At 60.1% G+C, this 115343-nt stretch carries 102 protein-coding genes, 1 tRNA gene and 3 pseudogenes (2 of these 106 cut by a window edge); 51 read left to right on the top strand and 55 right to left on the bottom strand.

The window, feature by feature from the left end; genetic code table 11:
• Positions 1 to 690: the 5' end (the start) of an NAD(P)-binding domain-containing protein gene (locus AWM69_RS11315; RefSeq protein ID WP_218726822.1), read on the bottom strand. The gene continues 690 nt to the left of window position 1, outside the view; the window shows 690 of its 1380 coding nt (coding positions 1–690); the start codon lies at positions 688 to 690; the stop codon falls past the left edge of the window.
• Positions 691 to 1246: 556 nt separating this feature from the next.
• Here AWM69_RS11315 and AWM69_RS11310 point away from each other — a divergent pair.
• The 4 genes from AWM69_RS11310 (at position 1247) to AWM69_RS11295 (ending at position 5759) form a co-directional block, all read left to right on the top strand.
• Complete coding sequence (locus AWM69_RS11310) at positions 1247 to 1717, top strand: FAD/FMN-containing dehydrogenase (RefSeq protein ID WP_131654656.1); 471 nt, start codon at positions 1247 to 1249, stop codon at positions 1715 to 1717.
• Positions 1718 to 1927: 210 nt separating this feature from the next.
• Entirely contained in the window at positions 1928 to 2743 is an 816-nt protein-coding gene (gene aroE / locus AWM69_RS11305) for a shikimate dehydrogenase (protein ID WP_218726820.1), read from the top strand.
• Between the two features lie 59 nt (positions 2744 to 2802).
• Positions 2803 to 4257, top strand: a complete 1455-nt coding sequence (locus AWM69_RS11300) for an MFS transporter (RefSeq protein ID WP_218726818.1) — start codon at positions 2803 to 2805, stop codon at positions 4255 to 4257.
• A gap of 164 nt (positions 4258 to 4421) precedes the next feature.
• Positions 4422 to 5759: an MFS transporter gene (locus AWM69_RS11295; protein ID WP_218726817.1), complete on the top strand. Its 1338-nt coding sequence runs from the start codon at positions 4422 to 4424 to the stop codon at positions 5757 to 5759.
• A 135-nt stretch (positions 5760 to 5894) separates the two neighbouring features.
• On the opposite strand, the gene AWM69_RS11290 is transcribed toward AWM69_RS11295, so the two are convergent.
• Positions 5895 to 7145, bottom strand: a complete 1251-nt coding sequence (locus AWM69_RS11290) for a low temperature requirement protein A (RefSeq protein WP_218726815.1) — start codon at positions 7143 to 7145, stop codon at positions 5895 to 5897.
• A gap of 116 nt (positions 7146 to 7261) precedes the next feature.
• A complete protein-coding gene (locus tag AWM69_RS11285) occupies positions 7262 to 8188 on the bottom strand; it encodes an AraC family transcriptional regulator (RefSeq protein ID WP_218726813.1) in 927 nt (308 codons plus the stop codon).
• Between the two features lie 423 nt (positions 8189 to 8611).
• On the opposite strand from AWM69_RS11285, the gene AWM69_RS11280 reads away from it, so the two are divergent.
• From AWM69_RS11280 to AWM69_RS11265, 4 genes are all read left to right on the top strand, one after another.
• On the top strand, positions 8612 to 9229 hold the full coding sequence (locus AWM69_RS11280; RefSeq protein ID WP_218726812.1) for a hypothetical protein: 618 nt from the start codon (positions 8612 to 8614) through the stop codon (positions 9227 to 9229).
• Positions 9230 to 9322: 93 nt separating this feature from the next.
• Positions 9323 to 9781 carry a (2Fe-2S)-binding protein gene (locus AWM69_RS11275; protein ID WP_218726810.1) on the top strand — a complete coding sequence of 153 codons (459 nt, stop codon included), beginning with the start codon at positions 9323 to 9325 and terminating at the stop codon, positions 9779 to 9781.
• A complete protein-coding gene (locus AWM69_RS11270; protein ID WP_218726809.1) occupies positions 9778 to 11976 on the top strand; it encodes a xanthine dehydrogenase family protein molybdopterin-binding subunit in 2199 nt (732 codons plus the stop codon). Before AWM69_RS11275 ends, AWM69_RS11270 begins: the two co-directional genes overlap by 4 nt.
• Positions 11977 to 11978: 2 nt before the next feature.
• On the top strand, positions 11979 to 12962 hold the full coding sequence (locus AWM69_RS11265; RefSeq protein WP_218726807.1) for an XdhC family protein: 984 nt from the start codon (positions 11979 to 11981) through the stop codon (positions 12960 to 12962).
• 130 nt (positions 12963 to 13092) lie between these two features.
• On the opposite strand, the gene AWM69_RS11260 is transcribed toward AWM69_RS11265, so the two are convergent.
• Both AWM69_RS11260 and AWM69_RS11255 read right to left on the bottom strand, forming a co-directional pair.
• Positions 13093 to 13168, bottom strand: a tRNA-Asn gene (locus tag AWM69_RS11260).
• Between the two features lie 65 nt (positions 13169 to 13233).
• Positions 13234 to 14430 carry an amino acid aminotransferase gene (locus AWM69_RS11255; RefSeq protein WP_131654652.1) on the bottom strand — a complete coding sequence of 399 codons (1197 nt, stop codon included), beginning with the start codon at positions 14428 to 14430 and terminating at the stop codon, positions 13234 to 13236.
• A gap of 331 nt (positions 14431 to 14761) precedes the next feature.
• Between AWM69_RS11255 and uvrB the strand changes: the two genes are divergently transcribed.
• Complete coding sequence (gene uvrB, locus AWM69_RS11250) at positions 14762 to 16777, top strand: excinuclease ABC subunit UvrB (protein ID WP_048382070.1); 2016 nt, start codon at positions 14762 to 14764, stop codon at positions 16775 to 16777.
• Between the two features lie 170 nt (positions 16778 to 16947).
• On the opposite strand, the gene AWM69_RS11245 is transcribed toward uvrB, so the two are convergent.
• Positions 16948 to 17373 (bottom strand): RidA family protein, encoded by a 426-nt coding sequence (locus AWM69_RS11245; protein ID WP_218726806.1) that lies wholly within the window; start codon positions 17371 to 17373, stop codon positions 16948 to 16950.
• Positions 17374 to 17516: 143 nt separating this feature from the next.
• Between AWM69_RS11245 and AWM69_RS11240 the strand changes: the two genes are divergently transcribed.
• Positions 17517 to 18668, top strand: a complete 1152-nt coding sequence (locus AWM69_RS11240) for an MFS transporter (protein ID WP_218726804.1) — start codon at positions 17517 to 17519, stop codon at positions 18666 to 18668.
• 3 nt (positions 18669 to 18671) lie between these two features.
• Here AWM69_RS11240 and AWM69_RS11235 read toward each other — a convergent pair whose 3' ends face one another.
• The 8 genes from AWM69_RS11235 to AWM69_RS11200 form a co-directional block, all read right to left on the bottom strand.
• Positions 18672 to 21089: a TonB-dependent receptor gene (locus tag AWM69_RS11235; RefSeq protein WP_218726924.1), complete on the bottom strand. Its 2418-nt coding sequence runs from the start codon at positions 21087 to 21089 to the stop codon at positions 18672 to 18674.
• A gap of 156 nt (positions 21090 to 21245) precedes the next feature.
• On the bottom strand, positions 21246 to 22223 hold the full coding sequence (locus tag AWM69_RS11230; RefSeq protein WP_218726923.1) for a FecR family protein: 978 nt from the start codon (positions 22221 to 22223) through the stop codon (positions 21246 to 21248).
• Between the two features lie 73 nt (positions 22224 to 22296).
• A complete protein-coding gene (locus AWM69_RS11225) occupies positions 22297 to 22791 on the bottom strand; it encodes a sigma-70 family RNA polymerase sigma factor (RefSeq protein WP_131654649.1) in 495 nt (164 codons plus the stop codon).
• Positions 22792 to 22873: 82 nt separating this feature from the next.
• Positions 22874 to 24193 carry an MFS transporter gene (locus tag AWM69_RS11220; RefSeq protein ID WP_218726803.1) on the bottom strand — a complete coding sequence of 440 codons (1320 nt, stop codon included), beginning with the start codon at positions 24191 to 24193 and terminating at the stop codon, positions 22874 to 22876.
• Positions 24194 to 24251: 58 nt separating this feature from the next.
• On the bottom strand, positions 24252 to 25706 hold the full coding sequence (locus AWM69_RS11215; RefSeq protein WP_218726801.1) for an efflux transporter outer membrane subunit: 1455 nt from the start codon (positions 25704 to 25706) through the stop codon (positions 24252 to 24254).
• On the bottom strand, positions 25703 to 26710 hold the full coding sequence (locus AWM69_RS11210) for an HlyD family secretion protein (protein WP_256930303.1): 1008 nt from the start codon (positions 26708 to 26710) through the stop codon (positions 25703 to 25705). Before AWM69_RS11210 ends, AWM69_RS11215 begins: the two co-directional genes overlap by 4 nt.
• A gap of 76 nt (positions 26711 to 26786) precedes the next feature.
• A complete protein-coding gene (locus tag AWM69_RS11205; protein ID WP_131654645.1) occupies positions 26787 to 28325 on the bottom strand; it encodes an MFS transporter in 1539 nt (512 codons plus the stop codon).
• A 160-nt stretch (positions 28326 to 28485) separates the two neighbouring features.
• Positions 28486 to 29394 (bottom strand): LysR family transcriptional regulator, encoded by a 909-nt coding sequence (locus AWM69_RS11200; RefSeq protein WP_131654644.1) that lies wholly within the window; start codon positions 29392 to 29394, stop codon positions 28486 to 28488.
• 312 nt (positions 29395 to 29706) lie between these two features.
• On the opposite strand from AWM69_RS11200, the gene AWM69_RS11195 reads away from it, so the two are divergent.
• The 10 genes and pseudogenes from AWM69_RS11195 to kch all read left to right on the top strand — a co-directional run bounded on the left by AWM69_RS11195 (position 29707) and on the right by kch (position 39420).
• Positions 29707 to 30801 carry an FUSC family protein gene (locus tag AWM69_RS11195; protein ID WP_218726798.1) on the top strand — a complete coding sequence of 365 codons (1095 nt, stop codon included), beginning with the start codon at positions 29707 to 29709 and terminating at the stop codon, positions 30799 to 30801.
• Between the two features lie 364 nt (positions 30802 to 31165).
• A complete protein-coding gene (locus AWM69_RS11190; RefSeq protein ID WP_131654642.1) occupies positions 31166 to 31468 on the top strand; it encodes an urease subunit gamma in 303 nt (100 codons plus the stop codon).
• A gap of 158 nt (positions 31469 to 31626) precedes the next feature.
• Positions 31627 to 31923: pseudogene (locus AWM69_RS23125) on the top strand (urease subunit beta); the annotation flags it as partial.
• 178 nt (positions 31924 to 32101) lie between these two features.
• The gene (locus AWM69_RS11180) at positions 32102 to 33820 is read left to right on the top strand and encodes an urease subunit alpha (protein WP_131654641.1); all 1719 of its coding nucleotides are present in this window, start codon (positions 32102 to 32104) and stop codon (positions 33818 to 33820) included.
• A 79-nt stretch (positions 33821 to 33899) separates the two neighbouring features.
• Entirely contained in the window at positions 33900 to 34580 is a 681-nt protein-coding gene (gene ureE, locus AWM69_RS11175) for an urease accessory protein UreE (protein WP_131654640.1), read from the top strand.
• Positions 34581 to 34601: 21 nt separating this feature from the next.
• Positions 34602 to 35288, top strand: a complete 687-nt coding sequence (locus tag AWM69_RS11170; RefSeq protein WP_131654639.1) for an urease accessory protein UreF — start codon at positions 34602 to 34604, stop codon at positions 35286 to 35288.
• A 68-nt stretch (positions 35289 to 35356) separates the two neighbouring features.
• Positions 35357 to 36004, top strand: a complete 648-nt coding sequence (ureG, locus tag AWM69_RS11165; RefSeq protein ID WP_218726794.1) for an urease accessory protein UreG — start codon at positions 35357 to 35359, stop codon at positions 36002 to 36004.
• Complete coding sequence (locus AWM69_RS11160; RefSeq protein ID WP_131654637.1) at positions 36001 to 36966, top strand: urease accessory protein UreD; 966 nt, start codon at positions 36001 to 36003, stop codon at positions 36964 to 36966. The genes ureG and AWM69_RS11160 overlap by 4 nt, the downstream gene beginning before the upstream one ends.
• A gap of 164 nt (positions 36967 to 37130) precedes the next feature.
• Positions 37131 to 38111 carry an urea transporter gene (yut, locus tag AWM69_RS11155; RefSeq protein ID WP_218726792.1) on the top strand — a complete coding sequence of 327 codons (981 nt, stop codon included), beginning with the start codon at positions 37131 to 37133 and terminating at the stop codon, positions 38109 to 38111.
• Positions 38112 to 38244: 133 nt separating this feature from the next.
• Positions 38245 to 39420, top strand: a complete 1176-nt coding sequence (gene kch, locus AWM69_RS11150) for a voltage-gated potassium channel protein (RefSeq protein WP_131654635.1) — start codon at positions 38245 to 38247, stop codon at positions 39418 to 39420.
• Between the two features lie 61 nt (positions 39421 to 39481).
• Here the strand turns inward: kch and crcB (AWM69_RS11145) are convergent, their stop codons facing one another.
• Positions 39482 to 39886 carry a fluoride efflux transporter CrcB gene (gene crcB / locus AWM69_RS11145; protein ID WP_131654634.1) on the bottom strand — a complete coding sequence of 135 codons (405 nt, stop codon included), beginning with the start codon at positions 39884 to 39886 and terminating at the stop codon, positions 39482 to 39484.
• Between the two features lie 14 nt (positions 39887 to 39900).
• Positions 39901 to 40281, bottom strand: a complete 381-nt coding sequence (crcB, locus tag AWM69_RS11140; protein WP_218726791.1) for a fluoride efflux transporter CrcB — start codon at positions 40279 to 40281, stop codon at positions 39901 to 39903.
• A 242-nt stretch (positions 40282 to 40523) separates the two neighbouring features.
• Between crcB (AWM69_RS11140) and AWM69_RS11135 the strand changes: the two genes are divergently transcribed.
• Entirely contained in the window at positions 40524 to 40802 is a 279-nt protein-coding gene (locus tag AWM69_RS11135; RefSeq protein ID WP_131654632.1) for a hypothetical protein, read from the top strand.
• On the opposite strand, the gene AWM69_RS11130 is transcribed toward AWM69_RS11135, so the two are convergent.
• The 3 genes from AWM69_RS11130 to AWM69_RS11120 form a co-directional block, all read right to left on the bottom strand.
• Positions 40799 to 43162 (bottom strand): DNA polymerase II, encoded by a 2364-nt coding sequence (locus AWM69_RS11130; RefSeq protein WP_218726789.1) that lies wholly within the window; start codon positions 43160 to 43162, stop codon positions 40799 to 40801. The genes AWM69_RS11135 and AWM69_RS11130 overlap by 4 nt on opposite strands.
• 28 nt (positions 43163 to 43190) lie before the next feature.
• Positions 43191 to 43544, bottom strand: a complete 354-nt coding sequence (locus AWM69_RS11125) for a hypothetical protein (protein WP_131654630.1) — start codon at positions 43542 to 43544, stop codon at positions 43191 to 43193.
• A gap of 96 nt (positions 43545 to 43640) precedes the next feature.
• Positions 43641 to 44351 carry a FadR/GntR family transcriptional regulator gene (locus AWM69_RS11120; protein WP_218726788.1) on the bottom strand — a complete coding sequence of 237 codons (711 nt, stop codon included), beginning with the start codon at positions 44349 to 44351 and terminating at the stop codon, positions 43641 to 43643.
• A 513-nt stretch (positions 44352 to 44864) separates the two neighbouring features.
• On the opposite strand from AWM69_RS11120, the gene AWM69_RS11115 reads away from it, so the two are divergent.
• From AWM69_RS11115 to AWM69_RS11105, 3 genes are read left to right on the top strand one after another with little or no spacing between them, the layout of a single operon-like run.
• Positions 44865 to 46217: an MFS transporter gene (locus AWM69_RS11115; RefSeq protein WP_218726786.1), complete on the top strand. Its 1353-nt coding sequence runs from the start codon at positions 44865 to 44867 to the stop codon at positions 46215 to 46217.
• A gap of 39 nt (positions 46218 to 46256) precedes the next feature.
• Positions 46257 to 47606, top strand: a complete 1350-nt coding sequence (gene gudD / locus AWM69_RS11110; RefSeq protein WP_218726784.1) for a glucarate dehydratase — start codon at positions 46257 to 46259, stop codon at positions 47604 to 47606.
• Between the two features lie 54 nt (positions 47607 to 47660).
• A complete protein-coding gene (locus AWM69_RS11105) occupies positions 47661 to 49244 on the top strand; it encodes an aldehyde dehydrogenase (NADP(+)) (protein WP_218726782.1) in 1584 nt (527 codons plus the stop codon).
• A 435-nt stretch (positions 49245 to 49679) separates the two neighbouring features.
• Here AWM69_RS11105 and AWM69_RS11100 read toward each other — a convergent pair whose 3' ends face one another.
• Entirely contained in the window at positions 49680 to 49985 is a 306-nt protein-coding gene (locus tag AWM69_RS11100; RefSeq protein ID WP_131654626.1) for an NIPSNAP family protein, read from the bottom strand.
• A 453-nt stretch (positions 49986 to 50438) separates the two neighbouring features.
• On the opposite strand from AWM69_RS11100, the gene AWM69_RS11095 reads away from it, so the two are divergent.
• Complete coding sequence (locus tag AWM69_RS11095; RefSeq protein ID WP_218726781.1) at positions 50439 to 52154, top strand: amidase; 1716 nt, start codon at positions 50439 to 50441, stop codon at positions 52152 to 52154.
• A 47-nt stretch (positions 52155 to 52201) separates the two neighbouring features.
• On the opposite strand, the gene AWM69_RS11090 is transcribed toward AWM69_RS11095, so the two are convergent.
• The 8 genes from AWM69_RS11090 to AWM69_RS11055 all read right to left on the bottom strand — a co-directional run bounded on the left by AWM69_RS11090 (position 52202) and on the right by AWM69_RS11055 (position 62275).
• Positions 52202 to 54004, bottom strand: coding sequence for a glycosyl hydrolase family 28 protein (locus AWM69_RS11090; protein WP_218726779.1), 1803 nt, complete (start codon positions 54002 to 54004; stop codon positions 52202 to 52204).
• Positions 54005 to 54069: 65 nt separating this feature from the next.
• On the bottom strand, positions 54070 to 54840 hold the full coding sequence (locus AWM69_RS11085) for an ABC transporter ATP-binding protein (RefSeq protein WP_218726777.1): 771 nt from the start codon (positions 54838 to 54840) through the stop codon (positions 54070 to 54072).
• An 11-nt stretch (positions 54841 to 54851) separates the two neighbouring features.
• Complete coding sequence (locus AWM69_RS11080) at positions 54852 to 55691, bottom strand: ABC transporter ATP-binding protein (protein WP_218726776.1); 840 nt, start codon at positions 55689 to 55691, stop codon at positions 54852 to 54854.
• An 11-nt stretch (positions 55692 to 55702) separates the two neighbouring features.
• Positions 55703 to 56620 (bottom strand): ABC transporter permease, encoded by a 918-nt coding sequence (locus AWM69_RS11075; protein ID WP_048382237.1) that lies wholly within the window; start codon positions 56618 to 56620, stop codon positions 55703 to 55705.
• 61 nt (positions 56621 to 56681) lie between these two features.
• Positions 56682 to 58292: an ABC transporter substrate-binding protein gene (locus tag AWM69_RS11070; RefSeq protein WP_218726774.1), complete on the bottom strand. Its 1611-nt coding sequence runs from the start codon at positions 58290 to 58292 to the stop codon at positions 56682 to 56684.
• Positions 58293 to 58336: 44 nt separating this feature from the next.
• On the bottom strand, positions 58337 to 59374 hold the full coding sequence (locus AWM69_RS11065) for an ABC transporter permease (RefSeq protein WP_131654621.1): 1038 nt from the start codon (positions 59372 to 59374) through the stop codon (positions 58337 to 58339).
• 64 nt (positions 59375 to 59438) lie between these two features.
• Positions 59439 to 61049, bottom strand: a complete 1611-nt coding sequence (locus AWM69_RS11060) for an ABC transporter substrate-binding protein (RefSeq protein ID WP_218726772.1) — start codon at positions 61047 to 61049, stop codon at positions 59439 to 59441.
• A 71-nt stretch (positions 61050 to 61120) separates the two neighbouring features.
• Positions 61121 to 62275, bottom strand: coding sequence for a mandelate racemase family protein (locus AWM69_RS11055; protein ID WP_131654619.1), 1155 nt, complete (start codon positions 62273 to 62275; stop codon positions 61121 to 61123).
• 358 nt (positions 62276 to 62633) lie between these two features.
• Between AWM69_RS11055 and AWM69_RS11050 the strand changes: the two genes are divergently transcribed.
• On the top strand, positions 62634 to 63359 hold the full coding sequence (locus AWM69_RS11050; RefSeq protein ID WP_131654618.1) for an oligogalacturonate-specific porin KdgM family protein: 726 nt from the start codon (positions 62634 to 62636) through the stop codon (positions 63357 to 63359).
• 93 nt (positions 63360 to 63452) lie between these two features.
• A complete protein-coding gene (locus tag AWM69_RS11045; RefSeq protein ID WP_218726771.1) occupies positions 63453 to 64274 on the top strand; it encodes an NAD(P)-dependent oxidoreductase in 822 nt (273 codons plus the stop codon).
• Positions 64275 to 64313: 39 nt separating this feature from the next.
• Here AWM69_RS11045 and AWM69_RS11040 read toward each other — a convergent pair whose 3' ends face one another.
• From AWM69_RS11040 to AWM69_RS11030, 3 genes are all read right to left on the bottom strand, one after another.
• Positions 64314 to 65054: a FadR/GntR family transcriptional regulator gene (locus AWM69_RS11040; RefSeq protein WP_131654616.1), complete on the bottom strand. Its 741-nt coding sequence runs from the start codon at positions 65052 to 65054 to the stop codon at positions 64314 to 64316.
• Positions 65055 to 65152: 98 nt separating this feature from the next.
• On the bottom strand, positions 65153 to 66466 hold the full coding sequence (locus tag AWM69_RS11035) for an MFS transporter (RefSeq protein WP_218726769.1): 1314 nt from the start codon (positions 66464 to 66466) through the stop codon (positions 65153 to 65155).
• 35 nt (positions 66467 to 66501) lie between these two features.
• Positions 66502 to 67275, bottom strand: a complete 774-nt coding sequence (locus AWM69_RS11030; protein WP_218726768.1) for an SDR family NAD(P)-dependent oxidoreductase — start codon at positions 67273 to 67275, stop codon at positions 66502 to 66504.
• A gap of 154 nt (positions 67276 to 67429) precedes the next feature.
• On the opposite strand from AWM69_RS11030, the gene AWM69_RS11025 reads away from it, so the two are divergent.
• Positions 67430 to 68320, top strand: coding sequence for a LysR family transcriptional regulator (locus tag AWM69_RS11025; RefSeq protein ID WP_218726767.1), 891 nt, complete (start codon positions 67430 to 67432; stop codon positions 68318 to 68320).
• Between the two features lie 10 nt (positions 68321 to 68330).
• Here AWM69_RS11025 and AWM69_RS11020 read toward each other — a convergent pair whose 3' ends face one another.
• Positions 68331 to 69458: an MFS transporter gene (locus tag AWM69_RS11020; protein WP_218726766.1), complete on the bottom strand. Its 1128-nt coding sequence runs from the start codon at positions 69456 to 69458 to the stop codon at positions 68331 to 68333.
• A 98-nt stretch (positions 69459 to 69556) separates the two neighbouring features.
• On the opposite strand from AWM69_RS11020, the gene AWM69_RS11015 reads away from it, so the two are divergent.
• The gene (locus AWM69_RS11015) at positions 69557 to 70321 is read left to right on the top strand and encodes a helix-turn-helix domain-containing protein (RefSeq protein WP_218726765.1); all 765 of its coding nucleotides are present in this window, start codon (positions 69557 to 69559) and stop codon (positions 70319 to 70321) included.
• A gap of 51 nt (positions 70322 to 70372) precedes the next feature.
• Here AWM69_RS11015 and catA read toward each other — a convergent pair whose 3' ends face one another.
• The 8 genes from catA to AWM69_RS10975 form a co-directional block, all read right to left on the bottom strand.
• Positions 70373 to 71299: a catechol 1,2-dioxygenase gene (gene catA / locus AWM69_RS11010; protein ID WP_131654610.1), complete on the bottom strand. Its 927-nt coding sequence runs from the start codon at positions 71297 to 71299 to the stop codon at positions 70373 to 70375.
• A 55-nt stretch (positions 71300 to 71354) separates the two neighbouring features.
• A complete protein-coding gene (gene catC / locus AWM69_RS11005) occupies positions 71355 to 71645 on the bottom strand; it encodes a muconolactone Delta-isomerase (protein WP_131654609.1) in 291 nt (96 codons plus the stop codon).
• 27 nt (positions 71646 to 71672) lie between these two features.
• On the bottom strand, positions 71673 to 72794 hold the full coding sequence (locus AWM69_RS11000) for a muconate cycloisomerase family protein (RefSeq protein ID WP_218726764.1): 1122 nt from the start codon (positions 72792 to 72794) through the stop codon (positions 71673 to 71675).
• A gap of 43 nt (positions 72795 to 72837) precedes the next feature.
• Positions 72838 to 73599 carry a 1,6-dihydroxycyclohexa-2,4-diene-1-carboxylate dehydrogenase gene (locus AWM69_RS10995; protein WP_218726763.1) on the bottom strand — a complete coding sequence of 254 codons (762 nt, stop codon included), beginning with the start codon at positions 73597 to 73599 and terminating at the stop codon, positions 72838 to 72840.
• Between the two features lie 62 nt (positions 73600 to 73661).
• A complete protein-coding gene (benC, locus tag AWM69_RS10990) occupies positions 73662 to 74675 on the bottom strand; it encodes a benzoate 1,2-dioxygenase electron transfer component BenC (protein WP_131654607.1) in 1014 nt (337 codons plus the stop codon).
• Between the two features lie 70 nt (positions 74676 to 74745).
• Positions 74746 to 75234 carry a benzoate 1,2-dioxygenase small subunit gene (gene benB / locus AWM69_RS10985; protein ID WP_131654606.1) on the bottom strand — a complete coding sequence of 163 codons (489 nt, stop codon included), beginning with the start codon at positions 75232 to 75234 and terminating at the stop codon, positions 74746 to 74748.
• Positions 75231 to 76589 (bottom strand): benzoate 1,2-dioxygenase large subunit, encoded by a 1359-nt coding sequence (benA, locus tag AWM69_RS10980; protein WP_218726762.1) that lies wholly within the window; start codon positions 76587 to 76589, stop codon positions 75231 to 75233. Before benA ends, benB begins: the two co-directional genes overlap by 4 nt.
• 501 nt (positions 76590 to 77090) lie before the next feature.
• Positions 77091 to 78047, bottom strand: coding sequence for an AraC family transcriptional regulator (locus AWM69_RS10975; protein ID WP_131654604.1), 957 nt, complete (start codon positions 78045 to 78047; stop codon positions 77091 to 77093).
• 251 nt (positions 78048 to 78298) lie between these two features.
• On the opposite strand from AWM69_RS10975, the gene AWM69_RS10970 reads away from it, so the two are divergent.
• The 3 genes from AWM69_RS10970 to AWM69_RS10960 all read left to right on the top strand — a co-directional run bounded on the left by AWM69_RS10970 (position 78299) and on the right by AWM69_RS10960 (position 83262).
• Complete coding sequence (locus AWM69_RS10970; RefSeq protein WP_131654603.1) at positions 78299 to 79633, top strand: amidohydrolase; 1335 nt, start codon at positions 78299 to 78301, stop codon at positions 79631 to 79633.
• 181 nt (positions 79634 to 79814) lie between these two features.
• Positions 79815 to 81044 carry an alanine racemase gene (gene alr / locus AWM69_RS10965; protein ID WP_218726761.1) on the top strand — a complete coding sequence of 410 codons (1230 nt, stop codon included), beginning with the start codon at positions 79815 to 79817 and terminating at the stop codon, positions 81042 to 81044.
• A gap of 307 nt (positions 81045 to 81351) precedes the next feature.
• A complete protein-coding gene (locus tag AWM69_RS10960) occupies positions 81352 to 83262 on the top strand; it encodes a pepsin-like aspartyl protease (protein WP_218726760.1) in 1911 nt (636 codons plus the stop codon).
• Here AWM69_RS10960 and AWM69_RS10955 read toward each other — a convergent pair.
• A complete protein-coding gene (locus AWM69_RS10955; RefSeq protein WP_218726758.1) occupies positions 83243 to 84115 on the bottom strand; it encodes a LysR family transcriptional regulator in 873 nt (290 codons plus the stop codon). The two genes, AWM69_RS10960 and AWM69_RS10955, sit on opposite strands and share 20 nt — an antisense overlap.
• Before the next feature lie 132 nt (positions 84116 to 84247).
• On the opposite strand from AWM69_RS10955, the gene AWM69_RS10950 reads away from it, so the two are divergent.
• The 3 genes from AWM69_RS10950 to AWM69_RS10940 all read left to right on the top strand — a co-directional run bounded on the left by AWM69_RS10950 (position 84248) and on the right by AWM69_RS10940 (position 86678).
• Entirely contained in the window at positions 84248 to 84709 is a 462-nt protein-coding gene (locus AWM69_RS10950) for a nucleoside deaminase (protein WP_218726757.1), read from the top strand.
• Positions 84696 to 85901 (top strand): CynX/NimT family MFS transporter, encoded by a 1206-nt coding sequence (locus tag AWM69_RS10945; protein WP_218726755.1) that lies wholly within the window; start codon positions 84696 to 84698, stop codon positions 85899 to 85901. The genes AWM69_RS10950 and AWM69_RS10945 overlap by 14 nt, the downstream gene beginning before the upstream one ends.
• A gap of 255 nt (positions 85902 to 86156) precedes the next feature.
• Positions 86157 to 86678 carry a hypothetical protein gene (locus tag AWM69_RS10940; protein WP_131654599.1) on the top strand — a complete coding sequence of 174 codons (522 nt, stop codon included), beginning with the start codon at positions 86157 to 86159 and terminating at the stop codon, positions 86676 to 86678.
• Between the two features lie 35 nt (positions 86679 to 86713).
• Here the strand turns inward: AWM69_RS10940 and AWM69_RS10935 are convergent, their stop codons facing one another.
• Positions 86714 to 86890 carry a hypothetical protein gene (locus AWM69_RS10935; protein ID WP_218726754.1) on the bottom strand — a complete coding sequence of 59 codons (177 nt, stop codon included), beginning with the start codon at positions 86888 to 86890 and terminating at the stop codon, positions 86714 to 86716.
• Between the two features lie 264 nt (positions 86891 to 87154).
• Between AWM69_RS10935 and AWM69_RS10930 the strand changes: the two genes are divergently transcribed.
• A complete protein-coding gene (locus AWM69_RS10930) occupies positions 87155 to 87571 on the top strand; it encodes a glycine zipper domain-containing protein (RefSeq protein WP_131654598.1) in 417 nt (138 codons plus the stop codon).
• A 135-nt stretch (positions 87572 to 87706) separates the two neighbouring features.
• Here AWM69_RS10930 and AWM69_RS10925 read toward each other — a convergent pair whose 3' ends face one another.
• The 3 genes from AWM69_RS10925 to AWM69_RS10915 form a co-directional block, all read right to left on the bottom strand.
• On the bottom strand, positions 87707 to 87943 hold the full coding sequence (locus tag AWM69_RS10925; RefSeq protein ID WP_131654597.1) for a hypothetical protein: 237 nt from the start codon (positions 87941 to 87943) through the stop codon (positions 87707 to 87709).
• A gap of 180 nt (positions 87944 to 88123) precedes the next feature.
• On the bottom strand, positions 88124 to 89368 hold the full coding sequence (locus AWM69_RS10920; protein WP_048381989.1) for a saccharopine dehydrogenase family protein: 1245 nt from the start codon (positions 89366 to 89368) through the stop codon (positions 88124 to 88126).
• A gap of 28 nt (positions 89369 to 89396) precedes the next feature.
• The gene (locus AWM69_RS10915; protein ID WP_048381988.1) at positions 89397 to 90494 is read right to left on the bottom strand and encodes a carboxynorspermidine decarboxylase; all 1098 of its coding nucleotides are present in this window, start codon (positions 90492 to 90494) and stop codon (positions 89397 to 89399) included.
• A 442-nt stretch (positions 90495 to 90936) separates the two neighbouring features.
• Between AWM69_RS10915 and AWM69_RS10910 the strand changes: the two genes are divergently transcribed.
• On the top strand, positions 90937 to 91686 hold the full coding sequence (locus tag AWM69_RS10910) for a hypothetical protein (RefSeq protein ID WP_218726752.1): 750 nt from the start codon (positions 90937 to 90939) through the stop codon (positions 91684 to 91686).
• Positions 91687 to 91751: 65 nt separating this feature from the next.
• Here AWM69_RS10910 and AWM69_RS10905 read toward each other — a convergent pair whose 3' ends face one another.
• The 3 genes from AWM69_RS10905 to AWM69_RS10895 are packed head-to-tail and all read right to left on the bottom strand — an operon-like array spanning position 91752 to position 93273.
• Positions 91752 to 92183 (bottom strand): carboxymuconolactone decarboxylase family protein, encoded by a 432-nt coding sequence (locus tag AWM69_RS10905; protein WP_218726751.1) that lies wholly within the window; start codon positions 92181 to 92183, stop codon positions 91752 to 91754.
• A 26-nt stretch (positions 92184 to 92209) separates the two neighbouring features.
• The gene (locus AWM69_RS10900) at positions 92210 to 92830 is read right to left on the bottom strand and encodes an FMN-dependent NADH-azoreductase (protein ID WP_218726750.1); all 621 of its coding nucleotides are present in this window, start codon (positions 92828 to 92830) and stop codon (positions 92210 to 92212) included.
• Positions 92827 to 93273 (bottom strand): GNAT family N-acetyltransferase, encoded by a 447-nt coding sequence (locus AWM69_RS10895; RefSeq protein WP_218726749.1) that lies wholly within the window; start codon positions 93271 to 93273, stop codon positions 92827 to 92829. Before AWM69_RS10895 ends, AWM69_RS10900 begins: the two co-directional genes overlap by 4 nt.
• A gap of 86 nt (positions 93274 to 93359) precedes the next feature.
• On the opposite strand from AWM69_RS10895, the gene AWM69_RS10890 reads away from it, so the two are divergent.
• The 6 genes and pseudogenes from AWM69_RS10890 to AWM69_RS10865 form a co-directional block, all read left to right on the top strand.
• Positions 93360 to 94763 (top strand): PLP-dependent aminotransferase family protein, encoded by a 1404-nt coding sequence (locus tag AWM69_RS10890; RefSeq protein ID WP_218726748.1) that lies wholly within the window; start codon positions 93360 to 93362, stop codon positions 94761 to 94763.
• Between the two features lie 137 nt (positions 94764 to 94900).
• A complete protein-coding gene (locus tag AWM69_RS10885; RefSeq protein ID WP_218726747.1) occupies positions 94901 to 95815 on the top strand; it encodes a LysR family transcriptional regulator in 915 nt (304 codons plus the stop codon).
• A gap of 2 nt (positions 95816 to 95817) precedes the next feature.
• Positions 95818 to 96720, top strand: coding sequence for a LysR family transcriptional regulator (locus tag AWM69_RS10880; protein WP_218726746.1), 903 nt, complete (start codon positions 95818 to 95820; stop codon positions 96718 to 96720).
• Positions 96721 to 96889: 169 nt separating this feature from the next.
• Positions 96890 to 97516, top strand: coding sequence for a glutathione S-transferase family protein (locus tag AWM69_RS10875; protein WP_218726745.1), 627 nt, complete (start codon positions 96890 to 96892; stop codon positions 97514 to 97516).
• A gap of 52 nt (positions 97517 to 97568) precedes the next feature.
• The gene (locus AWM69_RS10870) at positions 97569 to 99626 is read left to right on the top strand and encodes a pyridoxamine 5'-phosphate oxidase family protein (protein ID WP_218726744.1); all 2058 of its coding nucleotides are present in this window, start codon (positions 97569 to 97571) and stop codon (positions 99624 to 99626) included.
• 100 nt (positions 99627 to 99726) lie between these two features.
• Positions 99727 to 99810: pseudogene (locus tag AWM69_RS10865) on the top strand (DUF1348 domain-containing protein); the annotation flags it as partial.
• Between the two features lie 43 nt (positions 99811 to 99853).
• On the opposite strand, the gene AWM69_RS10860 reads toward AWM69_RS10865, so the two are convergent.
• Complete coding sequence (locus AWM69_RS10860; protein ID WP_218726742.1) at positions 99854 to 100810, bottom strand: threonine dehydratase; 957 nt, start codon at positions 100808 to 100810, stop codon at positions 99854 to 99856.
• Positions 100811 to 100907: 97 nt separating this feature from the next.
• Between AWM69_RS10860 and AWM69_RS10855 the strand changes: the two genes are divergently transcribed.
• Positions 100908 to 101714, top strand: coding sequence for a helix-turn-helix transcriptional regulator (locus AWM69_RS10855; protein ID WP_218726922.1), 807 nt, complete (start codon positions 100908 to 100910; stop codon positions 101712 to 101714).
• Positions 101715 to 101743: 29 nt separating this feature from the next.
• Here AWM69_RS10855 and AWM69_RS10850 read toward each other — a convergent pair whose 3' ends face one another.
• Positions 101744 to 102658, bottom strand: coding sequence for a LysR family transcriptional regulator (locus AWM69_RS10850; RefSeq protein ID WP_218726740.1), 915 nt, complete (start codon positions 102656 to 102658; stop codon positions 101744 to 101746).
• 140 nt (positions 102659 to 102798) lie between these two features.
• Between AWM69_RS10850 and AWM69_RS10845 the strand changes: the two genes are divergently transcribed.
• Positions 102799 to 103194, top strand: coding sequence for a RidA family protein (locus tag AWM69_RS10845; protein ID WP_048381964.1), 396 nt, complete (start codon positions 102799 to 102801; stop codon positions 103192 to 103194).
• 326 nt (positions 103195 to 103520) lie between these two features.
• Here the strand turns inward: AWM69_RS10845 and AWM69_RS10840 are convergent, their stop codons facing one another.
• Positions 103521 to 103982: an Rrf2 family transcriptional regulator gene (locus tag AWM69_RS10840; protein ID WP_218726738.1), complete on the bottom strand. Its 462-nt coding sequence runs from the start codon at positions 103980 to 103982 to the stop codon at positions 103521 to 103523.
• Between the two features lie 64 nt (positions 103983 to 104046).
• Between AWM69_RS10840 and AWM69_RS10835 the strand changes: the two genes are divergently transcribed.
• Complete coding sequence (locus AWM69_RS10835; RefSeq protein WP_218726736.1) at positions 104047 to 104847, top strand: class I SAM-dependent methyltransferase; 801 nt, start codon at positions 104047 to 104049, stop codon at positions 104845 to 104847.
• A 444-nt stretch (positions 104848 to 105291) separates the two neighbouring features.
• On the opposite strand, the gene AWM69_RS10830 is transcribed toward AWM69_RS10835, so the two are convergent.
• Positions 105292 to 106185, bottom strand: coding sequence for a LysR family transcriptional regulator (locus AWM69_RS10830; protein ID WP_218726921.1), 894 nt, complete (start codon positions 106183 to 106185; stop codon positions 105292 to 105294).
• A gap of 94 nt (positions 106186 to 106279) precedes the next feature.
• On the opposite strand from AWM69_RS10830, the gene AWM69_RS10825 reads away from it, so the two are divergent.
• Both AWM69_RS10825 and AWM69_RS10820 read left to right on the top strand, forming a co-directional pair.
• On the top strand, positions 106280 to 107446 hold the full coding sequence (locus tag AWM69_RS10825) for an MFS transporter (RefSeq protein WP_218726735.1): 1167 nt from the start codon (positions 106280 to 106282) through the stop codon (positions 107444 to 107446).
• A 315-nt stretch (positions 107447 to 107761) separates the two neighbouring features.
• Positions 107762 to 108988 (top strand): MFS transporter, encoded by a 1227-nt coding sequence (locus AWM69_RS10820; RefSeq protein ID WP_218726733.1) that lies wholly within the window; start codon positions 107762 to 107764, stop codon positions 108986 to 108988.
• A gap of 361 nt (positions 108989 to 109349) precedes the next feature.
• On the opposite strand, the gene AWM69_RS10815 is transcribed toward AWM69_RS10820, so the two are convergent.
• Positions 109350 to 110300, bottom strand: a complete 951-nt coding sequence (locus tag AWM69_RS10815; protein WP_256930281.1) for a GlxA family transcriptional regulator — start codon at positions 110298 to 110300, stop codon at positions 109350 to 109352.
• A 122-nt stretch (positions 110301 to 110422) separates the two neighbouring features.
• Between AWM69_RS10815 and AWM69_RS10810 the strand changes: the two genes are divergently transcribed.
• From AWM69_RS10810 to AWM69_RS22865, 3 genes and pseudogenes are all read left to right on the top strand, one after another.
• Positions 110423 to 111064, top strand: a complete 642-nt coding sequence (locus tag AWM69_RS10810; protein WP_218726729.1) for an HD domain-containing protein — start codon at positions 110423 to 110425, stop codon at positions 111062 to 111064.
• Between the two features lie 343 nt (positions 111065 to 111407).
• Entirely contained in the window at positions 111408 to 112922 is a 1515-nt protein-coding gene (locus AWM69_RS10805; RefSeq protein ID WP_218726728.1) for an acetyl-CoA hydrolase/transferase family protein, read from the top strand.
• Between the two features lie 210 nt (positions 112923 to 113132).
• Positions 113133 to 113751, top strand: a pseudogene (locus AWM69_RS22865) (tyrosine-type recombinase/integrase).
• 424 nt (positions 113752 to 114175) lie between these two features.
• Here AWM69_RS22865 and AWM69_RS10795 read toward each other — a convergent pair.
• Both AWM69_RS10795 and AWM69_RS10790 read right to left on the bottom strand, forming a co-directional pair.
• A complete protein-coding gene (locus AWM69_RS10795) occupies positions 114176 to 115291 on the bottom strand; it encodes a hypothetical protein (RefSeq protein ID WP_218726726.1) in 1116 nt (371 codons plus the stop codon).
• 42 nt (positions 115292 to 115333) lie between these two features.
• Positions 115334 to 115343: the end of a hypothetical protein gene (locus AWM69_RS10790; RefSeq protein ID WP_196996563.1), read on the bottom strand. Its footprint extends 332 nt past the window's final position; 10 of the gene's 342 nt are visible here — the last part of the coding sequence; its start codon lies off the right edge, out of view — the gene reads right to left on this strand; its stop codon occupies positions 115334 to 115336.

Raw genomic sequence — 115343 nt, 5'->3', positions numbered from 1 at the left:
GGTGCGGTACGTGCTGGTAATCGAGCGGGCGCCATATTTGTAGCATTGCGAGCCAATGTCTTCGGCCGAATAGCTGCTGCCGACAATCAGCAGATCCTTGCCCTTGAGCTCGGTGGCCTCACGAAAGTCGTGGGCGTGCATGATGCGCCCCGAAAAACGCTCAAAGCCTTCAAACTCCGGCACATGCGGCGTTGAAAAATGGCCGCTGGCCACGATCACGTAATCGAATACCTGAGTCACACTTTGCTGGAGCCCGTAGTCATGGGCAGTGACGGTAAATTCCCGCGTATCGGCATCGAAACTGACCTGTTTGACCGCCGTATTGAAGCGAATGTAATCGCGAACGCCCGCCTTGCTCACGCGGCCCTGGATGTAATCCCAAAGCACCTCACGCGGCGGGTACGACGAAATCGGCCGACCGAAATGCTCGTCAAAACTATAGTCCGCAAACTCCAGGCATTCTTTGGGTCCATTCGACCAGAGGTAACGGTACATGCTCCCGTGAACCGGCTCACCGTGCTCATCCAGACCCGTACGCCACGTGTAGTTCCACATGCCTCCCCAGTCAGCCTGCTTCTCGAAGCAGACCACATGGGGCATGGGCGCACCCTTGGCGTGAGCGGATTGAAAGGCACGCAGTTGCGCGAGGCCGGAAGGACCGGCACCGATGATTGCGACACGAATAGACATAGAATTCCCTCAACAGATTGAAAACTGAAAAAACAGAACCCCACTCGCCTGACAGCAACTGCTCAGCGGTGAGAAAAACATTCAGAAATCAAAAAGCTGGCGGAGGGACCGGACGGTTGCGTTTGCCCGTGACGAGGGCATCACGTAGCGCTGTCGGTGCCGCATATAAACGCGTGGGCAGCAATGACGCGGAAGACAGAAGGGTTGCAGCTGGGGGTTTATGACTCGGCCCGTAGCCCTCACTGCGTTGCGCAGAAGGCAGGCCCGAAGGGCAAAAGATACGTGTGGTCTCATTCATCGAGCTTATTTAGCCTCTTATGGTTATGAATTTACCTTTTACCTATAACGGATAGGGATTTGGATTACAAGTTTGAGCTGGAACAGGCTCTGCAGATCCATGACCGCCGTGAGGTGGGCCATCACACCGCAACAGCCCTGGCAATGGACCGGGGCCCCGCACCGCTGCAAGGCGCGATGGGCTACCATGCGCCGCGAGCCTGGCCTCTGCCGGGTCGTTGTACGTCGACACCCACACTGAACCCGGAGGAATTGAACGGTGAGAATTGCCTGTGTATTGCTGTTGAGCGCACTGCCCATGCTGGCCCAGGCGGCCGAGGTCGGTGAGCGCCTGACGCCCTGGACCCTGCTCGACCAGCATGACCAGCCCTACACCCTGGACACCCGCACCCGCACCTTGCTCGTGGCACGCAACATGGATGGCGCCAAACTGATCAAGGCCGCCCTGAAAGACCAGCCCAAAGGCTACCTGGAAGCGCGCAAGACCGTATTCGTCGCCGATATCCAGCGCATGCCATCGTTGATCGGCAAGCTCTTCGCGATTCCGGCCATGCGTGACTACAGCTACCGCGTGGTGCTCGATCGCGATGGCAAAATCGTCGCCCAGTACCCAGGCGCCGAAGACAAGGTGCTGTGGTTGCAACTGGATAACGGCACGTGGGTCGCCGAAAAAGAGTATTCCAATGCTGATGAGCTGCGCGAAGCCCTGGCCAAACTACCGGTCGAGTAAAAACGGCGCTCGGAAGCACCCGCAAAATGCCCCGAGCGCAAAGAATCGACACCTGGCCGTTGCTGCTGCAAGGGCCAGGCAGCAATAGGGCAAGATCGGGCGCTTGCGGTGATCACCGTACGTGATCACGGCATCACCATAAACGATTGGCACACGAAGGCCGGAGCGGTTGAAAGTGGCGTGGTCTAATCCCGCGCCAAGGACTGCCACATGCCTCACTCCCTGCCGACACTCTGCGGCTCAATCATGGGCTCGCCGTTTTCCCTCTCTGCAAAGATCCACAACGCCGCCTATGCAGCACTGGGTCTGGACTACACCTTTGTCTGTTTTGGCGTCGATGATCCGGTGGCCGCCGTGACGGCTATCCGGACTTTGGGCGTGCGCGGCATGAATGTCTCCATGCCCTACAAAACGGCAGTGATACCGCACCTGGATGCCATCGACGAATCTGCCAGGGCCATCGGCGCGGTCAACACCATCAACAACCTCGACGGTGTACTCACCGGTTACAACACCGACTGCCTGGGAGCGGTACGGGCCCTGCAAGAAATCACCGGCCTGAACAACAAGCGCATTGCCGTTATCGGGGCCGGAGGAGCTGCCCGCGCGGTGGTCTACGGCTGCCTGCAAGCCCGGGCGCAGGTCGCGGTGTTCAACCGCAGCCCTGCACGCGGGATGGCCCTGGCCGAAGACTTGGGTGCCCACTGGGGCGGCAGTGTCGAAGCCTTCGATGCCAGGGCCTTCGACATTGTCATCAACGCAACCTCTGTGGGCTTCAAGCAACCGGACAGCAACCCGCTGGACGGTCGCCTCGCCAGCCACCTGATTGTCATGGATGTGGCGTTCATGCCGGTGCACACCGCCCTGCTTCGGCAAGCCAAAACCCTGGGCTGCCGCACCGTTACGGGTACCCGCATGCTGGTACACCAGGCCTGCCGGCAAATCGAACTGTACACCGGCCATGAGGCGCCGATCGACATCATGGAGCACGCCATGCTCCAGGAAATACGGCGTTTGAAGCTGTAAGCAACCCCGCTGCCCGTCCATAACAAGAAGCCGTAAAGGCACCTGCCAGAGGTACGCACATGACGCATGATCATTCTGCAACCGACATGACCCTGGATCCCGATGCGCACGTGCGCAAGAAAGACCTGCACCGTGCAGCCTGGGCCTGCTCCCTGGGCAGCGCCCTGGAATACTACGACTTTGCCCTCTATACCCTGGCGGCGGCACTGATTTTCGGGCCGCTGTTCTTCCCTGAACAGACCCGGGCCATGAGCCTGATTGCCAGTTTCGGCACCTACTTCCTGGGGTTTGCGATACGGCCGCTCGGCGGCGTACTGTTCGGCATGATCGGGGATCGCATCGGGCGCAAGTTCGTGCTGGCGTCGACAGTGCTGCTGATGGGCATTTCCAGCACCCTGATTGGCGCCCTGCCCACCTTTGAGCAGGTTGGCTACCTGGCCCCGGTGCTGCTGGTGATTCTGCGTCTGCTGCAGGGATTGGGCGCCGGGGCTGAACAGGCCGGGGCCGCGGTCATGATGACGGAGTATGCCCCCGAAGGCCGACGTGGCTTCTATGCCGCCCTGCCGTTCCTCGGCATTCAATTGGGTACCATTCTCGCCGCGCTGGTGTATTTCCTGGTGGTCAGCGGTAATGACAACGTCATCGACAGCGGGCTGTGGCGTGTGCCGTTCTTCAGCAGCGTGGTGATCGTTGCTCTTGGGCTGTACATGCGCATGTCCCTCAAGGAGTCGCCGACCTTCATTCGCCTCAAGGCGCTCAAGCGGGTCTGCGATAACCCGCTGAAAAGTGCCCTGAAGTACTCAAAACCCACGTTGCTGATCGGTATCGGCCTGCGCCTGGGGGAAAACGGCGGCTCGTCGATCTACCAGGCCCTGGCGGTGAGCTATATCGTTGGCGTGGTCGGCCTGCAAGGTCCGGTGGGCGTGCTGACGTTGATCTGTGCCGCCACCCTTGGCGCGCTGACGGTGCCGATGGCCGGCAAACTCAGCGACCGCTTCGGGCGTGTCGTGGTCTACCGGGCGTTTGCGCTGCTGCAATTGGCCCTGGCCTTCCCGGTATGGTGGGTGCTGAGTCTGGGCAATGTGGTCGCGAGCGTTATTGCCATCTCCATTGCGCTGGGCATCGGCACCTGGGGCATGTTCGGCACTCAGGCGGCGCTGATGCCTGAACTGTTTGGCTCACGACATCGCTATATGGGGGTGTCGATTGCCCGGGAAGCCTCGGCCGTCATCGCCGGCGGCATTGCGCCGATGATCGGGGCCGGCATCATTGCGCTGGTGGTGGCCAGCCACGGTGGTGATCCGGACGCCGGCGTGGGGGCCTGGCTGCCGATCGCCTGCTACCTGGCACTGCTGACGCTGATCACGCTCTACACCACGCTCAAGACCCCGGAAACCCTCAACCGTGATCTCGACGAACCGCGCGATGCCTGGGAAATGCTGCATGCCCGCTCAGAGGCCAGCACGACACCGCCCGACGCCCCGGTCAGGGCCATGCTCAAAGCACGAACCTGAGTCTCACCATGGGCCGGAGCGCGGTTTCACAACCGCCGCTCGCCCATCCCGCCCTTCAGTGCGTGCGAGAAGTCGGTGCTGACTATGCCGATGACATATTTGAAATGAACCGGCTGGGTGGCTACCCCGATAATCGACGCTTACGGATGAGCGTCGAGGTTCCCATGAGTAGCGCAGTTGCAGAGCAGGTCAGCCCCAAAACCCTGAGAAAAGTGATTGTCGCCGCGGCCATCGGTAACTTCGTCGAGTGGTTCGACTTTGCCGTCTATGGTTTTCTGGCCACCACCATCGCCCAACAGTTTTTCCCCAGCGGCAACGCCGGAGCGGCATTGCTCAAAACCTTTGCCGTGTTCGCTGTGGCCTTTGCCTTTCGCCCCTTGGGCGGGATCTTTTTTGGCATGCTGGGCGACAGGATCGGCCGCAAGCGAACCCTGGCGATGACCATTCTGCTGATGGCCGGCGCCACGACCTTGATCGGCATACTGCCCACCTATGCCGCGATTGGCGTGATGGCACCGATTCTTCTGAGCCTGATCCGTTGCGCCCAGGGGTTTTCCGCCGGAGGCGAATACGCAGGGGCCTGCGCCTATTTGATGGAACACGCGCCCAATGACAAGCGGGCCTGGTACGGCAGCTTCCTGCCGGTATCGACTTTTTCCGCCTTCGCGGCCGCTGCGGTCGTGGCCTACGCACTCGAAGCCTCCCTCTCGGCCGAAGCCATGGCCAGCTGGGGCTGGCGCCTGCCATTCCTGATCGCGGCGCCGCTGGGCCTGGTGGGGCTCTACCTGCGCAACAGACTGGATGAAACCCCGGCGTTCCAGGCAGTGACCCAGGAACACGCCGTCGCCCACTCGCCGCTCAAAGAAACCTTGCGCAACCATGGCGCGGCCATCTGCTGCCTGGGGGCTTTTGTGTCGCTGACGGCACTGTCGTTCTATATGTTCACCACCTACTTCGCCACCTACCTGCAAGTCGCTGGCGGCCTGAGCCGTGCCACAGCGCTGCTGGTGTCGCTGATTGCGCTGATTTTTGCTGCCGCACTGTGCCCGCTGGCCGGGCTGTACTCGGATCGGGTGGGACGGCGGGCGACGATCATGACCGCGTGCGCGCTATTGATCGTCGCCGTGTACCCATCGTTCCTGATGGCCAGCTCGGGCGGGTTCGCAGCCTCCATCGTCGGCGTCATGCTGCTTGCCTCGGGTGCGGTGCTGTGTGGCGTGGTGACGGCTGCCCTGCTCTCGGAAACCTTCCCGACCCGCACGCGCTATACCGCATCGGCCATCACCTACAACATGGCCTACACCATTTTTGGGGGCACCGCCCCGCTGGTGGCCACGTGGCTGATCACCACTACCGGCAGCAACCTGTCGCCAGCGTTTTATCTCATCGCGGTGGCCTTGCTGGCACTGGCCGGTGGCCTGGCGTTGCCGGAGACATCACGGATCTCCCTGAGCGCCGTGCCAACGCCAGAAAAACCCGCAGCCGGGGTCAGCGTAACCTGATGGACTGAGAGCGCACTGGAGCCCGCCGGCGCAATTCTGGATTGCGCCCGGCCTGCAGCAGATGCCGAACGGTAATGGATGATTTTCTGTCCTGCTATTCATCGATAGACGGGCGTGCGAGGCGCGACATATCCGTTACTCGCCCCTCAACATATCGCCCTGGTGTCGATGTCCCAGGACCTCGTAGCCGACCACAGTGATGACCGGCGCACACATGATGAGCACGAGGCACACGACGATACTCACACCCGAAATCACCGCGATGATTGCGGCCCCCAGGGTCACCGCGGTGGCAAGCAGCAGCCACACATGCAGCCGGTCAAAACGGCGGACCAGGAAATAGTGAAGCCCGTAGATCAACCCGAGGAAACTGGCCACCGGAATCGCGGTTGCCAGTAACGCCGGGAGTGGTCCGATCTGTGCTTTGTTCTCGATGACGCTTGCCGCGACATCCAGCCCCGCCCCCATCGCAACAATGGACACGATGATCAGTATTTGCCCATAGCTCCATACGAACGCACGTGAGCGATGCACGTGCAGAATGTTAGCCGACGGCAGAATGGAATAGACCCACCACATGCCAAAGGTCATCCCGACACCGGCCATGCAGGCCAATGCTGTTTCCAGCGTCCAGCCCGCGTGTTCCATCTCGGCAGACAGCGTCGCGACCGTACCCACCAGCCCTTCACCCAACGCGATAATGGCGAACAGGCTGTAGCGTTCAGCAATATGCTCTGCGTGCCAGGGCGTTCCCCCATCCCTGCGCTCCGCGAATATCGGGCCGGCGAATTCGAAGAGAAACCATAAAAAGAACAGCGCGATGGTGACACTCATCGATAAAGGGATGAGGAAAAGCGCGATCCAGCCCAACTGCGCAATCGCGATCGCACAGGCATACGTAATGCAGACCCGGCGTCTTGCGGGGTCCTGCTTCGCGGCGCGCAACCATTGAAAGATCATCGCGACACGCATGATCACGTAGCCCAGAACCATCACTGAAGCATCCAGATGCTGGCCGTGCTCGATCGAAGAAAACAGGCGTGGCAAACCTATCGCCAGTACCAGCACGCCACTCATCTGGACCAGGGTGGCAATGCGGAAAATCCAATCGTCAGTATCGTAGGCAGACGCGAACCACGAGAAGTTAGTCCACGCCCAGCAGATACAAAAGCTCGCGAAGCCGAACCCGATCAAAGCGGTGGAGTAATGACCCGCTGCCAATGCATGTGCGAGCTGCGTTGCGGCAAACGCAAAGCAGGTGGCGAACGTCAGGTCGAACAACAACTCGAGAGATGAGGCCACACGATTTACCTCGTGCGGATCGCGCCCGGACATCCGTCGCAGATGATGGTGAAGCGTTTTATTAACAGCCGCAGATGCAGTCATGCGTGATCTCTCATTGGCGAGCGTCAGGTAGTAGAGGGAGGGGTTCAGCGTTGACGTGCGACGTGCCCCGCAAGTGCCCTTCGGCTTGCGGCCTGCAAAATCACACCGGGACACCGCTACTCGTGCGCGTCCGGCTCAAGACGCATGCGTCGGATATCGCGCAAGGGCGGCGCGCCAAACAGACGCTTGTATTCCCGACTGAATTGCGAGGCACTTTCGTAGCCCACGAGATTGCTGGCCTGGCCTGCATCGAAAGCCTGGTTCAGCATCAGCTGCCGAGCCTCCTGCAGGCGCATTTGCTTTTGGAACTGCAGCGGGCTCATACCGGTGATGTCCCGAAAGTGCTGGCGGAACGTAGACGGCGTCATGTGGGCGTGAGCAGCCAGCGCTTCCAGGTTCAGGGCCCGTTTAAAGTTTTTTCTGAGCCAGGAGAGGGTTTGGGCCATTCGCTGGCGCGGCGTGCCGTCGGCAATGATGTGGCGAAGTTGGCTCCCTTGGGGGCCAGCCAATAAGCGGACAAGGAGTTCTTGCTGCAGCAAGGGTGCAAGCGGGGTCACCATTTCAGGCTCATCCAGCAGTCGCACAAGCCGCAAAAGCACATCGCACAGCGCCGGGTCGAGCCGGTGAACAGAGATTGGCTCATAGGAGGTTTCTGCCGAAGACGGCTGTTCCATCTCGTAAGCCACTTGCGCAATTTGCCGAATGTCCAGGGTCAGCATCATGCCCAGCAATGGCTCGCTCCGTGACGCCCGGGTGACATGGGCAGTCACCGGCAGGTCAAACGTAGACAGCATCAATTGACCGGGGCCGTAATTGTGCAGCTTGTCACCGACCATGATGTGCTTGTGGCCCTGAGTGATGACGCCTATGCCCAGGCTATAGATACAAGGCATCGGCTCGCTAAGGCCATGCCGGCGATGCAACGTCAGCGCAGGCAATGCCGTTGTGAAATCACCATCCGTATGGGCAAAACGCTGAATCGCGCAGGACAACTCCGCGATCTGAAGGGCACTTGTGCGTTTCGATCCATGGTCGCCCTGCATTTAAAATCACCTGAATGTTCTGACTAACCGAGATTAGCAGCATCCCCTGCAGCCAATGCTGACCGAGGCGAACTTTCATCCTTTTAGGCTAAAAAAACGACGGATCAGGCAAGAGGAGCCCGTCTGAGCAGCACCCTCGCTCACCAGGCACAGCACTCTTGTGTCGAATCTGCCGGATCAGGCAATTAATCCTGACTTTTGAGCAAACGGCCCGAGCATTGCTCACCTAATCTGAAACATCTGCCTGAACCGCAGCGTGGTTGTCGCCCGCATCAGGCATCAAACGCTGCCGATTACCCCATGGCCGTCAACGGATCAGTCGCAAGCGGCGCAATAAAGATGCCGCACACATAACCAGGCAGACCCGGGTAAAGCATCCACCCGGCTGTCCAGCACCGTGAGCTCGCCTGAAGGACCTTAATGATGAAAACAGGACTGATCGCATTACTACTGGCACTGCCCTTTTCGGGCATGGCGCTGGCTGAGAGCACGGGCAGCCCTCTGCCTGCGGCAGGCAACGTCAGCAAAGACGAAGGTTTGAAGGCCTGGCAACGAATTGAAGCCGTTGTGACTCACCCACGTTGTGCCAACTGCCACGTCGGCCCCGACAACATTCCAATGTGGACTCTCTCCGGAGAAAGCAAAACACGCGCGCACGGTATGAACATCCACGCGGGGAACTCGCGAATCGGCGTGGAAACAGTGCCTTGCATCAGCTGTCATGCCAGCTCGGACACCCCCAACGTTGCCCCCAACATGCCGCCGCATGTGGGCCTTCCCTGGCAACTCGCCCCCGTCGCGTTCGAGTGGTTCGCAAAGACCGGTGCCGAGATTTGCACACAGTTGCGTGATCCCGAGCGCAATGGAGGCCGTGATGCCGCGGGCCTGGTCGAACACCTGCATCATGATGCCAAGGTAAAAGGCTTTATTCCCTGGGCCTGGGCCCCCGGGCCGGGCCGCACTACTCCGCCAGGGACTTTCGAGACTCATGTGCAGGACATGATCGTATGGGGCGCGGCAGGCCAGCCCTGCCCCGAATGACCCTCTTATCGATGCGTTGCCACGTTGCGTGTGGCGAGCGATACGCCAACGCCTGGCGCCAGCCGCCAGCACACCTACGAGCCGGAGAATTTCATGATCACGCTTAACATCAATGACCAGGACCTGCGTGTCGACGTTGCTCCCGACACGCCGTTGCTATGGGTGCTGCGCGACAATTTGCAGCTGACCGGGACCAAGTTCGGCTGCGGCATGTCGCTGTGCGGGGCCTGCACTGTTCACCTCAATGGCCAGGCCGTGCGCTCGTGCGTCACCCCGGTATCGGCGGCGGTCGAGGCCAGGATCGTCACCATCGAAGGGATCGGCGAAACGCCAACCGGCAAGGTGGTTCAGGAGACCTGGCAACGGCTTGACGTTGTGCAGTGCGGTTACTGCCAGTCAGGTCAGATCATGAGTGCGGTGGCATTGCTGCAAACCAATCGCTCACCTTCAGATACCGACATTGATCGAACCATGGGTGGCAACGTCTGTCGCTGCGCAACCTATATACGCATTCGCGCGGCCATTCATGAAGCGGCCAGGTCGCTGGCATGAGCAACGAGGTGATCCCGATGATCCGGTCTATCGAAAACGAAAGTCGCCGTCGCTTCCTGAAGGGGACGGCAGGCCTTACTTTGGCCGTTTATTTGCCTTGGTCTCTGGCGGATGGCGCCGCGCGTGCAAACAAGGCAGGAGAGTTCGAGCCCAATGCCTTCCTGCGTATCGGTGAGGACAATGTCGTCACCGTCATTTCCAAACACCTGGAAATGGGGCAAGGCGCCTACACGGGTCTGGCCACGCTGGTTGCCGAGGAACTGGATGCGGACTGGGCGCAAGTACGCGTTGAAAGCGCTCCTGCCGAATCGCGCTACAACAACTCGCTTTTGGGTATCCAGGGCACCGGTGGCAGCAGCTCCATCGCCAACTCCTGGGAACAGTTGCGCAAGGCAGGCGCAACGGCTCGTGCCATGCTGGTTTCGTCCGCGGCCTGGCTGTGGAAGGTACCGGCGCAGGAGATTGAAGTGGTCGATGGCCTAGTGCGCCACGCAGCGTCAGGCAAGCAAGCCACGTTCGGTCAGTTGGCCAGGCTGGCCTCCGCGCAGCCGGTGCCGGATGAGGTCACTCTCAAGGACCCCAGTGCATTCAAACTGATTGGCCGGCAGCAGCTTGCGCGTAAAGATTCGGCCGATAAGGTCAATGGCAAGGCGATCTATACCCAGGATATTCACCTGCCCGGAATGCTCACGGCGGTGGTCGCTCATCCACCGCGCTTTGGCGCCACAGTGAAATCCTTTGATGCAAAAGCAGCACTGGCCATTCCCGGAGTGGTCCATGTGGTGCAGATCCCCAGCGGCATCGCCGTTGTGGCGAAAGACACCTGGAGCGCGAAAAAGGGTCGTGACGCAGTAACGATCCAGTGGGACGAGAGTGCCGCCTTCAAGCAGAGCTCGGAGCAGTTGTTCCAGCGCTACCGCGAGCTGGCCAAAACCCAGGGCGCAGTGGTCCGCGACGACGGGGACGTCAATGCCGGCCTTGCGGGCGCCACACGCACGCTGGACGCCGAATACGACTTCCCCTTTCTCGCCCATTCGGCCATGGAGCCCATGAACTGTGTGGTCGCCCTGACCAAGGACGGTTGCGAAACCTGGCATGGCGCGCAAATGCAGACACAGGTTCAAACGGTGCTGGCCGAGCTGTTCGGTATAAAACCGCAACAGGTTCAGGTGCATACGCTGTACGCCGGGGGCAGTTTCGGCCGACGGGCAAGCAAAGACGCGGATTACGTGCTGGAGAATGCCCATATCGTCAAAGCCATCGGCGGTCGGGCCCCGGTGAAACTGGTGTGGTTACGCGAGGATGACATGCAGGCCGGTCACTACAGACCGATGTACCATCATCGCCTCACTGCCGGTCTGGATGCCCAAGGCAAGCTGGTTGCCTGGCAGCACCGTTTGGTCGGTCAATCCGTGTTCGCCGGCTCACCCTTCGCTGCCTTCATCAAGGATGGTATCGACTCCACCTCGGTAGAGGGCGGGTCGACGCTTCCCTATCGCATCCCCAACCTGCGGGTCGATCTGCACACCCCTGACGATATCCCGGTACCGATCCAGTGGTGGCGGGTGGTGGGTCATTCCCACAACGCGTTCTCCACTGAATGCTTCTTCGACGAACTCGCTCAGATGGCCGGACAGGATCCGGTGGCCTGGCGCCTGGCAATGCTCGAAGGGCATCCACGTCACATTGAAACCCTCAAGCTGGTGGCACTGAAGGCCGAGTGGGACAAACCGCTGCCCCCAGGCAAGCCAGGTGAGCGACGTGGTCGCGGAGTGGCTCTGCACGAAGCCTTTGGCTCGGTGGTCGCCCAAGTGGCCGAGGTCACGGTACAAAGCGATGGTCAGTTCAAAGTGGACCGTGTGGTGTGCTCGGTGGATTGCGGCATTGCGGTCAATCCGGATGTAATCCGTGCTCAGGTCGAGGGTTCGATTGGCTTTGCTCTCTCAGCCGCCCTGCACGAAGCAATCACCTTGACCGACGGAAAGATTGATCAATCCAACTTCCACAACAACGAGCCGCTGCGCATCTACACCATGCCCAGGGTCGAGGTTCATATCGTGCCGTCGGCAAGCCCGCCAACCGGTATCGGCGAACCGCCTGTCGCCCCCCTTGCACCGGCGGTGGTAAACGCATTGGCCGCGGCTACCGGCAAGCGTATCCGGCGCTTGCCTATCAGTAATCAGTTGTCGGCCTGACCATGCAACATTTGGACTTGCAGGTCATTGAACAAGCCCTGACCTGGGCCCGGAGTGGAGAGTCTGTCTGGCTGTGCACCGTGCTCGCCACTTTCGGTTCATCGCCGCGCGGGCCTGGTTCCTGGCTCGTCGCCCGCCGCGACGGTCGCCACGTTGGCTCGCTGTCGGGCGGCTGTGTCGAGGAAGATTTCCTGGAGCGCCTGCAGCACGGCGAGTTCGCCGAGCGTATTCAGGTCGTGCGCTACGGGGATGCGCAGGGGGGTCCACAGGATTCGCGAATCACCCTGCCTTGCGGCGGCATCCTGAAAGTGCTGGTTGAGTGCCTGCCCGCCAATGCCGCAACACTGGATCAGCTGGATATCATGCGTTCGACACTCCGCGGGCAGCGCCATCTGCTGCGCTGCATCAACCTGAGCAGCGGCGATGCCTGCTTCGAAGCAGACGACGGCCTGGGCCCGCGGGTGGTTGAACGGATTGAGAGTGAAGCCGTGCATCTGCGCATCGGCCCGGCTGCGCGCCTGATCATCGCCGGCATGTCGCCGGTGTCGGTGGCGTGCGCCGAATTCGCCCGCACGCTGGGTTTCGAAGTCATCCTTTGCGACCCCAGGGAGAACGCCTTTGCGGGCGTCGAACTACCCGGCATAGAGGTCAAACCTGTGTTGCCGTCGACGTTCATCAGTGCCGGGGGATGTCATGCGGCCACAGCTGTCGTGGCCCTCACCCATGATCCACGCATCGACGATCTGGCGATGATGGAGGCCGTCTGCACGCAGGCCTTCTACATCGGCGTCATGGGTTCATTGCAGACCTCCAGACTACGCGCTGAGCGTCTGCGTCGTAGTGGAGGGTTAAGCGATGCGCAAATTGCCCGGCTGCATATGCCGATAGGCCTGTCCCTGGGCAGCAAGACACCTGCCGAGATCGCCTTGGCCGTCATGGCGGATGTCATCCGGGTTCAGCGTGGACGGTCGCGCAATGCGCTCTGAGTCAGTGACCGGAGGGTGCCGGCCCTACCCGGCCCTCGTGACCCAGCGGAACGCCAAAACGAAAAAACCCGCCATAAGGCGGGTTTTTCGGATGCTTCAGAGAATTTCAAGCCTTCTCTGAAACCTTATCTGGCTCCACGACCTGGACTCGAACCAGGGACCCAATGATTAACAGTCATTTGCTCTACCAACTGAGCTATCGCGGAATGGCGTCTATCTTACTGATATCCAAAGAGAAGTCAACACCCTGATGACTTCTCTTCGGGATTATTCAGATCACCTGAACAATCGCATCGGTAACCACATCAATGTTGCGCTGATTCAAAGAAGCCACGCAGATTCGGCCGGTATCCAGTGCGTAAATGCCGAACTCGGTGCGCAGGCGCGCCACTTGTTCAACAGTCAGGCCCGAGTACGAGAACATGCCACGCTGACGCGCCACAAAGCTGAAATCCTGGGCCGGGGCTTTTTTCGCCAGCAGCTCAACCATCTGCAGGCGCATGCCGCGAATGCGCAAGCGCATTTCAGCCAGCTCGGCTTCCCACATGGCACGCAGTTCAGGGCTGTTGAGCACCGCAGCAACAATGCTTGCACCGTGAGTCGGCGGGTTGGAGTAGTTGGTGCGGATCACGCGCTTGACCTGGGACAGAACGCGGGCGCTCTCTTCCTTGGACTCGGTAATGATCGACAATGCACCGACACGCTCGCCGTACAGCGAGAACGACTTGGAGAACGAGCTGGACACAAAGAAGCTCAGACCCGATTCGGCGAACAGACGCACGGCGGCGGCGTCTTCATCGATGCCATCGCCAAAGCCCTGGTAGGCCATGTCGAGGAACGGGATCAGTTGCTTGTCCTTGACCACGTTCAGCACGTTCTGCCAATCGGCTGGAGTCAGATCGACACCCGTCGGGTTGTGGCAGCAGGCGTGCAGCACAACGATCGAGCCGGCTGGCAAGGCGTTGAGGTCTTCGAGCATGCCGGCACGGTTTACGTCATGGCTGGCAGCGTCGTAGTAACGGTAGTTCTGCACCGGGAAACCGGCGGTTTCGAACAGGGCGCGGTGGTTTTCCCAGCTTGGATCGCTGATGGCAACAACAGCATCAGGTTGCAGTTGCTTGAGGAAGTCCGCACCGATTTTCAGCGCGCCAGTACCGCCCACAGCCTGGGTGGTAATCACCCGGCCAGCGGCCAGCAGAGGCGATTCGGCCCCGAACAGCAACTTTTGAACAGCTTGGTCGTAGGCTGCAATGCCATCGATCGGCAGATAGCCGCGCGAAGCATGTTGAGCAACCCGGATCGTTTCGGCTTCGACAACGGCACGCAAGAGTGGAATTCGTCCCTCCTCGTTGCAATAAACACCAACCCCCAGATTCACTTTGCTGGTACGAGTATCGGCGTTAAATGCTTCGTTGAGGCCCAGGATAGGATCGCGTGGTGCCATTTCGACAGCGGAGAACAGGCTCATTATTACGGCGGCTCTGAATGGAGTATGGAGGGGGTGACAACGCTCCAGCCGATTGCACTAGAGCGGTGCACAAACGGGGAGCAAGTATAAGGCCGTTAATGAATTGGGGCGACAGGCTATTCTCAGTTTTGAGCAACTATTTCAGTTTATTTACGGGCCACTGGTCTAATTGCAATCCTGGCCTGAATAACGTTGTCGACTCGCGCCTTGAAACACTCGGACATGACCTCCATATTTAGCCGTATCCTGTTTTTTCTGCAGCCAGCGCCGTATCCCGTCTTTCTCGCCTTTGAACGGCCCACGCCTTCAGACGCGAACCCAGAGGTCCGTTATGTCCGACTTTCAGCTTGTTACCCGCTTTAAACCCGCGGGTGATCAACCCGAAGCCATTCGCCAGATGATCGAAGGCATCGAAGCCGGCCTGTCGCACCAGACCCTGCTCGGCGTAACGGGCTCGGGTAAAACATTCAGCATCGCCAATGTCATCGCCCACGTGAATCGCCCGACACTGGTCCTGGCGCCCAACAAAACCCTGGCCGCGCAGTTATACGGCGAGTTCAAGGCGTTCTTCCCGAACAATGCGGTGGAGTACTTCGTCTCGTACTACGACTACTACCAGCCCGAAGCCTATGTGCCCTCCTCCGACACCTTTATCGAGAAGGACGCCTCGATCAACGACCACATCGAGCAGATGCGCCTGTCCGCGACCAAGGCCCTGCTGGAGCGCAAGGACGCGATCATCGTCACCACGGTGTCATGCATTTACGGCCTGGGCAGCCCGGAAACCTATTTGAAGATGGTGCTGCACGTCGATCGCGGCGACAGGCTTGACCAGCGCGAACTGCTGCGCCGCCTGGCCGACCTGCAATACACCCGCAACGATATGGACTTTGCCCGCGCCACGTTCCGCGTACGGGGCGACGTGATCGACATCTACCCGGCCGAATCGGATCTTGAAGCCATCCGCATCGAACTGTTCGACGATGAAGTCGAAAGCATCAGTGCCTTCGACCCGCTGACCGGCGAAGTCATACGCAAGATGCCGCGTTTCACCTTCTACCCTAAAAGCCACTACGTTACGCCACGTGAAACCCTGCTGGATGCGGTCGAAGGCATCAAGGAAGAACTCAAGGAGCGTCTCGATTACCTGCGCACCCATGACAAGCTGGTCGAAGCCCAGCGCCTGGAGCAACGTACCCGCTTCGACCTGGAAATGATCATGGAGCTGGGTTACTGCAACGGCATCGAGAACTACTCGCGCTATCTGTCTGGCCGCGAATCCGGCGCGCCGCCACCGACCCTGTTCGATTACCTGCCGGCCGATGCGCTGCTGGTGATCGACGAGTCCCACGTCAGCGTGCCGCAAGTCGGTGCCATGTATAAAGGAGACCGGTCGCGCAAGGAAACCCTGGTGGAATACGGTTTCCGCTTGCCGTCGGCCCTGGACAACCGGCCGATGCGCTTTGATGAATGGGAACGCATCAGCCCGCAAACCATTTTTGTCTCGGCCACCCCCGGCAATTATGAAGCCGAGCATGCCGGCCGGATTGTTGAGCAAGTGGTGCGTCCGACCGGCCTGGTCGACCCGCAAATCGAAATTCGCCCGGCCCTGACTCAAGTGGACGATTTACTGTCCGAAATATCCAAGCGGGTGGCGCTGGAAGAGCGGGTGCTGGTCACCACGCTGACCAAACGCATGTCCGAAGACCTGACTGACTACCTGGCCGATCATGGCGTACGGGTGCGCTACCTGCACTCCGACATTGATACCGTGGAACGGGTCGAAATCATTCGCGACCTGCGCCTTGGGGTGTTTGATGTGCTGGTGGGCATCAACCTGCTGCGAGAAGGCCTGGACATGCCGGAAGTGTCGCTGGTGGCCATTCTTGACGCAGACAAAGAAGGCTTCCTGCGTTCCGAGCGTTCGCTGATCCAGACCATTGGCCGTGCGGCCCGTAACCTGAATGGCCGGGCCATTCTTTACGCCGACCGCATCACCGGTTCGATGGAGCGCGCCATTGGCGAAACCGAACGTCGCCGGGAAAAACAGATCGCCTTCAACCTGGCCAACGGCATCACCCCCAAAGGGGTGTTCAAGGACGTTGCCGACATCATGGAAGGTGCGGTGGTCCCGGGGTCACGCAGCAAGAAACGCAAAGGCATGGCCAAGGCGGCCGAAGAAAACGCCAAGTACGAAAACGAACTGCGGTCCCCCAGCGAAATCAGCAAGCGCATTCGCCAACTGGAAGAAAAAATGTACGCCCTCGCCCGCGACCTGGAGTTCGAGGCGGCGGCGCAGATGCGCGACGAAATCGGCAAACTCCGCGAGCGCCTGTTGCAGGTGTAACGAGCAGCGGTAGAGCGACGTAGCCTCGTTCCACTCGTCAACTGCTACACGCACTCTGTAATCCGGCTGCGAAGCAGGCGTAGGGCGATGCCGCCACGGAATTGAGGACACCCTTGCGATCCCGCCCTTGAAGGGCCTTCGGCAGCGGCTACAGGGCGTCGTATTAACGGCTAAGGGCAGCCCACGGCTGCGACGGCTTCGACTTCAAACAGCATCCCATCCAGGGCCAGACGCGGTACGGGGATCAGGGTGCAGGCCGGTTTGGCGGCCGATCCCCAGAGCCGGTCTATTTCCGCCCCCAGAATCTGCAAGCGTTGCTGGCTATGGTCGACAATCAGCACGGTCAGTTTGGCCACGTCCTTGAGCTGTGCATCGGCCCCGGCCAGGGCGATCTGCAGGTTGGCAAAAGCCTGGCGCACCTGTTCGGCGAAATCCGGCGACAGTTCGCTGTCGACGTTTTCTGCGCCCTGGCCCGCGGTGTACACAAGGCGAACATTGGGGGCCAATCGTGCGACGTGGGAGTAGCCATTGGCTGAAGGGTCGTACAGCCCCGGCGGGTTGAGCAATTGCACGGCGGGCTGAAGGTTCTTGTCCATAAAAATCTCTCCGGTGGGCAGTGACGTTACAAGCGCGCCATTCAACCATTCTCGCCATCCCCTGTGCCAGCGCCCTCGCAGCGCTGTGCGCAAATATGTAAGGATGTTGCGCTGCGTCACAGACCCGATCGACAAGGATGACCATGACCGCCATCAACACCCACGCCCCTTTTGTTCCGGGGCGTCTCGAGCAAATGTCGACCCGCATTGCCTTTTTTATTGCCGGGTTCGGTTTGGCTGCCTGGGCACCGCTGGTGCCGTATGCCAAGGCCCGTGCCGGGCTCGATGAGGCCACTCTGGGTCTGTTGCTGCTGTGTCTGGGTGCGGGGTCGATCCTCGCGATGCCCATCTCCGGCCTGTTGGCGACACGCTTTGGTTGCCGTCGTGTGCTGGTGGTCGGGACGATTCTGATTTGCCTGAGCCTGCCGCTGTTGGCGACGGCCAGCACGTTGCCGCTGTTGATCGCGACCCTGTTTATGTTTGGTGCAGGGCTCGGCGCGGTGGATTCGACGGTCAATCTGCAAGCCGTGATCGTCGAGCGCGCCAGCGGGCGTCACATGATGTCGGGCTTTCATGGTTTGTTCAGCGTCGGCGGGATTGCCGGTGCAGCCGGGGTCAGCGCCCTGCTCGCCCTGGGCCTGTCGCCGCTATGGGCGATTGCAGCCGTGATTGTGCTGATACTGGCCGCGCTGGCCAAAGCCGCACCGCATCTGTTGCCCTATGGCAGCGAAAGCAGCGGCCCGGCCTTTGCCGTGCCCCATGGGGTGGTGCTGTTTATCGGCGTGCTGTGCTTTATCGTGTTCCTCGCCGAAGGCGCCATGCTCGACTGGAGCGCCGTGTTCCTGACCACCGAGAAAAGTCTGGGTGAAGCCTATGCGGGCCTGGGCTATGCCGCATTCGCGTTGACCATGACGGTCGGCCGATTGCTGGGCGATACCATCGTCAGGCGTCTGGGCGCGAGGCGAGTGATTATTCTGGGAGGTTTGTTCGCCGCCTTGGGCATGGCGCTGGCCACCCTGGCCCCGAACTGGGAGCTTTCCCTGCTGGGCTATGCGCTGGTCGGCGTCGGTTGTTCAAACATTGTGCCGGTGCTGTATACCGCCGTTGGCAAGCAAACGGTGATGCCCGAAAGCATCGCCGTGCCGGCCATCACCACCCTGGGCTATGCGGGGATTCTGGCAGGCCCGGCGGCCATCGGTTTTATCGCCCATGCCAGCAGCCTGAGCATGGCCTTTTTACTGATCACCGCCCTGCTGTTGGGCGTGGCCATCAGCGGGCGGAGGGTTCAGGTCTAGCCGTTAAAAGCCGACACTGGCCTGGACGAAGAACGTCCGCGGCTCACCCAGGTAAATGCCTGAGTTGTTGTCGCTGGAGCGGGTGTAATACTCCTGATTGAACAGGTTTTTGATCCCCGCACCCAGCTTGAGATTCGACGCTTGCGGGCCGAAGTCGTAGCCGACGCGGGTGCTCCAGGTGGCATAGCCCGGAATGTCACCGTATTGACCATCGGCCGTCGGATCGGTGATGTAGGTGCCACCGGTGCCCGGCGCGTGTTGTTTGGACTGGGCAAACATGTCGAGGTTGTAGGTCCAGCGGTTAACCGCATAACGCGCCCCGAGATTGAGCACCTGGCGCGAATACAACGGCAGGTCACGCCCTTTGAACCCTGAGATATCCCCCTCGGATGTCGCCTTGGTATAGGTGAACCCGGCATTCACCGACAAACCGTCGAGCCGCGCGTCCAGCCCCGACATGTCGTAGTGCACCGAGGTTTCCACGCCCTGGTGCTTGGTGGCGCCCAGGTTGGTCCAGCCCACATCGTTGCTGATGTATTGCAACTCGTCGGCAAAGTCGATGTAGAACACCGTCACTTCACCGCCCCAGGTGCCATTGTCGTAGCGGGTGCCGATTTCGTAAGTCTTGGCTTTCTCCGGCTTCAGGCCTGCCGCCGTCTGATCCCCCGTACCGCCCTGCCCCAGCTGGAAGTACTGCAGACTGCCAAAGGAGGTTTCATAGTTGGCGAACAGCTTCCATGCATCCGAAAGGTGATACATCACGCTCAGGGCCGGCAGTGCTTCATTGCTGTCGATGCTGCGCTTCTTTTCCTCGACCGGAACCCCCTTGGCGTCGAGCACCGGACGATCGTGCCAGTGGGTGCTGATACGTTCAAAACGTATGCCCGGGGTCACGGTCCAGTTGCCCACATCGATCTTGTCATCGATATAGATCGCGCTGGCTTCGGTGCCGCCCGTGCGATCCTGGTACACATGCCCGTCCCCCTTGGGCCCGGACACAGGGGTGTTATCGACCAGTTCAAGCATGCTTGCCTGCTCGTGCATCGCCTCTTTCAGATAGCGATAACCCACACCGACTTCTTGCGTCACCGGGCCCAGGGTGAAGACATGCGATACCCGCGGCTCGATGCCGAAGGTGTGGTAGTTACGCGGGTAGGCCGACACGGTTTGCAAATTGCGCGCGGCGATATTGCTGCCACGGAAGCTGTCGGTGTAATAGGTCAGGACTTCGAACTGGGTCTGATCATCAATCTGGCGCAGGTATTTGAAGGAGACGTCCTTGCGTCGCCCGCTGAAGTTGTCCCAGTCACGCACCGACTGGTACGGGTCCGCATCGAACTGCGCCTGAGTCAAACCGCCGGGCATGTCAGCGGTGGCGTCGTAGTAATGGAAGTTGAGGCTGAAATCATCCTGATCGGTCGGTGCCCAGTGCGTCTTGAGCAACACGTCATCAATGTCGTTGTCATTGTTGCGAGTGCGGTAACCGTCGCCCTTTACCCCGGAGTACAGCAAAGCGGCACCGATACCGTTATCGGCCGTGCCCCCCAAGAAGGCGGATTCCATGTGTTTCCAGCCGCCACCTTCGGAGGTTTGCAGCGTCGTACCGACTTCACCCTGGAAGGTTTCAGGGATGGCACGGGTCACGAAGTTGATCACGCCACCCACGTTTTGCGGCCCGTAGCGCACCGAGCCGGCACCCCGCACCACGTCGATGCTGTCGAGGTTGCCCGAGGAAATCGGCGCCATCGCCAATTGCGGCTGGCCGTAAGGCGCAAAGGCCGCCGGGACACCGTCGATCAGCACCGTGGAGCGTGGCGACAGGCGCGAGGTCAATCCGCGCACGCCCACGTTCAATGAAATATCACTGCCCCCCGTGCCGTTGGGGGCCTGTACCTGCACGCCGGGAATACGCTTGAGCACATCGCTGACGTTCATCGCGCCTTGCTCGACCATCGCTTCGCGTCGTACCACGGTGCGTGCGCCAGGGTGATTCTGCACCACCGACTGATTGGCATCGCCCAGCCAGTCGCCCACGACTTTGACATCCACCGGCCCCAACTCCAGCGGGCCCGCTGCGGCAGCAGTACCCGCCACCGGTGCCGCGCGCAGGGTGACCGCATCACCGTCCAGTTCGTAACTCAGGCCACTGCCCTGCAACAGTTGGCTGAGGGCTTGCTCGGGTGACAATTGACCTTCCACCGCCGGGGCGCGCTTGCCGGCCACCAGTTGCGGGCTGAAAAACACCTGCAATGAGGTTTGCTGGGCCAGTTGGCTCAAGGCTGCACCCAGGGGCTGGGCCTGAATATGAATAGCACTCGACGCCGGCTCGATGGCAAACGCCCACGGTGTCGCGCTACTGACCGCCAGCGCCAGGGCCAGCGGCAACCAGCGCGTACGTGCAACGGAGACCGGGGTGCTCAAAGCAGTGGCGAGCGAAGAAGCCGCCTCAAAAGGATTGTTATTTTTCACGTCGAGTCTTGCCCTGTTGATCGCACCGAAGTGCGACTGTTAATGCAAACCAGTTGCAGTTGTTCAAGAAGACGAAGAACTCGAAAAAAACCTGAATCGGTCAGGGCATTATTTTCTGGCGATGACTTCCTGGCTGCCATCGGCACGGGTCTGAATGGCGACCGGCAGGATCCGCGGCAACGCCTTGAGCAAGGCGTCGGTGTCATCGGTCTTGAACACGCTGGAAACACGCAACCGGGCCAATGCCGGGCTGCTTACGTGCAGAGGCTGCTCACGATAGCGCGACACTTCTGCGGCCACTTCGCCGAGGGTGGCGTCGTTGAACACCAACTGGCCCTTGCGCCAGGCCGTCAGCGCCTGTGTATCCACCGGCCGGGCCGCCGCCACCCGCCCCCGTGCATCGACCAGGGTTCCCAGGCCAGCCGTCAGGTTGACCGCCTCGGGCGCGCTGGCCCCCTGGACCCGAACATGCCCGGACTCTACGGCCACCTGCGCCTCGTCGCCGTCGCGGCGCACATCGAAGCGGGTGCCGGTCACCGTCACCTGACCCGCACCGGCCAGCACCACGAACGGTCGATCGCGATCAACGGCCACACTGAACATCGCTTCGCCCTGTTCAAGGTCGACCTTGCGCTGCTGGTGTTCAAAGTGGACACGCACGCGGCTGCGGCCATTGAGTTCGATGGATGAGCCATCCGGCAGAGTGATTTCACGACGCTCGCCGAGCACCGTGCTGAATTCGCCCCGGTAACCCGCTGAGGACGGCACCTGCAGCCACAGGCCTGCGCCGGCGGCCACGGCCAGCACGCTCGCCGCCACGGCATAGCGCAGCAGCGAACGGCGCTTGGCCGGCACCGCCGGCGACTCGCACAGCGCCTGCAAACGCGCCTTGGGCAACAGGTCGGTGGCCGACCACAGGTTGACCAGCCATTGGTATTCCGCCTCATGCGTCGCATGTTGCAAGCGCCAGGCGGCCAGTTCGGCCTGCTCCGCCGCACTCAGGGTCTGCGCCTGCTGCCGGGCGAACCAGCTCGCGGCAGCGTCGCGAACGCTCGCGCTGTCACCTGTACAGTCACGCGTCTCCATCATGCAATCCTTAGCGGTGCAGGCGCGCAAACCACGCCCTGCGCCTTCAATTGTAATTCGCGACCCGATGTCATTACGGCGCCTCCACGCGTTCACGCAGATGGCGCAGGGTGCGGATCATATACTTTTCCACCATGTTTCTGGACAGCCCCAGGCGCTCGGCGATCTCGGCCTGGGTCAGCCCTTCGATTTTTTGCCAGACGAACACCTTGCGGCAGTTGAGCGGGAGCTCCTGCAAGGCCCGTTCGACCGACTCGGCCAGTTGGAACGCGCGCATGTACTGCTCCGGGTCACCGGTTTCCGAGGAACAGGGGGCAACAGCGGCCAGCTCTTTCGCGTCGCGCAGTTCTTCACGGCGAAAACCGTCCACGGCGATATTGCGTGCGGTCTGGTGCAAATACGCGCGCGGCTGCACGACAGTATCCGAATTGGATTCGAGCACGCGAACAAAGGTGTCATGGGCCAGGTCCTGCGCCTGCTGACGATTGCGCAGGCGACGGGTCCAGGTACCGATCAACTCTTCGTAATGTTCAAAAAAGCCCGTTTTGCGGGGCACTTTATGAGTCATCGCAATGGGCTATGAAGGTGGGGCGCGAATAGTAATGCTTCCTATTAATGCCCGCAATCACCGCCCTGACAAAGAGCCCCTTCTAACGTTCGGCCTCGGCCAGCAAACGCCGCTCCACTTGATGCCCCCGGGCGAAGCCATACCTGCGGGCGGTCAACAGCCCCACCAGCCCCATCATCGCGCAGAACACCACGCACACCCACGGACTCCAGGGCATCAGCGCGATCAACAGCAGCGGCGTGGTACTGGCCCACAACGCATACGCAATGTTGTAGGTGAACGAAATCCCCGAGACGCGGATCGGGGCCGGAAACAGGCCCACCATCACCGACGGCACCACACCGACAATCCCGCAGGTCAAGCCGGCAAACGCGTAAGCCAGACCCGGCAGCCCCCATTGCCCCACCAGGCTGGCGTAGAGCAAGCCGATGCCCAGGGGCAGTAACAGGCTGTAGAGCACGATGCTGCGCCAGACGCCAATACGGTCAACGATCAACCCGGCCAGCACACAACCGAGATTCAAAAACACGATCCCCAGGCTGCTCAAAGCGAAGGTATGACTGGCGCTCATGTCAAAGTGCTGCTGCATCACCGTCGGCGTGATCACCACAAACACCACCACGGCGCTGGTCAGCACACATGTCAGCAAGGCCGCCGGCAACAAGGAACCGCGGTGATCGCGCAGCACCGTACGCAACGGGAACGGCGCCATGCCGTCCTTGTGTTCGCGCAAGGCCAGAAACACCGGCGTCTCATTCAGCCAGCGGCGCAGCCAGACGCCAATCACTCCAAATACACCGCCCAGCAAAAACGGATAGCGCCAGGCGTAATCCAGGATTTCTTCGGGGGTGAACAGTTGGGCGAGCAAGGTCGCGGTCAAGGCGCCGATCAAATAACCAAAGGTCAGCCCGGCCTGTAAAAACCCAAGCGCATAACCTCGACGGCCGGCCGGTGCATGCTCAGCAACAAATACCCAGGCGCTCGGCACTTCGCCGCCCACCGCAGCCCCTTGAAGAATGCGCAGGGCCAACAGGATCAGCGGCGCGAAATAGCCGATGTCGGCATACGTCGGCATGATCCCGATCAGCAGGCAAGGCAGCGCCATCATCAGGATGCTCAGGCTGAACACCCGTTTGCGGCCCAGATGATCGGCAAAGTGCGCCATCAGGATCCCGCCCAGCGGACGCGCCAGATACCCGGTCACAAAGATCCCGAAACTTTGCAGCAACCGCAGCCATTCCGGCATGTCCGGCGGAAAAAACAGCTGGCTCAGGGTCAGGGCAAAGAATACGAAGATGATGAAATCATAGATTTCAAGCGCCCCGCCCAATGCCGCCAAACCCAGGGTTCGGTAGTCAGCGCGCGAAAAACGCACGGTATTGGCTTGAGTATCGACAGACATAAATAGGCTCAATGCGATCAAGGGCGCGAGCATAACAAATCCGGATGTTTCACGACGGCTACAGAGCCACAGCGGTCTCGGACCAGGCTTCCCAGCCCCCACCCAATGCGCCATACAAGTCCACCAGCGACAACGACACGTTGGCGGTGCTCTCCACCAACGCCGCCTCGTTGGCCAGCAGCGCATTTTGCACGGTCAGCACGTTGAGAAAGTCCACCGTGCCCTGCGCATACTGCTGCTGAGCACTGCCCAAGGCGTGCTGGCTGTGCTCCACCGCCTGCTGCAGGCTGTCCCGACGGCGCTGGCCGGCCTGGTACGCCACCAGGGCGTCATCCACTTCGTGCCAGGCGCGCAATACGGTTTTCTGGTAGGTGATGCCCGCCTCTTGCTGACGACCTTCCTGCAACTGCAACGCGCCCTGCAAGCGCCCGCCCTCGAACAACGGCACGCTGAGCCCCGGGCCAAACGCAAAGTTGCGCGAGCCCCAACTGCCCAGATCAGACAACTGCATGGCCTGGAACCCGAAGTTGCCGGACAGCGTAATACGCGGGTAAAAATCCGCCCGGGCCACACCGATCGAAGCCGTGGCCGCATGCAGCCGGGCCTCGGCCCGGCGAATATCAGGACGCCGTTGCGCCAGCTCGCTGGGCAGGCCGACCGGCACATCCGCGCCGAAGGCAGGCACCGCAGCCGCAGCCTGCAACTGTTGCTGCAACGCACGCGGTTCCCGGGCCAGCAGTAGACTCAAAGCATTGATCAGTTGCGCGCTTTGTTGCTGCAGCGGTGCCATGCGCGCTTCGATTTCGGACACCTGGGCTGCGGCTTCCGAGACTTCAAGGTCAGTGGCCACGCCTTCTTTGACCTGCAATTGCGTGAGCTCCAGGCTGCGCCGGGCAATCTGCAGGTTCTGTTGCACCACCCGCAACGCCTGCTGAGTCCCCCGCAGCCGAATGTAATGTTGCGCCGTCTGCACGATCACCAGCAATTGCACGCCATGACGGTCTTCTTCGGCCATCCGCACCGAGGCATCGGCGGCTTCGACCGAACGCTTGACCCGGCCCCACAGGTCAGCTTCCCAACTGATCCCCAGGCCACCATTCCACAGGTTGAACGCCTGCTTGCCGCTGCGTCCCGAAGGGTCATTCAAGCCGCGCTGAGTATTCCGGCTACGGCTGTAGTCTGCCGAAGCGCCCACGGCAGGCAGCGTGTCAGCGGCAATCTGGCGCCGGAGCGCCTGGCTCTGCTCCAGCCGGCTGGCGGCCAGTTGCACATCAAAGTTGCGCGCCTGTGCCTCACGCACCAGGGCCGACAATTGCTGATCGCCAAAACTGTCCCACCAGCGTGGATCAACCCTCGACTCCACGCCTTGGCTGTGCCCTTCGGCACTGGCGGTGGGCGCCCAGTGTTCCGCCAGTGGCGTCGCCGGGGTCTGAAAGTCCGGGCCCAGGACACAACCGCTCAGGTTCAACGCGCTGTAACAGGCCACAGCGCAGGCCAGGAGAGTACGTTTCATCGGGCGCTGACCTGTTCGTCGTGCAGCGAAGCGGTGTCAATCGAGGCATTCACCGACATCCCGACCCGCAGGTTCCGGGCCTGCTCCTGCCCGGGATCGAGCACGATCTTGACCGGAATCCGCTGCACCACTTTGGTGAAGTTGCCCGTGGCGTTATCCGGTGCTATTGCCGAGAACGTGACGCCGGTGGCCGGCGCAATACTGTCGATGCTGCCCTCCAGCGTTTCGCCGGGGAAGCTGTCGACCTTGATCGTGACCCGTTGCCCCGCACGCATGTGCGTCAGTTGGTGTTCCAGAAAGTTGGCCACCACATAAGCTTCGGCCAGCGGCACCACCGCCAGCACACTGTCACCCGGCTTGACGTAGGCACCGAGACGCACGCTGCGCCGCCCGATCACACCGTCAAAAGGCGCCACCAGTTGTGTGTACGACAACTCCAGTTCGGCCCGCGCCTGCAGGGCCTGGGCATGTTGTACCGAGGCCTCGGCGGCAGAGCTTTGCGCCGCCAGCACCCGGGTTTGCTGACGAGCCGCTTCCAGCGCGGCCTTGTGCTGCGCCAAATGGGCGCGGGCCGTTTGCGAACGGTTTTTCGCTTGCTGCAGGTTTTGCAGCGTGCCGGCACCTTGCCCGGCCAGGTGCCGATACCGCTGCAACTCATGCTCGGCAAACTCAACCTGCGCCAGATCGGCATCGACGGTGGCCTTGGCCTGCTCGATCAGCGAGCGTTGGCGCTCCAGCATCGCCAGGGCATTGGTCAATTGCGCCTGCGCCGTGGCCACGCTGGCCTGTGCGGCCCGCACTTCGGTCTGATAATCCTGCGGATCGATCCGGGCCAATAGCTGGCCGGCCTTGACGTACTGGTTGTCCTGTACCAATACATCATCGATAAAACCGGCGACTTTAGGGGCGACCAGGGTGTAGTCAGCACTGACAAACGCATCATTGGTGCTCTGCACCGTGCCCGTGGCAAACACCAGCCGCCACAGACCGTAGAGCACCACCATCGCCACCAGGCCTGCAGCCGCCATTAACCAGGGTTTGCGCCCGTGTGTCGTACTCATTCTATGCTCCAGCAGATGTTCAGCTTGCAGCCCGCGGCGGGTAGATCCGCGTCGGGCCGAAGGGGATTAATACAATCAATAAAAGTGCGAGGCCGGCCATGTACAGGTAGAGGTCTGAAGACGTCAGCACCACCGCCTGTTGATGGATCCGGTGCGCCAGGTCAGCGCCGCCACTGACCAGCGGCGAATTGCCCAGGCGATCAACCAGCATCGTTGAATGGAAGTGCTCGCGATTCAGCGTCAGCACTTGCAATACACACCCCGCCGCCATCGCCGAAAAACCTTTGACGGTGTTGAACCAGGCCGATGCAAAGGGGCCATCGGCCGGGTTCAGCCCGCCTGTGGCCAGCATCAGCAGCGGGATGACCGCCATGGGCTGGGCAATGATCTGAATCGCCTGCAGCCCGTAAAAGTTCTCGCGGCTCCACAACGAGGTCACCTGAGAGCCAATGCCACAGGCCAGGGCCAGCAGCCCCAGGCCGATGGCCAATACCCAACGGCAATCAACCCGACGCAGGTTGCACAGCGCAACCACCAAGGGCAGCGCGATCAATTGCGGCAGCGCCACGACCAGCATGACCGGAGCGGTCTCCAGGGGACGATAGCCCTGTACCTGCGCCAGGTAACTGGACGGAATCTTGATCACTGCCAGCAACACGAACAGCACGCCGCCCAAAGTCAGCAAGGCGTGTGCTAGGTTGCGGATTTTCAGCAATTGCAATTTGAAGAACGGCAGCGGATGCGACCATTCATTGATAAAGAACAGCACCAGCAGGGACACCCCGCCGACGATGAAAATCCGGATCATCCCCGACTCGAACCAGTTCAGCCGCTGACCCAGCTCCAGGCCCAGCACCAGCATGATCAGGCCCGGCAGGCCGAGCAGCAGGCCGCGCCAGTCAAACTGCTTGAAACGTTCCAGGCGCAAAGGGTCCTGGGGCAAGCCCCAGGCGACACATAGCATGGCCAGCAGCCCCAAGGGGATGCCTTGCCAGAACGCCCATTGCCACCCCGCGTACTCCACCCACCAGGCTGACAGCGGTGTACCAAAGCTAGGGCCGAAGGTGGCGGTCAGTGCGTAACCGCCCAACCCGTAGAGACGGATCCCGGGGGGTAAAAAGCGCAACGCCACCGACATCAGCATGGGCGGCAATGCGCCCCCGGCGAAGCCTTGCAAGGTTCGCAGCAACATCAGCACATTGACGTTAGGCGCAAACGGCGACAGCGCCCCCAGCAGTAAAAAAGCCCCCATTGCGCACAGGGTGAAACGACGCAAGGAAAAGGTCGCCGCGCACCAGGGCGCAAACGCCATGGCACTGATGGACGTGGCTGAATACACCGCTAGCAGCCAGGTGCTGTCGTCGTAGCCAATGCCCATGGCCCCGCGGATATCGGGCATGGCAACTTTGGTCACGTTCTCGTTGAACCCCGAGACCAGCACCGCCAGCAATACCCCCACCAGACCGGTAAAAATCCGCAGGCCAAATGCCGTGCTGGCCGTTGTCGGGGCGGCCGCAGGCGTGAGAATACCCGGCGAGCCGGCCGTCAATGACGTCACACCCAGCCCCCCGACGCCCGTTCACCTGCACTGCTAAAACCCCAAGACATGCCTCACTCCGTCATTCAATCGATGACAGAAAGTTTAAACAGTCTGAATTGCTATAAAAATTGATAAATAGCTAACTGTGGATTGCACGAAACGCAATCCACAGCAGGGATCAGGATGCTGCGTTATCGCAGAAGGTTTTGAGGGTACGCCGCAGCCAGCGGTGGGCGTGATCGTTATCCAGGCGCGGGTGCCAGGCCTGGGAGATTTCGACCGGTTGCAAGGCAATCGGCAATTCAAATGCCCGTAACTTCAACCCCAGGGGTTCAAGGGTTTTGAGCAGAATCTGCGGCATCAACGGTAAGATCAGATTGGCGCCTGCCAGGGCAAAGATCGCCGAGTAAAACGTTGGCGTGGTAAATGACACGTGCCGTACAAGCCCCTGCTCCGCCAGCACGGTATCGATCGGCCCACGGGCACGGCCGCGGCGCGACACGCTGATATGGTCGTACTCGACAAAATGCTGCGCGGTGATGGCCCGGTCGAAAATCGGATGGCCTTCGCGCGCCAACCCCACAAACGGACAGGTAAACAGTTTTTGTACCTTGATATCGGCACTGAATGTATTCGTGGCACAGATCGCCAGGTCTATGCGCCCTTCGCTCAGCGCCTCGTCATCGGTAAAGCCTTCCGGCACGACCCGCAACGCCGCCTTGGGCATTTCCTGAGCCATTTTCTCGCGCAAGGCACCGCCATAAACGCCAAAGAACACATCGTTGGCGCGAATGCTGAAAGTGCGTTCCAACTGGCGCAGGTCACTGTCCTGACTTTGGGTGAATACCCCGTGCGCCAACTCAACGACGCCCCGGACCTGCTCACGCAACTCCAGCGCCCGGGGTGTCGGCACCAGTCCCCGCCCCGAGCGCACCAGGATCGGGTCATTCAAGGCTTCACGGATTCGGGTCAAGGTACGACTCATGGCCGGAGCGCTCAGGTTCATGCGCCGGGCAGCGCCCACCACCGAGCCCTCTTCGAGCAAGACATTCAAGGCAATCAGAAGATTCAAGTCAGGTATTTGCATGGGCGAAAGGTTAGCGGGTAACGGATGGCGTGCCTAGCCAACCCGGCCTGCACCATTGTTGCGCAACAGGTAAAACAGTTTCGCGCACACTTAGCTAGCTAACTAAGTTTGGCATTGATACATTGCCGTCCGTCAGGTTGATGCCTGACGCTCTCTTTGGTTGAGAATTTTGGCCGTTACCGGATCCCCATGATGGTAATGGCCTTTTTTATGCCCGCTGCTCTCCTCGCCCTGATGCCCCTCCCCGGTGGTGCCTCCACACAACCTGAACTACGCTGGCTGCCCAATCCATGACAGCGATTGGGGTCTCTAATGCACCTGGGCAGCAAAATCACGAAACTGGAACATCTGGCGTGCCGATATTCCCGCTGGATTCATGCCACTCGCATCAGCCTGGCGTTTCTGATTACGTTTATCCTCATCCGTTATTTCAAGCTCGATGGCGCGTCCTATGCGCTGATCACCATGTTGATCGTGATGGGCCCGCAACCTTATTGGGGCAATGTTTCTGCACGGGCCGTGCAACGTACCGGCGGCACTATCATCGGAGCGCTGTCGGGCCTGATCGGGTTGTACCTGGAAACCCGTTCCTTTGCGCTCATGCTGTTATGGTCAGCCATCCTGATGTTTATCGCCGGTTATCTGACCCTCGGCAAACGCCCTTATATGGCCCTGCTGATCGGCGCAACGCTGGCGGTTGTCAGTTGCGCCCCGCCCAATGACATGGAATCGGCCATCACCCGCAGCCTGTATGTGCTGGCCGGATCGTTGCTGGCAATGGTCTTCACCAGCATCTACCCGCAACGGGCCTATACCGACCTGCGGATCAAATTCAGTCAAAGCCTGGAGAAGCTCGACAGCCTTTACACCGCTTACTTCTCACCCCGGACCCTCGAACGGCCAAACCTCGAAGATCAACTGAAGAATGAACTGGATGCGGTGGTCAAGTTGCGCAGTTTCATTGCTCCGGCCAGCAATGAAAGTCATCTGAAGCAGGAAGTGTTCGAATCTTTGCAAACCCTGCACCGCAATTTGCTGGCCACCATGAGCCTGATGATCGAGGCGTACTGGACGTCCCGTGAGAACCATCTGTTGATTGAAAGTGAACCGGCCCTGCATGACCTTCACCGCTTGATCCCCCAGGCCCTGGAGTCGTTGCAAAACAAGTTATGCATGGGCATTGCAGATAATCAGATCAGCTCCGAATTGCGGCAAAGGAGCCGCGACCTGAACGAACTGGTACTGAAGAGTATTAACGGAAAACTCATCGAAACACCGTTTTATGCGTATGTCTGGTTAAGCCTGGAAATGCTCAGGCAACTCACCGAACTGAATGACCAACTGCATGCCGCGCTTTACCAGCATGGGCGTAAACACGCATCCAAAAAAGCACACGGTGATGCCTGATCTATGGTTTGCAAAACGCTGCGTTTATCTGGAACACACAGGGGGGCACTGACCTTTTGAGATGATGCAGATCAGCAAAAAACGACTATTTTCCCACTCAAAAAAACGCTTCTACACGCTTAAAAACACTCATAAACATCTTAAAAATCCCATTATAAAAACATAAGTCATTGTTTTTAAAACAACTTATATAAATACAGCCCGACCGTTCACCTCAGCCCTCACGTCAACGCTCCTTCCTGCCTCTCCCATCCTCCACTGGCCTACTGAATTTTATGGTCTAGGCTCTGATCGCGCCCGGGCGTGCCCGTTTAAACGAAACTTCATCACGTTGTTTTTTACCGCACTGTAGATAGGAGGGCTTATGCAGCTCACCCCGAGAGAAGTCGAAAAACTGATGATTTACACCTTATCGGACGTGGCATTCCGACGTAAGGCGCGCGGCTTGAAGTTGAATTATCCGGAAGCCGTTTCGATTATCACCGTGACCGCACTGGAAGGCGCACGCGACGGCAAGTCGGTTGAAGATGTAATGAATGAAGCCAGCAAAGTGTTAACCAAAGACGATGTCATGGAAGGCGTCAGTGACCTGATTCCCAATGTTCAGGTTGAAGCGATTTTCACCGACGGCAGCCGCCTGGTTACGGTCCATGACCCTATCAAGTAACGGCGAGCTGTGACGCCGGTAAACGCCCATCAGATCCATTGAAGGAGTCAGTCATGAGCACCAGGAAAACCGCAAGTCCTCACCAGGATACGCATCCGGACCACAAGATCCCCCACGCCAAGAACCCTGGTGGCGTGCATCAGGGCGATGAGGCCAATGTGCCCTTGGGCGGCTGTATTTATGCCAGTTCGCCGATTGTGTTTAACGAAGATCGTCCGGTGACCAAAGTCAAAGTGCGCAATACCGGCGACCGCCCGATTCAGATCGGCTCGCATTTTCATTTTTTTGAAGTCAACCGTGCGCTCGAGTTCGACCGCGCTGCCGCTTATGGCAAGCGCCTGAACATTACCGCTACCACGGCCATCCGCTTTGAGCCCGGTGACGAAATTGAAGTGGCGCTGATTCCGTATGGCGGCAAACAGACCCTGTATGGCTTCAACAACCTGGTGGATGGCTGGGCCCCGGACAAGCTCACCAGCAACCATGAACGCCCGGAAAAACTGCAGGCCATTCAGCGCGCGATCGATCATGGCTTCAAGTTCTCAAAGCCCGTCGACGCCAAGTAACCACCGCATTTTGCACTCGCGCCGTTGAGCCACTGACGCCCGTGCGGCATTAGACAAGGAGCCACCGATGCCAACCATTTCACGCAAAGAATACGCAGGGCTGTTCGGCCCGACCACAGGCGACAAAATCCGCCTGGGGGACACCAACCTGTTTGTCGAAATTGAAAAGGACCTGCGCGGTTACGGAGAGGAGTCAGTGTACGGCGGCGGTAAATCCCTGCGCGATGGCATGGGGGCCGACAACACCTTGACCCGCGACAACGGCGTACTGGATCTGGTGATCACCAACGTCACCATCATCGACCCGATCCAGGGCGTGATCAAAGCCGACGTCGGTATCCGTGACGGCAAGATTGCCGGTATCGGCAAAAGCGGCAACCCGGGCATCATGAGCGGTGTAACCCCGGGGCTGGTGGTGGGCGTGAGCACTGACGCCATCTCTGGCGAGCACCTGATTCTCACCGCTGCCGGGATTGACACGCACATCCACCTGATCTCGCCACAACAGGCGTATCACGCGCTGTCCAACGGGGTGACCACCTTCTTTGGTGGCGGCATTGGCCCGACCGACGGCACCAACGGCACCACCGTCACCGCTGGCCCCTGGAACATCCGTCAGATGCTGCGCTCGCTGGAAGGCCTGCCGATCAACGTCGGCATGCTCGGCAAGGGCAACTCCTTCGGGCGCGACCCGCTGGCCGAACAAATCATCGCTGGTGTGGCCGGCCTCAAGGTTCACGAGGACTGGGGCGCAACCTCCAACGCATTGCGCCATGCGCTGCGTACCGCCGATGAAATGGACATTCAGGTCTCGGTGCATACCGACAGCCTGAACGAATGCGGGTATGTCGAAGACACCATCGATGCCTTCGAAGGTCGCACCATTCACACCTTCCACACTGAAGGCGCCGGTGGCGGTCACGCCCCCGACATCATCAAGGTGGCGAGCCAGAACAACGTGCTGCCCAGCTCGACCAACCCGACCCTGCCCTACGGCGTCAACAGCCAGGCTGAGCTGTTCGACATGATTATGGTCTGCCATAACCTCAACCCCAACGTGCCCGCCGACGTGTCGTTCGCCGAAAGCCGGGTGCGCCCGGAAACCATCGCCGCCGAAAACGTGCTGCAGGACATGGGCGTTATTTCCATGTTTTCCAGTGACTCCCAGGCCATGGGACGGGTCGGTGAAAACTGGCTGCGGGTGATGCAGACCGCTCACGCGATGAAAGCCTCGCGCGGCAAACTGCCGGAAGACAGCGCCGACAACGACAACTTCCGCGTACTGCGTTATGTGGCCAAGATCACCATCAACCCGGCCCTGGCCCAGGGGATCAGCCATGTGCTGGGCTCGGTCGAAGTCGGCAAGATGGCCGACCTGGTGCTGTGGGACCCGCGCTTCTTCGGCGCCAAACCGAAGATGGTGATCAAGGGCGGCATGATCAACTGGGCCGCCATGGGCGATCCAAACGCCTCCCTGCCCACCCCGCAGCCAGTGTTCTACCGTCCGATGTTCGGGGCGATGGGTAAAACCCTGCAGGACACCTGTGTGACCTTCGTTTCGCAAGCCGCGCTGGAGGACGGCGTGAAAGAAAAAGCCGGACTGGAACGTCAGGTCATGGCCGTCCGCGGTTGCCGTACCGTCTCCAAAAAAGACCTGGTGCGCAACGACCAGACGCCCCATCTCGAAGTCGATCCCGAAACCTTCGCAGTGAAGGTCGACGGTGTGCATGCCACCTGCAAACCGATCGATACCGCCGCGATGAACCAGCGCTATTTCTTTGGCTAACGTCTGACCGGGACGCCGGGGCTGGCCTGTGCCCCGGCAGACCTGTTCTCGCAGATGATTCACGCAAGGAGCTTGCGACGTGATTTTGATTGAACACATTCTGGGCAATGCCAAGAAAGACGCGGTCTGGAAACAGAAGCTCGAAGGCGCCAACATCGACGTGCTGGTACTCGACCAGCGCGAAGCACAAAAAAGCCGCTGCCGGCGCACCAGTGCTGGCGGACTCGATCTGGGGATTTCGCTGGAGCGCAACGTCGTGCTGTCCGATGGCGATGTCTTGCGCTGGGATCCGGCCACCCGCACGGCGGTGGTGGTGCAGTTGAACCTGCGGGACGTGATGGTGATCGACCTCAAGGAGCTGAAAAAGCAACCGCTGGATGTCCTGATCAAAACCAGCTTCGAACTGGGCCACGCCCTGGGCAACCAGCACTGGAAAGCCGTGACGAAAAACAACGAGGTGTACATCCCGCTCACGGTCGAAACCAAAATGATGGATTCGGTGATGCGTACCCACGGTTTTCAACACCTGCCTTATGCCTTTATCAGCGGGGCTGACGTCCTGCCGAACCTCACCACTTCCGAGGCCCGCTTGCTGTTCGGCGGGGCTGAAGAAACCGGCACCCACGTTCACGTGGCCAGCCCCCACGACAAACTGGAGGCCGCCGCACTGAAGATCCAGGGCCTGCACAGCCATGGCGACGGTATCAGCCACAGCCATGACCATGGCCACACGCACCACGCTCACGACCCCAAGCAGTAACTCCGGCAGAAGGCGCCAAGGATGAACGCATCAGATCTCATTCGCATCATGCAGTTTGGTGATTCGGTATTGCCAGTCGGTGCTTTTTCGTTCTCGAACGGCGTTGAATCCGCCATTCAGAAAGGCATCGTGCACGATGTCGCAAGCCTCAAGGGTTTTGTCCTGACGGCCCTCAAACAAGCCGCCAGCTGTGACGGCATGGGGGTCGTCGCGGCCCACCGGGCAGCCGTGGCGGATGACCGGGAAGGGATTTTGCGCGCCGACTGGGCGGTGAATAACCGCAAGCTCAATGAAGAAAGCCGCTTGATGGCCACGCGCATGGGCAAAAAACTGGCCGAAATGTCGATCCACGTCGTCGAAAAACCCTTGGTGCGCTGGTGGCTGGAGCAAATCAAGGCCGGGCATGCCGCAGGCACCTACCCCGTCACCCAGGCCGTGGTGATGTCGACCCAGGGCATTGGCGCGCGCGAAGTGGTGGTGATGCACCAATACGGTGTGGCCATGACCATTCTCAGCGCCGCCATGCGCCTGATGCGCGTCACTCACCTCGACACCCAGCACATTCTGTTCGAGCTCAATCATGACATCGAAGCCTTCTGCGACATCGCCGAAATCGGCGAGATTGAGCAGATGTCATCTTATGTGCCGATCGTCGACGTGCTGGCGGCGGTACACGTCAAAGCCCATGTGCGGCTGTTTATGAACTGATTCCCGGACAGCGGCGTGACCTGTGTCGACGCCGCTCTCTTCATCTTTTTTTGTGAAGGAACATGATTGTGAAAAAGATTACTCGCATTGGTATTGGCGGCCCGGTCGGTTCAGGCAAAACCGCGATCATTGAAGTCATCACGCCGATTCTGATCAATCGCGGCTACAAGCCCTTGATCATCACCAACGACATCGTGACCACCGAAGATGCCAAACAGGTCAAGCGCACCCTCAAGGGCATTCTCGACGAAGACAAGATTCTCGGCGTCGAGACCGGCGCCTGCCCGCACACCGCTGTGCGTGAAGACCCGAGCATGAACATCGCGGCGGTCGAGGAAATGGAAGAAAAATTCCCGGACAGCGACCTGATCATGATTGAAAGCGGCGGCGATAACCTGACCCTGACCTTCAGCCCGGCGCTGGCTGACTTCTATATCTATGTGATCGACGTTGCCGAAGGCGAAAAAATCCCGCGCAAGAACGGCCCGGGCCTGGTGCAGGCCGACATCCTGATCATCAACAAGATCGACCTGGCCCCCTACGTGGGCGCCAGCCTGGATGTCATGGAAAGCGACACCAAAGTGGTGCGCGGCAATCGTCCGTACATCCTGACCAACTGCAAGACCGGCCAGGGCATTGAAGAGCTGGTGGACATGATCGAGCACATGTTCCTGTTCGCGCAGAAACCGTCGACCACCAGCGAGGTACCTGCATGACATCGCAGAGCCTGAACATCGTGAACACCCCTTCACGGCTTCGCGCTCACTCATTAGGCAATGATGCGCCGGAGCTTGCGAACTATCAGGACGAACCGCCGCAAATGGACAGCGGTGCCGTCGGCAAAAGCGGGTATTTGCGCCTGGGTTTTGAAAGGCGCGGCAATCGCAGCGTCCTGGCGGATATGGAGCGGCGCGTACCGTCGCTGGTACAGCGGGCCCTGTACTGGGACGAGGAAATGCCCGAACTGCCCTGCGTGACCATGATTTCCACCTCGGGCTGTGTGCTGCAGGGCGACCGCCTGGCCACTGACGTCAACGTCGGGGTGGGTGCCTGCGGGCATGTCACCACCCAGTCAGCGACCAAAGTGCATTCGATGAATGCCAACTATGCCTCGCAAATCCAGTGTTTTCGGGTCGAGGAAAACGGCTATCTGGAGTTCATGCCCGATCCACTGATCCCGCACCGCAACGCGCGCTTCATCACGGATACCCAAATCCGGGTTCACCCGACGGCGACAGCAATTTATTGCGAGATCCTGATGTCGGGCCGCAAGTACCACCATGTCGATGAGCGCTTTGGCTTTGATGTCTACTCCTCACGGGTCGCGGCCGAAAGCCTCGAAGGCAAGGAGCTGTTCGTTGAAAAGTACATTCTGGAGCCCAAGCGCGAGAGCCTCGATGCCATCGGCGTCATGCAAACCTTCGACGTATTCGGCAACGTGGTGCTGCTCACCCCCAAAGAGCATCACGATCGCATTGTCGAGCGCATTCCGGCGATCTTCGACATGGGCGCGGGACTGGCCAGCGGGGTGACGCGTTTGCCGAACAACTGCGGCCTGATTTTCAAGGTCCTGGGCAATGACAGCGGCGAAGTGAAGGCGCAAGTCCGCGAGTTCTGGAAAGTCGCCCGCGAGGAAATCCTGGGGGTGTCCTTGCCACCCCAATTCCTCTGGCGCTAAGCCCCATCCTGTGGCTGCTGCCGAAGGAACGAGGCTGCGCACGTGGGGGCAAGACCTTCGCCAATCCGGTACATGCCGTGTTGCCGGGGAAGGTTTTATGACGGCTTCGCCGCTGAACGCAGCCTCACGTTGCTCGTCAGCGGCTACGGATAAGGAGAGTCACGATGGAAACTGCATCCAAATGGTCGCAACTGACACATCGCAACGTCGCGCTCGAGTTTATTGACGTCACGCTGCGCGGTTGCGCTCAGGTGATGTTCCAGAACAATCCGTTGACCGGGTTGCTTTTTTTCATTGCGATCTTCGTCGGCGCCTATGGCGAAAACAATCCCGCCGTGGCCTTCGGCAGTGTGCTGGGGACGGTCGCGGCCACGTTCGCAGGCTTGAACGTCAAGGACCGCACATCCTGGAAGGCCGGACTGTATGGCTATAACGGTTGCCTGGTGGGGGCCGCATTACCCACCTTCCTCGACGTCTCGCCGATTCTGTGGCTGTGCATCATCATGGGGAGCGTGGTGTCGGTGATCGTGACCCTGTGCATCGCCGATGTGCTCAAAACCTGGAAAGTCGCGGCGCTCACCGCCCCCTTCGTACTGGTGACCTGGACGCTTTTGCTGGCCAGCTATGCCTTTACCGAATTGCCTGCCAACGCCCTGCCCGCTCCGGACTTGCCCCGCGAACTGCTTCAAAGCTCAAGTGCGACAGCTTCTGCCTCACACTTCTTTAACGGTGTGCTCAACGGCATATCCGAAGTGTTTCTGTTCAGCAGTCTGATCGCCAGCTTGCTCCTGCTGGTGGGCCTGGCGGTCGAGTCGCTGTGGGCTGCCGTGTTTGCCGTGTGCGGCGCCTTGCTGGCCGTGCTGACGGCCTCGGTGCTGGGAGCCGAGCAGAGCAGCATCGACAATGGCATGTACGCGTTCAGCGCCGTCCTGACCGCCATTGCCCTGGGTTCGACGTTCAACCAGCCCAGTTGGCGGGTACTGATCTACACGGTAATCGGGGTCATTTTCACGGTGTTCGTCCAGGGTGCATTGAATACCCTGCTGACCCCTGTTGGTATCCCGACACTGACCATGCCTTTTGTTCTGGCCTCGTGGCTGTTCCTGGTGCCGAACAAAGAGGTGATGCCGGAACACCGACAATGACTCCTTCATACTTGCTGCAGGAACTTCGAGGCCAATACGTGATGAAGACAGACACTGCATTGCGCGGACAACGTCAGTCCGCAGAACCGGATCTTCACTCCATCCACCCCTCAACCGACGCGTCGTAGGCACTATGACTTTATTACAGGACGTAAAAACCAAAATATCCTTTGCCTATGGGGTCGCCTTGCTGGTGGCCATCAATGGGTTCCTCTTGTTCATACCGGTGTTGCAGCGCGGAGTTGCGCACGCCAACGCAGCTTCCGGCTCTTTTGATACCTGGAAGGAGGCCCTGAACTTTATAGCGCTCCTGGAGATTCCAGGTTTTGTGGTCGGGTTTGTGCTGATCCTGATGTCACTGGGGCTGCTGATCAGGTCACGCATCAGTTGGTTCTTCTCGCTGCTGTTACTGGTGGCGACCGTCTGCGTTGATTTTTTCATCCTGAAAAAAACCTACCCCAGCACCTTTCTCTCACTTGTCTCGATCGCCGTGCTGATCTTTTACTGGCGCCGGTTCGATCACTACAGCCTGGCCACCGGCAGCTTCTTTGCGGTCGTCAGCATCGCCTCACTGATTGTCTACAGCACGCTGGGCACCCTGTTTCTGGGCGATCAGTTCGCACCGGCGGTCACTGACCTGCCCAGCGCGTTCTATTTCGCCATCGTGGTCATGTCGACCGTAGGCTTTGGCGACATAGTCCCGCACACCACCGATGCCCGGTTCTTCACCCTGACAGTGATCATCCTGGGCATCACCATCTTCGCGATCTCGGTGGCGTCCATTGCCGGCCCGCTGATCAGCAACAACATCCAACGCATCGTTAAAGGCAGGATTACCCACATGGCCCGTAAAAATCACTACATCCTCGTCGGCAATGGCTCACTGGCACAGAACGTCTACAAAGGGCTGTCCGAACGCGGTGAGCATGTGACCGTCTTATGCCCCCCCGGCAGTCAGCACGACCTGCCAGAGAAGGCAGACATCATTGAAGGCGATCCGTCGTCGGCTTCAACCCTGCACCTGGCCGGAGCCGCAGACGCCAAGTACATCGTGACCTTGTGCGACAGCGATGCCGAAAACGTATTTACCATCCTGGCCGCCAAAGAAGTCGCCGGCGAAAACACCCAGATCATCGCCCTGGTCAACGAGACCCGAAACATGCCCAAGGTCAAACGCGTCAACCCGACCATGGTGCTCTCGCTGCCGCTGCTGGGCAGCGAGTTGCTGGTTCGTACCCTGCAGGGCGATACGATCAATAACGACCTGATCACCGAGATGTTCTTCGGCAAACGGAGCTCACTGGGCTGATTCTCCGCACGCCACAAAAAAGCCCTCGATTGCGAGGGCTTTTTCATGGGCGTTGAAACGGTTATTGCGCTGTATCGGCTGCCGGTTGCGGCGTGCCCCTGGATCCCGCAAACAGGCCAAGTTCAACCGCTGCAAAACCGACCACCAGGCTGGCCACCAGATAACCGATCGAGACCAGCAACGCACCCGGCTCACCCATCATTTGCACCGCGCCGAAGACAAAACTGGAGAACGTTGAAAGGCCCCCCATGATCCCGGTGCCGACCATCACATGGACGTACTGGTTGATCCGGTTGCTCTTGAACAGCGAAGTCGCCACACCCAGCAGGAATGCAGCCACGATATTGGCGACAAAAATATCCATTGGAAAGCCATCGGCCAGACGCGGCACCGACAACATCACGAATTCCCGGCACATGGCGCCAAACGCTCCACCGACGAAAATCAAAATAATCATGTTCAGCATGATCCTGCTCCTTGTCAGCGCGCCAGCCAGGCGCCGAATGCGGCGGCGGCCAGTCCCGCCACGACCGAAATAACCAGATAGCCAGCGGCCAGTGCCCGATCCCTCGCATTGGCCAGTTTGGCGGCATCCAGTTGCAGGCTACTGAACGTGGTGTAGCCCCCGAGAATACCGGTCAGCACGGCCGCGTTCATCACATCGCCGTAGCGGTCGCGCCAATCCACGGTGAACAGAATGCTCAAATAACCAATGACAAAGGCACCGCTGACGTTGATCAAAAACGTACCCAGCGGGAATTTGCCTTTATACAGCTCACCGACCCGCAGCCCGATCCACCAACGCAACAACGACCCCAGGCCACCGCCCAGGCCCACCCAAAAAACATCCAGCGCAGTCATGAAAATCCCTCTCGTGCCTGTTGGTTAGTGGGGGGAACTCTAGACGATAAACCCCGACGCGGCCGCGCTCCGCTCGACCGCTGCTACGGAGGGCGTCTGCCACCGGGGAAGTGTCGAGTGCAACGGGGCTGCGTCCAGCCGGATCAGGCCGCCTCTGATCAGCCAATACGTTTAAAAACAGGCGACCTCGCCAAAAAGGAGTACCCTGCCGCCCTGCTCTGATTCCCCTCCATGGAACCCCTATGTTTCCCAACGCTGAACGCTACAACCACTCCACCGAATACGCGAACAAGCTGGTCGACCGCATCGGCCAGACGCCAGCCTGGATTGCCCTGCGCCTCGGTGTGACGGAAAAACGCATGCGCTACATCCTGGCCGGCTCACGCACGATCAAGGGCGACACCACCGAAATCCTGATGTCTTACGCTGAGCAGTTTTGTCTGGAATGCCTTGCCGCCGAGGCCAAAGCGGCCAAGGATCGCGCCCGCTCCAAGGCTGCCACGCCCGCCAGCGACGTTTAAAACAGCCCCATCTGCCCGCCCACCAGCGCGCTGAAGTCATCGTCGACGAACACCAGAATGGCGTCCGCTACCGGTTGTAGCTGACGCGTCAGGTAATGTTCGTAATCCACCGCCGCCGACAGGTTCTCCAGCGGCTGCGGGCCGGCCACGGTGATCACGTAACGGATCGTGCCGCCATTCTGATATTGGCGGGGCCGTCCGTGACGGTCGTTGTAGTCGTCGGCGAGGCGCGCCGCACGCACGTGGGGCGGGACATTGCGTTCGTAGTCACTCAGCGGACGACGCAGGCGCTTGCGGTAAATGAGCAGCTCATCGTGCTCGCCCGCCAGGGTGCTGCGCACAAAGTCCCGGACGAAGTCCTGATAGGGCTGGCGGTTGAAGATGCGCAGGTACAGCGCTTGCTGAAACTGCTGGGCCAGGGGCGACCAGTCGCTGCGTACGGTTTCCAGGCCTTTGTAGACCATCTCGCTGCGTCCGTCAGCGCCCGTCACCAGTCCGGCATAGCGCTTTTTGCTGCCTTCTTCGGCACCGCGAATGGTCGGCATCAAAAACCGGCTGTAATGGGTTTCGAACTGGAGTTCCAGCGCGCTGGTGAGCCCGTACTCGTCCCGCACATGGGCCTGCCACCATTGATTGACGTGCTCCACCAGTTCGCGGCCGATCCGTGCAGCGTCCGCATCGCTGTGTTCGCTGCGCAGCCAGACAAAGGTGGAGTCGGTGTCGCCGTAGATCACGCTGTATCCCCGGGCTTCGATCAGCGCTCGGGTCTTGAGCATGATTTCATGGCCCCGCAGGGTGATGGACGAGGCCAGCCGTGTATCAAAGAAACGACAGCCGCTGGAACCCAGTACCCCGTAAAAAGCATTCATGATGATCTTCAGCGCTTGCGACAGCGGCGCATTGTGTTCGCGCTTGGCGATCTCGCGCCCGTTGGCCACACGCTCGACGATGGCGGGCAGGCAATGCCGGGTCCGCGAAAAGCGCGCCCCGCGAAAGCCCGGGACCGAGGCCTCATCGCCGGGTTCCCGCAGCCCCTCGACCAGCCCCAGCGGGTCAATCAGAAACGTACGGATTATCGAGGGATAAAGACTTTTGTAATCGAGCACCAGCACCGATTCGTACAGACCCGGCTGCGACTCCATGACAAAGCCTCCCGGACTGGCCTGAGGCGGCTTCTCACCGAGGTTGGGGGCGACAAAGCCCTGGCGGTGCATCAACGGCATGTACAGGTGGTAAAAAGCCGCCACCGAGCCGCCACTGCGGTCTGCCTCCAGCCCCGTGACCGACGCACGTTCCAGAAGGAAGGTCAGCAGCTCGGTTTTCTCGAAAATCCGCGTGACCAGCTCGCAGTCCTTGAGGTTGTAGCGCGCCAGTGACGGCTTGTCCTCGGCAAACATGCGGTTGATTTCGTCCATGCGCTGGTAAGGCGTGCTGATGTCCTTGCCTTCGCCAAGCAAGGTCTGGGCAACGTTTTCCAGGCTGAAGGAAGGGAACGACCACGTGGCCGAGCGCAGGGCCTCGATGCCATCGATGATCAGGCGGCCTGCCGCGCTGGCGAAAAAATGGTTTTTGCGGGTGCCGTGCTCGCGCCATTGCATCTCGCTGCCACCCCGCCCCAGCAACAGCGGAATGCCCAGTCGGCGCGCATGTTCGTGCAGCACCCGCAGGTCAAACTGAATCACGTTCCAACCGATGATCGCGTCCGGGTCATGCTGCGCCAGCCACTGATTGAGGCGCTGCAATAACTCGGCACGGGTGGCGCAATACTCAAGGTTGAAGTCGACAGGCGTGTCAGTGTCGGGTGGCTTGCCCAACATGTACACCTGACGCTGGCCGCAGCCTTCGAGGCCGATGCAATACAGATCGCCCTGGGCGCTGGTTTCGATGTCCAGCGACAGCAGTTTCAGGCGCGGGCGGTAGTCGGGATGGGCTTTCATCCGGGTGTCGGACAGCGAACCGTCAGCCTCGGCGCGACCGCCGAAACTCACCGGTGCGGTGATGAAGCGCTCCATCAAGTAGCGCTCCGGCGGGCGTATGTCCGCCTCATACACATCGACACCGGCCCGCCGCAGACGCTGGGCGATGTCCATTAATTGCGCCTGCTGGCGGCAATACAGGCCGATAACCGGGCGCGACTGAAAGTCCTGCAGCGCCAGATCACGGAACTCGACCTGACGCTCATCGTGCAACAACGCCCGGGCCTGCTCGCGCTGCGCGGCCGGGATAAACCCGACACTGGTCTGATAAGGCAGGCGCACACGCTGCGGCCCGGTATCCGTGGCCAGCCAGAACTCGACTTCAATGCCTGCCGGCGTATCACGCCAATGCCGGGTCAGGACAAACCCCTGTCTCAGGTCCACCACAGCCGCCTCAAAGACCGTTGCCGGGTTACAGACACGTCGCCAGCATGGCTAAGCGGCGCAGGGCCACGCTGTCGTCGGGCTTGGCTGCGTAATAACTCACTGCAGTGCCCGCGCCTTGAGGCACCAGGTCAGCGAAGGATTCACCGCCACGGGTGTAGACGGTCATGGTCCCGGTTTTGTCGGTGTTTATATAGCCGCTGGCGTCAACGCCGAACACCGCTTCGTCCTGCCACGAGAACTGCACGCACTCGGCCACCAGCGGGGTCGGCTTTTGTGACGCCAGGACACGGGTCGGGCTTTTGCTGCGGGCTTCATTCATCGCAGGGGATACACAACCGGCCAGCATGGCCAGGCTCACAGCGCCAATCAGCATTCGCATCGGATAGCCCTCAAAAAAGGGGAGCACCATAACACGCGGCCTGCCTCGATTCGTGGCCCGGTGCCCACAGGCACCCCCGAATGCACAGGCGGGCCATCACTCCACGGCCATGCGTTCCAGGCTGTTGCTCAAGTGCAGCAGCATGGCGGCGCGGGCGGCGTCGGGATCCTGGCGCCGAATCGCCTTCAGGATCGCTTCATGTTCGAGGATTGCCATTTGCCCCAGCTTCATTAAATCGGCATCGCCGCGCTCGTCGTCATTGATCCGGGTACGGGGGATGGCTGAACGCCCGAGCTGGGAAATGATGTCCGTGAAGTACGCGTTGCCGGTGGCCTGGGCAATCAAGCGGTGGAATTGCAGGTCGGCTTCAACACTGCTGTCGTTATGGGCCAGTGAGTGCTGGTAGTCATCCAGTGCCTGGCGCATTTGCAGCAGTTGCGTTTCGGTGCGGCGCTTGGCGGCCAGGGCCGCGGCCTGGGTTTCAAGGCCCATGCGCAGCTCAATGATCCCGCGCACGCTGGCCGCGGTATCACGGCTCAGGTGGATGCCATTGCGTTCACTGCGCTCCAGCGCAAAGGTGCCCACCCCGTGCCGGGTTTCGACGAGCCCGGAAGCCTGCAGTTTGGAGATCGCCTCACGTACCACCGTTCGGCTGACACCGTAGTTGCGCACGATCGTCGACTCGGAGGGCAGTTTATCGCCGGGCGCAATTTGCCCCAGCAGGATTTGCTGGCTCAGGTCGGCCACGATGTCATGGGCCAGTCCGGGCAAGCGCTTGCGAATCGGTGCGCGGGGGGTGTCTTGCATGGGGGATCCCTTCCAGTAAGGCGGCCAATACTAGCATCTGGCTGGCAGCCAGCCTCAGCACTGATGCGCTGGCACACCCATCATACATGTCTGACAAGTTGCCGTAATACGTTTAAAAACGTCATTTCCCTGATTCATCCTGGCGACATTCCAATCTTGAACCCACCATAAAAACGCTAAACAGCCGCTCTAAATCGCCTTAATCCCCGAAAAATCACATTAAAAATAGCTTTTTTATAGCTTTTTCGTTGGTGGCCGGGCATTGCGAGGCGAAAAGCCAACTCGTATGATGTCTGTCAACATCATCGACACCACAACGCTATTCCCAATAATAATTCGCGACGCAGGCTGTCCAGACCATGACTTCTCAAACACCCGAACGCCCCCTGCCCTGCCCCTTACCCAGGCACCTTGCGCACCCGCCTCACGGCTCGCACTAGCGACCCGTCACGCCGGAGGCCCGGCCACCGGTACATCACACCCGCATAACAATAATCAGTGGGGTTTTGAATTGTGAACACTTCCAGCAACGTGTCTGCTGCGCCCGACCACGACCCTGTCCTGGCGCGCGCAATCAAAAAAGTGAAGGCGCACATCCTGCCGCTCTTCGTCATCATGTTCATCGTCAACTACATCGACCGCGTCAACATCGGCTTTGTCCGTACCCATATGGAGCACGACCTGGGGATTGGCGCCGCTGCCTACGGCCTGGGCGCCGGCCTGTTTTTCATCGGTTATGCGCTGTTTGAAGTGCCGTCCAACATGCTGCTGCAAAAAGTCGGGGCACGGATCTGGCTGACCCGGATCATGTTCACCTGGGGCATCACCGCTACGCTGATGGCCTTTATCCAGAACGAAACCCACTTCTATATCCTGCGTTTTTTACTGGGCGTGGCCGAAGCCGGTTTCTTCCCCGGGGTGATCTATTACTTCACCCGCTGGCTGCCGGGCGCCGAGCGCGGCAAAGCGATTGCAATCTTCCTCAGCGGTTCAGCCATGGCCTCCCTGATCTCCGGCCCGCTGTCCGGCCTGTTGCTGCAAATCACCGGCCTGGGCCTGCATGGCTGGCAGTGGATGTACATCATTGAAGGCATGGCTTCGGTGCTGCTGTGCTTCTTCGTGTGGTTCTGGCTGGACTCCAAACCCCATGACGCGAAATGGCTCAGCCGCGCGGAGCAAGATGCCCTGGTCAACGAAATCGACCGCGAGCAACGCGAGCGTGATGCCCTGCATACGGTCAAACCAAGCCTGGGCAGCCTGCTCAAGGACCGTCAGATCATGCTGTTCTGCGCGATTTATTTCTGCATCCAGCTGACCATTTATGCCGCGACATTCTGGCTGCCGAGCATCATCAAGAAGATGGGTGACCTGAGCGATATTCAGGTGGGCTTTTTCAACTCGATTCCGTGGCTGATCTCGATTGTCGCCATGTACGTCTTTGCTTCGCTGGCCAGCAAGTTCAAGTTCCAACAGGCCTGGATTACCAGCGCCCTGCTGATTGCAGCCCTGGGCATGTTCCTGTCGACCACCGGCGGGCCGATCTTCGCCTTTATTGCCATTTGCTTTGCGGCCATCGGTTTTAAATCGGCTTCGGCGCTGTTCTGGCCAATACCGCAGGCCTATCTAGATGCGCGCATCGCAGCGGCGGTGATCGCGCTGATCAACTCTGTCGGCAACCTCGGAGGCTTCGTGGCACCCACCACCTTCGGCTTTCTGGAGCAAACCACCGGATCGATCCAGGGCGGGCTCTATGGCCTGGCCGGGACCTCCATCATCGCGGCAATCATCGTGTTCTTTGCCAAGACCCGACCCAAGCCGAGCGCTGCGGCGCCTAGCGCACTGCAACCCGCCTCGACACCTGTTTAATCGATCAGCCAGCCCCTGACTCTTTTCAAGGAACACGCCATGAACGCCGAACACCAACACCACACTGCAAAAGCCCCGATCGTCACCAGCCTCCAGGTCATTCCGGTGGCCGGCCATGACAGCATGCTGCTCAACCTCAGCGGCGCACACGGGCCTTTCTTCACCCGCAACATCGTTATCCTCAAGGACAGCAGCGGCAATATCGGGGTCGGTGAAGTACCCGGCGGTGAACGCATCCGCGAAACCCTCGAAGACGCCCGCAGCCTGGTGGTCGGGCAACCCATCGGCAACTATCAGCGCATCCTCAATGGGATGCGCACCACCTTTGCCGCCCGCGACTCGGCAGGCCGCGGCCTGCAAACCTTTGACCTGCGCATTACCATCCATGCGGTCACCGGAATGGAAGCCGCCCTCCTCGACTTGCTCGGGCAGTTCCTCGAGGTGCCGGTCGCGGCCCTGCTCGGCGAAGGCCAGCAGCGCGACGCGGTGAAAATGCTGGGCTATCTGTTTTACATTGGCGACCGTCAGCAGACCGACCTGGCCTACCGCAATGAAGCGCAGGCCGATGACTGGTTCCGCCTCCGTCACGAGCAGGCAATGACCCCCGAAGCCGTGGTTCGCCTGGCCGAAGCCGCGCAGGCCAAATATGGTTTCAATGACTTCAAGCTCAAGGGCGGCGTACTGCGCGGCGCCGAAGAAATCGAAGCCGTAACCGCCCTGGCCGAACGTTTCCCGAATGCGCGTATTACGCTTGACCCGAATGGCGCGTGGTCACTCAAGGAAGCCATCGCCCTGTGCCGCGATCAGCACAAAGTGCTGGCGTATGCCGAGGACCCGTGCGGCGCTGAAAACGGTTACTCGGGCCGCGAAGTCATGGCCGAGTTCCGGCGCGCCACCGGCCTGCCGACCGCCACCAACATGATCGCCACCGACTGGCGTGAAATGGGCCACGCGATTCAGCTGCAATCGGTCGACATTCCCCTGGCCGACCCCCACTTCTGGACCATGCAAGGTTCGGTGCGCGTGGCGCAGATGTGCCACGAATGGGGCCTGACCTGGGGCTCGCACTCCAACAACCACTTTGATATCTCCCTGGCGATGTTCACCCAGGTTGCGGCGGCAGCACCGGGTGACATCACCGCCATTGATACGCACTGGATCTGGCAGGACGGCCAGCGCCTGACACGTGAACCCCTGCAGATTGTCGACGGTCACATTAATGTGCCGGCCAAACCGGGCCTGGGCGTGGACATCGACATGGATGCGGTGGCCAAGGCCCATGAACTTTATAAAGGGATGGGGCTCGGTGCACGGGACGACAGCGTCGCCATGCAGTACCTTATCCCCGGCTGGAAGTACGACAACAAAAAACCGTGTCTGGTGCGCTGAATGCCCTTGCGCCCGGTACCGGATCCAACAGCGTCTAAAGCGAGGATTGAATCGATGTCGACTGTAACAGGCCACAACTTTATCGGCGGTCGCCGCAGCGCCGCGGGCACCATCACCCTTGAAAGCCTTGATGCCAGCACGGGCGAGGCTTTGCCTGCGCGCTTTTACCAGGCGACACCCGAAGAAGTGGACAACGCAGCCAATGCCGCCGATGAGGCCTTTGCCGAGTTCCGCCAACTCAAGCCCGAGCGTCGCGCCGAATTTCTCGAAGCCATTGCCGATGAAATCGATCAACTGGGTGACGACTTCGTGGCCCTGGTCTGCCGCGAAACCGCGTTGCCGGCCGCGCGCATTCAAGCTGAGCGCGGTCGCACCAGCGGCCAGATGCGCCTGTTCGCCAAGGTACTGCGACGCGGCGACTTTTTAGGCGCGCGGATCGACCTGGCCTTGCCCGAGCGCAAGCCACTGCCACGAGCCGACCTGCGTCAGTACCGGATCGGCGTCGGCCCGGTCGCCGTGTTCGGGGCCAGCAACTTCCCGCTGGCTTTTTCTACTGCCGGGGGCGATACCGCCTCGGCCTTCGCGGCTGGCTGCCCAGTGGTGTTCAAGGCCCACAGCGGGCATATGGCGACCGCCGACCAGGTGGGCTGCGCCATCATCCGTGCCGCTGAAAAGACCGGCATGCCCAAAGGCGTGTTCAACATGATTTTCGGCGCCGGGGTCGGTGAGCGGCTGATCAAGCACCCGGCAATCCAGGCGGTAGGCTTTACCGGCTCGCTGCATGGCGGCAACGCCCTGAGCAAAATGGCGGCCGAACGTGAGCAGCCGATTCCGGTGTTCGCCGAGATGTCGAGCATCAACCCGGTGATCGTTCTGCCACAAGCCCTCGCCGCTCGCGGCAGCACCGTGGCCAAGGATCTGGCGGCGTCGGTCACGCTGGGTGGCGGCCAATTCTGCACCAACCCGGGCCTGGTGATCGGCCTGCGCTCACCCGGTTTCAGCGGATTTATCGAGCAACTGCGCCAGCACATGGCCGAGCAGGCTGCGCACACACTGCTCAATGCAGGCGGCTTGCGCAACTACGCCAAAGGGGTCGCGCACCTGCTCGACCATGCCGGCATTACTCACCTTGCCGGTCATGCCCAATCGGGAGCGCAAGCCCAGCCGCAGTTGTTCAAAGCCGATGTCAGCCTGCTGCTCAAACGTGACCCGTTGCTGCAGGAAGAAGTGTTTGGCCCGACCACGATCATTATCGAAGTCGAGGATGATGCTCAGCTCAAAGCCGCTCTGCTGGCACTGCGCGGGCAACTGACAGCCACCCTGATTGGCGAAGCGGATGACCTCAAGGGCTACCAGTGGCTGGTGCCGATCCTTGAGCAAAAGGTCGGCCGGATTCTGGTCAATGGCTACCCGACCGGCGTCGAAGTCTGCGATGCCATGGTTCACGGCGGCCCCTACCCGGCCACCTCGGATGCACGCGGCACATCAGTCGGCTCGCTGGCCATCGATCGGTTCCTGCGACCGGTGTGCTACCAGAACTACCCGGATGAACTGCTGCCGCAAGCCCTGCAAAACAGCAACCCGCTGAACGTGCAACGACTGGTCAATGGCGAGTGGAATTCAGCTTCGATCGGCTAACACCCGGGCGTCGGCTGCAACCGCAGGAGTGAGCATGCTCGCTCCTGCACAGCCGCTGACGTGACTGACCGGCATCAGGCAGCGATCCGCTGCCTTTTTTGTGCCCGCTGGAAATATTGGATCCAATATCAAATTTCAGGCAAAAAAAAGCCCAAGTAGCTGATGGAAACTTGGGGCTTAAAAATGCATAAACCGTGGTAGGTGAACGCAGGGCAATAATAACCCATGGTCACAACTGGTAACAAGATATTTTGCACCATTTATTTCAACTTTATACTGACCTAAGTCATTAAATATCCACACTTTTTTATTGGTTTTGGTCTTTCCGATAATTGCAAAAGGCCATTAACTGGCGGGTTCAGCCCCTGGTTGAATGGCGCTTGCCGCCGATTCATGCCAGCACACAAAGCCCGCCCGGAACGCCACGAAATCCCGTTACTCGAACACCGGCCGAAAGAACGTCCGCTCGTAACTCAGGATGCAGCGGGTGTCTTCGGCATATTGAAAGGCCGCCACGCATTCGGCATCTGCCCGGGACTGTTCGCGATAGTGTTCGTAGGTCGCCAGGCTGGGAAACGAAAACATCGCCAGGGCAATATTGTTCGCCCCTTCCGAAGGCAGGAAATAGCCATGGTGCTGACCGCCGAACTTCTCCACGAGCGGGATCCAGAGACGGCCATACACTTCAAATTCAGCCAGCTTGTAAGGGTCAATGATGTAGCGAAGGTGGCAGGTGATCATTTCATCATTCCATGGATTCAAAGGACATCGAGACTATTCCTCAGCCCTGGAAAAGGTCAATACAGGCTGACGTTAACAGCTACGTCCGTTCACCACTGCTGCGCCGCCGGACGTTACGGATCACCTATGGTGTAGCCGCTGCCGCAGGCTGCGACAAGACCCGAAGGGCCTTCAAACCCGGCGCAGCCTTCGGCAGCGGCTACAGGATCCCCGTAACCGTTGACGAGGCTCCTGCGTGACTCCACCGATTACCAGAAGAGGTCGGCTCGCCCAACTGACCCTCAGGTACTACCACGCGCCGAGTTCCTCAATCCCAACGAACTGCGGGTGAATGTCGATTACACCTGGAAACTGTGGTGAACATTAGCGTCTCTGGATGACACATGGGGTGGCTGAGCAGGCCGTATCTTCGATAAGCTCTGCGGCCCCCCACCATCAATCAGCGGTAAGTGCATGATCGAAGTCACTGAGGTTTCCATTGCCCAACTACGGGCAGCGCTCGAATCTGGCCAGACAACCTCGGTTGAATTGGTTCAGGCCTACCTCGCCAGGATCGATGCTTACGACGGCCCGCAGACGGCCACCGCCCTCAATGCGGTGGTCGTACCTAACCCTGTCGCCCTCGAAGAGGCCGCCGCGGCCGATGCCCGGCGCAGCACGGGGCAGACGCTGGGCCCGCTGGACGGCATCCCCTACACCGCCAAGGACAGCTACCTGGTCAAGGGCCTCACTGCCGCCTCCGGCAGCCCGGCCTTCAAAGACCTGATTGCGTATCGCGATGCCTTCACCATCGAACGCTTGCGCGCGGCGGGGGCCATCTGTCTGGGCAAGACCAATATGCCGCCAATGGCCAACGGCGGCATGCAGCGCGGGGTTTACGGCCGTGCCGAGAGCCCGTACAACGCCGACTACCTCACCGCCCCGTTCGCATCCGGCTCATCCAACGGTGCCGGCACCGCAACGGCGGCCAGTTTTGCAGCCTTCGGCCTGGCCGAAGAAACCTGGTCCAGCGGCCGCGGCCCGGCGTCCAACAATGGCCTGTGCGCCTACACGCCGTCACGCGGGGTGATTTCGGTGCGCGGCAACTGGCCGTTGACCCCGACCATGGATGTTGTGGTGCCGTTTGCCCGAACCATGGCCGACCTGCTTGAAGTGCTCGACGTGGTGGTGGCGCACGACCCTGACACCCGCGGCGATCTGTGGCGGATGCAGCCTTGGGTGCCAATTCCGAGCGTGGCTTCGGTACGTCCCGCGTCCTATCCGGAACTGGCGGCCACCGCCGATACGCTGGTGGGCAAGCGTTTCGGCGTGCCGCGCATGTACATCAATGCCGACCCCGAGGCCGGTACCGCAGAAGCACCGGGCATCGGTGGCCCGACCGGGCAGCGGATCATCACCCGCGCCTCGGTGATCGCGCTATGGCAAGACGCGCGCAAAGCCCTCGAAGCCCGGGGCGCTGAAGTGATCGAAGTGGACTTCCCGCTGGTCTCCAACTGCGAGGGTGATCGCCCCGGCGCACCGACCGTGTTTACCCGCGGCCTGGTGTCCAAAGCGTTCCTGCACCATGAGTTGTGGGACCTGTCGGCCTGGGCATTCGATGACTTCCTGCAAGCCAACGGCGACCCGAAACTGAACCGCCTGGCCGACGTCGATGGCCCGCTGATTTTCCCTCACGATCCGGGCACCCTGCCTAACCGTGAAGATGAACTGGCTGCCGGCATGGACGAATATGTGCGCATGGCCGAGCGCGGTATCACCCCGTGGAACGAGATCGACACGCTGCCGGACGGACTGCGGGGGCTGGAGCAGACACGACGCATCGACCTTGAAGAGTGGATGGATCGACTCGGGCTGGATGCGGTGCTGTTCCCGACGGTGGCCGATGTGGGGCCGGCGGATGCCGATGTCAATCCGGTGTCTGCCGACATTGCCTGGAGCAACGGCGTTTGGGTGGCCAACGGCAACCTGGCGATTCGTCACCTGGGGGTGCCGACCGTGACCGTCCCCATGGGCGTCATGGCCGATATCGGCATGCCCGTGGGCCTGACCTTTGCCGGGCGCGCCTACGACGACTCGAACCTGCTGCGCTTCGGCTCGGCCTTCGAAGCCACCGGCTCGAAACGGGTCATCCCGCCTCGCACACCGCCTTTGTCGACAGCCGGGCACTAAGCAGAGATGACCTGTAGATCTGCGTTGCCGCCATTGCAACCGCAGGTCTACAGCGGCTGCGGCGTCACCTCCTCGAACGTCAGTCCCGGGCTGTCAATGACATGCCAGGGGTTGGCGCCGCCGCTTTCGCTGAACAGCACCTGATTGAAGTGCGAGTCTTTCAAACCATCGATGCGGGCTGTTGCAGGGCCTTTGAAACGCACCCGTTCAAATACCAGCCCGGCATGATAAGCGTTGCTTTTGCTGTCGCCCTTGACCTCCAGCGCCGCCCCGCGGGCATTCTCGACCGTCACATCGCTCACCCGGATATCACGGAACTGCCCGGGTACCGTCGAGCGCCGGTAATCGAGCTTGGCGTTGGGATCGTTGTAATCAAGGGTAAACACGAATGCCTGTTTGACCGTGTTGCGAATGGCTGAGTCGCGAAAGATCACCTGGCGTGCACCGCCATCCATGAAGTTCGTGCTCTTCATGCGCAGCCCGGCATCGGTTCCATCCGACACGTTGTCCTCGGCCAGGATATTCTGAATCCAGGCCCCGGTATGGCTGCCCGCAACCACCATGCCATGCCCCTTGCGGAAGAAGTTGTTGAAGATCCAGGCGTCCTCCTGAGGTTTTTGATGAACCGCTTCGGCGCCGGTGCCGGCGGCAAAGTTGACGCAATCATCGCCGGTATCAAAAAAGTTATTGAACACCATTGCCCCCTTGCTGTTGGCAAACTCGATGCCATCACCGTTGTTGGCGTCGTAGGTCTTATGCGTGGTATTGGCCAGTACCACGTTTTCGGTCTCCAGGTTCATGATCCCGTGGAACGCGGGGTTCAAGACGGTGAAGCCGCCATAAAACACATTCTTCACATTGCGCAGGGTGATCAGCGAAGAGCGCATTTGCCCATAGGCATCCTTGGTGTTCATGCCTCGGGCGATGGCCTGCTCCACTTGGGCCCTGGCCAGAATGCCGTCCTCCATGAAGCGCGTGTTATCACTGGGCAGGTAGAACGGCAACGGCTGTCCAAGCTCGTCCAGTGTATCGGCCTTACGCTTCCAGCCATTGCCGTCGAGGGTCCCCTGGCCAACGATGCGGATGTTTTCAAACCTTTGGTGCCGGTGAGGATCCCGGGGCAAGGCATTGATCAGGGAAGCCGGGCGCACGGTGCTGGAATACGGATACTGGATATACCCGGCCAAGGGATAATCTTCGGCCCGCTCCGAACCGAGCAAGGTCGCACCGGCGGTGATTTCCAGGGTCATGTAGCTCTTGAGATAAAGCGCCCCGCTCTTGTACCGGCCCTCGGGCAGCAGCACCTTGCAGCCGGGTGTGCAGGCATCGATGGCCCATTGAATGGCCTGGGTATCGCGGTGCTTGCCGTCGCCCCGGGCGCCGTACTTTTTCACATCAAACACCACCGGCACCGGTGTCGTGCGCTGGATGACCACCGGACTGTCGACGGACTCCAGGCCATCGGCCGCCACCGAGCGCACCGTGAACCGGTACTGGGTGTCAGGTTTGAGGCCTTGAGCGGTGTAACTGTGAATGCCGATTCGATGGTGAAAGTTGTCCCGGTCTTGCTCGTAGAAGCGGTCGATGTACGGCTTCGCCGGCGAAACCCGGTCGTTATTGGCGTTGCTGCTGCCCAGCAGGACGCCGTTGGCGTATACCCGATAGTCCTTGATGGCGCTGTGATCGGCGGGTTTTTCCCAGACCAGAATGATCGACTGATCATCAAAGGCCAGCGTTGGCACTTGCACCTTCGTCGGCGCCTGCACGGCCAACGCCGGCACACTTGCGCCAAGCGCCAGTAGCGCCAGAACCGAGCGCGAGGTCATTGCTGCGCACGTTTGATACGGCATGCTGTTTTCCTTGTACGTGCCTGTCTGAAGCCCTCCTCTGCCGGAGGGCACGGGTGACGCCGCAGCTAAACGGCCGCCGCAGATGTCTGGCTGAAATCACGACTGGCCTGCACCAGCATCCGCGTATAGTCGTGCACGGCCAGATCCTGGCTCAGGCAGCGGCTGTCCAGCAGCTCAACGATCTTGCCTTGTTGCATCACCGCCACCCGGTCACACAGGTGCGTCACCACGCCCAGGTCGTGGGTCACCATCAGGTACGTCAGCTTCTCGCGCTCGCGCAGGTCAGTAAGCAGGTTAAGAATCTCGGCCTGCACCGACACATCCAGCGCAGACGTCGGCTCATCCAGCAGCAAGACCCGCGGTTCGAGAATCAGAGCCCGGGCGATGGCCACCCGCTGTCGCTGACCGCCGGACAGCTGGTGCGGATAGCGGTAACGAAAGCTGTCGTTCAAGCCGACCTTGAGCAGAATTTCGTTGATCCGGTCGTCCTTGTCCCTGACCCCGTGAATGATCAGCGGCTCGCGCAGCGCGGTGTCGATGGTGTGACGGGGGTGCAAGGAGCCGTAAGGGTCCTGAAACACCATTTGCACCTTGCGAAAGTGCTCCTTGGACAGCTTGTGCTGCAACGGCACGCCAGCAATGCTCAGCTCACCGCTCCATTGCCGGTATTGGCCCGCCAGGCAGCGCAGCACGGTGGTTTTGCCGGATCCGGACTCCCCCACCAGGCCAAAGGACTCGCCATCGGCAACGCTCAGATTGACATCATGCAGCACGTGATTGAGGGTTTCGCCTGCACCGAAACTCAGGTTCAGCGAACGGGCTTGAATCATGGACATGATCAGGTTCCTCAGTGGGTCAGCCAGAGTGGGTCACGCTGCAGCACCGGCAGGCGCACTCGGCGATTGTCCATGCTCGGCAGCGCAGCCAGCAGGCCACGGGTATAGGGATGTTCGGCGTGCTGCAAGTCGCAGGCGGCAAGGGACTCAACCACCCGACCGGCATACATCACCAGTACCCGGTCACAGTAATTGCGCACCAGGTTGAGGTCGTGACTGACAAAAATCAGCCCCATTTCCTGCTCTTCGACCAGGGTTTCAAGCACGTTGAGCACTTGTTGGCGCACGGACACATCGAGGGCGGAAGTCGGTTCATCGGCGATGATCACTTCCGGCCGGGTGATGACCATCATCGCGATCATGATGCGCTGCCCCATGCCGCCGGACACTTCGTGGGGGTAAAGGTTATAAACCCGTTGTGGATCGCGGATATGCACTTTTTCCAGCATTTCCAGCACCCGCTCACGGGCCTCGGCACGGCTGGCCTTGTGGTGCGCCAGGTAGGCTTCGGCAATCTGGTCGCCGACCCTGACCACCGGATTCAACGAGTACTTGGGGTCTTGCATGATCATGGAAATGCGCTGGCCGCGAATCTTCTGCATGGCCTTTTCGCTGGCCGAGAGCAGGTCAACACCGGCGAACTGCATGGCCCTGGCGGTAATTTTGGCGCTGGCGGGATGCAACTTGAGGAGGCTGCGCCCCACGGTGGACTTGCCCGAACCGGACTCGCCGACAATGGCCAGTTTTTCCCGACCCAGGCTGAACGACACATCGCGCACGGCGTGAGTCTCTTTCTGGCCGCTGACGAAGCGTACGTTCAGCCCTTCAACGTTTAATTTGATCGCAGACATGAAGCCTCCAGTTACTCGCTACGCGGATCGAGGATGTCCCGCAGGCCATCGCCCAACAGGTTGAACGCCAGGCTCACCAGCATGATTGCGGCCCCCGGGACGGCAACCAGCCACCAGCACTCGAGCATGTAGCGCCGACCGGTGGAAATCATGGCGCCCCACTCCGGCGACGGCGCCTGGGCACCGAGGCCGAGAAAGCCCAGTGCCGCAGCGGTGAGGATGATTCCGGCCATGTTCATGGTCAGGCGGATGATCACCGATGACAGGCACATGGGCACGATGTGGCGCAGGATGATCCGCGACGACGAAGCGCCCTGGAGTTCCACCGCGACCACGAAATCGGCGTTGCGCAAGGACAGGGTTTCTGCCCGGGCCAATCGCGCAATGGGAGGCCAGGAGGTCAAGGCAATGGCAACCACCGCATGCTCCAGGCCAGGGCCCAAAGCCGCGATAAAGGCCAGCGCCAGCACCAGGCTGGGGAACGAAATGAAGATATCGGTCACGCGCATGAAGACCGTGTCGACGATACCGCCGTAGTAGCCCGACACCGTGCCGATAAACAACCCGATGGGGCCGACAATCACGGTGACCAGGGTGATGATGTACAGCGTAATGCGCGAGCCATAGACCAGACGGCTGAAAATATCCCGCCCGTATTCATCGGTTCCGAACCAGTGAGCGGCGCCCGGCGCCTGCAAGGCGTTGGCCAGGTTTTGCGCCACCGGATCATGGGTGGCAATCCACGGGGCGAACGCGGCGACCACAATCAGCAGCAGCGCCACCAGCAAACCGGCCAGGGTCATGGGATTGCGCAGCAGGTGATGCAGCACCCGCAGGCTGCTCTTGCAAAAAGCGTCAAAGCTGGAGCCCGGCGTGCGCTCCAGCGGCCGTTTGGCCGTGGACTCGACAGAAGACATGTTGGTAATCATCGGCATGTTCTCGGATTGATATCAAAATCACCGGGCGGCCCGCAGGTGCGCCCAGCGGCACTCAGCGTTGCTTGTAGACACCCAGATAACGCGTGGCTTCGGCGTCATCGCCGGTAAAGCCCTTGACGTCAGCGGCGCTGACCACGGTGTCGGTCATCTGCGAAATCATCATGATCGGCCCGACCTGCTGGTCGTACAGGGTCTGGGCCTGGTGATACAGGCTCACCCGCCGGGCCGAATCACGCTCAACCCCGGCCTGCTCGATCAGGCTGTTGATGGGCGGGCTGAAGAACGAAGCACGCCAGCCCTGAAAGTTCGGCAGGCCGGCGTCATCGCTGTTATCGGGGTTATAGGCAAACGTGCGCAGGCTGAAATACGGATGCGGATAGCGCTCGGCGCCTCGTGCAACGATGATCTCGAAGTTGCGTGCACGCATGGCGCCATACACCTGATTACCGGTGCCGGTGACGATCGAGGCCTTGATGCCGCCTTCGGCCAGGGTTGATTGCAAGCGCGCGGCAATATCAATGAACGGTGGTTCGGACAAGGTGCGAATGGTGGTGCTAAAGCCCTCCGGATAACCGGCCTCGGTCAGCAGTTGCCGGGCCTTGGCTGGATCCAGGTGGTAGCCCGGGTCCGGCAACCGCGCTTGCAGGTTCAACTGCATCGGTTGCTGGTTGAGGGTGCCGTAATAGGGCATCACCTGCTGATCAAGCCCTGTGTAGTCGATCAGGTTGCGTATGGCTTCACGAACCTTGGGCTGGGCGAATTCGGGTTGTTTCATGCTCATCGCCACGTAGTACATCGTGCCCCGTGGCAGCGACTGCACCTGCACGTCCGGCGAGCCGTCGATTGCGCGGATGTCCGGGGCCGCCATGCCGTAGGCCATGTCCAGGTCGCCACGTTCCAGCATCAGGCGTAGCGACTGGGACTCGGTCATGTGCCGTACCACCACGCGCTTGAGCTTGGCCGGGCCGCCCCAGTAACCGTCGAAACGGGTCAGTAGCAGCGAGTCATTGGCGCTCCACTTGGTCAGCACAAACGGGCCGCTGCCGGCTTCGTGGGTGACCAGCCAGGCGGCCCCCAGATCACCGTCCTTTTCGTGTGCCATGGCTGTTTTGCGGTCCACCACCACCGCGCTGGGCGAGATCGCCAGGGAGTCCACCACCAGCAGCGGATCCATGACCTGCGGCAGATCGATCACCAGCGTGTACTCATCGCTGGCACGAATCAGCGACTGGATGTTGTCGACATTGAAGCCATAGGCTTTCCAGGTGGTGGCCAGCCCGAAATTGAGTTTCATCACCCGGTACAGCGACCAGGCCACATCGTCGGCCGTCAACCGGTTACCGGAGTGAAAGGTGACGTCCTGGCGCAGATGGAAAGTGATCTGTTTGCCGTCCTCGCTGATTTCCCAGCGCTCGGCCAGTTGTGGCAAATGCTTTTCCGGATTGCCCTGGTCGCGCTTGATCAGCGTGTCATAGAGGTTGGCATTGACCCCTGAGGCATCCAGACCGGGCGCATTGGCCGGGTCAATGGAGAACAGGTTAACCATGCTCATGCCGACAATAAGCTGATCGGCCGGGGTCTTGGCCTGGGCCACAGTCATCGGCCCCAGGGCAAGCGTGGCGAGCAGCACGCCAAAGGACAACGTCGAGTACGCAGACTTCATTGAAAATTCCTTGTTCTTATAGTTGTGGGAGGCTGCAACAGCGTTTAGCGGGTACGCGGATCGAAGACCTTGTACAGGGCGTCACTGATCAGATTGAGCGCAACGAAGATCAGGCCAATCACCAGCACACAGCCCATGACGGCATTCATGTCGCCGAGCATCAGGCTGCTGGTCAGGTACTGACCAAAGCCGGGCCAGGCGAATACCGTTTCGATCAGTACCGCGCCTTCAAGCAGCGAGCCGTACGCCAGGGCCACCACCGTCAGCAGTTGCACGAGGATGTTGCGAAAGGCGTGACCCCAGACCACCTGGCGCCGGGACAGGCCCTTGACCCGGGCGGTGACGATGTATTCCTGGGACAGCTGTTCGAGCATGAAGCTGCGCGTCATGCGGCTGATGTAGGCCACCGAGTTGAGGCCCAGGATCAGCGCCGGCAGCACGATATGGCGCAAGGCACTGAAAAAGGCATCCTGGTCACGGGCCAGGATCGAGTCGATCAGCAGCAGGCCGGTGACGTCCGGCACCATGCCGTCGTAGGCGAGGTCAATGCGCCCTGCTCCACCGGCCCAGCCGAGCCAGGCGTAAAACACCAGAAGCCCCATCATGCCCAGCCAGAAAATCGGTGTGGAATAACCGAACAGGGTAATCACCCGGGCCACGTGGTCGCCGAGGCGGCCCTGGTTACTGGCGGCACACACGCCCAGTGGCAAGCCGATCAGCACGCCGAACAGAATGGCCAGGGTAGCCAGCTCGATGGTCGCCGGAAACACCCGGCGGATGTCATCCAGCACCGGGTGCCCGGTCAGCAGCGCATTGCCGAAATCCCCGTGCAACAGGTCATTGAGGTACAGACCGAACTGGGTCCAGATCGGCTTGTCCAGCCCCATTGAGCGGTAGACCTGATCATAGGTTGAACTGTCGGCGTCGGGCCCGACCACCGCCAGTACGGGATCAAGGGGCATGACCCGGCCAATGACAAAGGTCAGCGCCAACAGGCCGAGCAAGGTCACCAGAACCGTGCCGGCACGCCGGGCGGTATTGGAAGCACGAGCCCCCATCACGGAGGCAGTGGATACAAACATAGAGAGCTCCTGATAAATCGGTCACTGCGTCATCAAATGCGCGAGGCCAGGCCCCGCACGACTTTCAGCGCTTCTTGTAGACGTCTTTATAACGGGTGGTAGCGGCCGGATGGCCCTGGAAATCGGTCACGTCGCCGTACACCAGCACGGTGTCGGTCATCTGCGACACCGGCAGGATCGCACCTACCTGTTGATCCAGCTGTTCCTGGATCTGCCGGTACTGGGCCAGCTGCTGACTGGCATCCGGCTCGACCTCGGCGCGTTCGATCAACTGGTTCAGCTCAGGGCTGTAAAACGACGTGCGCCAGCCCTGAAAATTGCTCAGTTTGGCTTCGTCACGGTTGTCCGGGTTGTACACCAGGGTGCGCAGACTGGAATGAGGATGACGTTCGGCACCGCCGCCGCCCCGGCCGACGATGATGTCGAAGTTGCGCTCACGCATGGCGCCGTAAATCTGATTGCCGGTACCGGTAATGATGCTGGCTTCGATGCCGGCCTGGGCCAGGGTCGATTGCAGATTGGAGGCGATATTGATAAATGGCGGCTCGGTCAACACCCGGATGCTGGTCTTGAAACCATTGGGGTAACCGGCTTCAGCCAACAGCTTTTTGGCTTCTTCGACGTTCAGGCGGTAGCCCGGGTCCGGCAGGCGTGCCGCCAGGCCCAGAGGCAGCGGACGCTGATTGATCAGGCCATAGTGCGGCATCACCGTCTGGTTGATGCCCTGGTAGTCAATCAGCGAGCGCACGGCCTTGCGCACCCGGGCATCGGCAAACGCGGGCTGTTTCACGCTGAGGGCTACGTAGTACAAGGTACCGCGCTGCAAGGTCTGGGTACGGACCTTGTCATTGCTTTGCAGGGCCTGGATATCCGGGGCCGACATGCCCTTGGCGATGTCCAGGTCTCCGCGTTCGATCATCAGCCGCAGGGACTGCGATTCCGTCATATTGCGCATGACGATGCGCTTGAGCTTGGCCGGGCCACCCCAGTACCCGTCAAAACGGTTCATCAGGATGACGTCGTTGGCGCGCCAGTCATGGAGCATAAAGGCGCCGCTACCCGCAGCATGCGTCACCAGCCAGGCAGCCCCCATGTCGTTGTTCTTCTGATGCTCAAGGACCTTTTTGCGGTCCAGGATAAAAGCACTGGGGGACGTCGCCAGGGTATTGAGCACCAGCAGCGGATCGGTAGGTCGCGGCAGTTCAAGGACAAATGTGCTGGCATCGGTGGCACGCATGTAGCGCTCGACGTTATCGGCACTGAAGCCGTAGGCCTTCCAGGTCGAGGCCAGCGCCAGATTAAGCTTGAGCACACGTTGCAGTGACCAGGCCACGTCTTCGGCGCTCAGCGGGTTGCCCGACTGGAATTTCACATCGTTACGCAAGTTGAACGTCAAGGTCTTGCGGTCATCGCTCACCTGCCAGCGCTCGGCCAGCGCCGGTAGCAGTTGATCCGGTCGGGCCACGTCCTGCACCAGCAGCATGTCGTAGAGATTGGCGTTGATCTCCGATACGTCCAGCCCGGTGGCGGCCGCCGGGTCCAGGGACAGTAGATTGATCATGCTCATGCCAACAATCAATTGATCGCCCGGGGTCTTGGCGACTGCGGCCGGTACGGCGCCAATCGCCAGGGTAGCCACCAGTGCCCGCGCCAGCAGCGAAGGGAGAATGCTCATAGTCAGAGTGCCTTTCTTATAGTTATACGGCTCTCGGGCTGCCCGTCATGACCGGGCAGCCCGTGTACGGATCAAAAACGGGTGAGGGTATGGGTCTCGATGAAATCGAAATCGATCTCTTCGCCCAGGCCTGGCAGATCCGACAGGTGTACAAAACCATCGCTGTCCATTGGATCAACCAGTCGCTTGAGATAGGCCGGCACTTCGTCGTAATCCAGGTACGGGTGCAACAGCCCGCGCTCATACCAGGTGCAGTTCTTGATCGCGCCGACCACCGCCAGGTTGGCGGCCCCGTTACCGTGAATTTCGCAATCCATGCCAAAGGATTCGGCCATGTGCGCCACCTTCAGGCAAGGTGCAATCCCCCCGACACCCGCCACACCGGCACGCAAAATATCGCAAACATCGTTCTTGACCCAACTGGCGCGGCTCAAGTGTTTACCAGCCAGGGTTTCCGGGCCCAGCACCGGGATTTCCAGTTGCCCTGCCAGCCAGGCATAAGACTCGGCGGAGTCTTCCATCATCGGTTCTTCAAACCAGGCGAAGTCGAGCTTTTGCAGCTCGCGGCCGATATACAGCGCGTCGGTACGGCTGTACCAGTGATAACCATCGAGCATCAGGGCGATGTCCGGGCCGACCGCTTCTCGCACGGCGGCGCAGGCTTTGACATCTATACGCGGGCTGGGCGCAAACGACACCGGCGGCATCCAGGTGTGCAGCTTGATTGCCTTGTAGCCACGCTTGACCAGGGTCTCGGCAAAACGCCCGTAATCTTCAGGGGTTGCCAATCCACCCGGCAGTTCATCGCCACACATCGTGGACCCGTACGCCGGCACCTTGTCGCGGAAACCGCCGATGAGCTTGTGCACCGGCACGCCCAGCTTGCGCCCCGCCCAATCCCACAACGCCTGCTCCACCAGCGCCAGCGCGCGATCGGTCAATTGACTGGCGCTACCACGTTGCCAGTGCGCCAGTTCGTGCCAGATTTTTTCGCGATCGAAGGCGTTTTGCCCGACCAGTACCTTGCGCACAAAACCGTCGAGCACATAGGGCCGGATCAACTCAGGCGCGCCAAAGGCATATCCCTCATTGCCATCCTCGGTCTGGATACGCAACAGCGCCATTTGGGCCTGGGCAACATCGCCGGGATGGGCATGGCCGGCGCTGTCTACTGCGCGGCGGGTCGGGTAGGAAAACACCTGGACGTTGACTGCAGTAATTCTCATGGACGTCTTAAGCCTTCTTATTGGATGTGTGGCAGGTCTGTCGCCTGTTGAAATGATCATAGGTCATCGTACAACATTTGAAAAGACGTCTTAAAACATCTGAATAAAACCCAAAACCTATCCAAAAACACTCTAAAACCCAATGATTACTGGGCTTTTAAAGACAATGACGAAAGAGACGACTTAATCAAAAAACCGCTCAAATGTTTCAAGATGTAACAAATGACCCTGTAACCCGTAGACACTCCCTATGTCGTACGATAACGTATATCTGCGCGCAAAAATGATGATTTCCCGTAACAACCGATTGCCGATTGCCCCTCACACGCACTCCAAAAAAACAATAAAAGAAGGCCGTATGAACAATCCATTACGTACGCTCGTGACTGTTGCGACCCTGTGTCTGCCGTTCTGCGTCAATGCCGACTCCGCCAGCATCAACTACCGCCATCAGTTCACTGAGGACGACAGCATTCATGCTGATCGGGTCAAGCTCAGCTACCGCATGGACAGCGGCCTGGGATTTGAAGGGGAACTGAAATACCGCACGGCCGGTGATCGAGAAGATGTGGCGTACGACAACATCGTTAACAACGGCCACGAACTGACCGTCAATTACAACTACAAGCTCAGCCCGCAATCGACGCTGACACCGGCCTTGCAGATCGACAGTTCCAAGGACGCAACGACTTACAAGCTGGGCTTGAAGTACGCCTACAAAATCAACGACACCTTCTACACCGCCGTGCGTTATCGCCATGACGCCAGAAAGCTTGATCGCGACCAGGTCAACGAAGACATCCCCGATCGCGCCAAGGATAACCAGACCACTCACCGGCTGGAGGGCTGGCTCGGCTATACCCCGGCCAGCAAGTGGGCCCTGGAATACCAGTACATTTATTTCAAGACCGACTACATCCGCTATGACAACAAGAAGAGCGATTACGAACAGAACATGATCGTCAAATACAAGCTGTCCAAGCAGTGGGCACCGTTCATGGAAATCGGCGACATCAAGGTCAATGCGACCCGCGACGACCGCCAGGCCCGCTGGCGTTTGGGGGTTCAGTACAACTTCATGTAAGTCAAAAAAGGCGCTCTGGCTGTCGCGCATCGACAGCCAGATCGCGTCATTCCCGTTACCGGCACTCGCCACCGTCCAATGGAGTACCTGATCATGACTACCTCCCCTTTACCCAAACCTTTTCACCGCATTCTGCTGACAGGCGCCGCCGGCGGTCTGGGCCAGATTCTGCGAGAAACCCTGCAGGCCCACGCCGCCATTGTCCGTGCCTCGGACATCAGCCCGATGGCGCCGAGTCGCGGCGAACAGGATGAAGTCATCACCTGCAACCTGGCCGATAAAGCCGGGGTTGCAGCCCTGGTGAAGGACGTCGACACCATCGTGCATCTGGGAGGGATTTCAGTTGAACGGGCCTTCGAGGACATTCTCGATGCCAATATTCGCGGCACCTTCCATATTTATGAGGCGGCGCGCCTCCACGGCATCAAGCGGATCGTCTTTGCCAGCTCCAACCACGTCACCGGGTTCTATTCTCAGGACACGCAACTGGACGCCCACACCCAGCGCCGGCCGGACGGCTATTACGCGCTGTCCAAGGCCTACGGTGAGGACATGGCGACCTTTTACTTTCACCGTTACGGCATCGAAACTGTGAGCCTGCGGATCGGCTCTTCGTTCCCCGAACCGCGCAACCGACGGATGCTGTCGACCTGGTTGAGTTATGGCGACCTTGATCATTTGGTGACACGTGCATTGCTGGCGCCTGACGTCGGCCATACGGTGATTTACGGGATGTCGAACAACCGCGATGCATGGTGGGACAACCGGCACGCCGCGCACTTGGGTTTTGAACCCGCAGACAGCTCCGAAGTCTTTCGCCCACAGGTTGAACGCCAGCCTCAACCGGCCATGAACGACCCCGACAGCCTGTACCAAGGAGGCGCTTTTACCGCTGCCGGGCCGTTCGGCGGCTGACGTGCCGCTCACTCACGGCAGTGCAGCGCCCTGCCCGGCTCAGCTCTTGGCCGTCGTCTCGTATGCCCTGCGCATACGCTCACGGCTATTGGAAAGATGCAGGCGCATGGCTGCCCGTGCGGCGTCGGCATCGCGCCGCGCAATCGCCTGGTAAATGTCTTCGTGCTCACGGGTCAGGCGTTCGAGATAGGGTTCCGCGTTCGGCATGTGCCGCGCGGAATGCACCCGCGTGCGCGGGATGATGCTGAGTCCGAGGTGCAGCATGATGTCGGTGAAATAACGGTTACCCGTCGCCAGTGCAATCTGCTGGTGAAACTGGAAATCGGCGGACACCGCATAGTCCACGCTCACCGCTCTGGAATTGAGGGCATCCAGCGAGTCACGCATCAACTGCAGCTGTTGATCGGTACGCCGCGCACAGGCCAGACCCGCGGCCTCGACTTCCAGACTGATACGCAGCTCAAGAACCGCCAGCGCGTCATGCAGGGTGACAATACTGGCGGGGTCGATATTGAAACCGCTTGCACTCGGAATATCTCGCACAAAAGTGCCGATGCCGTGACGGGTTTCCACCAGCCCCGCTGCCTGCAGGCGGGAAATCGCCTCGCGGACGACGGTGCGACTCACGCCATGCTCCTTCATGACTTGAGACTCGGTGGGCAACTTTTCGGCACTGGCCAACTCACCGTCACGAATACGCCGGGACAGCTCGGTGACCAGCTCTTCAGCCAGACTGCGGTGCTTTCGGCGAACACCGGGTTGGACGTTCGGGTTGTCCATCAAGGGCCTTGCGTTGGGTTTTCGAATGAACGCCCATCATAGCCCAAGCGGTTGTACGACAACATACTCATCCGGAGGATGCGCACCGTTTCATTGCCTTATCCACGCCCCACCTTGACCCATGCCATGAGCAGTGCCGAAGACAGCACGCCAACGGTCATGAAGATATACGCCGCTCCGGGGTTGCCGGTCAGGCCGATCAAATAGCCCACGATCCACGAGCCGAGAAAAGCCCCCAAAGCCCCGCAGGCGTTGATCAGGCCTATCGCGCCGCCAAACACGTTGGCCGGGAGGATCTCCGGAATCAAGGCGAAAAACGGTCCGTACGGTGCGTAAAGCGCACCGCCCGCCAGGGTCAGCAGGGCAAACGATAACCAGAAGTGCGAGGACCCGAGCAGGTACGAACAAAAGAATGCCAGAGCGCCCAACGCCAACAGCGGCCAGACGAAATGTTTGCGCTGCTGGGTTTTGTCCGAAGCCCAGGACACAACCAGCATGGCCGCGACAGCAGCCACATAAGGCACCGCGCTCAACCATCCGACCGTCACGATATCCGCGGCCGCGGCCTGTTTGATGATACTCGGCAGCCACATGATGAAGCCGTACACACCGATGCTCCACAGCGCGTGCACGCAGCAGAGCTGGATCACCACCGGGCTGGTGAACGCCTGGCGGTAATTGCGGACGGTCTTCATGCCTTTCTGTTCATCGGCCAGGGTGGCGGCGAGTTGGTCTTTCTCCTGCCGGGTCAGCCAGTCGACCTGCTCGGGCTTGTCCCGCGCCATCCGCCACCAGACAAACGCCCAGAGCACCGCCGGAGCACCTTCGATGATGAACATCTCGCGCCAGCCCCAGGCGTGAATCAAGTAGCCTGACACGACTGACATCCACAGCACGGTGACCGGGTTGCCCAGCACCAGAAAGGTGTTGGCCCGCGAACGCTCTTTGCGTGTGAACCAGTTACTGATGAAAATCAGCATCGCGGGCATTACGGCCGCCTCGACGATGCCCAGTGACACCCGAATCACCATCAGCATCGGGATATTGGTCACCAGTCCCGTGGCCATGGCGCAAAAGCCCCACAAAATCAGGCTCCAGAACACCAGTTTGCGCACGCTGTACTTCTGGGCGTAGATCGCGCCCGGCACCTGGAAGAAAAAGTAACCCAGGAAAAACAACGCCCCGATCAGCGACGAGGTGCTCTTGGTGATGCCCAGGTCCTGCTCGATCCCGGCCGCGCTGGCGAAGCCATAGTTGGCACGGTCCAGGTACGCGAGGCTGTAGGTAATGAAAATCAGCGGTATCAGGTACCACCAGCGTCTGGGCGCAAAGCCCTTTGAGGTGGCGTGCGCCGCTGGGCGTTGACCGTCCAGGGCATCCAGCGCCATGGTGTGTTCTTTGAGCGTGCTCATGGGAATCCCCTGTTATTGTTTTTTTAGGTACCGACTCAAACCACGCTGGTCAATCCTCCGTCCACGAACAGCGTTTGACCGTTGATAAAATCGGATGCAGACGAAGCCAGGAACACCGCGGCGCCGCACAGTTCCTCGACTCGCCCCCAGCGGCCCGCCGGGGTGCGCTTGCACAGCCACTCGGAAAACTCCTGGTCATCCACCAGCGCGCGATTCATCTCGGTGGCAAAGTAACCGGGGGCCAGGCCATTGGCCTGGATGCCGTGACGCGCCCATTCGGCGCACATGCCTTTTGTGAGCATCTTGACCGCGCCCTTGGACGCCGCGTAGGGCGCGATGGTCGGACGCGCCAGTTGGCTCTGGACGGAGCAGATATTGATGATCTTGCCGCGACCGCGAGCGATCATGTGCTGCGCCACCGCCTGGGAAACATGGAACACACCATCCAGGTTGACCCGCATCAGCTCGTGCCAGTCTTCGGCGCTGAAGTCTTCCAGGGGCGCGCGCCGCTGGATGCCGGCGTTGTTGATCAGAATATCGATGGCGCCGGTCTGCGCTTCAAACCCGTTGATCGCTTCGCGCAACTGCGTGCGGTCCGTGACATCGAACACCGCGATTTCTACGCTGAGCCCTTCGTCGCGCAGTTGGCTGGCAACGGCCTGGGCTTTTTGTATATTGCGATCGTTGATCACCAGATCAGCCCCGGCGGCCCCCAATCCACGGGCCAGCTCAAGCCCGATACCCTTGCATGAACCGGTGATCAGGGCTCGGCGCCCATCAAGCTGGAAGCTAGTGGTGGTGAATGACATGCTGTACTCCGTAAACAGACATTTTTAGTGAGTGCTTCTCGACCTGCCGTCACTTCACCTGAGGTCAACTGCAGCGTCCAATCGTCATTCATGATTGGGTGATCAAGGATTTTGATCACCCTCCGTACATGGCTGTACAACCCGGAGATTATCCTTGGAAATCAAACACCTGCGCTCATTTGTAACCTTGGCCGAAGAGCTCCACTTCGGGCGCGCCGCGCAACGCCTGTCGATCGTGCAGCCGGCGTTGAGCATGCAAATAAAGATGCTGGAAGAAGAATTGGGGGTGCGTTTGTTCGAGCGCAATCGGCACTCGGTCATGCTCACGGAAGTGGGCGCCCTGTTCCTGCCCGAGGCACGCGCCACGCTGGCTCAATCGGCCCATGCGGTGCAGGTGGCCAAAGCCGGTGGACGCGGTGAAATCGGGCGTGTGCGTCTGGGCTTTGTGTCATCGGTGTTGCCGCACCTGCTGCCCTCGCTGATCCGCTCGCTGCATGCGCGCTTTCCGGGCATTGAGCTGGAACTCAAGGACATGCCGGGGCCGGACCAGGCCGCAGCACTGATCAATGGCCAGCTCGACTTTGGCCTGATGCGCTTGCCCGCCGTCATCCCGGGCATTCAAACCCGTGAGGTGTTGCAGGAATCGTTCAGCATTGCCCTGCCCGGCGATCACCCGCTGGTGGCGTGCGACACCCTGCACCCGGCAGATCTGGCCCGCATCCCGGTCTTCATGCTGGCCAGACGTTACGCCCCGGGCTTCCATGATGCGCTGATGCTGGCCCTGAACAGCCAAGGAACACCGCTGACCATCGCCTCGGAGCTGGGCGAGTTCACCACCATGCTCGCGCTGGTGTCTGCCGGCCTGGGTGTTGGCCTGCTGCCCGCCAATGCCGCCCGCGCACTGCCCGCCAATGTCATCTCCCGACCGTTGGACCTGGGCAGTTACCGGGCATCCACCGGACTGGCCTGGGTTGATCTCAACAGCGCCGTGAAAAACACCGTGTTCAATTTGATGAACGAACTGCTGCTCCCTCCCGCGCCATGACGGTCTCGCCTCACCCGCCAGCGGTGCGGTGACTGCACAGCAGCGCTGCGGCGGCGCAGGCGAACAAGGTCAGGCTCAAACTCTGCCCCCAGGCCACCAGCGACAGCGCAGCGCCGATAAGCAGGTAATACAGCAAACCAAACAACGCTCCGGCAGTACCCAGACGGTCTTGGTACGCCGTCAATGCTGCCCCCAGGACATTGGGAATCGCCATGCCGAACGCCAGGACCACGCCCAGCATCGCCCAGGCGAACAGACCGCTGTCCTGCAGCAGCCCGACCAGAATGGCTCCCGCCAACAGCAACCCGCTGGCCATTTTCACCAGGGCCGCGCTGCCGAAACCGCGCTTGAGCAGGGTCTTGTTTAGCCACGCGCCGGAGCCCGAGCCCAGGGCCAGCAGCACCCCGCTCTGACCAAATGCCTGAGGCGTCAGGCCCAGTCTTTCAAACATGAAAGGTCCAAGGCTGTAATAGCTGAACAAGGCAACGTTAAACGCGCTGACGAGCACAGCGCAGCGCCAGATGTCCCCATCTTTAAGCATCCGCCACAAGGTGTCGGCCAGCGGCGCCACGGGCACGTCGACCGGACGGGTTTCCGGCAAGGCCCATGTGCACCAGCCGCCCAGCAACAGCGCCAGCAGCAACAGGCAGGCCAGCACGCCGCGATAGCCATACAGATGCACCAGCCCCGTACCGGCCACCAACCCCAGCGCGGGGCTGGCCGCCAGGGCAATGCCCACCAGCGAAAACACCCGGGCCAGTTCGGCGCCGCGGTAGCGGTCACGCAAGACCGTTTGAGTCACTACCGAAGCAACGGCAGCCCCAAATGCCGCCACGGCCTGGGCCAGCAGCAACGCTTCGAAGCGCCTGGCACTCAATGCCAGTCCCGTCGCCACTGCGTACAGCGCCAAGCCTGCGAGCAAAGTCAGGCGTCGCCCCAGACGATCACTGAGGCGTCCCCAGATCACTACACCCACGGCAAACGCCAGGAAGAACACCGACAGGGTCTGGGCCGCTTGTTGCGGGCTTACGGCCAATGCCAGCCCAAGGTCCGACAACGCCGGGCTGTAGAGGGTCTGGGCGATTTGCGGGAACATCAGCAAGGCAATGGCCAGCGGCAGGAGGCTTTTCAGATTCATCAAGCAAGGCTCAACAGGGAATTGAGCGAGGATTTTAATCAGCCGTTTTCGGCGTATTATCCGGATTACGTCAAATAACCCATGAAACCGGACAACCTATGCCTTGGCTCAAGGCCGATAGCCCGTTTGACCCCGATCAATTGGACACCCCGGTGATCGGCATCGGTGCCTTGCTGGGCAATCACGACTCGGGCTTGCATCGCCACCGCTGCGGGCAACTGCTCTTCACCCAGCGAGGATGTACGCGCATCACGCTCGACCATCAAGTGTGCATGCTGCCACCGACCCACGTTGCCTGGATTCCGCCCGGCGTTGAGCACCGGGCCGTCATGCAGCAGACGGTGGACTATCGCTCGGTCTACCTGGATCAAACGCTGTCCCGGCAGTTACCCGATCATGTGCAGGTGATGTCGGTCAGCTCGTTGTTGCGCGCCGTGCTGGAAAGCATTTGCGAGGCACCGTTCAAGACTGACTGGCATCACGGCAAACCGTTCCACCTGCTCAGCCTGTGCCTCGATGAAATCGCCGCCGCCCCTGCACAACCGATGCTGTTGCCCCTGCCCGTGGACAGGCGCCTGTCGCCGTTGCTGGAGAACCTTGAGCAATTGCCGCCTGACCTGCAAACGCTGGTCACACGCGTGGGGGCCAGCGACAGGACCATTGGCCGTATCTTCAGGCGAGAAACAGGGATGGGTTATCAGCAATGGCGCCAGCAATGGCGGCTGTTGCGTGCCGTTGAACTGCTCGCCACCGGCCGTAGTCTTGATTGCTGTGCTGATGAGCTGGGCTTTGCCAGCGACAGTGCGTTCATCGCGTTTTTCAAAGGCATGACGGGCTGTACGCCGCGGGGGTATTTCAAGTAATCGCCTGCAAAGACCGGCACGCGCCAGGGCGACCCGTGCCGGTCTGGTCAATCAGCCTTCCTGCAGCGCCCGTGGACGGTGGCTGCGAAGTTCGGCGGCGGTATCGACGGCCTGTTGCAGCTGGAAGTCGAATTTCAGTTCGGCATAACGGCCCGCCACACCGCGGGCGCCATCCTCGTGGAACACCACCTCACCGACCAGCCCTTCACGGGTGGCGTAGGCGAAGTCATCCCACAGGTACTTCTCGCCCGACAGGTTGATCTGGGTGGTCAGGTGACGGTGCCCCGGCGCCGAGATAAAGAAATGCACGTGGGCCGGGCGCTGGCCATGGCGACCCAGCAAGTCCAGGCATTCCTGGGTCGGGCCCTGCGGATCGCAGCCATAGCCCGATGGCACGATACTGCGGGCGCGATAGCGGCCCTCGGCGTCGGTGATGATGCGGCGGCGCAGGTTGTACTCGGTCTGGCTCTGATCGAAGAACGAGTAAGTGCCCTTGGTATTGGCGTGCCACAGGTCCACCGTCGCACCGGCAACCGGCTGGCCGAGGGTGTCGAGCACCTGGCCCTCCAGAAACATGACCGTGGCGACGCCCTCTTCGCTGCCGTCGTCCATGCGCGCTTCAGCGTTACAGATCGGCGCTCCGGCCACATACAACGGACCTTCGATGGTCCGCGGTGTACCCCCGGTCAAGCCAACCTGGGCGTCTTTGGTGTCCTGCAGCAGGTCAAGAAAGTGTTCGATGCCCAGGCCTGCAACCAGCAAGCCGGCTTCTGAGCGACCGCCCAGACGGTTGAGGTAATCCACCGACTTCCAGAACTCGTCTTCCGTAATATCGAGGTCTTCGATGATTTTGGCGGCGTCCTGCAGCACGCGCAGGATGATGCTTTTCAAGCGCGGGCTGCCGTTATCGTTGCCAAAGCCGGCGGCTTCTTTGAAGAAGCTCTGGATAGCGTCTGTGTGAGTGATTTTCACGGTCATGCTGCTCACCTCATCTTGTTCTTATGCAAGGAATTTGAACGGGATAGCGAACGCCTTAACGGTCGTCGTCATGAATCGAGGACGGATGGCGGCAGAGCCCATCGACTTCGATATCCATGTACGGGAATAACGGCAGTTGCATCAGGGTGTCGTGCAACGCCTCGACGCTGGCCACGTCGAACACGCTGTAGTTGGCGTAGTGACCGGCAATGCGCCACAGATGCCGCCAAGTGCCTTCGCGCTGCAGGCGGTGAGCCAGTTCCTTTTCGTCGGCCTTGAGCCTGGCCGCTTTGGCCGGGTCCATATCAACCGGCAGTTTCACGGTCATTTTCACGTGGAATAGCATGGTGTTCTCCTAAAAGAGGCAGTCGGTTCACGTACGACGGAAGTGCGCCAGGCGTTCTTCGTCCAGCGTCAGGCCCAGGCCCGGGGTACGCGGAATGTGCAGTTCGAAGTCACGATACTGCGGCGCTTCGGTGATGATGTCGGCGGTCAGCAGCAGTGGCCCGAACAGCTCGGTGCCCCAGGTCAGTTGCTTGAGCGTCAGGAAGGCATGGGCCGAGGCCAGGGTACCCACCGAGCCTTCGAGCATGGTCCCGCCATACAGGGCGACCCCGGCCGCTTCGGCAATCTGGGCAGTGCGCAGCACAGCGCGAGGGCCGCCATTTTTGGCGATCTTCAGGGCAAACACGCTGGCAGCGCCGTCCGCGGCCAGGCTGAACGCATCCTCGACACTTTCGATGGATTCGTCGGCCATGATCGGGGCCGGGCTGCGCAGGTTCAGACGCATCTGACCGGAACGGTTGACCCGTGAAATCGGCTGTTCAATCAGATCGATACCGTTGTCACCCAGCACCTGGCAACCGCGGATCGCCTGGGACTCATCCCAGTACTGGTTGACGTCAACGCGCACGCTGGCCCGGTCGCCCAGAGCCTTCTTGATCGCGATCACATGCTTGAGGTCCTGCTCCAGCGGATTGGCGCCAATCTTCAGTTTGAAGATCCGGTGACGCCGCACGTCCAGCATCTGCTCGGCTTCCGCGATGTCACGGGCCGTGTCGCCGCTGGCCAGCGTCCAGGCCACTTCCAGGCTGTCGCGCACACGACCACCCAGCAGTTCGCTGACCGGCAGGCCCAGGCGCTTGCCCTGGGCATCGAGCAATGCGCTTTCAATCCCGGACTTGGCGAAGGTGTTGCCCTTGGCGATCTTGTCCAGGGTCTGCATGGCCGCGTTGATATTGTCGGCAGCCATGCCCACCAGCATCGGTGCCAGGTGCGCATCGATGTTGGCCTTCATGCTTTCCGGGCTTTCGTAACCGTAGGCCAGCCCACCGATGGTGGTGGCCTCGCCGATCCCTTCGATGCCGTCGCTGCAACGCAGGCGCAGGATCACCAGGGTCTGTTTCTGCATGGTGTGCATCGCCAGCTTGTGCGGGCGGATGGTCGGCAGGTCGACGATGAGGGTCGTCAGGCTTTCAATCAGGGCTTGGCTCATTTCAGTCTTCCACTCAGGTGAAGGTGCAGGCGACTCGGCGGTATCAGCCGAGATCACCGCCGCCGACCGGCAGGGTCACACCGGTGATATAGGACGCTTCGTCACTGGCCAGAAACAGAATCGCACCGACCTGTTCGTCCATGCTGCCGTAGCGTTTCATCAGGCTGCTGTCGAGGGTCTGGTCGACGATCTGCTGATACCAGCCCTTCTCCTCCGGGCTCTGCTCGCCGGCATTGCGCGGAATGCGCCGGGGCGGAGCCTCGGTGCCGCCGGGTGCCGTGGCGTTGACCCGGATGCCGCGCTCGGCGTTCTCGAACGCCAGGCAGGCGGTCAGCGCATTGACGCCGCCCTTGGCTGCACCGTAAGGCACGCGATTGATGCTGCGGGTGGCGATGGACGACACGTTGACGATCGCACCGCTGCCCTGTTCGAGCATGTAGGGCAACGCGGCGTGGCAACACCACAGCGTGGGGAACAGCGAACGGCGCACTTCGGCTTCGATCTCTTCGACCTGGTAATGCTCGAAGGGCTTGGCCCAGATGGTACCGCCGACGTTATTGATCAACACGTCGAGGCGGCCAAAGGCTTCAACCCCGGCGGCCATCACCCGTGCGCAGTCCGTATAGAGTTCAAGGTCGGCGGTCAGGGTCAGTACGCCCTCGCCTTGCAGCTCGTGAACCAGCTCGGAGCGATCCACCGCGATCACTTGCGCGCCCTCAGCCAGCAGCCGTTCGCAGACACGACGACCGATACCTTGGGCGGCGCCGGTCACCAGCGCGACTTTGTTGTCGAATCTAGGGTTCATGACAACCTCGATTAAAAAGGGATCGCACCCGAATCGTTCATGGTGCGACCCCGAAAACAGGATCAGGCAGCAGAGGCAGCGAACTTCTCGTAGTAGAAGTGGGCCGGGGTAATGCCTTGCTCGCGGATATACAGGCTGACCGCTTCCACCATCGGCGGTGGCCCGCACAGGTACACGTCGACGTCACCCTCATTGAGATGGGTCGGCTCGATGTGCTGGGTGACATAGCCCTTGAGCGGATGCTGGCTCTGCGGGTTGGCCACGCAGGCACTGAAACTGAAGTTGGGAATGAGAGCGCTCAAGGCTTGCAGGCGGTCCAGCTCCACAAGGTCGAAGTCGTTGGTCACGCCGTAGATCAAATGCACCGGGTGCGGGCTGCCCTGCTCGGCAATTTTTTCGAGCATCGCCGTGAACGGTGCCAGCCCGGTGCCGCCCGCCAGCAACAGCAAGGGGCGATCAATCTGACGCAGGTAAAAACTGCCCAAGGGCCCGGCCAGGGTCATGTTGTCGCCGGCTTTGGCGATACCGGTCAGGAAGCTGCTCATCAGGCCGCCCGGGACATTGCGAATCAAGAAGCTGACTTCGCCACCCTTTTGCAAGCTGCTGAACGAATAGGCGCGCGTTTGCTCGCTGCCCGGCACCTGCAGGTTGACGTATTGCCCCGGCAAGAATGCCAGGCTGCTCAACGACTCGCCCTTGATCGACAGCGCGATGGTGCTTTCAGACAACTGTCGTATATCGCTGATGGAGGCTTCGAAACTGGCCTGCTGAGTCTTGCACACCGTGGATGAAGCCGGCACACGCAACACACAGTCGCTGGCGGCGCGCATCTGGCAGGTCAGCACATAACCTTGCTGAACCTCGTCGTCGCTGAGGGCGTCTTCGATGAAATCGTCGCCCAGTTCGTAGCGACCGGCTTCAGCGAAACATTTGCAGGTACCGCAGGCGCCATCGCGGCAGTCCAGCGGAATATTGATGCCCTGGCGATAGGCAGCGTCGGCCACGGTTTCGTAGCCAGTGGCTTCGATGAATCGGGTCACCCCGTCTTCAAAGTTGAGCGCGATCTGAAAGCTCATGATGTACCTCGCACGCAATGCCGAGTCCGGATCGCCCTCAGGCGCCTCCAGTCACTCGTCACCCCGTTGATCAGATGTGGTAGATGTCGATGACTTGACGGACATAATCGTTTTTCAGCACCACTTTCTTGGCCTTGATCAGTGGCTGGGGACCACGCATGTCAAGGGTGTAGAAGCTGGTTCCGAAGTAACTGTCCGTGGTCTTGTAACGGAAGCTCAGGGTGTGCCAGTTGAAACGCACGTGGCACAGTCCATCGGCCTCCTCAACGATCTCGATATTGCTCAGATTGTGTGAGGTGCGGGTGTCAGGCATGGTCGCACTGGAGCGCTCGGTCTTGATCCGGAAGATACGATCTTCCAGGCCACCACGGTTGCCGTACCAGATCAGCGAGATTTCGCTCTGCGGGTCTTCGGTCAACGTGTCGTTGTCATCCCAGGAAGGCATCCAGTACGTGGCGTCGCTGGCATACAGCTCCAGCCACTGGTCCCACTGGCCGTCGTCCAGATAACGCGCTTCGCGGTACAGGAAGTCACGCACGATGTCATGGGTAGTACTCATTGCACGGCCTCCACGGGGATCAGTTCCTGCTCGGCGGCATCGGCCTTGAGCATCACTTCCTGCCAGTACTTGTGTTGCAGCACGAACAGGCCCTCGTCTTCGGTACGCACACCTGACAACAACGGTTTTAGATCGATCTCTTTGGCGGCCTCGTCAGCCCCCTCGACCCAGTGGGTCGCGCCGCGAGACATGTCGTTCCAGCCGCGGCCGGCACCGTAGCCAGTCTGGCAGGAGCGGAACTCCTCAAGGTCATCCGGGGTGGCCATGCCACTGACGTTGAAAAAGTCTTCGTACTGGCGAATACGCTTGGTACGGGCTTCACCGCTCTCGCCCTTGGGGGCGATGCAGTAAATGGTGATTTCGGTCTTGTCGACAGAGATGGGCCGGGCGATACGGATTTGCGAACTGAACTGGTCCATCAGGTAAACGTTCGGGTACAGGCACAGGTTGCGCGAGTTCTCGATCATCCAGTCAGCACGGGCCTGGCCGAAATCGCGGGCCAGCTCATCGCGACGCTCGTAGGCCGGACGGTCCTCAGGGTTGGCCCAACGGGTCCAGAGCAACAAATGGCCATTGTCGAAGGAATAGAAACCACCCCCGCTCTTGGCCCAGCTGCCAGCGCTCATGGTTTTGATTTCTTCACCGGCTTCACGCAGCGCACGCTGGTTTTGAGTCGCCGCGTAATTCCAGTGTACGGAGCTGACGTGGTAGCCATCGGCGCCATTCTCGGCGGCGAGTTTCCAGTTACCTTCGTAGATATACGAACTGGAACCGCGCAGGACTTCCAGGCCGTCCGGCGACTGGTCGACGATCATGTCGATGATCTTCGCCGACTCGCCCAGGTGCTCGGCGAGCGAGGTCACGTCCGGGTTCAGGCTGCCGAATAAAAAGCCGCGATAGGATTCAAAACGCGCGACCTTGGTCAGGTCGTGGGAGCCTTCACAATTGAAGCCTTCAGGGTAGCCGGCTTCGCTCGGATCCTTGACCTTGAGCAGCTTGCCACTGTTGTTGAACGTCCAGCCGTGGAACGGGCAGGTATAGCTGGAACGGTTGCCGGTCTTGTGCCGGCACAACATCGCACCGCGGTGGCTGCAGGCATTGAGGAACGCATTCAACTCACCGGCCTTGTTGCGCGCGATAAAGATCGGCTGGCGCCCGATGGTGGTGGTCAAAAAGTCGTTGATATTGGGGATCTGGCTTTCGTGCGCCAGGTAGATCCAGTTGCCCTCGAAGATGTGTTTCATTTCAAGGTCGAAAAGACGAGGATCCGTGAACATTTCCCGCTTGCAGCGGTGGACGCCCTTCTCCTTGTCTTCCTCAAGCATGGCATTCAAGTAATCGATTCCCAGGGACATGGCCAGGGCCTCCGTTGTTATTGTTCAGGCCTGATCAGAGTAGGGAGTCGATACCCACGGCAATATCCAATTCCTGCAGATCGCTATCCGTTTACCGCAGAGGGCGTTTGAGATTACGCGCGCGTGACAGCCTGTAGAGACGCTGTTGCCCGTCAAGCATCGCAGCCTTCGTGCCTCGGCAGCGGCTACAGGCCTTCGCAGCAGTCGTCAGTTCAGGTCTCTCGGGGTGTCAGGTTTTATGGCCGCAAGCGGACGCGGTCTCGTTCTACTCGTCCGCTGCTACAGATCACGCGCCACATTCGCCAGCGGCAACAGGTATCCGTAGCAGTTGACGAGCTCAGCGAGGCTACGTCCGGCTGCGCAGCAGTCGTTAATTCGGGTCTCTCGGAGGGTCAGGTTTTATGGCCGCAAGCGGACGCGGCCTCGTTCTACTCGTCCGCTGCTACAGATCACGCGCCACATCACCTCTGTCGCCGCTGACGAGGCACGAAGGCTACTGCGTCAATGGCGGCGTTTGAGGGTATTGGAAGGGAGTTCGCCAAATTGCTGGCGATAGCTGTCAGAAAAGCGCCCGAGGTGCAGAAAGCCGTAGTCCAGGGCCAGTTCGGTGAGGCTGCGCACTGAACAGCTCGGATCGCTCAGGCAACTGTGGATCCGCTCCAGCTTACGCTGGCGGATGTACTGCAACGGGGTAACCCCCAGTTCGCGCTCGAACAGCACATACAAGGAACGCTGGCTCATGCGGGCTTGCGCTGCCAGGTCTTCGGCACCAAGGTCCTGTTTCAGGTTGCGCTCGATGTAATCAAGGATGCGCTCGATGCTGGCGCTCGGCGACGCCAGGCATTCGCGGGTGATGTTGGTGGTCATGAGCGTCAACAGTTTGCTGCCGACAATCTGCGTGTAGTGTTCCTGCACCCGCAACAACGGGTCGATGGCCTCGGACTCCTGGCAGACCATCGCGAGCAGGCCGAGGAATCCCTCCAGCTCATCAAGCTGGTAATGGTTGCGCAAAAAGCGCACACCGCCGGCCGGCCGTTTCCAGCGCTGCTCGTCACAGACCGATTCGAGCACCGTGACCGGCAGCTTGAGGATGAATTTTTCGCAATCCTGCGAGTAGGTCAGGTCAACCGGATCATCCGGGTTGATCAGCAACAATTCGCCCGGCACCAGATAGTGCTCGCGCTTGGGGCCACGCCACAGGCAATTGCCTCGCAGCAGCACCTGCAGGTGGAAGATGCTTTCCAGGGCGGGTGAGGTCACTCGCACACTGCCGCCATAGCTGATACGGCACAGGTCGAGCTCGGCAAATTTGCGGTGGTTGAGGCTGGCCTCGGGACGGGTGGTCCTGGACAGGCCAATACAATGCTGGCCGACATGCTGGTTCACATAGTCGGACACGGCATGGGGGTCGGCGTGTCGGAACACGCTACTGCGCTCACTCAGCAGGTGGCTATCCATCGGCAAGGCACTCAATCAGATATTTTAATTATTCTGGTCGTCACGTTTGCCAGAGTACCCACGGGCAGGCTGGCATATCAATGAGACACTCGGCCAATAGCCGATAACCGAACACAATCCGCCCAGCGGCTGGCCTGCAGCCATCCCGGCAAAAAAACAGGATACCGGGCGATTACCGGCCATCTGCCTTTGTCCTGTTACGCGCCTCGACATACTCTGCCTCCTCTAAAAATAATCCCACGAGCACTTCCATGTTTATGCGTCTACGCCCTGCCCCTTTATACCTTGCGTTGTTCAGCGCACTGACGGCCACCACCAGCCAGGCGGCCGATCCTGCTTGGGTCGACCCGGCTGTCGCGTCGGTCAATCAGGACGTTATCGCCCTGCGTCACACAATTCATCAGCACCCCGAACTGGGCAATCTGGAATTCAAGACCGCGGCCCTGGTGGCCGAACAGCTCAAGGCCCTGAACATCGACGTGCGCACCCAGGTCGGCAAGACCGGTGTCGTCGGTGTCCTCAAGGGCGGCCTGCCCGGCCCGGTCGTGGCCCTGCGCGCCGACATGGATGCCCTGCCCGTCAAGGAGCTGACGGGGCTGTCTTTTGCCAGCCAGGCCAGCAGCGTACGCCAGGGTAAAACGGTCCCGGTGATGCATGCCTGCGGCCACGACACCCACACCGCGATGTTGCTGGGCGCAGCCAAGGTGCTGGCCCAACACCGCGATCAAGTGCGAGGCACAGTAGTGTTTTTGTTTCAGCCCGCCGAAGAAGGGGCTGCCGACGTGGACGAATTCCAGAGCGATACGCTGATTGGCGCGCAAGCCATGATCCGCGATGGCGCACTGGACTCGCCCAAGGTTGAAGCCATCTTCGGCGTACACGTGATGGCGGGCTATCCGACCGGCCACCTGTATTACAAAGCCGGCACCGTGCTCAACAGCAGCGACGCCTTCCGCATCAGCCTCAAGGGCCGGCAGACCCATGGCTCGGCGCCCTGGAGCGGGGTTGACCCGATAGTCGCCAGCTCGGCGGTGATTGGCGGCCTGCAGACGCTGGTCAGCCGACGTGTCGACCTCAGCCAGGGCATGGGCGTTATCAGCGTTGGCACCCTCAATGGCGGCTCTGCAGCCAACATCATCCCCGAAACCGTGGAAATGACCGGGACCATTCGCAGCAACAACGCGACTATCCGCGACACTCTCCTGAAAGAAATGCCGCCAATGGTCCAGGGGATCTCCAACGCCTATGGCACTGAAGCGAAACTGGTAGTGGCCAATATTGCGCCGGTCACGCGCAATGACCCGGGCCTGACCGAAGCCATGATCCCGGCGCTGGAACGGGCGGCCCCGGGCAAAGTGCACGCGCTGGCCGCTTCCCTGTCCCCCAGCGAGGACTTCTCGTATTACGCACAAAAAGTCCCGGGGCTGTTCGTGTTTCTGGGAGCCACCCCCGAGGACCAGGACATGAGCAAGGCTGCAAACAATCACAGCCCCTACTTCACCGTCGACGATGCAACCCTGGCCACCGGGGTCAAAGCCCATGTGCAGTTCGTGCTGAACTACCCGGACCATGCTGACAAGCCATGACAATCGGGTCAGCCCACCGGCCCGGAACACGACCGGGCCCACTATTTTCAAGACGCCTGTAGCGCACCACGACACTTTCGGACAGATCCGCGGCTGAGGGAGTGACATTCACACAGGCCGATCCTAGTATCGGCCAGCGCACAGGCGCGCCCAAAAAAAATAATGAATGGAAATTCAGATAATGCCCTTCTCCCGTACCCTGCTCGCCCTTTCCCTTGGCATGGCATTGCTGCAAAACCCGGCCTTTGCTGCGCCTCCCCTGTCGATGACCGACGGCGTGGCTCAGGTGAATACCCAGGACAGCAATGCCTGGGTCGAAATCAATAAAGCCGCGTTCGAGCACAACATACGGACTCTGCAAACCGCCCTCGCCGGCAAGTCGCAGATCTGCGCCGTGCTCAAGGCGGATGCCTATGGCCACGGCATCGGCCTGCTGATGCCGTCCGTGATCGCCATGGGCGTTCCCTGTGTCGGTGTCGCGAGCAACGAAGAAGCCCGCGTCGTGCGCGAGAGCGGCTTCAAGGGTCAACTGATCCGCGTACGCACTGCTGCCCTGAGCGAGCTGGAAGCTGCACTGCCGTACAACATGGAAGAACTGGTGGGCAACCTCGACTTCGCGGTCAAGGCCAGCCTGATTGCAGAAGATCACGGTCGCCCGCTGGTGGTGCACCTGGGCCTGAACTCCAGCGGCATGAGCCGTAACGGAGTGGACATGACCACCGCTCAGGGTCGTCGTGATGCGGTGGCAATCACCAAGGTACCCAACCTGGAAGTACGGGCGATCATGACCCACTTTGCCGTCGAAGATGCTGCCGACGTGCGTGCCGGGCTCAAGGCTTTCAATCAACAAGCCCAATGGCTGATGAACGTGGCCCAGCTTGATCGCAGCAAGATCACCCTGCACGCGGCCAACTCGTTCGCCACGCTGGAAGTGCCCGAATCGCATCTGGACATGGTCCGCCCCGGCGGCGCGCTGTTCGGCGACACCGTGCCGTCCCACACCGAGTACAAGCGGGTTATGCAGTTCAAGTCCCACGTGGCGTCGGTCAATAGCTACCCCAAGGGCAACACCGTCGGTTATGACCGCACGTACACCCTGGGCCGCGACTCGCGGCTGGCCAACATCACCGTCGGCTACTCTGACGGCTACCGCCGCGCGTTTACCAATAAAGGGATTGTGCTGATCAACGGCCATCGTGTGCCAGTGGTGGGCAAAGTCTCGATGAACACCCTGATGGTGGACGTCACTGACGCGCCGGATGTGAAAAGCGGCGATGAAGTGGTGCTGTTCGGGCATCAGGGCAAGGCCGAGATTACCCAGGCTGAGATCGAAGACATCAACGGTGCGCTGCTTGCGGATCTGTATACCGTGTGGGGCAATTCCAACCCTAAATTCCTCAAGGATCAGTAAACCGCACATTGAACGAGGCCGCTGCGGCGGCCTTTGTCCTGCTGCTCATCCCGCGCTTCCCCTCCCCGTCACGCCCCCTCGTTCCCCTCACACAGCGTCGACATTCCTGTGAGCGGTGCGCCTCGAATACATGGCGGTTTCCGACAGTGCATGGCGGGCCTGCCCGGCATCCAGCGCCAGGCAAATCCTCTTGAATGCGCACTGGGGCATGGATGCACCGCAGTCGTCATGCCCTCCTGAAACGGGCTCCCCGACTGCCGGAGAGCCTTTCACTGCGCCGAACCCGAGCACAGAAACGGAATCTCCCATGAATACACATTCCTTGGCGGACGGGCTGGTGTTTCCCATGCACCGCGGCCCCTTCCAGAACAACGGCGCTTCACCCTGGTACACCCCCCTCACCGTGGGCACCCCGCCTCAACCGCTGAAGCTGGCGATCGATACCGGCACCCACATCACCTGGGTGTCGTCGACACTTTGCCCGCCTGACCAATGCCAGCATTTCGCGGGCAATCGCTTTGATTACCTGGCCTCCCGGACCTTTGCCTTCAGAGACCGCACGCAGCACCCGTTCAGCTTCGGCCCCTGGGGAACGATGCAGGTGGAGTCCGGGGCCGACGTGGTGACGATGCCCAATGGTGCCGCACTGGAGATGGAGCTGTTTCTGGCGGCCCATTACGCGGGCAAGCAGTTTCGCCAACTGGACTGGGACGGCGGAATCGGCCTGCCCTCGAGCGCCCCTGACCTTGAAAGTCATCCATCCCTGCTGTTCCAGGCGTTGCTGGAAAATGGACAGATCAACCCGGACCAACCCTATGTCAGTTTCGACTGGGACCCGCTGACCCGCCGCGGCAGTTGCCGGATGGGCGCCGTGGAGGCGTCGAAAATCCAGGGCCCCCATGTGTTCCTGCCGTGGTCGCCGTACCTCGCGCAACCCGGCATGGAATACATCTGGTCGACTGAACTGACCAGCTACTCGGTCAACGGCGAAACCCTGGCGACCGATATCAGCTTTGCGCTGGACTCCGGCTCCTCCCGATTCAAGGGCGATGACCGGTTGATGCGGCAAACCCTGGAACGCATTACCCACGGTGGGGATTCGCAGCTCGCCCTCGGTTTTGCCGACGGCGAGATCACTCTGGGGCCCGATCAGTACAATGCGCTGATTGAAGAAGGACCGGAACACGGTCAGACACGTCCGCAGTTCGAGCCGATTGGCCTGCCCGATCTGGTGCTGGTCGGCTCGCTGGTGATGGAGCATTGCTACACGGTTTACGAGTACCGGGTCGTGGCGGGCAGGTCGCACGGCTACTCACTGGAACCCGTCGGCATCTGGCTGTTCAATCGCCCCGACGGCCCCCGGATCATCAGCCGTTCTTCGTCACGCCGTTTCACCCCCGGCTTGCCGACCAAGCGGCCAATCCCGCCCGACTCTGCAAGGTCGGTGGCCGGTACCTGGGAAAACAACTATGGCTCGATGATGACCCTCAGCGTTTCCGGTAATCGGGTGAGCGGCCTTTATCAGTCCTCGACCGGGGCCACCGGAACCTATGAAGTGAGCGGGTTCCAGCTGGGTACCGACCCGGCGCACAACCTGGGACGGCCCGTGGCCCTCGCCATCGGCTGGCAAACCATAGACAAGACGCCGGCCGTCCCCAGCAGGAACTGGTCATCCGGGCTGTGCGGCCAGATCAGCGTCATCGGCACTGAAGAAGTGCTGACGCTCTCGCATTTGCTGGTGGCGAGCAGCGACTTCCCGGGGGTGTTCAACCTGGGTAACTACATCGACAAACTGGTCTATCGGCGTTCGCCCCCCTCAACCAACGCAACCGCGACTGTTGTCGTACCCCGACGATCCACGACGAAGAACCCCTTGAACGGCATCTGGAAAGCCGAAGACGGGACACGCCTGAAACTGACTGTCGACGCTGCCGGGCCAGACCTGCCGGGCCGGGTCCACGGCTACCTGAGCACTGCCCAGGGCCAGACCGAGGTCTGCGGCTTCACCGACATCAATGCTTCGGCCAGCGACCTGACCTTGCAGTCCGTGAGCATCAACGCCGTGCAGGCTTCGAGCGTCATGTCTTTGTGCGGCGCGCTGAACCTCAAGGATGACGTGCTGAACTTGCTGATTCTGACCAGTGCGCCGACGCCCCCCACGCAAACCTATGTGCAAACGCAAATTGCCCCGATCGCGTTCAAGCGCAAGCCTCGTTAGCCTCGCTGCAACTGGCCTGGCACAGCTCACGCAACTGCTGCACGAGTTCTTTGCCGGCGCGGCTCAGACCGCTGCGCGCATACAGCGCCAGTCGCACACCCTGAATATCCGGCAAGCCACTGCCGGCCTCCAGGATCCGGTGCCCGGTGCCCACCACCCGCACCGGCAACAAACTGATACCCAGCCCGGCGGCCACGGCGGCGCACACACTGGCCAGGCTCGAACTTGAATAACCGATGCGCCAGCGCCAGTCATTGACCTCAAGGTGATGCAGCATTTCATGGCGATACAACCCGCCCACCGGGAACGTCACCAAGGGCAGCGGATCCCGGCCCAGGGCTGGCGCGCTGTCGCTGTCGACCCAGCACAGCGGTTCCGGCCAGGACACCAGGCAGTCGTCGCTGGCCCCCATCTGCTTGACCAGCAGCAGGTCGAACTCCCCCCGCCGATAGAGCCGGGTCAACTCGGGCCCCAGACCACTGGTGACCTCCAGGCGCACCGCCGAATGCTCCAGGCCAAAGCGTGACAGCAAAGGCATCAGGCGCTCGGCGGCAAAGTCCTCCGGAACCCCAAGGCGCAATACCTCTTCGTTTTGCTGGTGGAGCAGCACATCACTCGCCTCTTCATGCAGCGCCAGGATGCGCCTGGCGTAACCCAGCAGCCGTTCGCCCTCGGCCGTCGCCTGCACCCGGCGCTGGTCCCGGTCGAGCAACTTGCAATCCAGGCCCTGTTCAAGGCGCCGCACTTGCTGGCTGACGGTGGATTGCGTGAGGTGCAGGCGTTCCGCGGCCCGGGTGAAGTTGGCGCAATCCACCACCGCGACAAAGCTGCGTAACAACTGGGGGTCGAACACGAGATCACCATTCCTGATGCCACTGATTGGCATGGTTATATTTAATTTCAGAATACATCAGTCACTGACCATACTCGCGCCTCATCAAAGATGACTGCGATGGCCTCTTCAACCAGACCCAGGAGCGTCCCGATGCACGACGATCAACACTACCTGCAGCATGCGATCACCTTGGCCCGACGCAATGTCGAAGCCGGTGGCCGACCGTTCGCTGCACTGCTGGTACGCGACGGCCAGGTGCTGGTCGAGGCCGTCAACGAAATCCACCTCAGTCAGGACCCCACCGCCCATGCCGAATTGCTGGCGATTCGTGCGGCCAGCCGGCAACTGGGGCCACGCCTGGATGACTGCGTGATGTATGCCACCGGCCAGCCCTGCCCGATGTGCCTGAGCGCCCTGTATTTATGCGGAATCGCCCGTGTGGTGTTTGCCGCCAGTAACGAAAGCGCTGCCGCGTACGGCCTGTCGACGGCGGCCATCTACGAACAGATCAGCCTGCCCCTGAAGGACCAGCGCCTGCCGATACAGCATGTGCCCCAGGCCAGCATGACCGCGCTCTATCACGACTGGCAGGCCCGCCATGCCGGTCACTGAGTCGAGCCTGCGGCGCCTGGGCACCTGGGCACTGCTGATTGCGCTGGGGCTCAACCTGCGGCCGTTGCTGAGTTCCATCAGCCCGCTGTTGATGGACATCCGCGACGCCACCGGCATGAGTTTCAAAAGCAGCGCGTGGCTCACCGGCCTGCCCGTGGTGTGCATGGGCCTGGTGGCGTTGTTCGGCATTCGCCTGGAAGCGCGACTGGGCCAGCGGCGTGGCGTGGCCTTGGGCCTGGCGATGATTCTGCTGGCTTGCGCGGCGCGATTGCTGTTCAGCCAGGCCAATGCCCTGCTTGCCACCGCCTTGTTCGGTGGCGCGGGCGTGGCCCTGATCCAGGCGCTGGTGCCGGGCTTGATCAAACAGCAGTTCCAGCAACGGGTGGCGCTGGCGATGGGGGTCTATTCGGCCTCACTGATGGGCGGTGGCGGCCTGGCCGCACTGTTCAGCCCTTGGGTGGCCAACCACTTTGGTCAATGGCAGGCCGGGCTCGGGGTGTGGCTGATACCGGCAGCGCTGGCCCTGTTGCTGTGGTGGCGATTGCCCTTCAGCGCCCGCCCCAAGGGCTCTACCGCCTCGCCCGATACCTTCTGGCACAACCGCAGAGCCTGGTTACTGGCGCTGTACTTTGGTCTGGTCAATTGCGGGTACATGAGCATGGTGGCCTGGCTACCGGCCTACTACCTGCAACTGGGATGGAGCGCCACCCAGAGCGGCACCCTGCTGGCGTTCATGACCATTTTCCAGGTCATTGCCGCCCTGCTGATGCCAGCGCTGGCGCAACGCCAGACCGATCGCCGGCTGCTGCTTGGCATCAGCCTCAGCGCCCAGGCCATCGGCTTTGCCGGCCTGGCCCTGTGGCCCCTGCAAGCCCCGCAACTGTGGGTCGCGCTGATCGGTTTCGGGCTGGGCGCCTGCTTTGCCCTGAGCCTGATCCTCACTCTCGATCACCGGCGCGACCCGCAACAGGCCGGGCAACTGGCGGCGTTCGTACAGGGCGTCGGCTTTTTGATCAACGCCCTGTCACCCTGGATGAGCGGCTGGCTCAGGGAGCTCACCGGCAGTTTCGTCAGCGCCTGGTGGGTGCTCATCATCACCGTACTGGCGATGCTGATCCTGACCCGCCGGTTCAGCCCGGGCAGCTATCGGGACGCTCCGCCCGCCACGACGTGCGGGGTGCATGCGGGGTGATGCGGATCGCCCCTTCGGCACGATTAGAAAGCTCTTTTTTGCAGCGAATTGGCGCATTTTGGCGTCAGGGTATTCTGCGATACAGCGCCAGCCCGAACTGACAAACACCATTGCCCCCACGCGAAAGACCCCGGCCAGACGGGCAAGCCGAGCCGCGCATGGCAGGGGGCGCGACGGGCCGCTGAGAAGGGCCTGACTTGCGCGTTCAAACGCTCACGGGATAGGGTCACGCGCTTATGTCAAAAGGACCCTGCCATGAACACCAAAACCCAATGGATAATCACGACGGCGAGCGCAATGATTTTTGGTTGCGCAAGCGGAGCCTTTATCTACCTGCAGTACTCATCGCAACAATCGAGACAAATTGGCCGCATCGAAGCCGAGAACATCTTCCTGAAAGATCAGGTCGTCCATTTGAAACAAGACAACACCTCGCTCCGGCTCAAGGTTGATGAGTCAACCGCCGCCAATAACCTGCACCTCGTGGAAGCTTCGCACTTCAAAAGCCAGCTTCAACAACGAGACACCCAGCTTGCGGATGCAAACCGGCAAATAGAACAACTGTCCGGGCAAGCCCAGCGATTTGCAGCCCTGGCCGACAGCTCAAAGCGCTGCGCCCCTGATCGCGAAGAGATTGTCGAGTTGCAAAAAGAGCTCGCCGGTCGCTCCTTTGCCTCCTTCGGCCATCCACCGGACGCGCAAAGAAAAGCCGAGATCAACGCCTTGCTTGATCAGCACCACAAAACCCTGCAAACCTGCCTGTCCGCGAAAGCATAGCCCTGCGTCGTTGCCTCACGGCCCGCAGCGCAGGCTCACGCGTTGCACTGCCTCCAGCCGGACAACATCAAGGCGATGCCTGGCACCAGCATCCCCGGTGCCATGTAGGCGAATGTCAGGTTGCTGAGCAGGCCGACCAGGCCAAAAACGCTGCCGCAAATCACCAAGGGGAAGCCCACCAGAAACATCGGATTACGAAACGCCTTGGTCATACCCCTTTCCCCTTAATATTTGGCACTCGCGCCTGACCCTACCGTAATGTCCAGCAGGATATAACCCCTTGCTGCGCAGGCTGGCGCTCGCCACGGCTCAAGACGGGTGTTCGGCGACGCCTTGCCGACCCTTTAGATACATTCAGTTACAATCTACAACCTCCGCAAAACTTGCTTTCAAGAACTTAAAACTCGAACCCCTTATCTATATTCCTGCACGAGCCTGAATTGATACCCTGCTCGCTTATTCCTGAGGTTAATAAAATGCGAATGACATTGCCTGCACTCGTTATAGGCATCCTGGTTGCACAAGGCGCAATGGCCGCCGGAGATGGCACGGCTGCTGTCGGAGGCGGCCTCGGCGGCGCACTGGGGAATATCGTGGGTCAACAAATGGGCGGTTCCACAGGAGCCGCAGTCGGGGCTGGCCTGGGAGGGGCTGCTGGCAGCGCAATCGGTGCTCCGCGAGGAAACAAAACCGAAGCGGCCATTGGCGGGGGCGTCGGCTCGGCCGGTGGCTCGATCATCGGCAATAAGCTGGGAGGCTCGACCGGCTCCACCATTGGCGCCGGACTGGGCGGCGCAGCCGGTGGCGCGATTGGTAATAACCTGGGTGACGATGACAATCACCGCTCCAATGGCAAGCACCACAAGCATAAGAACAAACACAAAAACCACTGATGAACTGAGTTCAGTTCAACGCAAAAGCCCGGCCAGTGCCGGGCTTTTGCTATTTCGTCCCTGGTTCAGCGCGCTGCCAACCGTGAATCGACCGTCACCCCCGGCTTCCCTGCCCCGGTGGATGACCAAAGCGCATCAATCGTCGTCGCGGTCATCATCATCACGATCGCGATCGCGGTCACGACGCCGGTCATAACGGCGATCATACTCACGGCGGTCATAACGATGATCGTCCCGGTCGTAATCACGTCCCCGATCGTATCCACGATCACGATCGCGGCTGTATCTGTCGCCATCATCCCAATGGTGTACGCACCCTCCCAAGAGGAGAACACCGGAAACGGCCAAGAGCATTTTTGCTAAGCGCTTCATTTAAAGGTCCTGAACACAAAGGTCGGGGATATGACCATCAGAGCGCAAAATGATTCCTCGGCGAGCTTGTGTTCTCACCCTCTCCAGAACACATAACGCACATGGCAAAACGCCGCTCAAGGAGCGGCGTTTTGCTTGGCGCTGTGCGCGGGAACGAGGTTCACCCGTGATTCAGGCGCCTCAGGCGTTGCAGTCCCACGGACGGTCGCCATTCTCGTCTTTGATGCGGGTCGGCAGGCCCATCACATCCAGCGCCTTGAGGAACGGCTCGGCCGGCAACTCTTCAACGTTGGCCATGCGTTGCACGTCCCACTCGCCACGAGCGACCAGCAGCGCTGCCGCGACAGGCGGCACACCGGCGGTGTAGGAAATGCCCTGGCTGTCAGTTTCTGCGTAGGCATCTTCATGGTCGGCGACGTTGTAGATGAACACCTCGCGCGGTTGACCGTCCTTGGTGCCCTTGACCAGATCACCGATGCAGGTCTTGCCGGTATAACCGGGCGCCAGCGAGCTCGGGTCAGGCAATACAGCCTTGACCACTTTCAATGGCACGACTTCCAGGCCCTCAGCGGTCTTGACCGGCTGCTCAGAGAGCAGACCGAGGTTTTTCAGCACGGTGAACACATTGATGTAGTGTTCGCCGAAGCTCATCCAGAACCGTACGTTCGGCACGTTGAGGTTCTTCGACAACGAGTGCACTTCATCATGGCCGGTCAGGTACAGATTCTGCGCCCCGACAACCGGCAGGTCGTCAGTACGCTTGACTTCGAACATGGTGTTGCTTGTCCACTCGCTGTTCTGCCAGCTCCACACCTGCCCGGTAAATTCACGGAAGTTGATTTCAGGGTCGAAGTTGGTAGCGAAATACTTGCCATGTGAACCGGCATTGACATCGAGAATGTCGATCGAATCAATGCGGTCAAAATACTGTTGCTGAGCCAGCGCTGCATAAGCGTTGACCACACCCGGGTCGAAGCCCACACCAAGGATCGCGGTGATGTTCTTCTCTTTGCATTCCTCGAGGTGATTCCACTCGTAGTTGCCGTACCAGGGCGGCGTCTCGCAGATTTTGCCCGGTTCTTCGTGGATGGCGGTGTCCAGATAGGCCACGCCGGTATCGATGCAGGCACGCAGCACCGACATGTTGAGGAACGCAGAGCCTACGTTGATGACGATCTGCGATTCGGTTTCGCGGATCAGGGCCTTGGTCGCTTCGACGTCCAGGGCGTTCAGCGCAAAGGCTTTGATTTCGGCAGGCTGCTTGAGGCTACCCTTGGCCTTGACGCTGTCGATGATGGCCTGGCATTTGGAGATGTTGCGCGACGCGATAGCAATACGACCGAGTTCGTCGTTGTGCTGCGCGCACTTGTGGGCCACCACCTTGGCGACACCTCCTGCACCAATGATAAGAACGTTCTTTTTCAATTGCTTTATCTCTCCTTTATCCGCCAGCTTACGAAAGGCTGGACAGGTAGTCTTCGTAACCAAATTCACGAACCACTTCGACTGTACCGTCGAGTTGTTTCACTACGATGGACGGCATTTTCAAACCGTTAAACCAGTTTTTCTTGACCATGGTGTAGCCCGCGGTGTCGATGAACGACAGCCGATCGCCGATGGTCAACGGACGATCAAATTGGTATTCGCCAAAAATATCCCCTGCCAGGCAGGATTTGCCGCACACCATGTAGGTATGCTCGCCTTCGCTTGGTGCCAGCTTGGCGTTGAGGCGATAGATCAGCAGGTCAAGCAGGTGAGCTTCAATGGAGCTGTCCACCACCGCCAGGTGCTTGCCATTGTAGAGAGTGTCGAGCACGGTCACTTCCAGCGAAGCACTGTTGGTGATCGCCGCTTCGCCCGGCTCCAGGTAAACCTGCACGCCGTACTTTTGCGAGAACGCTTTCAGGCGGGCGCAGAACGCGTCCAGCGCATAGCCTTCACCGGTGAAGTGGATGCCGCCGCCGAGGCTGACCCACGTGACCTTGTGCAGCAGCTCGCCAAAGCGGTCTTCAATGGTGCACAGCATCTGGTCGAACAGGTCGAAGTCACCGTTCTCGCAGTTGTTGTGGAACATGAAACCCGAAATCTGATCAATGACGCCTTCGATCTTCACCGGATCCCATTCACCCAGACGGCTGAACGGACGTGCCGGGTCGGCCAGCAGGTAATCCGAGCTGCTGACTTGCGGGTTGACCCGCAGGCCGCGGGTCTTGCCTGCGGAGCGTTCGGCAAAGCGCTGCAGCTGGCCGATGGAGTTGAAGATGATCTTGTCGCAGTTCTCGAGCATCTCTTCGATTTCATCGTCGGCCCAGGCCACGCTGTAGGCGTGCGCTTCACCTTCGAACTTCTGGCGACCGAGCTTGAGCTCGTACAGCGACGACGATGTGGTGCCGTCCATGTATTGCTGCATCAGGTCGAACACCGACCAGGTGGCGAAGCACTTGAGTGCCAGCAGGGCCTTGGCGCCGGACTGTTCGCGCACGTAGGCGATCTTCTGCATGTTCGCCAGCAGTTTCTGTTTATCAATGAGGTAGTACGGCGTTTTGATCATTTCGAGGCGCCTCCAGCAAGGCCAGCCAAAAAAGGATGCGCATTGTGCCTTCACTGACTGGATATCGAAAGAGCAGAACGCCCGGTTCGACATGTGGCCATCCTGACCGGGATCGATGGGTGGGTTGGCGACGCGCTGGCCCGGAGGCATCGGCGGTCCTCCCGGGGATGCCTGACGGGCTGGCGCCCGCTATGGGTGTGAATAGGGCACGACACATGAAATGAACGACCCAAGCGCAAAAGTCCCGCGATCATATGATTGAAATATTTCAGTCATGTGACAACGCCTTGTCATCCAGTGTGATGCTCAAAACCGTCAGGCCGTTCAGGCCCAATCTGAATATTCTGCCCCTGGCCGTCGCACTTTTTGCCGGTTTTTCGCTCTATGTCTGTCCAGGTCATGCTGATTCCCTGCGAAGACCGAAGAACCAGACTGGGTGCCGATGAATCGAACGCGACCTGTTTTTACCCTGCGCTGGATGCGTGGCACGCTGGTGCCTGCCGCTCTCTTCACGCTGTTTGCCACCGGTTGCAGCCAGCAACAGGGACGCGATATCGCCCGACAATTCAATGAAGGCAAGCCTCAAGAGTTCTTCCAGACCAGCGTCGATCGCATGGCCACCCTCAGCATGAAGGACAACCTGCAAAGTCTGTACTTGCTGATGAACAAGCTCTACCTGAGAAACCCCAACCAGTGGCGCCAGTCGGGGTATCTGGATGCGGTGAGCGCGGCGCGGGAGATCCGCCAGGCGATCGAGCTGCAGCAGCCGCTGCCCGCCCTGGGAAACCGCCGTGACCTGGAAGCCCTGAGCTATTCCTTGAGCCCGGAATTTCGCGGCGATCGGGTCGGGGCCTTTATCTACGCGATCGGTAGCATGCTGGTCACCGCCCACGGCGGACACACCGAGTTTTTCATGACGAACGCGATCAATCCGCAGTTCGTGAGCAATGCCGCACGTAATATCGAAAAGGCCACCTGGCTGCTCAGCCAGCGTCAGGATGAGAGCGGAGCGTTGCTGCTGTTTTCCAATGAAATATCGGAACAGTCCAGCAACCTCAGTTTTGCCGTTGAGTTCGGCAAGATCGTTGCCCGCCTCGACCTGTTGGCCCAGATGCTTGATGAGCGCTACCGACGCATTGGCCTTAACTATGCGCAGAGCTTGCTGCTGATGAACTTTTTGCCGGTGCAGTAACGATCCGCGCCGCTAGGTGCGGACGTCCATCCCCTGTCGTTACCAGGTCGGCACCCGCCTCACGGTCAGAGATTCATGCCCACCGCCAGCCGGTTAAAGGCATTCATCAAGGCCGCTGCCAGCGTCAGGTCGGAAATCTCGGCATCGCTGAAATGCGCTTTCAACGGCGCGTACAACGCGTCTGGCGCGCCGCCTTCACTGATGTCTGTGAGTGTCTCGGCCCACGCCAGGGCAGCGCGCTCGCGGTCGTTGAACAGTGCGCTGATGCGCCAGCCGGCGAGGCAATCCAGTTTCTCCTGCGGCACTTCACACTCGCGCAGGCTTTTGGCATGCATGCCCAGACAATAAGCACAGCCGTTGATCTGCGAGATGCGCAAATACACCAGCTCAAGCAGCGGCAAGCCTAACGTGCTGGTGGCCAGCGCTGTGCTTGTGGCGACCAGCCCCTGGTAGGCGGCAGGCGAAAGGGAAGGAAACGGCAGTCGGGCTTGGCTCATGGTAAAACTCCTGTGTCGATAAAGGGTCAGGCGCAAACTAAAGGGTTGAACAACGGGTCTTGCGACAGCACGGCCCGGGCATTTTCGACGGTTGCCTGGATGGCCTCATCGCCGAACACCAACCCCTGGAGATAGATGAACTGCAGGTTGAACAGACCGAGGGTGTTCAGCACCTGCCGCAGGTAAGGCGTCAGAAAATCCGGCTGGCGTGCCTGCTCACCCTGGTGAACACCTCCGGACCCCACCACTACGTACACCGGGCGGTCGCGCAGCAGCCCGACCTTGCCCTCGGCACTGGAACTGAATGTCCGGTGAATGCGCAGCACATAGTCGACCCAGAGCTTGAGCGCGGCCGGGAGCGTAAAGTTGTGCATGGGCGTGGCAATGAGCAGGATATCGCAGCGCTCCAGCTCGCCGATCAGCGCCTCGGACAGCTCGAACTCTGGGGCGTCGAAGGGCGTGACCTTAGTCAGGGCATGGGCGTAGTCCCTGCCCAGCGGCGGCAACGGAGACGCGCCCAGATCGCGCTCAACCAGTTCCAGCTGCGGACACCGCTGACGCAGGGCCGCTACTGCCTCCAGGGCCAACTGATTCGCATGGGAAATCTGCCCGTGGGGGCTGGCGTTGATCAACAGGGCATGGTTCATGCCGATTCCTCTTGCCGAAGGCTCTGGGTGAAATGCATGCCACGGGCCAGCAGCCCCTGGCGGAAATAGAAGCGCTGGGCCAACGGCATATGCAGGCCGGTATCCAGCACCAAGTGATCACAACCGCGCAGCACGGCTTCATCACGCACAGCACTCAACAGCCGCTCGCCCAGGCCGCTGCGCTGTAGCCCGGGGCTCACCACCAGATCATCGACATAGATGAAGCGCCCATAGAGCAGGTTTTCCAGCTCGCGGTAACCGGCCAGACCGACCACCTGCTCTGCGCTCCAGACCGCCAGCAAACGGTAGCCCTGGCGGGTCTGGCGGGCCAGTTGCGCGGTATAGGCCGCCGGATCGACGAGATGCGGCCTCAAGACCTGCATCAAATCGAAACTGGCTGCAAAAGCCTCCGGGTTTTCGAGGTGTTGAAGTGTGTAAGACATCGCCATCGTCCGCTGTAGAGAGGCGCCCACTTTAGAAGTGCGATGGTTTAGTCTACAGAGCCAAAAAATGCATAAATGACTAGGCCATGATGATTCCCTTCGAACTGGACCGCAGCCAGTCAGCGCCGATCTATCGCCAGCTTTATCAGCGTTTTCGTGAGTCGATCGCTGACGGGCGCCTGCGCCCCGGAGACCGGGTACCGGCTGTGCGCGCCCTGGCGGCGGAGCTGAACCTGGCCCGAGGCACCGTGGACGCGGCCTATCAGTTGCTGATTGGCGAGGGCTACCTGATCGCTCGCGGAGCAGCCGGGACAGTAGTCACACCGCAATTGACCCCCGCTGCCGCCCCCCCGGTTCGCACCCCGGTCACGTCGCCGACGTATCAAGCCACCCATTCCGGGACGCAGCCATTGGCCCTGCAGATGGGCCTTCCGGCGCTGGATGCCTTTCCGCGCAAACTCTGGACCAGACTGGCGGGACGTCAGCTCAGGCAGTCGGGCCTCGAAGGTCTCGTCTACCCGGACTCCCGGGGCTACGCACCGTTACGCGCGGCCATTGCGGCCTACCTGGGAATTTCGCGGGGCATCACCTGCCACCCGGATCAGGTGTTCGTGTGCGCCGGCTACCGCGCCTGTCTCGATTTGATCAGCCACACGTTGATGCGCCAGGGCGACTCCTGCTGGCTGGAAGAGCCGGGCTACTTCATGGCCAGGCACGCGCTGCTGGAAGCCGGTGCGCAGTTGGTGCCGGTGCCCGTGGATGATCAAGGGCTGGACGTCGCACAAGGCATCGCCCGCGCGCCGGATGCGCGCTTTGCCGTGGTCACGCCGACCCACCAAAGCCCGCTGGGGGTGTCGCTGTCATTGCCGCGCCGGTTAGCGTTGCTCGAATGGGCCAACCGCCAGGGCAGCTGGATCATCGAAGACGATTACGACAGTGAATACCGCTATCAAGGCAAACCCTTGCCGGCCCTCAAGAGTCTCGACCAGCAGGGCCGTGTGTTGTATGCCGGGACCTTCAGCAAAGTGCTGTTTCCAGGGCTGCGCCTGGCCTATCTGGTGGTGCCCGCCGAGCAGACCCGGGCATTCGCCCGCCAGGCGGACCGCCTGCACAACCACTGCCCCCAGCTGCTTCAGGCAACCGTCAGCGCCTTTCTTAACGAAGGCCACTTCGCCCGGCACTTAAAGAAAATGCGCAGCCTCTACGCACGCCGCCGCCAATGGCTGATCGATGCCCTGCAGCAACACTTCGGCGAACGCCTGCGGATCAACGCCCAGGCCGGCGGCATGCACCTGGTCGCCGGCCTTCGCGAAGGGAACGACCTCGAACTCGTCCAACGGGCCCAGGCCGTCGGCATCGCCATCGAACCCCTGTCCCAGTGGTACCTGGAAGCCAAACCTCACCACGGTCTGGTTATCGGCTTCACCAACATCGCCAGCGCCGAACAGGCTTCAGCGGTGGCACTGCGACTGGTTCAAGTGCTGGGGTGAGCAAGTGGTTTGTTCCAACGTCTGGTGCAGGTGGAACGATGGTGACGTTGGCCGTAACAAACGACCATTGACTTTATTAGACTGGCGTCGAACGCTACGTTGTAGCAGCTAAACCCACCCGGCTAACTGGCGGTGACATGGACAGGTTTCAGGAAATGAAGGTGCTGCTGGCCGTCGCGGAAGCAGAGAGTTTTGCTGGAGGCGCTAAGTTGATGAGGATGTCGCCACCAAGCGTCACGCGTGTCATAGCCGGTCTTGAAAATCGCCTGGGCATATTGCTGCTCGCACGTAGCACCAGGAGCTTACGGCTGACTGAAGCGGGACGCCGCTATGTGGATGACTGCAAGCGCATCCTGCTCGACGTAGAGGATGCGGAAGAGCTGGCCACCGGAAGCAGTGTCCGTGCCCGCGGCAACCTGACGGTGACTGCGCCGGTCATGTTTGGCGAACAATATCTAATACCGCTGATCACACAATACCTGGCGGAGCACCCTGAGGTGACAATAAACGCCCTGCTGGTAGATCGCCTTGTGAACATGCTCGACGAAGGGGTGGACGTCGCCATTCGTATAGGTCAGCTGCCTGATACCGGCCTGCAGGCCATCAGGGTCGGACAGGTCTCTGCCGTGATATGTGCTGCGCCGGCGTTTCTTGATCACGTCGGCAGACCCAAGCACCCCCGCGATGTGTCAGGGCTGCCAATCGTGATGTCGTCGGCGAGTACGTTGCTCACTGACTGGCAATTCAGTGTCGGTGAACGCACCATCGCCTTGCATCCCAAACCGCGCCTGGTTGTCAGCTCCAACCAGGCATCAATCAATGCGGCCCGAATGGGCTGGGGACTCACACGGGTTCTGTCCTACCAAGTGGCCGAGCCAGTCGCCAAAGGCGAGCTGGAGATCCTTCTAGAGGCGTACCAGACACCTGCGCTACCGGTGCATATCTTGTATCAGGGCGGCAAACGGGTATCTGCAAAGGTCCGTACTTTCGTTGACTACTGCTCCGCTCGACTCGCCGCAGATCCAGCACTGCAAGCCGTTACGGTGGTATAGGCATGGGCCGCTATCGTGAGATGCAGACATTCGTCGCGGTGGCGCAGGCCGGCAGTCTGGCCGCCGCCGCACGGCATCTCGAGGTGTCACCGGCGACTGTCATGCGCACCATTGCGTCCCTGGAAGCGCGGCTACACAACACCTTGCTGAATCGCACTCCGCGCGGTGTAACGCTGAGCCCTGCTGGCGAACAGTTCATACAAAGCTGTCGGCAAATCCTGGAACGGACCGAGCTTGCCGATCGGTCTGCGGCTGGCCTGCATGCTCGACCTGACGGCAAACTGACGATAGCACTACCGTTACAGATGGACTCAGAGGTCTTCACTCCGATCATCCTCTCCTACCTGGCCGCCTATCCTGATGTATATCTGGCCGTCCAGGCCAGCCGCGGAGCCCCCAAGCTCCTTGAGGATGGCATCGATATTGCGTTGGCCATCGGCCAATTACCCCATTCCTCCGAGTTCGCGGCTTCACTGGGCATGGTCAGGCCGATCGTGTGTGGCTCACCCGACTACCTGGCCGCATGGGGGCGTCCCGAAACCCCCGAAGACCTGAAGGCACATCGAGCGGTGGTGAGTTCATCACCAGGCTACGAGACCGATTGGCGCTTTCTTTGTGGTCACTCCATCCGCCAGATAAAACCGACACCGGTGCTGACCTGCACGACGCAGCGTGCGGCCATTCGTGCAGCAACATTGGGCGTGGGTTTGACTCGCTGCATGAGCCATGAAGTTTATGATGAGCTGGCCGGTGGAGCGCTCGTGCCGGTACTGGAGAAGTTCACCGGCCTGAGCATGCCGGCGCAGTTGATCTACCGCCACGGTCGCCGCGCCGAGGCACGAGTGCGATCTTTTATCGACTTTGCTACCCCCCTGCTGCGTTCCCACCCAGCGTTTATGGGCTGAAATCATCAATTTTTCCACCACGTCTGATTTCGGAAAACGAAATTATGGATTGTTCTGCGTGGTGATTCTGCTTGGCCAGCGATGAGCGCAGCATGGCTCCAACAACGTCATAGCCGCCAACATGGTTTGCAGCTGCGTTGATTCCCGCGACCATTAAGGAGCCTGCGCCATGTCAAACGCCATCAAGCTATATAGCCACCCCCTATCGGGTCATTCCCACCGGGTCGAGTTGATGCTCTCGCTGCTGAACCTGCCCACCGAACTGGTGTTTGTCGACCTGGCAAACGGCGCCCATAAGAAAGCCGAGTATTTGGCTATCAACGCCTTTGGCCAAATCCCGGTGATTGACGACAACGGCACTCTGATCAGCGACTCCAACGCAATCATTGCCTACTTGGCGAAGAAATACGGCAGCGGTAGCTGGCAGCTACAAGACCCGATCACCGAGGCGCGGGTCCAGCGCTGGTTATCGGTGGCTGCCGGCCAGGTGGCCTACGGCCCTGCCGCAGCGAGGCTGATTACGGTATTCGGCGCGTCATTCAATGCCGACGAAGTCATCGCCCGGGCACATGCCCTGCTCAAGGTCATCGAGGCCGAACTCAGCGACAGTCCATTCTTGGCAGGAACCGAGCCCAGCATCGCCGATGTGGCCAACTACAGCTATATCGCTCACGCCCCGGAAGGCAACGTATCGCTGGAGGAGTACCCGAATGTGCGCGCTTGGCTGCAACGTATCGAAGCGCTGCCTGGCTTTGTGCCCATGCAGCGCACCGTCGCAGGTTTGCACACCAGCTAAGTGCTAACCCAAGCTGCCGGGCATCCCGGCAGCTCGCCCAGGAGCCCCGGCCATGGACCATTTGCCCAAGCACCGTAAATCCCCGTGGCATGCTGGAGAGAGGGTGCTTCAGCGAAAAGTTCACGCCTCCGAGCGTATGGAAGTGATCGGGCAGAAGGTCATTCGCGACTACATGCCCGACCAGCACCGGGAGTTCTATTCCCAGTTGCCATTCATGATAGCTGGCGCGGTAGATGCAAGCGGCCGCCCCTGGGCCACGCTGCTCGAAGGGACGCAAGGTTTCGTCACATCAGCTGATCCGCAGCACCTGATGCTGGCCGCGCAACCCGACCCGCAAGACCCGGCCGCGTCGGGTCTGCAGGCAGGCAATGCCATTGGCATGCTCGGCATTGAACTGCATACGCGGCGGCGTAATCGCATCAATGGCGTGATCCAACAAGTCACGGCGCAAGGTCTTGAAGTCTTGGTCGAACACTCTTATGGAAACTGCCCCAAATATATTCAGCAGCGTTCCTTTACACGCGTTACCGAGACGGCATTCGGCAAGGTACCGCGTCAGGACTCCAATCATCTGGACGAGTACAGCAGCGCGCTGATTCGTACAGCCGACACTTTTTTCATCGCAAGCTACGTCGATCATGATGCCCACCACCGCTCTGTGGACGTCTCCCATCGGGGCGGACGTGCCGGCTTCGTCAAGGTCGAAGGCAACCGACTGACCATTCCCGACTACGCCGGCAACCTGTTTTTTAACACGCTGGGGAACCTGCAAACCAATCCTGTCGCCGGGTTGCTCTTTATAGATTTTGCTACCGGCAACATGCTGCAACTCAGCGGACGCAGCCAGCTGTTGCTGGACAGTCCCTTGATCAAGTCCTTCGAAGGTGCCGAGCGTCTCTTCACGGTCGAAGTTGAGCACGTGGTACTGCGCCCGGCCGCTGTGGCCATTCGCTGGCAATTTCACGACTACGCCGTCACCAGCTTGGCGACCGGCATCTGGGAGGAAGCCGACGAGCGCGTGCGGCAGTACGAACAACGCCGGCAATGGCAGCAGTGGCGAGTCGCACGCGTGCAGCAGGAAAGCAGCGATATCCGCTCGTTCTACCTCGAACCACAGGACAACACCGTGGTGCCATTCGCCCCAGGCCAGCACCTGCCGATGCGCATCGTGACCGCAGGAGAAGACATCCTGGTCAGAACCTACAGCGTCTCTAGCGCGCCTTCTGACGGGCATATCCGCATCAGCGTGAAATTGCAGGGCAATGCTTCGCGCCACCTGCACGAGAACGTGCAGGTGGGTGATCTGCTGGAAACGCGGGCGCCTCTGGGCAACTTCACCCTGGTCGATGAAAACACACGACCTGTGGTGTTAATCGCTGCTGGAGTGGGCATCACTCCAATGATCTCGATGGTCCGAGAACTGGTGGCGCAAAACCAGCGACACCGGAGGGTACGCAATATACATCTGTTCCAGAGCGCACGGTCCTTGGAGGACCTGCCATTTCAGCTGGAACTCGCGCAATTGCTGCAACGCTCGGCCGGGCTGCTGCATATCCACCGTACCTTGAGTAATCCGGGCACCGAGGCGCTACTTGACCGTGATTACCAGATGGCGGGCCGGTTGACCTTCGCCCAGGTCAAGACGCGACTGCCGCTGGATAACTACGACTTCTATCTGTGCGGCCCTGGCGGGTTTCTTCAGGACATGTACGACGGTCTGCGTGAGCTGAGCATCCCGGACCATCGCATCCATGCAGAGGCATTCGGCCCGTCGGCGCTGCGCCGTTCGAAAACCGAGCAACCACCGACACAGGCTCAGCCACCAGCGGCTGCGGTGCCGGTGCCTGTGTATTTCTCTGCATCCGCCACCGAGGCGCGCTGGAAGCCCGACAGCGGCAGCCTGCTGGAACTGGCCGAAAGTCGTGGGCTGACCCCCGAGTTCAGCTGCCGCGGAGGCTCGTGCGGGACCTGCGCCGTCCGGATGATCAGTGGTTCAGTGCATTACACCAATCCTCCCGCGCAATTTCCGGACGGCAACAATGTGCTGATCTGCTGCGCTGTACCCGCGCAAACCGAAGGCAACCCACAGCCCTTGGTCCTTGATCTATAGCGAGGTGGCCTTGAGATGAACAGGAGCGTTTCCCATGGCTGGACAAAGGACCACCCGCTTTCGGCGCGGGATGATTCGTCCGTACCTTCGTCGTGGGGCGCTGAAGCCATGGAAGCGGAAATTCCGTTGGCCGCTTGGCCGTCGGCCGGATGACCACCCCAGTCTGTCGCAGCTGGGGTTGTGAACCGGCCGATAGCTGCCAGGCAGCTACCGGCCATCAGCCGGGTTCACGCAATCACGCTCGCATACACCGACCGGTCAACATTACCGCCGGACAATATCACCCCCACCTTTTTACCCTCCATTGCTTCTCGCTCCTGAATAAGCGCAGCCAGGGCAGCGGCACCAGCGCCTTCAGCGAGATTGTGGGTGTCGGTGTAATACACGCGCATGGCCTCGGCAATCTGCTCATCGCTGACCGCTACGATCCGTTGCGCGGCGGCGCCGTAGACGGCAAAGGCCTCGGGGACTGGTTTACGCACGGCAAGACCATCGGCAAAGGTATTGGCCGAGACGGTTTCACGCAGTGCGCCAGCGTCGAACGACAACTGTGCAGCGGCAGCCTCGGTGGAAACCACCCCCACAACCCGGGTTTTCAGGCCGAGCGCGTCACGGGCGGCGATGACCCCGCAAATCCCCGATCCACAGCCAATCGGCACGTAGACGGTATCCAGATCCGGCGCAGCCTGAAACAGCTCAAGCGCGTAAGTGGCCACGCCTTTGACCAGTTCGGTATGGAACGGCGGAACCAGATACAAGCCACGCATGTGCGCCAGGTGCGCGGCGGCATCACGCGCCTCATCGAAATCGCGACCACACTCGACCACTTCGGCACCAAAGGCGCGCATGGCATTGTTCTTTTCTACCGAGTTGCCTTCCGGTACTACGATCAGCGCCCTCAAACCCAGCGCCCTTGCCGCCAGCGCCAGGCTCTGGCCATGGTTGCCGCGGGTGGCGCTGACAATGCCCTGGGTGTCCGGGTGCTCGCGTTTGAGCCAGTGCATGAATGTAATGCCGCCGCGTATTTTGAACGCGCCCGTCGGTGTGTGGTTTTCGTGCTTGACCCACACTGTGCAACCCAGGCGCTCTGCCAGCAACGGCCAAGGGTATTGCGCGGTAGCGGGCATGACCTGGTACACGTGGCGGGCCGCTTGTTCGATATCGTCGCGAGTCAGTCTGAGCATGGGGCGTTTTCCCTGAGATTTGACCCAGTCTAGGCACGGGTGCATCACGTAGGCTTTCAAAAAACCGACCTGACTTTTGTATCCCGGCTTGACTACTATGCAGTGCATGAGCCATCGAAACCGCCGTCTACCAGCGCCCTGCCCCGAACCGGTCCGCCGTGTCGAGGCAGGGCCCTGGGCGATCGAACTGCTACCCGGCGCCGCCTACGCGACCCGATATGTCGCGCCCCGGGCAGCGATTGGTTTTGCCTTCGACAGCCAGCGCGGCCTGCACGCCATTGGCAGCGACCGGGTACAGCCCTTCACTGCACTGCCCAACGGGCTGGCGTTCGTTCCCGCCGGCTGTGACGTGTTGTCCGAGTCGCCCTTGGGCGGTGAATACCTGCGGATCATGCGTACCGACGGTGTCCCGTTGCCAGGGGAGCGAGCCTTCAACAATCGCATTGACCCGGCGGCCATTACCCTCGCGCTGCGTATGCGCGGCGCCATGTTGCACGGCTCGGTGGAAGACGACTGGGAAGCTTGGGCACTCGCACTGGCTGAGCGGGCAACAACCGATCAAACGCTGTCGAGTCCGCCCCAAGGCGCTATTACCCTCAGTCGGATGCGCCTGCTCGATGAGTTCATTGACGCCGGTCTCGACGGGCCGCTGAGCGTTCCGGCGATGGCGGGTTTATTGGGATTGTCCGAAGGGTATTTTATGCGGGCGTTCAAGAGCACCACGGGCAAGAGCCCCCACAGCTACCTGATCGACCGGCGCATCGCCAAGGCCCGGGCACTGATACGCGGTTCAGCCGCCAGCCTGGCAGAGATCGCCCATACCTGCGGCTTCAACTCCCAGGCGCACATGGCAACCACGTTCAAGCAACGCCTTGGGTTGAGTCCGGTACAACTGCGTGGATAATCAAAGGCCGGAATAGGTGTGTACCTGTTTCACCCAACCACCGGCGCATGTTCGGCCATCAATTCCATGACCCAGTCGATAAATGCCCGCACCTTGGCGCTGACGTGGCGATTCGGCGGGAATGCCAGATACATCGGCATTGGCGCCATGGTCCAGTCCTCAAACAACGGCAGCAGCTCACCGCTGACCAGGTGCGGTTTGGCCATGTACTGCGGCAGCCAGAGAATACCCAGACCCGCCAGGCCAGCGGCGAGGTACGCATTGCCATCATCGACCGTCAGTTGCGGGCGGCCCCTGGCCTCGATGCGCTCCTCACCCCGCAGCATCACATAGGGCAAGGTTTTGCCTGTACGAAACCAGAGGAAGCCGACGGTATTGTGCCTGCCCTCCTCCAGCTCACGGGGGTGCGCCGGAGTGCCGGAACGCTGCAAATAGCCGGGTGCGGCATAGATGCCGAGTTTCAGATCGCCCACATGCCTTGCCACCAGGGACTGATCGGTGATCTCACCACCCCGCACCACGCAGTCGACGTTTTCACCAATGATGTCGACGATGCGATCGCTCGCGCCCACGGTCAGCTGGATTTCCGGATAACGCGCAAAGAACCCTGGCAAGGCTGGAATCAGCAGCATTCGCGCCAGTGGGCTGGGTACATCCACCCGCAGCCGCCCACGCGGTGCCATCGACGCGCTGGACACACTTGTCTCAGCGTCGTCCATATCGATCAGCAGCCGGATGACACGCTCGTAGTAGGCCGCGCCATCGGCGGTGACGTTGACCTTGCGTGTGGTGCGGTTGAGCAGGCGCACGCGCAGCCTCGCTTCCAGTTGCTGAACCAGCTGCGTCACGGTGGTCTTGCTCATATGCAGGGTGGCTGCCGCCTTGGTGAAGCTGCCGGTTTCCACTACTCGGGCAAAGGCCTGCATTGCATCGAAACGGTCCATTTCACGCCTCATTCGGGACTGGATAGTTTGGATTCTACAAACAGTCATGACCAGTGTTGCCCGTTTATTCAGGCCGGTCGCCTTTTTATAGTGGCTCCACCGTAAACAGCGGGCCGCGATGGCCCCGAAGAAGGTATGCCATGACCAGCAAACGTGATGTCGTTTTCCCGCCTGACCGCCATGCACTGTACGAACTTCACCGCTACTCGCCAGCGATTCGCTCCAACGGTTTCCTGTTCGTCTCCGGCCAGGTCGGCAGCCGCAAGGATGGCTCGGCCGAGCCGGACCTCGCGGCCCAGGTTCGCCTGGCCTTCGCCAACCTCAACGCGATCCTGGCCGAGGCCGGCAGTAGTTTCGAGGATGTGATCGACACCACCCTCTTCATGATCGACCCCGACTCGACATTCGAAACCCTCTGGGAAGCAGCAGCCGCGTACTGGGGCGAAGCACCCTACCCGACGGTGACCGCTGTTGGCGTGACCTGGCTGGCCGGCTTCGACTTCGAGATCAAGGTGATCGCCAAACTACCGCAATAAACCCGGCTCAGCCTCGCCTGCGACACCCCAAGGCAACCACCTCGTTTTTGCTAAAGAGTGCCGCCCACTCCCGAACAGTTTCTACCTGGTGTCACCGTCTGCTTTGGGGCAGGAGCAGCCTGTGACAAGGACTGCTTGCGGCCAGAAAGGGTCACTTCGTGTCGCTCGAATTGTCAGAGTCGTAGAGAATACGAGCCTCGCGAAAACCTTCAGCGTTCTCTGCCACCCACATCCACAATGGAATCATCTGCGCCAGCAGGCCCCGCCCCAGCTCGGATAAAAGGCCGGGGACGACTGCCCCTCTCGACTCAGCCTTCGCGGCGACCCTACAGGCTTGCCTCACATGAAAGGGAGCCGTCATGGCCAGCAGCACGACGTGCATCGAACAAGCGATTGAGTTCACCCAGACTAAGGGTGCGCAACCGCTCTACCAGCACCGACTCTGCTTCGCGTAAAGCGTCGTCGACCGCAAGATTGACCACCTGCTCGATCATGCAGTCGGGGTTGGAACGCTCATTGCCGATGGCGAACAGCGAGGGCTGTCCCACCGCGTTATAGATATCCAATAGCGTGACTTGCTCAAGATCGCAAGTGATCACCCATCCTCCACCATGCCCTTTCTGCGAATGAACGTAGCCTGCGTCCCGCAAGCCAGACAACGCTCTGCGAACAACCACTGGATTCGTTCCAAGCATTGCGGCTATCCCTTCCGACGTTAATGGCCCCGCTTGCCGCGCCATGTGGACCAGGATATGTAGCATTCGCGAAAGACGGCTGTCGTAACGCATCGTTTGCCCCTTTTGTTGCTGATACTTGGCAGAAAGCACCCACTCATGATACTTGTAAAGTTACATGAATTTTGAGGGCGGCGCGATGCGTGAATTTGAGAAGGCTGATCACTGGGACGTTGCAGCAAAGCACTATCAGAAAACGGCGCACCCCTTCACTGCACATTTCGCAGAGGCGGCGCTCGCAAGGATCTCGCTTACGCCGCAAAGCCGCGTGCTGGATGTCGCCACTGGCACCGGAGCCCTCGCACTGGCGGCCGCCCGAACCGGTGCACAGGTGCTGGCGACGGACTTCTCCCCCGCCATGGTGGCTTGTGTGAAAAACGCAGGACTTCCCAATGTGGAGGCCCGGGTCATGGACGGCCAGTCCCTCGATCTGCCAGATGCATGCTTCGATGCAACGTTCTCGATCTTCGGTGTGATCATGTTTCCTGACTGGCGCAAGGGCCTGGCCGAAATGCAACGCGTCACTGCCATCGGGGGCTATGGCATTGTCGCAACGTGGCAGGAAATGGGTGCGGCGACGTTTCTGTTATTGGGCAATGTCAGGCGAAAGCTTTTCCCGGAGCGCGAGGGCATGGCGATGCCCGAGGCAGTCAAAGCGCTGAGCAACCCACTGGATTTCGCCCGCGAACTGATCGCCGCCGGGTTCCGGGATCCTGCCATCGAGAGCGTGACACATCCCTATCAATTGGATGTGAAGCTGCTCGATGACCCTGACACACTGTTTGGCATGTCGCCCGACTGGACGAGCCTGACCGATACGGAAAAGGCAGCAGTGATCGCGCACGTCAGGGAAATGGCAGGCAATCATCCTGTCTTGCCCATTCCCTCTACCGCATTGATCGCGGTTGCCCAGCGATAGCACTGTCAGTGGCAAAAATCAGATGAGCAAGCATTTAAACTCGGTAAGCATCTGCGCCTATCACCTGCGGTGTGCATAGAATCAACGTCTTTGGGCGGTAGGCTTACCTTGAAGTCCACTGTAAGCCATCCCTACAGAACGTGGTGCCGTAGGGATGAAACCAAACTGTGCGTAGAGGTCTTGCGCTTGACCATCCGCGATTAAGCTTACGTACCTCAACGCGCCTGCGAGTGACCGCTCCTGGCCGATTGCAGCCTTTCGTGACAGGCAGCAATCGGCCAAAAGCGATCTTTCACGACGGCCATTTAAGACTTGCTGACGCCCCAGCAATGCCAGAGCCCACGATTGTTCCAGTAAGGTAAACCACCTATTGATAGTGCACCCAATAATGTTTTGGTCACTTCAACATCACGATTACCCGGAAGTATCTGCTTACTCCTCCGCTTAAATTCTGTGATGTTCCAGCAAGAAGTCCACGAACAATCGCACCCGCGCCGGCATTGCCGCCCCGCCGACGAACACTGCATGAATCGGCTCCTGGTCCCCGGGGTTCCAGGCTTCCAACAGCTGAATCAGGTCGCCGCGCTGCAGATCGTCGCTCACGCTGAACTCACCGATACGTGCAATGCCGGCACCTACTCGCGCGAGTTGTGCCAGCGCTTCACCACTGCTGCATTCGATGTTGCCGCTGACCTTTAGAGAAAACTCTTTTCCATCGCGGAGGAACGGCCAGTTGGGTTCGGCACGTCGGAAGTTGAAGCGCAGGCAGTTGTGCTGTAGCAGTTCTTCCGGTTCCTGGGGGATGCCGTGGCGCTGCAGATACTTGGGCGATGCCACCACTACCTGGCCGGTGTCGCCGATCCTGCGCGCAGTCAGCGGGCTGTCGGGCAGATGGCCAAAGCGGATCGCGACGTCGGCCTGCCCGCCGAGAATGTCGACCACTTCGTCGCCGAGGGAGAGGTCGACGACGATGTTCGGGTAACAGGCGCTGAATGCTGCGATCAAGGGAATGATGGCTAGCCGCCCATGGCCAAGGGCTGCACTGACCCGCAATCGCCCCCTGGGTACCCCCTGGTCGGCGATGGCTTCTTCGACCTCGTCCATGTCGGCCAGGATACGCCGGGCGCCGCGCAGGAACGCTTCGCCCTCGGCAGTGAAGGTGATCGCTCGGGTGGTGCGCAACAACAGGCGGGTGCCAAGACGTTGCTCGGTACGCGCGATGATCCGACTGACTGCCGAGGGTGTCAGGCCCAGTGCACGCGCGGCGGCCGACAGGCTGCCTTCCTGCGCCACGGTGGTGAACACGCTCATTTCACCTGACCTGCCGTTGAAATCCACTTGTGCCTCCTGCGCAAAGGTGATTGCCAAAAATGCGATCTACCGCCTGAAAATACAAGATCGTAGCATTAGCGGCATAGATAAGGAGCCATCCATGCGTATCAACCCACCACTTGTAGCGCTCGCCATCGGTGCCTTTGGCATCGGCGTAACAGAATTCGCCCCCATGGGCATGTTGCCGGGTATCGCTGCGGATCTTGGCGTTTCCATTCCCGCCGCCGGTTTGCTGGTCAGTGCGTATGCGCTGGGCGTATTGCTCGGCGCACCCCTGATGACCCTGACCACCGGCAGGATTCCCCGACGCTATCTGCTGATCGGGCTTATGGCGATTTTCACCTTGGGTAATCTGATGTCAGCTCTTGCCACTGACTACTACAGTCTCATGGTCGCCAGGGTGGTGACCTCACTGAACCATGGTGCATTTTTTGGCGTTGGATCCATCGTCGCTGCCAGCGTGGTCGCCCCGGAGAAACGTGCTGGGGCGGTTGCGGCGATGTTCATGGGCCTGACCCTGGCGACCATAGGCGGTGTGCCGCTGGCCGCCTGGTTTGGTGAACTGTTCGGTTGGCGCACTGCTTTCTGGGGAATTACCGGCCTCGGCGTGGTGACCATGGCCGCGTTGTGGTTTGCCCTGCCTAACCTGAAGACGCCGCAAAGCGTCGGTGTAATGGCCGAAATTCGGGCACTGGGGCGTGGGCCGGTGTTGGGCGCGCTGGCCCTGACCGTAGTCGGATCGAGCGCAATGTTTACCGTCTTCACCTACATCGCGCCAATCCTAAGCAGCGAGACCAATAGTTCCACCGCCTACATCACCGCCATGCTGGTGCTTTTTGGTGTGGGGCTGACGCTGGGCAACATATGGGGCGGCAAGGCCGCTGACCGCTCGATAGATCGCACCTTGATCGTCTCGCTAAGCGTTCTTATTCTCGTCTTGCTGGCGTTCTCCCTGCTGATGCGTTGGTCGGTGCCGGCTGCTCTGGCCATCCTGATATGGGGTATCGCCAGTTTTGCCCTGGTGCCGCCGCTACAGATGCGCGTCATGGAAGCAGCGAAGGACGCGCCCAATCTTGCCTCTGCGGTGAACATTGGCGCCTTCAATTTTGGCAACGCGATTGGCGCAGCGCTGGGCGGAGCGGTGATCAACGCTGGTCTGGGGTATCCGGCGATTTCCCTAGCCGGAGCGGCGATGGCTGCTCTGGGGCTGCTGATGGTGTTGGCTTATGCCTGGCGCTCCAGAACGATTGAAGCAGCAGTGGTGTGACGAAGATGTGGGGAATGGTTCGTTACCTTCGATGAGTGGCGGCAAGTAGTAGAATTGCTGCCCTTGGCGATGGGCGGCAATCGTTCAATTTTAGCCATTGATGACCGGCAGCTTTGGGTCGTTTTCAGCCGGCCACCACAGGCAGAAAACGACCAAAAGATAGCGCTCTCTTCAGGGCGGCTCATCGATTGCGCTGATGATTACTATCGAAAGGCCCGCCTGTTTGGTTGCCAAACTGGCCCATATAATCGCCTCCGATTTCTCCCCGCTTCCCCGCCTGTCTTCAGGCGACACTCCCCCTTGGAACCCAGCACTATGCCAAGCGCCAGCCCGGCCCATCACGGCCTACCCGAACATAATCAACAGAGTGTCAAACAGCAGTGGCTGGCGATTCTCTCAGTCGCCGTGGGTGCCTTCGCCTTGGTTACCAGCGAGTTTCTCCCGGTGGGCGTACTAAACGATGTCGCCAGCGACCTCGGTATCAGTGCAGGCCACGCCGGTCTGATGGTTACCCTGCCCGGCATAGCGGCTGCTCTCGCCGCCCCCTTGCTGTCTGTGGGCATTGGTGCCTCCGACCGTCGCTATCTGCTTATCGGCCTTACGCTGCTGATGATCATCGCCAACTCGGTGGTGGCCTTCGCCAGCGATTTCAGCCTGCTGCTGTTCGGTCGCGTATTACTGGGCATCAGTATCGGCGGTTTTTGGGCGACTGCCATTGCCCTCAGCGGCCGCTTGGCCCCCAGGGGAGTTGGCGTAGCCCAGGCTACCTCGATCATCATGGTCGGTGTGACCTTGGCCACCGTACTGGGCGTGCCGGTAGGTACTTGGCTGAGTGGCCTGATGGGCTGGCGCATGACCTTCCTGGTAACCGCGCTGGTGGGCGTACCAGTGCTACTGGCGCAGATCTTCCTGCTACCGCGGCTCAACCCGGACAAGGCCATTCGCATCAGTGACCTCCCAGCCTTGTTTATCAATCCACAAGCTCGGGTTGGGTTGATCGCTGTGTTGCTGATTGGCCTGGCGCACTTTGCCGCGTACACCTACGTTGCCCCCTTCTTCAAACATAGTGCTGGCTTCGATGGGCCGACTATTGGCTCACTGCTGCTGCTCTATGGCGTGGCAGGGGTTATGGGTAATATTTTCGCCGGTTTCGCCGCCAACCGTAGCGTGCGGCATACCCTGTTGCTGGTCGCATTGATGATCGGCAGCAGCACCGCCCTTTTCCCCTACTTCGCCACCGGCATGACCGGCGCGGCGATTCTGATCGCGCTCTGGGGCTTTGCCTTCGGCGCATTCCCGGCCTGCTCCAGCATTTGGATGTTTGTCGTAGCGCCCAAGGATGTCGAACGCGGCATGCCACTATTTGTCGCCTTGTTCCAGGTAATTATTGCACTGGGCTCGTTCTTCGGCGGGCAGATCGTCGATCATCTGGGCAGCTCGGTGTTGTTGAGTCTAGCTACGATCTTGGTTGGCTGCAGTTTTGTTATAGTGCTTGTACTGGGGCGTAACGTCAGTAATCGCCTAGCGGCCCAACCCAGCTAGCCTGATCCAGGTAAATAGCTAATATTAATTATTGAGCATTCCTGAGTTTTCCACAGTGACGCGGTCGGAAAATAAAAGAGCAGGATCATTTTGCCCGGCTGATTGGATGCAACACGGCGAATAGCTATGGCCCGACTTCGACCGCAGCTATTCATAGGCACATCTCGGTTCGTTCTGCCATTTACAGGGCATCGTCAACTTCAAATCGTTGGTGCCTGATGGCGCTCTGAAGCTTCGTATGATTGAGTCGCCGACATACCTCGTTAAAGGACGGCTTTCGGCCAATAGCTGACGCTCAGACTGGTACTGTTCTGCCCTCCTTCAGAAGAGGATCTATCTTCCATCTACGAAGACTTGAGTGTCATACGTGGAAGCGTTTGCGGTACTCCGCCGGGGTGATACCGACAAGCTTCATAAAAGCGCGACGCAAGGTGTCAGCGTTGGCGAAACCTGTCTTGGCGGCAACCTGTTTGGGTGCGGCGCCATCTTCGAGAAGCCTGCGCGCAGCGCTGACCCGTAAACACTCCACCCAAGCCGCCGGTGTCTCACCCACCTCCGTGCTGAACAGCCGGGCAAAGTGCCTGGAGCTTATCCCTGCATGTTCGGCTAGTGAGCTAACGGAATGCGGCAACGCCAAGTTGTCGGCAACCCAACGCTGAATTGCCTGCAGTGCCGCTCGTCCCTCAAGACTTGATTCACCGTCTCGACTGAATTGGAGTTGCCCGCCCGGACGCTTTAAGAACATCACTAACTGGGACGCGACCCGCTTGGCGATCTCGCGGCCGAGATCTTCCTCCACCATAGACAGGGCCAGGTCTAAACCAGCGGTGACCCCGGCCGAGGTGAGTAACTTACCGTCGCGAATGTAAATGGCGTCTTCCTCGACGATTAGATCCGGGTAGGCGTCGGCCAAGGCTTTTGCACATGCCCAGTGCGTCGTGACGCGCTGTCCTTCCAGCAGGCCACTTTGGGCTAGGGCGAATACACCGGTGCAGACAGAGCCATATCGACGAGCCGAACCTGCGGCGTCGCGTAGCCATGCGACTGCCGCGTCGTTGAGTTTGATCGATGCCACCTCTGGGGCACCTGCAACAAGCACCGTATCGAATCCACCCTCCGCATCCGTTACCAGCCCGTCGGCGTAGAGGCGCATCCCGGAACAGCTGTGAATCGGACCGGGACTGGTGCCGATCACGCGACATTTATAGACCTGGATACCAGTCTCGATATTGGCCTGGGCGAATACGTCCAGTGGACCTGCCACGTCTAGCGTCTGGACGCCGGGTAGTGCCAGAACAGCAATAATCTTCATCTGTGATGCCTCTTCCGTGTCTCCCATCGACGGATATTGGCAGGAATTGATGTATCACGCCAATTGATGACACGACACGAACGCCAGAAAATGTTTAACAACTCTTGAAGCGGAGATTGAACATGTCCTTTGAAGTTGATGGCATCAAAATTCCTGATTCCTCCCTGGCTCGCGAGATCACCGAGTTAGTGAGGGACACGGCCTCCCCTCTGTTGTATCACCATTCAAGCCGCGTCTTTTACTTCGCTGCGCTTGCAGGCAAGCAGCGCGGGCTGAAATATGACCCTGAACTGCTGTATTGCGGTTGCATGTTTCATGATTTGGGCCTGACCCATCAACACAGCAGCGCCTGCGAGCGCTTTGAGGTGGATGGCGCAAACGCTGCCAAAGATTTTCTCAAAGCTCGGGGAGTTGCCCAGAAGGACATAGATACCGTGTGGGCAGCCATTGCCCTGCACACCACTCCAGGCATTCCGCAGCATATGGATCCGGTTATCGCCCTGGTCACCGCCGGGGTGGAAATGGATGTGCTGGGGCTGACCTACTCACAGTACACCGTGGCGCAACGTGAAGCTGTAGTAGGTGCCCATCCGCGTGGTGATCGCTTCAAGGAGGACATCATTGAAGCGTTCTATGAGGGGATCAAACACAAGCCCCAAACCACGTTCGGCAACGTCAAGGCAGACGTCATCGCGAACAAGGACCCGAGTTTCGTACCGATGAACTTTTGCAGTGTTATCCGCAATTCTGGATGGGCCTGCTGAAGGCGGAACTCAGCCGCTGCCCCATCAGATTTATCTGCAGCCCGATTGAGCGAATGAGTCAGGGATATTCCGCACATATCTATCTTGGACTTGGACACCGCCCTGATAACGATCAGCTTCAACGCGGTCTGGGCTGAGTCTTTGTACGCGAGGGCTACGGTATATCTGCGAATTTCTCCCCAGCGGGCAATGCAGCCATTCATTGCCACAAGTACCTGGCCGCCTGAGCGGTGCCCGATGCATCGCAACGTTGAGCCCCCCGAACAATTTCAGAACCCTGGTGGCCTGTCCGGTGAGTCAATTGGTGGCCTACCAATGAGAAAAACGCAGTAAGGAATTGCTTATGTCCCAGTATGCCGACCGTATTCGCCTTAAGTCCCTGTGCGAGAAAATCACCACGGCAAAAGAGGCGGCCAAACTGATAAAGAACTGCAACACCGTTGGCATGAGCGGCTTCACCCGCGCTGGTGAAGCCAAGCAGGTACCGCTGGAACTGGCCGAGCGTGCCCGTCACGAAGAACTGAAGATTACCCTAATTACCGGTGCCAGCCTGGGCAACGACATGGACGGCCTGATGGCTGAAACCGGCCTGCTGGCCCGGCGCCTGCCTTACCAGTCCGACGCAGTCATGCGCAAGGCGCTGAATAATGGCGAGGTGATGTATATCGACCAGCACCTGTCCGACACAGCTGAACAGTTGCGCTCCGGTAGCCTGCCGAAGGTCAACGTGGCGATCATCGAAGCTTGCGCGATCACCGAGAGCGGCGGCATCGTGCCAACCACCTCGACCGGCAATTCCGCCAGCTTCGTCGCCCAAGCCGACATAGTCATCGTCGAGCTGAACCTAGCTCACTCGGCTGCACTGGAAGGCATGCACGACATATACCTGCCGGCCAAGCGTCCGAACCGTGAACCAATCCTTATGACCAACGGCCAGGATCGCATCGGCACATCCTACATTCCATGCGACCCGTCGCGCATCGCCGCGATCGTCATTACCGACCAAGAAGATTCCTACTCGGTGGTCCAGCCTGGCGATGAGGGAACCGAGGCCATCGCCGATCACCTGATCGCATTTCTGGAAATGGAAGTCGAGTGCGGTAACCTGACCCCGAGCCTCCTGCCGCTGCAGGCGGGTGTCGGTACCATTGCTAACGCCGTGATGAGCGGCCTAAAGAAGTCACACTTCAGCGGCCTGACCATGTATTCCGAAGTGCTGCAGGACTCTACCTTCGAACTGCTCGACGCCTGCAAAATGGTGAGTGCCTCCGGCTGCTCATTCACCCTGTCCGAACGCATGTACCACCACGTCATGGAAAATCTCGACAGGTACAAAGACAAACTGGTGTTGCGTCCGCAGGAAATCTCCAACCATCCAGAGGCCATTCGCCGCCTGGGCACCATCAGCATTAACACTGCGCTGGAGTTCGACATCTACGGCAACGTCAACTCCACTCACGTCAATGGCACTCACATGATGAACGGCCTAGGCGGCTCCGGTGACTTCGCCCGCAACGCCCACTTGGCCATCTTCGTCACCAAGTCGGTCGCCAAGAACGGTGCCATTTCCAGCGTCGTACCGATGGTTCCACACGTGGACCACAACGAACATGACGTCGATATCCTAATCACCGAGCAGGGGCTGGCTGATCTACGCGGCCTAGCGCCACGCGAGCGCGCCCAACTGATCATCGACAAGTGCGTTCACCCGGATTACCGACCGGTCATGCAGGACTATTTTGACCGTGCCTGCGTCAGCGTCGGCGGCCAGACGCCGCACCTGCTCGAAGAGAGCTTTTCTTGGCACGTCAACATGCGAAAAAGTGGCCATATGCGGAGAAAGCAATCGTCCTGGTAGTAGTCCTCTGATCTACACCGCGCCGTCTCCACGCAGCGCAATCGTCTGTACCAGACATTGCGCATACCAGTCTTAAGGGGCCCAACCAACTGGACTAATATCCGTAATTCCTATGTCTGCAGATGGCCAACGCCCGCTTTGGGTCGGATAGCGCCCCCCACGCTGTGTGACTGATCCATCCTTGTCCTCCCTCAACGTGGAGGACAAACCATGAACACTATTGCTACATGCAGCCATCAGCCTTGGAACAAGGGAAAGCTTGTCGGGCAGAAAACCCCGCTCCGAGTCAGAGATATTTGGGCCATCCGGGTCAGGCTCCAGCTTGCGGAGAAGACACGGGATCTGGCTCTCTTCAACCTAGCCATCGACAGCAAACTGCGTGCCTGCCTTAACCAAGCTGCGAGTACGAGACATAGCCCATGGGGAACATGTGTCGTCACGGGCCATGGTGATGCAGCAGAAAACTCAGCACTCAGTGCAATTTGAAATCACTGAGCAAACCCGAACGGTTCTGGAGGCTTGGATGCATCAGGCCCAACTCCGCAGTGAGGACTTCTTGTTTCCGACCCGGTTGCACGACTCAGATCATCTCTCCACCAGGTAATACGCTCGAATAGTCAAAGCCTGGGTGACAGCCATTGGCCTTGACCCAACTATGTACGGTACCCACACGCTACGGCGAACCAAGGCATCACTGATCTATCGCAGGACGAAGAACCTGAGAGCTGTCCAACTCCTGCTCGGTCATACGAAGCTTGAAAGCACCGTCAGATACCTGGGAATCGAGGTCGATGACGCCCTGGAATTGGCGGAACAGACCGAAGTCTGACCACCCACTGCGACGGTCGATGCCAGACCGTCGCTGTCCGACCCAAAGCTGCCGGTTAGGTACGGAAAAAATCGGCCAGACCCAGACATTGAAATGTTGGCCCGATACAGTTGAGTTCCGTGGAACCAAGGCATCATTGAACGCACGTGTCGATGACTATCACAACGTCACTTTGGCTGTTCCATCAGTGCCTGCGGCCCCCTTTACATCACATTGAAGAAAACCGCTTTCGATAGTTACTCGGACTGACCCCGAGACGGCGCGTGAAGGCTCGGCTGGCGCTGGATGGAATGCTGGTGGAGATCGAGGCGATGGCCACTTGCAGATGACCAAGAAGCTTTCTGCTGTTTTTGATCGCAGAGCGCGCGTGACGGAAGTTGCGTGCGTCTAACCGCATCAGGCAGCAATCGGCGTAAGCATCGGCTCACAGCATAATCCGCTCGCTATCCCCCAGAAAAACCGTCCCATGCATGAAGGTCTCTCGCTCATCGGCTGTGGTCAGGGCAAACTTTGCGATGTGGGTATGCGCGACCCTTCTCAGCTCTTCCCGCCACCGCTCACGCGTTTGCTCATCATTAATGTTGCGCCCATCAAGCACCTCGGGCGGATAGGCAGCTGCAAGGTCAACCGGTATGGCATGGAGCGTGCCGATGCGCGAACGCAGGTTCACGGTCGACAGCTCCACAATCAACCCGGTCGGCCCCTTGGCCATCAATTGCCTGAGAACCTTCAGCTTGTTTTTCGCCGAGAAGCTCGTCGCCTTGAGCAAACTGTTGTAGTAGGGCTTGAAGTAATTGATAAGGCCCGCTTCGACCAGCGACACAACTTCATGGCGCTTCAGACGCACGCCCTGCAAGCGCTTGAAGTGTGCCAGGTCGGCGTTGTCGTCCGCCTGGGCATCGACGTTGAAATCGCCGCCATTGCTGACCACAGTGCGCCCGTGCTCGAAGCGATACAGCAACAGCAAAACCTCGTGCTCGTAGAAGTTGGTGAGCGTGTCGGCAAGGATCCTCTGCAGGGTGCTGTGGCATTGCAGCCTGTCCAGCGCCGTGCGCGCACGGGTTCGGCCAATCCCCTGCCCCACATACAGCACCTCCATCGCGGTGTCTTCATCGGCAAGCTCATGTTCCGATGCGGCGATGATCACGCTAGCCGACATCATCTGCTTGCCACAGGGTGTTATAGCAACCATCGCGGCACCATTGACCGCGATCGCGACATCCACGATCGGCACATCTGCGGGGATGGAGCTTTCTGGAATTTCGTAGACAAACGGCACCGCCACCATGCCCTGCGCACGGCGAACCAGGAAGTTGCCGGTTACGGTCCGGCCGCTGAGGCTGAAACTCTCCGGCTGCAGGTACACCCGGGGGCGGCGGACGATGAGGTAGATGTTGCAGTTCTGCAGCGCCGCAAGGTGTGCGGGCTCGTACTTCACATTGTAGAGATCTGCGGGGGTGAGCATTGCAGGGTCGCTGGAGTACAGGTGGGCTGCGCCTTCCATGGAATACAAACGTTGCACGTTGTTGATGTCGTTCATGGCATCCGGTCCTCAATTCCTTTGAGTGTGTTGCGTCAGCTCTCAATAATCC

Source organism: Pseudomonas sp. D1HM, assembly GCF_019266105.1.
GTDB lineage: Bacteria > Pseudomonadota > Gammaproteobacteria > Pseudomonadales > Pseudomonadaceae > Aquipseudomonas > Aquipseudomonas taetrolens.
The sequence above is the reverse complement of the archived record's forward strand: the minus strand, read 5'-3'. Positions and strand labels throughout refer to the sequence as shown.

Coding starts and splice junctions, on each gene's coding strand:
- aroE (WP_218726820.1), top strand. CDS start 1,928: ATGCCTCACTCCCTGCCGACACTCTGCGGCTCAATCATGGGCTCGCCG.
- AWM69_RS11300 (WP_218726818.1), top strand. CDS start 2,803: ATGACGCATGATCATTCTGCAACCGACATGACCCTGGATCCCGATGCG.
- AWM69_RS11295 (WP_218726817.1), top strand. CDS start 4,422: ATGAGTAGCGCAGTTGCAGAGCAGGTCAGCCCCAAAACCCTGAGAAAA.
- AWM69_RS11290 (WP_218726815.1), bottom strand. CDS start 7,145: ATGACTGCATCTGCGGCTGTTAATAAAACGCTTCACCATCATCTGCGA.
- AWM69_RS11285 (WP_218726813.1), bottom strand. CDS start 8,188: ATGCAGGGCGACCATGGATCGAAACGCACAAGTGCCCTTCAGATCGCG.
- AWM69_RS11280 (WP_218726812.1), top strand. CDS start 8,612: ATGAAAACAGGACTGATCGCATTACTACTGGCACTGCCCTTTTCGGGC.
- AWM69_RS11275 (WP_218726810.1), top strand. CDS start 9,323: ATGATCACGCTTAACATCAATGACCAGGACCTGCGTGTCGACGTTGCT.
- AWM69_RS11270 (WP_218726809.1), top strand. CDS start 9,778: ATGAGCAACGAGGTGATCCCGATGATCCGGTCTATCGAAAACGAAAGT.
- AWM69_RS11265 (WP_218726807.1), top strand. CDS start 11,979: ATGCAACATTTGGACTTGCAGGTCATTGAACAAGCCCTGACCTGGGCC.
- AWM69_RS11255 (WP_131654652.1), bottom strand. CDS start 14,430: ATGAGCCTGTTCTCCGCTGTCGAAATGGCACCACGCGATCCTATCCTG.
- uvrB (WP_048382070.1), top strand. CDS start 14,762: ATGTCCGACTTTCAGCTTGTTACCCGCTTTAAACCCGCGGGTGATCAA.
- AWM69_RS11245 (WP_218726806.1), bottom strand. CDS start 17,373: ATGGACAAGAACCTTCAGCCCGCCGTGCAATTGCTCAACCCGCCGGGG.
- AWM69_RS11240 (WP_218726804.1), top strand. CDS start 17,517: ATGACCGCCATCAACACCCACGCCCCTTTTGTTCCGGGGCGTCTCGAG.
- AWM69_RS11230 (WP_218726923.1), bottom strand. CDS start 22,223: ATGGAGACGCGTGACTGTACAGGTGACAGCGCGAGCGTTCGCGACGCT.
- AWM69_RS11225 (WP_131654649.1), bottom strand. CDS start 22,791: ATGACTCATAAAGTGCCCCGCAAAACGGGCTTTTTTGAACATTACGAA.
- AWM69_RS11220 (WP_218726803.1), bottom strand. CDS start 24,193: ATGTCTGTCGATACTCAAGCCAATACCGTGCGTTTTTCGCGCGCTGAC.
- AWM69_RS11215 (WP_218726801.1), bottom strand. CDS start 25,706: ATGAAACGTACTCTCCTGGCCTGCGCTGTGGCCTGTTACAGCGCGTTG.
- AWM69_RS11210 (WP_256930303.1), bottom strand. CDS start 26,710: ATGGTGGTGCTCTACGGTCTGTGGCGGCTGGTGTTTGCCACGGGCACG.
- AWM69_RS11200 (WP_131654644.1), bottom strand. CDS start 29,394: ATGCAAATACCTGACTTGAATCTTCTGATTGCCTTGAATGTCTTGCTC.
- AWM69_RS11195 (WP_218726798.1), top strand. CDS start 29,707: ATGCACCTGGGCAGCAAAATCACGAAACTGGAACATCTGGCGTGCCGA.
- AWM69_RS11190 (WP_131654642.1), top strand. CDS start 31,166: ATGCAGCTCACCCCGAGAGAAGTCGAAAAACTGATGATTTACACCTTA.
- AWM69_RS11180 (WP_131654641.1), top strand. CDS start 32,102: ATGCCAACCATTTCACGCAAAGAATACGCAGGGCTGTTCGGCCCGACC.
- AWM69_RS11170 (WP_131654639.1), top strand. CDS start 34,602: ATGAACGCATCAGATCTCATTCGCATCATGCAGTTTGGTGATTCGGTA.
- AWM69_RS11160 (WP_131654637.1), top strand. CDS start 36,001: ATGACATCGCAGAGCCTGAACATCGTGAACACCCCTTCACGGCTTCGC.
- yut (WP_218726792.1), top strand. CDS start 37,131: ATGGAAACTGCATCCAAATGGTCGCAACTGACACATCGCAACGTCGCG.
- kch (WP_131654635.1), top strand. CDS start 38,245: ATGACTTTATTACAGGACGTAAAAACCAAAATATCCTTTGCCTATGGG.
- crcB (WP_131654634.1), bottom strand. CDS start 39,886: ATGCTGAACATGATTATTTTGATTTTCGTCGGTGGAGCGTTTGGCGCC.
- crcB (WP_218726791.1), bottom strand. CDS start 40,281: ATGACTGCGCTGGATGTTTTTTGGGTGGGCCTGGGCGGTGGCCTGGGG.
- AWM69_RS11135 (WP_131654632.1), top strand. CDS start 40,524: ATGTTTCCCAACGCTGAACGCTACAACCACTCCACCGAATACGCGAAC.
- AWM69_RS11125 (WP_131654630.1), bottom strand. CDS start 43,544: ATGCGAATGCTGATTGGCGCTGTGAGCCTGGCCATGCTGGCCGGTTGT.
- AWM69_RS11120 (WP_218726788.1), bottom strand. CDS start 44,351: ATGCAAGACACCCCCCGCGCACCGATTCGCAAGCGCTTGCCCGGACTG.
- gudD (WP_218726784.1), top strand. CDS start 46,257: ATGAACGCCGAACACCAACACCACACTGCAAAAGCCCCGATCGTCACC.
- AWM69_RS11105 (WP_218726782.1), top strand. CDS start 47,661: ATGTCGACTGTAACAGGCCACAACTTTATCGGCGGTCGCCGCAGCGCC.
- AWM69_RS11100 (WP_131654626.1), bottom strand. CDS start 49,985: ATGATCACCTGCCACCTTCGCTACATCATTGACCCTTACAAGCTGGCT.
- AWM69_RS11095 (WP_218726781.1), top strand. CDS start 50,439: ATGATCGAAGTCACTGAGGTTTCCATTGCCCAACTACGGGCAGCGCTC.
- AWM69_RS11090 (WP_218726779.1), bottom strand. CDS start 54,004: ATGCCGTATCAAACGTGCGCAGCAATGACCTCGCGCTCGGTTCTGGCG.
- AWM69_RS11085 (WP_218726777.1), bottom strand. CDS start 54,840: ATGTCCATGATTCAAGCCCGTTCGCTGAACCTGAGTTTCGGTGCAGGC.
- AWM69_RS11080 (WP_218726776.1), bottom strand. CDS start 55,691: ATGTCTGCGATCAAATTAAACGTTGAAGGGCTGAACGTACGCTTCGTC.
- AWM69_RS11075 (WP_048382237.1), bottom strand. CDS start 56,620: ATGATTACCAACATGTCTTCTGTCGAGTCCACGGCCAAACGGCCGCTG.
- AWM69_RS11070 (WP_218726774.1), bottom strand. CDS start 58,292: ATGAAGTCTGCGTACTCGACGTTGTCCTTTGGCGTGCTGCTCGCCACG.
- AWM69_RS11065 (WP_131654621.1), bottom strand. CDS start 59,374: ATGTTTGTATCCACTGCCTCCGTGATGGGGGCTCGTGCTTCCAATACC.
- AWM69_RS11060 (WP_218726772.1), bottom strand. CDS start 61,049: ATGAGCATTCTCCCTTCGCTGCTGGCGCGGGCACTGGTGGCTACCCTG.
- AWM69_RS11055 (WP_131654619.1), bottom strand. CDS start 62,275: ATGAGAATTACTGCAGTCAACGTCCAGGTGTTTTCCTACCCGACCCGC.
- AWM69_RS11050 (WP_131654618.1), top strand. CDS start 62,634: ATGAACAATCCATTACGTACGCTCGTGACTGTTGCGACCCTGTGTCTG.
- AWM69_RS11045 (WP_218726771.1), top strand. CDS start 63,453: ATGACTACCTCCCCTTTACCCAAACCTTTTCACCGCATTCTGCTGACA.
- AWM69_RS11040 (WP_131654616.1), bottom strand. CDS start 65,054: ATGGACAACCCGAACGTCCAACCCGGTGTTCGCCGAAAGCACCGCAGT.
- AWM69_RS11035 (WP_218726769.1), bottom strand. CDS start 66,466: ATGAGCACGCTCAAAGAACACACCATGGCGCTGGATGCCCTGGACGGT.
- AWM69_RS11030 (WP_218726768.1), bottom strand. CDS start 67,275: ATGTCATTCACCACCACTAGCTTCCAGCTTGATGGGCGCCGAGCCCTG.
- AWM69_RS11020 (WP_218726766.1), bottom strand. CDS start 69,458: ATGAATCTGAAAAGCCTCCTGCCGCTGGCCATTGCCTTGCTGATGTTC.
- AWM69_RS11015 (WP_218726765.1), top strand. CDS start 69,557: ATGCCTTGGCTCAAGGCCGATAGCCCGTTTGACCCCGATCAATTGGAC.
- catA (WP_131654610.1), bottom strand. CDS start 71,299: ATGACCGTGAAAATCACTCACACAGACGCTATCCAGAGCTTCTTCAAA.
- catC (WP_131654609.1), bottom strand. CDS start 71,645: ATGCTATTCCACGTGAAAATGACCGTGAAACTGCCGGTTGATATGGAC.
- AWM69_RS11000 (WP_218726764.1), bottom strand. CDS start 72,794: ATGAGCCAAGCCCTGATTGAAAGCCTGACGACCCTCATCGTCGACCTG.
- AWM69_RS10995 (WP_218726763.1), bottom strand. CDS start 73,599: ATGAACCCTAGATTCGACAACAAAGTCGCGCTGGTGACCGGCGCCGCC.
- benC (WP_131654607.1), bottom strand. CDS start 74,675: ATGAGCTTTCAGATCGCGCTCAACTTTGAAGACGGGGTGACCCGATTC.
- benB (WP_131654606.1), bottom strand. CDS start 75,234: ATGAGTACTACCCATGACATCGTGCGTGACTTCCTGTACCGCGAAGCG.
- benA (WP_218726762.1), bottom strand. CDS start 76,589: ATGTCCCTGGGAATCGATTACTTGAATGCCATGCTTGAGGAAGACAAG.
- AWM69_RS10975 (WP_131654604.1), bottom strand. CDS start 78,047: ATGGATAGCCACCTGCTGAGTGAGCGCAGTAGCGTGTTCCGACACGCC.
- AWM69_RS10970 (WP_131654603.1), top strand. CDS start 78,299: ATGTTTATGCGTCTACGCCCTGCCCCTTTATACCTTGCGTTGTTCAGC.
- alr (WP_218726761.1), top strand. CDS start 79,815: ATGCCCTTCTCCCGTACCCTGCTCGCCCTTTCCCTTGGCATGGCATTG.
- AWM69_RS10960 (WP_218726760.1), top strand. CDS start 81,352: ATGAATACACATTCCTTGGCGGACGGGCTGGTGTTTCCCATGCACCGC.
- AWM69_RS10950 (WP_218726757.1), top strand. CDS start 84,248: ATGCACGACGATCAACACTACCTGCAGCATGCGATCACCTTGGCCCGA.
- AWM69_RS10945 (WP_218726755.1), top strand. CDS start 84,696: ATGCCGGTCACTGAGTCGAGCCTGCGGCGCCTGGGCACCTGGGCACTG.
- AWM69_RS10940 (WP_131654599.1), top strand. CDS start 86,157: ATGAACACCAAAACCCAATGGATAATCACGACGGCGAGCGCAATGATT.
- AWM69_RS10935 (WP_218726754.1), bottom strand. CDS start 86,890: ATGACCAAGGCGTTTCGTAATCCGATGTTTCTGGTGGGCTTCCCCTTG.
- AWM69_RS10930 (WP_131654598.1), top strand. CDS start 87,155: ATGCGAATGACATTGCCTGCACTCGTTATAGGCATCCTGGTTGCACAA.
- AWM69_RS10925 (WP_131654597.1), bottom strand. CDS start 87,943: ATGAAGCGCTTAGCAAAAATGCTCTTGGCCGTTTCCGGTGTTCTCCTC.
- AWM69_RS10915 (WP_048381988.1), bottom strand. CDS start 90,494: ATGATCAAAACGCCGTACTACCTCATTGATAAACAGAAACTGCTGGCG.
- AWM69_RS10910 (WP_218726752.1), top strand. CDS start 90,937: ATGAATCGAACGCGACCTGTTTTTACCCTGCGCTGGATGCGTGGCACG.
- AWM69_RS10905 (WP_218726751.1), bottom strand. CDS start 92,183: ATGAGCCAAGCCCGACTGCCGTTTCCTTCCCTTTCGCCTGCCGCCTAC.
- AWM69_RS10900 (WP_218726750.1), bottom strand. CDS start 92,830: ATGAACCATGCCCTGTTGATCAACGCCAGCCCCCACGGGCAGATTTCC.
- AWM69_RS10895 (WP_218726749.1), bottom strand. CDS start 93,273: ATGTCTTACACACTTCAACACCTCGAAAACCCGGAGGCTTTTGCAGCC.
- AWM69_RS10890 (WP_218726748.1), top strand. CDS start 93,360: ATGATGATTCCCTTCGAACTGGACCGCAGCCAGTCAGCGCCGATCTAT.
- AWM69_RS10885 (WP_218726747.1), top strand. CDS start 94,901: ATGGACAGGTTTCAGGAAATGAAGGTGCTGCTGGCCGTCGCGGAAGCA.
- AWM69_RS10880 (WP_218726746.1), top strand. CDS start 95,818: ATGGGCCGCTATCGTGAGATGCAGACATTCGTCGCGGTGGCGCAGGCC.
- AWM69_RS10875 (WP_218726745.1), top strand. CDS start 96,890: ATGTCAAACGCCATCAAGCTATATAGCCACCCCCTATCGGGTCATTCC.
- AWM69_RS10870 (WP_218726744.1), top strand. CDS start 97,569: ATGGACCATTTGCCCAAGCACCGTAAATCCCCGTGGCATGCTGGAGAG.
- AWM69_RS10860 (WP_218726742.1), bottom strand. CDS start 100,810: ATGCTCAGACTGACTCGCGACGATATCGAACAAGCGGCCCGCCACGTG.
- AWM69_RS10855 (WP_218726922.1), top strand. CDS start 100,908: ATGCAGTGCATGAGCCATCGAAACCGCCGTCTACCAGCGCCCTGCCCC.
- AWM69_RS10850 (WP_218726740.1), bottom strand. CDS start 102,658: ATGGACCGTTTCGATGCAATGCAGGCCTTTGCCCGAGTAGTGGAAACC.
- AWM69_RS10845 (WP_048381964.1), top strand. CDS start 102,799: ATGACCAGCAAACGTGATGTCGTTTTCCCGCCTGACCGCCATGCACTG.
- AWM69_RS10840 (WP_218726738.1), bottom strand. CDS start 103,982: ATGCGTTACGACAGCCGTCTTTCGCGAATGCTACATATCCTGGTCCAC.
- AWM69_RS10835 (WP_218726736.1), top strand. CDS start 104,047: ATGAATTTTGAGGGCGGCGCGATGCGTGAATTTGAGAAGGCTGATCAC.
- AWM69_RS10825 (WP_218726735.1), top strand. CDS start 106,280: ATGCGTATCAACCCACCACTTGTAGCGCTCGCCATCGGTGCCTTTGGC.
- AWM69_RS10820 (WP_218726733.1), top strand. CDS start 107,762: ATGCCAAGCGCCAGCCCGGCCCATCACGGCCTACCCGAACATAATCAA.
- AWM69_RS10815 (WP_256930281.1), bottom strand. CDS start 110,300: ATGAAGATTATTGCTGTTCTGGCACTACCCGGCGTCCAGACGCTAGAC.
- AWM69_RS10810 (WP_218726729.1), top strand. CDS start 110,423: ATGTCCTTTGAAGTTGATGGCATCAAAATTCCTGATTCCTCCCTGGCT.
- AWM69_RS10805 (WP_218726728.1), top strand. CDS start 111,408: ATGTCCCAGTATGCCGACCGTATTCGCCTTAAGTCCCTGTGCGAGAAA.
- AWM69_RS10795 (WP_218726726.1), bottom strand. CDS start 115,291: ATGAACGACATCAACAACGTGCAACGTTTGTATTCCATGGAAGGCGCA.